This window comes from Neobacillus sp. SuZ13, assembly GCF_030123365.1.
Taxonomy (GTDB): domain Bacteria; phylum Bacillota; class Bacilli; order Bacillales; family Cytobacillaceae; genus Neobacillus.
Window position 1 is genome coordinate 2,260,660 of the sequence record NZ_CP126107.1, and the last position, 115,343, is coordinate 2,376,002.

Genomic DNA, 115,343 nt, shown 5'->3' on the forward strand with positions numbered 1-115,343 from the left:
TTACAAAGAATGAGCCAATCTTTACGAAGGTAAAAGATGAGCCGCCAACACAATATAAAAATGCTGCAAAGGTTACGAACTCAATGATCGCAAATGGATGTATTATTCAAGGAGAAGTAGAAAATAGTATTCTTTTCCGTTCGGTTAAAGTTGGAAAAGGAGCTGTGATTCGTAATTCTATTATTATGCAGAAGTGTCAAATAGGTGAGAATTGTATCCTGGATAGTGTAATATTAGATAAGGATGTCAAGATTGATAATGGTGTACAACTGGTAGGTACCAAAGAGAACCCTTATCTAGTAGAAAAAGGAACAGTTCAAAAGGGGCGTTGAGAAAAAGTGAAAGTATTATTTGCGGTATCCGAGTGTGTCCCGTTTGTCAAAACTGGAGGCCTTGCTGATGTAGCGGGGGCACTTCCTAAGGCGTTAAAAAAGTTAGGGACTGAAGTACGTGTTATTTTACCAAATTATAGTTTAATTCCTGAAAAACTTAAAAGTTTATTTCAATTTCAAAAAGCGATCAATGTACAGGTAGGATATCGCAGTCAATACTGCGGTATCCTTACTGCAGAGCATGATGGAATTACCTATCATCTGATTGATAACGAATATTATTTTTATCGTGATTCCTTATATGGTCATTATGATGATGGGGAGAGATTCTCTTTTTTCTCAAAGGCAGTTTTAGAGTGTATTCCACATCTGGATTTTATTCCTGATGTAATCCATTGTCATGACTGGCACACAGGAATGGTGAATTTTGTATTAGATTCTCATTATCGACAAATTTCAATATATAAGGACATTAAAACAGTATTTACGATTCACAATTTACAATTTCAAGGGATTTTTCCATATGAGGTAATGAGTGAGCAGTTAGGTTTAGGGCATCAATATTTTAACAGTGAACAACTTGAATTTTATGGGAATATTAGCTTTATGAAGGGCGGTATAATTGCATCTGATATTGTAACTACTGTCAGCCCAACATATAAAGAGGAAATTCAAAATCCCTATTTTGGTGAAAGACTTGATGGGCTATTACGAAAATATCGTCATAAGCTTATCGGAATTGTAAATGGAATTGATGATACAGCCTATAATCCTAAAACAGACTGTGATATTGCTGTTCCTTATGATCTCGATTCCCAAGAAGGTAAAGTGGAAAATAAACTAGAATTGCAGCAATATTTTGGACTGCCAGAAAAAGAAAGCACGCCAATCATTGCCATGGTCACTCGCTTAACAAGTCAAAAAGGCTTAGACTTATTGCTCCATGTATTTCACAGTATGATTCAGGAAGATATTCAATTCATTGTCCTTGGTTCTGGAGACCCTACGTATGAAAACTTCTTAAAGCAAATGGCACATGAATATCCGGATAAAGTTAGAATATACATAGGTTTTAATGAATCACTGGCACACCAAATTTATGCGGGAGCCGATTTATTCTTAATGCCTTCTCAGTTTGAACCTTGTGGATTAGGGCAGCTTATTGCCTTGCAGTACGGAACAATTCCGATTGTTAGAGAAACGGGCGGCTTAAATGATACAGTCCATTCTTATAATGAATTTACAGGTAATGGGAACGGCTTCACCTTTAAAAATTTCAATGCCCATGATATGCTTTATACCATTAAAAGAGCCATTTATTTTTATCATCAAAAAGAGAATTGGACTAACTTAGTACAAAAAGCTATGAGTCAAGATTACAGTTGGTTACAATCGGCAAAGGAATATAACGAAATTTATGAGGACTTAATGGCAGGCTCAAAATAATATACACATAAAAACTATGAAAAAAGGGAGACCAGTGTGAATGAACATTGGTTTCCCTTTTTTTACTCAATAGCTATGAGCTAACCTTCTTAAGTTGTATTTCCTTCACTTTCTGATATTGCTTATCCGGCCACCATGCACCACAATCGTCAGATACAACACATGCAGCACATTTTTGCAGGTCGTAGACCTTCATTCCGGAAATGGGAGGGGAATAAAGATGGAGAGTAACCAAATCGGTATTGTTGGAAGCTTTCATTTTATGGATACCCTTTTTCGGAGCATAAAAATATTTTCCTTTATGATGGATTTCATGAAACAATTCGTTAGGCAGGCCATCTCCTTTTACCTCAAAAACAGAATTTATGGAAGTGCCGGAAAGGACTTGTATCCAGCCATGGGAATTGCCGTGATCATGAGGGGCACACTCCAACTGAGACCAATTCATAACGAGAAGTTCAACTTCTTCGTTCTTAAATAGTAGCTTTCGATTGTATGGTTTTCCCGGAGAGGGTTCTGGTAAGTGAGCAAGATCTTTTATAGTTAGATCCATTTTTAAAAGAGCCGCTTTCAACTCGACTTTAGATGGACTTTTTAAGGTACCCAAAACATTCTGTAGCTTCATTGTCAAAGTCATATAGCTGTCCTCCTACCGACGTTTTTTCATAATGAGGTTGACCAACATAGGCATAAGCTGACCGTTAACAATAATCACTCCAATAATAATTATGATTCCCCCAGCAACACTTATGAGAAAAACTTTTTCATCCAGAAGCAATACCGCAGCAACCAACGTTGCGATTGGCTCCATATATAGAAACATCGAAACCTTTGAAGCCTCTAACACCTCAAGTGCTCTACCCCAGTACCAATAAGCAATCCCCGAAACAAAAACCCCAAGAAACAACAAATGGGCCCACTCCGAATAGTTCAGATGGGAGAATGATTCCCAGCCTTTATTTCTAATGAGTAATGGTGTGGTTAGAATCAAACCTATTAAACTCATATAAAACGTGATTAAGAGAGGTGAATATGGAATCTTTAAGCTTTTTAAAAGAACTGAATAAACTGCCCAATTCAACGTGCTCAACATCATGAGAAGAAAGCCAATATTAATAAAAAACTGAAAGGATTGCCCACTTCTTGTTGTAGTGACGATTAGGACACCAGTGATCGCGAGCACCATTCCCACAGCCTTTGATATACTCAATTTTTCATGTAAAAAGAGAATGGAAAGGATGACAGTAAAGATCGGGGAAAACGAAATGAGCCAACCAGCAGATGAAGCGTTAATCGTCAACAAAGCTGTCGCTTGAAGTATCTGATGAACAAATACCCCAAGGATACCGAGGATTGTTAAATGTGGGACATATTTAAAGGAGACTAGTAGCCGCTTACGCTGCATTAGTAATAGCAACAGCAAAAATAAGGATCCTATACCAAACCGCACAACGAGTAACGAATATGGATCCAATTTTCCTAACACAGCCTTCGTCGATACAAAGGAAACTCCCCAAAAACTAATCGACATGGTTGCATATAACGAGGCAGTTAACTTCGATTTATAATAAGTCAAAATAGAGCATCCCCTTCAGTAAAAAGGTGGTTACTTCATCATATGCTTGTCCTGAAAGAAGATGTTTGTAGCTTTTAGCAGCAAGGTTATGCTTAATTATTTTTTTCAGCTTTGTTCATACGAAGCGGGATAGAAGAATAATATCAAAATAGTGTGTAGTTTACTATGTGGGAGGAATAAACATGAATGATTTCTTTGAGAAAACTGCTAGATTTGAACACCGTTTTTGGCTTCAAATATTAGGTGATCATTCAAGGTTTATATACGAATCGTTAGCCCCCGTTCAAAAACAGGAAATTGAAACGGCCTCAACATTTATTCAGGTATTTGACAATTTACTGGAGCGTGCAAAATCCGCAAATCTAGAGCCATTAACCAGCGAAGCTCAATCCGAAGTTATAAAATTACGAGAATATAAATTGGACCTATTAAGAAAACATCTGATTGGAAAAATAAAAATTCACCTTTCACCCACTTTTATAAATCATATGGTAAATGAATTGGAGGAGTATTTAAGAATTTTAGAACACTTAAAGGCTGGGCAAGTCCCACCTGTATACCACGAGCTCCACCATCACCTATTGTGGTTATTAGATGCAGCGGGGCATGCAGAGGGGATTTCCACCAACTTAGATGGTGTTGAGAAGAAATTGAGAGAGAAAAGCGTAACATTTAGGAAAACATTTGAAAGTTTTTACTTAAAAGCAGCAGAACTTGCAGGGTATTTAAGAACCAATTTAGCTTCTTTCCCTGCTTTGGATAAAATGAACTTAGACAGCCAGTTAGAAATTAAGTTATTTCAAAACTTTTTACAGGAAATCGAGGAGCTTCGTCTAAGTAAGCAAGCATTAGGAACCTTCGCACCCTTAATGGCGGATCATATGTACCGTGAAGAATGTTATTATCTTATGAAATTAGCGGAATCTGCAAAAATAGACTCACCAAACTGTGATCCTGCAAAACCTAGGCTAAAAGAATGAATTCTATCCATCCATAAAAGAGAGGGGGAAAGTAATCCGCTCTCTTTTGGAGTTTCCGATGTCTTATTAAAAGCAAGTAAACGATTGGATTTGTCGTAAGTCTATTCCGAAATAAACCCATCTAAATCCAGTCCAGCGATATCCTGAGACTGAGTTTCGTCCTACATGTGTCGGATAAAACCAAAATTGTTCAAACCCTCTCAGCCATAAATAGGTGTATCTATATAAGCATCCTCTAATACCACCTGGGTCTACTGCATATGCTGATACTTGTTGTTGAGGAACAAAAGATGGCGGTGGTGAAGTTGGTGGTCCTGCCGCTGCACCTTGATCTGGTGGTCCAAACGGTGGTGGTGAAGTTGGTGGTCCTCCCATTGGACCTTGACCTGGCGGTGCAAACAGAGGTTGAAACCCACCAAATTGTCTGTCACCAGGGTGGGAAGGGTAATAATTCTCCACATGGAACGGAGTTGAATATAAGAAATTTTCTTGACTATTTGGATAGTTATAATACTGAGGTAGGTAATTAGGATACATAAATTGCACTCCTTTACATATAAACTCACACCATCATATTCATAAGTCATTTACCTATCATTTTGTACTTTCGAAAAGTGTATTTATTTTTCGGTAAACAGATCATTTTCATGACCTATTGGTGTCATATAGGCATTTACCTGCATATGGTAAATCAAGTAAATGCAAATGTTTGCAGGGGGGGATCTATTTGTACAGGCAATTTCAAGAACAAACCTATGGTCATGATACTTATTCTGGAAACATTGTGTTGCTTGATATGAGGCAAGGTGATGTTACAGGTGACGGTATAGTGGATTACGTCTACCTATATGGAAGAAAGAACGGTGAAACTGAAAACTTCGCTGATCAAATTACACTCGTCATTCAAGATGGGCGTTCGAAACGGATTTCAACTATTAATCTTCAAAATAATGCTGGATACAATGCTCAGCTCTTTCTGGGGGATTTTTCTAATGATAATATATTGGATATTTTGGTAAGTATTGAAACGGGTGGAAGCGGAGGATACGGTATTTTCTATATTTACTCCATCAGAAATAATATCCCACACCTATTGTTTGATGTTGAAAAATATAATAAAAGTTATACCTTCAAAGTCAATTATGAGGACTTTTATAAAGTAACTGTAGGAAGCCCTTCATTAGATTTGCTTTTCACACTAGACATTAGTTACAAGGGGTATGATTATCTATCTGAGCTTTATGATGAAAATGGAAAATTAAAACAGCCAGTTAAAGGCGAAGTTCTTGCTGCAACAGCAGTATATCCCATTGTTACAAATGTAAAAAGCCTAAGTTATGATTTACTTGTTCTTCAACGGATTATTGGTACGTCTAATGCGGATACATTAGGTTATGTCGAAAACCTTTTAACATGGAATGGAACTCAATTTATATCCACATCTTTGGCAATAGAGATTTTTGGAACAAAGTTAAGCAGCACCTACTAGTGCCAAGCTACATTTAATTTAAGCATCGGAGGTAAAAAAATGACAAAATTTTTTTCGTTTCATGGAACTGTCACCATGATTACTGACCTTGTTGGACAAACTGGTGCAGGAGAAGGTTGTAATAAATTAATAACTGTAGAAAATGGCACGGGAGCAATAGTGAATTTCGTGGTGTCACCAACGACTTACTTTGTTGATCATGTAATGGTGGCAGTAGGAGATCGCGTGACTGGTTATTATGATGGAAATGCACCAGCTATTCTTATTTACCCTCCACAATATCCAGCGCTTGTCATGGTAAAAGATAGCCCATATCAGAATGTAAAAGTAGATTATTTTAATAATGAATTGGAGAGTAGCGATGGACGGTTACGATTAAATATATCTCCTTATACCCAAATACTGTTAACAAATGGGCAACTCTTTACAAGAAACCCTGCGAACAGAGATCTTATTGTCATTTATGGACCCTCCACTAAAAGTATTCCCGCCCAAACCACACCTTATAGAATTATCGTTTTGTGTTAGGAAGGATGGCAGAAAATTTCTGTTTGGAATATTAATAGGTATAGATAAAAACAAAAGATTCGTCCATTTCGGACATGAGGGTGTTCATTATGAGAAAAAGGAATATTCAAGGTCAACCACAAACAATGATTGGTCAAGCATGGACCGGAAGACATGTGATCTTGCTGCACTGTACAACCAATAATCAATTCATAAATCTTTATAAAAGTTACCATGCTCCAATTGAGCCACCACGTCAAAATTGTGCAGAAACGTTGTCACAATTATTAAGTATCGGATATCGTATTATGGCGATTACTCCCATCTCAGCCAATCAAATTCAATATTTTTTAGTCCTAGGGGACTAAGAAACAAATGGACCCATTCCGTTAAGGAGGGTTCATTTTTTCTTCAAGATTTTAGATTCTGAAGAATACTATGTATTGACAAAGTGATAGAATACTACTAAAATTAGAAATTATTCAACAATAATGTAGTTTGTGAATTTAGATGATTGGTAAATAACTTTTTAAGTGGGAGATTGGTTCTTCTATACAAAATTTAATAATAAGCGAGCTATGAATGCTATGGGTCACACTATAGCAGGAGCAGCTTCTGGAGAGACCGCAGGGAATCTGCGGCGCCGAAGGGTTCACAATCTCAGGCAAAAGGACAGAAGAGTACGTATTTTATTTGTTATTCTGACAAAAGAGTGATGAATATTATTTGTTATTCTTATGACCATGAGATTGGAGCTGATCCAGTCTCTTTTTTTATGGTATTTAACTTTATGTTCATCACTTCACAACTCGAATTTTACCAAATAAGGAGGAAATAGAAATGGCACAACAAGAGTTAAAACGAGATTTAAAAGATCGACACGTACAACTAATTGCGATTGGCGGTACGATAGGGACAGGTTTATTTCTTGGTTCAGGAAGAGCGATCCAGTTAGCAGGTCCATCTATTATATTTGCTTATTTAATTGTTGGTATTGCATGCTTTTTTGTGATGAGGGCACTTGGAGAGCTACTATTATCGAATGCGGGCTATCAATCATTCACGGATTTTGCTGAAGAGTATATTGGACCATGGGCTGGTTATGTGACAGGATGGACGTATTGGTTTTGTTGGATCATGACTGCCATGGCTGATATTATTGCTGTCGGGGTATATGTGCAATATTGGTTCGATATCCCTCAATGGATACCTGCTTTAGTCTGTTTAATTCTTTTATTGGGACTGAATTTACTAACCGTAAAGTTATTTGGAGAATTAGAGTTTTGGTTTGCAATAATTAAAGTCATTACCATTCTTGCTTTAATCGTAATAGGGATCATTTTATTGTTTATTGGATTTCAAACCGATTCAGGCACAGTTACAGTCAAAAATCTTTGGGGACACGGTGGTCTTTTTCCAAATGGAATATCAGGTTTCTTTCTGTCTTTTCAAATGGTTGTCTTTGCATTTGTAGGTGTTGAATTAGTAGGTGTCTCTGCAGCGGAAACATCTAATCCAAGAAAAAATATTCCATCTGCCATTAATAAGATACCTCTACGAATCTTATTTTTCTATGTGGGAGCCCTTATCATTCTTTTATGTATCAATCCTTGGACAGAATTGAATGCTGCTAATAGTCCATTTGTAAAGACGTTTAGCTTAGTAGGTATTCCAATTGCTGCAGGAATTATCAATTTTGTTGTTTTAACATCAGCGGCATCCGCGTGTAACAGCGGATTATTTTCAACCAGCCGAATCTTGTTTAACTTAAGTGGTAATAAACAGGGACCTGCTCCATTTGCAAAATTAAATAAAAATCATGTGCCAAGTAACGCATTATTTATTTCCACACTTGTTCTTTCAGCCGGTGCTCTTTTAAGTAAGCTGATTCCAGAACAAGCCTTTGGAATCGTGACAACGATCAGTGCGATTTGTTTTATTTGGGTTTGGGGCATCATATTAATTTGTCATTTGCGCTACCGGAAATCACGTCCAGATTTACATGAAAAGTCGATTTTTAAAGCACCGTTCACACCGTTTATCAATTATGTCGTCCTAACATTATTTGCACTCATTCTTATTATCATGCTCTTTGCCGAAGCAACCCGTGTTGCTTTATTATTAACACCTGTTTGGTTCATTCTTTTATTCATTTTATATACATTTAAAAAGAAAAAGGGTGTCAGCCTAACGTCTCAAAACATACACTCTTCATAATGATGCTTTTTTAGACAGTGAGGAGTGGCGTTATGAAGTTTGAGATGCAAAAAGCGAATTTGCTTGCTGAAAATATCAATGGATTTATAACATATGTTCAAAAATGTCATGTCAATAAAAACAGCACCAGGTTTACACCAGATAAATTGTATCAAATAAAACTTTTTATTGAAGAGTATAAATTTCAGATCCTAGCAGATGAATTGATTAGAATTAATAAGTTTGATTGGGATGAAAAGTATACGTATTATTTAGTGGATCAATTTATAAAAGGGCTTAAGATTATTGACGAATACGTAAAAAATCATTACAATGATCTATTTCTGTTGACGGGCAGACTTTACACTTTAAATAATCTCAGTGAAACATTTAGTAGAAGGGAATAATGTAATGCTTCTTTTCCTAAAAAGACTCTACTAGTTCTTTCTTATTGTCACATGAAAATTATCGTGTTACTATTAGATGAAATTAAATTCCTTTAAATTGGTCCAGAGAGGCCAAAAAGGCGAAAGTAAACTTCATATATACTTTGTTACGTATATGAATGCCCTTTTGTCTTTGGATGAAAGGGCATTTTATTTTTGCCAACTATCTTTTAATCATAGTCCTGTGAGGCTTGAAAGGAGAACGACAGAAATGGATTATCGCAGAAAAACAGTAGTCGCATCAGTAGCAGGTTTAACCTTAGAGGGCATGGATATCATGTTCATCTCCTTTGCCATGTCGATGATTATTGCTCAATTTCATATTGATATGGTGGCAGGAGGTCTCATTTCTTCTATTACAAATCTAGGAATGCTAGCTGGCGGAGTCATTTTCGGTATATTAGCAGATAAATTTGGGAGAGTTAAAATATTTACTTATACCATTCTACTATTTGCTATCGGTACGGCGTTAACCGGTCTAGCCGTGAATATTGAACAAGTTTACATCTTTCGGTTTATTGCCGGCTTGGGTGCTGGTGGAGAATACGGAATTGGAATGGCTCTTGTGGCTGAAGCATGGCCAAAGAACAAACAAGGACGGGCTTCTTCTTATGTGAGCATCGGTGCACAATACGGTGTAATTCTCGCAGCTCTCCTAAGCGCAATTATCCTTCCTTCATGGGGATGGAGAGGTTTGTTTTTCATAGGATTGGTTCCTGTTATATTCGCCTTTATCGTAAGAAAGAAATTAGACGAATCTCCTGAGTGGCTAACTGCAAATAAGAAAAAACAATTGGTACCTAAGGAATGGAAACTAAAACAATTGTTTGCAACTCCAAGAACTTCAGTAACAACAATTGCTCTAGCGATAATGGCAACTGTCCAAATTGCCGGATACAATGGTTTGATGATTTGGCTGCCATCTATGCTGCAACAATCCCAAGGATTATCCGTATCAAATTCGGCCCTTTGGACGATTAGCACAGCAGCTGGTATGATAGCAGGGATGTTAACGTTTGGTCAATTTATCGATCGCTTTGGAATGAAGCGCTCCTATGGAATCTTCTTGTTCGCTTCGGCGGTCGCTGTCTTTTTATATGCCTTTGCGTCAGGGAGTGCCGGTTTATTAATCGGAGGTGCAATCGTCGGATTTTTCTCTAATGGTATGTTTGCGGGTTATGGGGCATTAATAAGCAGTTTCTATCCAGTAGAAATTCGAAGCACAGCAACCAACACAATCTTTAACTTTGGACGAGCATTAGGGGGATTATCTCCTATATTAGTAGGATATATCCTTCAGCATGCTAATGTTACAGCAGCAATGGGATATCTCGCTTTACTATACTGTATCTCCTTTATCGCGATGATTAGCTTGAAAAAAGGAAAAACTACTACTCAAGAGCAAAACAGAACATTTTCTAAAGTTGTGTAAATTACAGTAAGAAACTTCATTATGCAAAGAGGCTACAAATCACTTTTGATTTGTGCCTCTTTTTCTTTGGATTGAACTAAATTCCATTTCTCAACTTTAAATTGGATTATAGAAAAAAAGTAATCTATCATGGTAAAATGGACTCAATATGAAAGGTGAAAAAGGTAATGTAAGTGCAACAAGGACATTAACAGAATCAATAAGATTAAATTACTCTGCAGGATTCAGATTTATAATAGAATATGAAAGGTAACAAAGATGAGTATAATCAAGGATTTTTTGCTGCAACTAACACTTATGGTCATTCCCATATTTACCTATTATACATTTATTACGGAATGGGTAAAGAGTAGTAAAAATAGAAACTTAATCATGTCTGTTTTGTGGGGAATATCTATATTATTTTGCATGTCATTTCCTGTGGATTTTGGAGAAAATGCTCGTTTAGAATTGAGAATTATTCCTCTCTTATTAGGGACCCTTTATGGGGGAGTTTGGCCAGGCATCTTTCTTTCGGCTCTTATCATCCTTTATCGACTTTATTTTGGGATCAGTGTAGGATTTTATAATACTGTGTTTGTCTTATTATTCTCACTGCCTGTTATTTTGTTTTTTCAAAAAATGTTTGCGAGTTCAAAAAAAGATAGAAGGGTTAAAATTGCAGTTGGTTTAGCCTTTTACTACTGTCTTATTGGCCTTACGATTTTTGGTATTCTCAGAGGTTTTTCCATAGAGTATTTGAAAGTACAGATCATTCATCTTATCTTCGCGATGGTAGTTACTTGGTTCTTCACTATCCTAACTGAAACAATTAGGGAGATTCGCCAGATGCGATTAGAGATGGAAAACTCGGAGAAATTACGAGTGATAAGTGAGTTAACAAGTGTTTTCGCTCATGAAATTAGAAATCCGATGCAAGTGACACGTGGCTTTTTGCAACTTCTAAATGAACCTGATTTGCCTAGTAAAAAGAAGGAATATATCCAATTATCCATTGAAGAGCTAGATCGCGCCAATGAAATTATCAATGATTTTTTAACTTTTGGAAAACCTACCATAAATCATAACGAGAGAATCAATGTTGGAAGTCAGTTGCATCGCGTTGTGAATATTATTCAAAGTTACTCCCTGAACTATAATGTTGAGATTAAAACTGATTTTTTTGATGACTGTTGGATTTATGCTAATCCTCAAAAATTAAACCAGTCTTTGATTAATATTTTGAAAAATGCGATAGAGTCTATGCCGAATGGTGGAATGGTTTGGATAACATGTACAGCAACTGATGATGGAAATATAAAGATTAGCATAAAGGACCAAGGAATTGGTATGACAAAAGAACAAATTGCTAGGCTTGGATCCCCGTTTTATTCCTTAAAGGAAAGTGGGACAGGACTAGGAATGATGGTGAGTTTTCAAATTGTCCGTTCTTTCAAAGGTAAAATACTTGTGAACAGTGAATTGGATAGGGGGACAGAATTTATTATTCTTTTACCCCGGGTAACATATGAATAAAAAGCGGAGAAACCCTTTAATAAAAGCAAGATCAGAGAAGCCGATTTATTGGCTTCTCTTTTTCTCGATTACAGATTCGAATACACATTAGATACCAAAACCTTAAGTTTTTACTATCCATTTTTAGTAATTTCTTTCAATGACAAAATGGGCCATATCCCCACGATAGATGGTTTTCGAATATTCAATGATTGAACCATCAAGAAGATAGGCAAAGGTATCAAGCATAAAGCAAGGGTCACCAACACTGATGTGTAGTTTTTCAGCTGCCTCTTGGTCGGCAATAAACAATTCTAGGTTTTCAATTGTCTTGTTTATTTTTAAACTAAATTGGGTTTCCAATAGTTTATATAATGACGTTTCACAACCATGTTTATTTAATGCCAGGGTTTTATACCAGGGTAAATAGGCAATTTCAAATTGGATTGGTTCTTCATTTACATAACGGATTCGCTCTAGCGCATTAACAGGTTCTCCTTCTTGAATCTTTAAATGCTCACTAAAATATTCATCGGCAGGTATAACTTCTAATTGTAATATTTTGATTGATGGTTTCTTTCCATATGGTTTATGTGATGTGTCACCCGGCATACTTAGATAATAACCTATTACACGGGTCATCCTATGCTTTTCAGAGATTAACAGAGTTAGAAATTCTGACATCAGTAAAATTACCTAAAACCATGGTCTTAATGTAAACTGTTTGACTAGTTTTATATAAAGGCGATGAATAGAGTAGTCTCAATAATAACCTTTTAGTTACCTAGTTAATATTATTAGGTGACTTTTTTACGTATTCTAAAGGTCAGGAGTTGGCAGGAAATTGCGAATAGTTTGTAAAAAAAGGATAAAAGAGTAATAATGATTTATAATTACTTACAAAGAGAGGATGTATAACCCTTGGAATGGAAACAAGCTTTGAGAAACCTTCTTCCAGCAGAACAAATCAGTGAAAATCCAACGATATTAGAACATCACAGCAAGGATGAATCGTATCATCAACCGGTGAAACCAGATATTGTCGTTTTTCCAAAAAATAAGCAAGAGATTTCGGAGATTATGAAAATAGCATACAAGTATCATATACCTGTAGTTCCTTTTGGTGTCGGTTCTAGCCTTGAAGGCCACCCAATCCCAGTTTCAGGTGGGATCTCAATGGATTTTCAGTTGATGAATCATATTATTGAAGTACGGGAGAACGATCTACTTGTAAAGGTACAACCCGGTGTGACTCGAAAACAATTAAATAAGGCACTTAAAAAGTATGGTCTCTTTTTTCCAGTTGACCCTGGTGCAGACGCGACGATTGGCGGAATGACGAGTACGAATGCCTCAGGTACAACCACCGTTAAATACGGTGCCATGAAAGATGTAGTTAGAGGTCTTGAAGTAGTTTTAGCAAATGGGGAAATAGTAAACCTAGGCGGGTTAGCAGCAAAATCTTCTTCTGGGTATAATTTAACACCTTTATTTGTTGGCTCAGAAGGAACATTAGGAGTTTTTACTGGAATCACTTTAAAAGTTTTTGGAATTCCGGAAGCAACACTTGCATGCAGAGCCGTCTTTCCTTCTGTCGATCATGCGATTAAGGCAGCGAATGCTATGGTTTCCTCAGGCATCCCCATAGCCCGTATTGAACTTGTAGATGCTCGTTCTATGAAACAAGTAAATATACATAACGAAACTACTTACCCTGAGCAGACAACTCTATTTATGGAGTTCCACGGAAATGAAGAAGGGATAAAGGCCGATGTTAAATTTGCCAAAGAATTAGCAGATTTAGAGGGTTGTTCTCAGTTTGAATACGAAACAGACTCTTTGAAAAAAGCGAAGCTATGGGAGGCACGTCATACCCTAGCATATGCCTTTAAACACGGTTATCCAGCGAAGAAAAATATGAGTACGGACGTATGTGTACCATTATCTAAGCTTCCGGATGCCATTTCTCATGCAAGTTTGTTACTTGAGGAGTATGGATTGATTGGCGGCATCGTAGGGCATGTAGGGGATGGAAATTTTCATGCATTAATTATGATTGATCCTAATGACACCGTTGAGTCCGATAAGGCACATACTGTAAATCTAAAAATTGTAGAATTTGCGATTGATTGTGGCGGAACAGCTACCGGTGAACATGGAATTGGTTTAGGAAAGATAGACTATCTATACAAAGAACATGCCAGTTCAATACATCTAATGAAAATGATAAAGGACCAGTTTGATCCACTTGGAATATTAAATCCGGGGAAAATGTTTAAATAATATAAGATTAAAATATTTTCGTAATATATATTGGTTTTACGAATTTTCCGAAAAATGGGTTGACACCTGCGGATAAACCGTGTTATAAACACAATAAGAAATTTTAGTACTTAAAAGTATAAAAGTATGAAATAATATTGAAAAAGTGAAATAAACAGGGGGAAATACAATCATGGAACAACGCAGCAAAATATTAGACTGTACCATACGTGATGGAGGATTAGTTAACAATTGGGATTTCAGTGTTGAATTTGTTCAGGACTTGTATGAAGGCCTAAGTGCTTCAGGTGTTGAATATATGGAGATTGGTTACAAAAACTCTCCTAAACTTCTTAACGCGACCGAGCCCAATCCATGGAGATTTCTAGATGATAACTTCTTGAAAGAAATTATCCCTGTGAAAAAGTTCACCAAGCTATCTGCTTTAGTAGATATTGGGCGTGTAGATCCCAATGATATACTCCCTCGTGAACAAAGTGTCCTAGATATGATTCGAGTGGCTTGCTATATCCGTGAAGTGGATAAGGGCTTAGAACTTGTCCAGATGTTCCATGATTTGGGTTATGAAACTTCCCTTAACATTATGGCATTATCAAGTGTACCTGAACAACAACTGATTAAAGCGTTCGAATTGGTGAAGGAAAGCCCTGTTGATGTGGTTTACATTGTTGATTCTTTTGGAAGCTTAGATCCTGTAGATATTGAGCACCAAGTGAAAAAATTTAAAGAGATGATTCCGAACAAACAATTGGGAATCCATACACATAACAATATGCAGTTAGCCTTTGCCAATACCTTAACTGCCCTACGGAATGGGGTTACCTACCTGGATTCGTCAGTATATGGCATGGGACGAGCAGCAGGTAACTGTAACACAGAACTTCTCGTAAGCTATATTCAAAAATCAAGCTATGAAATTAAACCAGTTCTTGGAGTCATAGAGAAGCACATGCTTGAAATGCGTGAAAAGTGGGAGTGGGGCTATATCATTCCTTATATGATTTCAGGTGTACTAAATGAGCATCCACGTGTGGCCATGGCATACCGCGATAGTGCTGACCGGGATAAATTCGTAGATTTTTATGATAAAGTAACATCACCTGAAAGTACAGTCGCTACAACATTAAAATAGTTAGATTACTCGGGAGTACCTCTTGGATGGAGGTACTTTTTTATTTTTACTACTAGTTATGCTTTTACAAGGAAAAGTGAGCCATAAAAGGATATAATGAATTTTGGGCGATTCCCTGCAGGTCAACAAGGAGGTATGCTACCTGAAATCCAAAAACATATCACTGCAGATAAAAATATTTGGGCTCGTTCTATTATTGGGACTATTTTTAATCCTTTTGCTAACAGTATTTTTCAGCTATATGGAAAGTAAACAAATAGAGGAAAACAGGGGAAGGATGGCGCTGGAAATTTCAAAAACGGTTTCATTTATACCCACGATCATTGCTTCCTTTCAAACAAGTGATCCATCCAAAACAATACAGCCCTTAGCAGAGAAGATTCGGAAGGAAACGGGTGCTGAGTTTGTTGTCATTGGAAACAAAGAGGGGACAAGATTTTCGCATCCTTTACCATCGATGATTGGGAAGAAAATGAAGGGCGGAGATAACCAAAGGGCGATTCAGCAAGGGGAATATTATGTCTCTAAGGCGAAGGGTTCACTTGGGCCTTCTATCAGAGGTAAATCTCCTATTTTTAACAAAAAGGGTGAAGTAATCGGAATCGTTTCTGTAGGATTTTTGCTTGAAGATGTTCATCAGCAAATCATGAATAATCTTACCAAGGTGCTTCTTGTTTCTCTTTTCGCATTTTTGGTTTCTCTTTTTGGAAGTATCCTGCTGGGAAAAAATATTCGTAAAGATACCATGGGTCTAGAACCGTTTGAGATTGCTGCACTATATAAAGAAAAGAATGCTGTGCTTCATGGAGTGAAAGAAGGGATTTTAGCTATTAATAAAGAGGGATACATCACGATGATGAATCAACCTGCTAAGAGACTATTACAAATAAACGGGTCGGTCCGCCATATAAAAGTAGATGGGCTGTTTCCTTCTGATTATTTATATGAGGTTTTAAAATCGGGAAATCCACTAGTTGATAAAGAAATGGTCTGGAAAGATAAAACGGTTATTGTCAACTGTACTCCACTCTTTGAAGAGTCTGAAATAAGTGGAGTAGTTGCTTCTTTTCGTGATAAAACAGAAATTGAGCAAATGTTAAACACCCTATCAGAAGTAAATAGCTATTCGGAAGATCTTCGGGCACAAACACATGAATACACCAATAAGTTATACGTGTTATTAGGACTGCTTCAGCTAGGGGAAAATGAGCAAGCAATTGAAATGCTCCAATCTGAAACACAGGTGTTGCAATTTCAGAATTCTATTGTTTTTAACCATATTAAAGACACGAAAGTTCAAGCTATTCTTTTAGGAAAGTTGGGAAAGGCTTCTGAAAAGAAAATAAAGTTTGAGATCATATCTGATAGCTCTTTAAAGGAATTGCCTTCCCATTTTAAGCTTTCGAACTTAATTGTGATTCTTGGTAACTTAATTGACAATGCATTTGAAGCTGTCTATGGTGTGGATTCTCCTACGGTAAAATTCTTCGCAACAGATATTGGTAGTGATATCATATTTGAGATTGCGGATAATGGGAAAGGAATAACTGATGTAGAAATTCCACTCCTATTTTCAAGAGGGTTTACATCTAAAGAAGGGTCTGAACCAAGGGGATTTGGCCTTTCCAATGCAGAGGAAGCTGTGTTAGAAATGAATGGTATGATTGAGGTACAGAGTACCCAGGAAAGTGGTACTGTCTTTACCGTGTACCTGCCGAAAGAATTCAAGGGGAGTGAAAAACTTGAATAGGATAAAAGCAGCAATTGCAGAAGATGATTTTCGAATAGCCGATATCCATGAGAAATTTTTAAATAAGTTTAATGAAATCGAAGTGGTTGGAAAGTCATTAAATGGTGAGCAAACTCTAGAACTGTTAAAGGAGAAAAGTCCTGACTTATTGATTCTTGATGTCTATATGCCAGACATGCTTGGGTCTGATTTGCTTCCAATCATTCGAGAGCGTTTCCCAAAGATAAGTATTATTATGGTCACAGCGGCAACTGATAAGATTTTCCTCGAAAAAGCTTTAAGTTACGGAGTAGAAAATTATTTAATAAAACCTGTTAATAGGGAAAGATTTGACGAAGTGGTCTTAGAATTTATAAAAAAACACTCCCTCCTTTCGTCTGGACAAGCTGTAGACCAGAATTATGTAGACCTTTTGTTCGGAAATAATAAGGTTGAAAAGGTGGGGAAGGGAACAGGATTACCTAAAGGAATTGATGAAATCACTCTTGGGAAGGTGAAAAACGCACTACAATTGAAAGAAAAGGGTCTTTCTGCTGAAGAAGTGGGAAAGGAAATTGGTGCTTCCCGAATTACAGCACGGAGATATCTAGAATATCTATCCTCCATAAAAGAAGCAAAAGCAGAAGTGGTGTATGGAATTGTCGGAAGGCCCGAAAGAAAATATTATTCGGTTAAGTGAGGATGCCAAGTGGCATCCTTTTTGCATGTTAAGCTTGTCGTGAACAAAATGAACAAAATATAAAATAATGTACGATAATAACATTATTTTGGAAACGTTTTCACTCTAGAATATTTAGATTATTATTAATTTACAAACAAAAGGGGGTAAATTGATGCTGGCAATTTTAGGATTTTTAATGATTTTTATTTTTATGATACTTATTATGACAAGACGTCTATCAGCGATGATTGCTTTAATGGTGGTGCCGGTTGTATTTGCGTTAATAGGCGGTTTTGGAAAAGAAATGGGACCGATGGCGCTTGAGGGGATAAAAAGCGTGGCACCAACAGGAATTATGATTCTTTTTGCCATTCTCTTTTTCGGAATTATGATTGATGCAGGTGTATTTGATCCGATCATCTCGACAATCTTGAAAGTAGTAAAAGGGGATCCTGTAAAAATAGCGATTGGAACAGCAGTACTTGCCTTATTAATATCGCTTGATGGTGATGGAACGACTACATATATGATTACCATTTCAGCGATGCTTCCATTGTATAAACGAATTGGCATGAAACCTTTGGTCCTGGCAGGAATTGCTGTATCTGCTTCAGGTGTAATGAACCTTCTTCCATGGGGAGGACCTACTGCTAGAGCAATGACAGCATTACATCTTGAGATGGGGGATATTTTCACTCCGGTAATTCCTAGTATGATAGGCGGCGTGTTGTTTGTATTATTTATGGCGTACTGCCTTGGTAGAAAAGAGCGCAAACGTATTGGCGTAGCAGAAATAGATTATAGTACGATGGCTATGATGGCAGCTACTTCTGAGGATGCTTATCTGAAACGTCCAAAACTAATACTTGTAAACTATCTATTAACCATTCTACTTTTAGTTGCATTAATCCAAGAATTATTGCCTTCTACTGTATTGTTTATGATAGGTTTTGCCATTGCGATTACGCTTAATTATCCAAATTTACATGAACAAAAAGAACGAATCATGCACTACGCGGATAATGCATTATCTGTTGTTTCCATGGTGTTTGCAGCGGGGATTTTTACGGGTATTCTTTCAGGGACGAAAATGGTGGATGCCATGGCACATTCGATGATTACTCATATTCCTGATGCTCTAGGCTCCCATTTTGCTCTCATTACAGCAATAGCTAGTGCTCCATTTACATTCTTTATGTCTAATGATGCCTTTTATTATGGAGTTCTCCCATTGCTTGCTAAAGCGGCAAGTGTGTATGGAATTGATCCGGCAATGATTGGAAGAGCATCACTTTTAGGCTTACCAGTTCATTTATTAAGCCCTTTGGTACCATCTACTTATTTATTAGTTGGTATGGTTGGAGAAGATTTCGGCGATCTGCAGCGCACTTTTCTAAAATGGGCATGCGGATCAACAGCAGTAATGATTTTAGTTGCGGTTCTATTGTCAATTATTCCAATCTAACGGTTTGATTATAGTCCAAAGACTCGTATAAGAGTTTTTGGACTAAATTTGATTTTAGGGGAGTAGAATAAAGGAGAGTTTTATGGAGGTATTTTTCCTTATTGTATTAAATGTCATTTTGCCTGTATTTACTTTAATAGGAGCTGGTGTCTTTCTCCATCGAAAATTTAATTTAGATATGAACACTTTATCAAAGCTAAATACCTATTTTCTCATGCCATGTGTCAGTTTTGTAAACATTTATCAAAATAATATTGGCGGAGAAACACTTTTGCATATTCTTGGATTCTTAGTGTTGCAATGTTTCAGCTTAATGATTATAACTGCCGTTATATCAAAAACAGCAAAATTTGATAGCAGTTTATCTTCAACTTTTAAGAACAGCGTGGTCCTAAATAACTCAGGTAATTTCGGATTACCTGTCAGTCAACTCGTTTTTCAACATAACCCATTGGGTGCATCCATACAGATTGTCGTTATGATTTTTCAGAATTTGTTAACCTACACATATGGATTACTGAATTCTGTTTCCGTTGATCAAACTGGATTGAAAGCAATGAAGGAGTTTCTAAAAAACCCCGTCATATATGCCTTTTTATTAGGATTGTTCCTCCATATGTATCATATTAATATCCCGACTTTTCTATGGACTCCAATAAACAATACTTCCAATGCATTTTTGGCAGTGGCGCTAATTACATTAGGAGCACAAAGTGCTTATATAAAAATAAGTCGTTTCTCTTTGCCGCTGTTTTTAAGTTTATTTGGTCGTTTAATCCTATCTCCAGCAATTGCATTCATCATTATTTTATCATTAAAGCTGGATGGCACTACGGCACAGGCGTTGTTTATAGCAAGCTCGTTCCCAACATCAAGGAATAGTGCTTTGTTCGCTTTAGAATATGGAAATCATCCAGAATACGCTGCACAAGTTGTTTTGCTATCTACTTTACTTAGCGCGATTACAGTAACCACGGTTGTATTTTTATCGACAATTTTATTTTGACTTAGTGAAGACCGTTTATGTATATAAACGGTCTCGTTATTTACATCCTATATTGTTAATCTCTATAACATTAAATATAATTAGAATAGTTTGATAGTTAAAAAGAATAGTCTATGTAAAAGCTTATTGTTTATTTTGGCACCCTGTTGATTGGAGCGGAAGGCACGAAGACTCCTGCGGGAGGACGGGGCAAGGGAGACCCCACAGGAGCGCAGCGACGAGGAGGCTCCCCGGACCGCCCGCGAACCGCACGTGCCTGGAGCGGAAATCAACAGGCGAGTTTAACACAGCCAAAGAAAAAACAACCAACCTTAAGAAGAGGGTAATGAAATGTATGAATAAGGAGTTAATAAAAAACCCAAATTTAAGCTATCAGATTGCTGAGCAGAAAGCTGCTCATTATTTTCATTCACTTTATAAACAGGTTGTAGAAAAGACCTATGTTCAGACAATCACAAAAGATATTCAATCCTGGAAACGGAACCATATCCATCATTCTATATTATCCTTCATTTCACGTGGCAAGGGAAAACCTGATTCTCGAGCTTATCACAATTATATCCAATGGCTAAATTACACTGGTAAACTAGATAATTACTTAGACCGAAGCATTTCTTATATTTTCATGCGCGATTTGGGAAAGGCCCTAGATTCTCCAGAGACACAGACCAGGGTCAAACGTGTCGTTGACAACTTGAAAAATCAACTGATTCATTCTGGTTCTCCAGAACGAAATACAAAAAATGAGATGTTTAGCATGGCGGGATTATACCGTATGGCCCAAAAGGAGGGCATTGAATCCACACTGATTTGGGTATTTAACAAACTCAAGACTGTGTCTGCTAATATTCCAAATGGGATGGATGCTGAAAATGCTCAGCGAAAGCTCATTAAAATCATTGCCGGGGTACTCATGAATGAGATGGAAGAAATGGGTGATGATTTATCCGCTGAAGAGCGCTCGCAGAAACTTGCTGATGCGATCAGACTGGGGTATTCCTATGGTTTGACCTATCCCTTCATTGACGACCTTCTTGATGCAGGAATTTTATCTATTGAAGAGGAAAAACAATATTCCAATTTAATTCGCACCAGCCTCATTACAGGAATTGTTCCTAAATTAGGTAATTGGCCGGGGAAAAATGTGAATCTGATCCGATTTATTCATTCCGAACTCCGAGATGCCTTTGAGTACATAACATCTAGTCTGCGACCAGAAACGAGAAAGAAATTTTTCGAGCAGGCCTACGTGTTTTTTCATTCTCAGGAAGTGGACCGTATAAAGGATTTATCCAATCCTAATTACACAAATGAAGAACTTTATATCCCAGTCATATTAAAATCCTCTTCATCTCGATTGATTGTTCGATCAGTAATTAATGCTCCAGAGGATGAAGGCTTTGATAATCGCACCTTCTTTTACGGTATTTACAACCAGCTTGCGGATGATTTTGCTGATATGTATGAAGACTTGAAAGATGACCGGGTAACACCATACACCTATTATTTAAAATATCATGATCAGCGTGCCGATTTGATTAACCCATTTGAATTATACTGGACAGTTATCTCTAATTTGATCCATGAGGTGTATCACTCAGATAGTAAGGCCTGTGAGGTGATTCTCGATCGGGCAATAAACGGCCTTAAGCGCTATAAAGAACGTATGGGTACCGATAGATATAACGAAGTGATGCAGCTTTTTGCATCTGGGAACCCTGCATTTAATCGTGTCATTCAAAAAATGGTACGTAAAGCCGATGATGTTGATTTCTTTGATAAACTACTCCGAGACCATATGATAACAACTCTGAGGAATCAACGAAACGAGCAGGAAATTTTTAAAGATACGGTTGAATCCATTCGCAATGAGATCAACCAAATCTTAAAAATTCCTAAAACCGAGGATGTTGAGCCACTAATTGATGCTGCCAATTACAGTCTAGAAGGAGATGGAAAGCGATTAAGGCCAATTATGACTTGGGTTATGGGTGTAAACGAATATGGACTAAATAAGTCCGCCATCGTGCCCCTTTTGAAAGCATTAGAATATTTGCATACGGCTTCCTTAGTCTTCGATGATTTGCCTTCCCAGGATAATGCCTCTACACGTAGAGGACGTCCTACTCTCCATCAGGTATTTAACGTTTCGATCGCGGAGTTAACAGGCCTCTTCCTGACTCAGAAAGCTATTGAGGAACAAGCATCTCTTGAACAATTTGATTCAAACATTGTACTCCGATTAATCCACTATTCGGCAGAGATGACGGCAGTTATGTGTAAGGGTCAAGCGATGGACCTGGATTCTAAAGGGAAACAATTGACGTTGGAACAATTGAATACAATAAGCTTTTATAAAACTGGTTTAGCGTTTGAAGCATCGTTGATCATGCCCGCTTTACTTGCCCGAGTAAAGGAGTCCGAAATAACAGCGTTAAAAAAATTCGCTCATCATGCCGGAATTGCGTTCCAGATAAAGGATGATCTGCTTGATGTTGAAGGAGATACGAAATTATTAGGAAAACCCATTGGCAAGGATGCAGAAAACAATAACTCGACTTTTGTGTCTATCCTGGGTTCTGATGGGGCTAGAAAAGAAATGTGGGAACATTACTGTCAGGCGATGGAAGCATTGCAAGAGCTACCTCGTAATATTTCTTTTTTAAAACATTTATTGAATTATATAGTTAATCGTGACCATTGATGGTGGTTTATGTCGAAAATGATAGTCTCTTTTATCCATTCACTTTATAAATTTACTCATATAAAATAATGATAAAAAAGTGGGAATGAAGGGGAACATTTTGAACACAGATCAAGCTTTTGAATTGTTAATAGAAGCAGGTGTCACTGAAGATACTAGTATTCAAACCGTTAGACGTTGGTTTCGTGAAAGAAAGATCACCTATAAAGGCTCAGGACAGGATAATGGATACATACTTAACAATACAGACCAAGCTTTTCATTTATTAAAGGATGCAGGTGTAGCCGATAGCACCGCCGTTCAAATTGTACGACGTATGCTGCGAGAGGGACAGATTGAAAAAGTGGGCAGTGGAATTCAGAGACCTACATATCCCACAAAAGAAACAGCTTCAAAACAGTTAACCAATCGTTCTTCCGACCAGGATTTGATTATCCGTCAATTAAAAGTAAAAATAAAGGCACAGGATGAGCATATAAAAGGAATTGAACATCTCCATCAGACCTCAGTCGCAAGTTTAATTCAGCAAATAGACAAATTGAAAAAAGATATAATTCACCTTGTAAATGAGAAAAGTGAATTTCAAAGGGAAACTAAGAAGTTACTAAAAGAGAATATTGATTTGACGAATGAATTGCTAAAATTAAAAAATGATGTATTAAAAGGAAACCAAAAAGGCTCTGAACAAGCTGATCACGTTCCTCCACCTTCTGCTCCTATAACCGTTGATTACCGTCAAAAATTGGGTCTTTCAAAAATGGCGAGCGATAAAGAGGTGTTAACAAAGTATAAAAAATTATTAAAATTAACACACCCCGATCATGGCGGTAATGCATCGGCTTTTCATTTCATAAAAACAGATTATGATCAATTTAGACTTAGTATCAATCTGAAATAAGTTCTAAGGATACAGAAATGGATTCACCTGGATTGGCGACTGAACCCCTTCATTTTAATGGGTCTGGTCGCCAATAATTTTTTTTCCTGAAATAGGGGGATTCACTCGAACGAATTAAGTCACCCAAAATGCATAATCGGTACGTAATCACTGATATAATATACCTAGAGGTTAACATCAAGGAGTGGTGGTATGCGGAAAAAAGTAAATGGGAAAATAGTAATGGCAACCTTGCTATTACTAGTTTTTGGATTAATATCAATAAATAGCTTTGCAAAAATGGTAAATAATGAATACCCCCACAAAAACCATATAACAGTATACCTAGCGGGTGATTCCACTGTTTCTGATTATTCATGTTCATTTGCACCTCGAGCAGGCTGGGGACAATTTATTCATCGCTATTTCGATAATACAATTGTGGTGAGAAATGCTGCTACACCGGGAAGGAGTTCAAAAAGCTTTATTGCTGAGGGGAGACTCGAATCCATCTTAAAGCAGATTAAAAAGGGAGATTACCTTTTAATTCAATTTGGCCATAATGACGAAAAAATGTATAAACCAAGCCGTTATACTGAACCGTACACTACATACAAAAGCTATTTAAAACAATATATTGACGGGGCGCGTGCCAAACAAGCTATTCCTGTCCTTGTTACACCCGTTGAACGAAGGAGTTTCACAGATGATGGCAGGGCACGTAATTCACATGGTGAATATCCTAGAGCTATGAAGGAACTTGGGTTGGAAGAACATGTACCTGTCATAGACCTTACTGCCAAAAGCAGGGTATTGTTTCAAGAACTTGGGCCCGATAGGACTAAGGATGTTTTTCTTTGGCTAGATCCAGGGGAGAACAAGAACTATCCAAAAGGTGTGCAAGACAATACTCATTTTCAGGTAGCTGGAGCAAAAGAAATTGCTCGTCTTGTCGTAGAAGGCATTAAGGAATCCAATATGGTAACACTTCAAGACCGTCTTAAAAAGTAACTCAAGCCAGAAAGTTAATCTTAAAAAAGAAGCAGGAAACCATAATGGTTCCTGCTTGTTTATATTTACCTTTAAATTTAATTGGATAACATTAATACATCCAAGTTTAAAATGTTTATCGCACTTGAGTCTCTAAGTTCTTTTAATCGATCGATTTCAAGGATGTCGATCGTACGGTTTGAGATTTGGATCCATTGTTGATTTTTCCACTTGTTAAGTATTTTATTTACCGTAATCCGAGAGGTCCCTATGTAGCGAGCAAACGATGTTTGGTCAATTGAAAAATTACCATTTTCACTTACCAATTTTAAAAGGAAATGAGCCATTTGCTGTTCTATAGGCGAATTAAGAAAGGCAATAATTTCGGCCAGAATCCTAAATTTATAGATTAATGAATTTGTAAAAATACATGCTGCCTCAGGATGTTCTTTACAAATCATCACTAAGGCTTCATCAGAGAAATAATAGATTTCAGATTGACAGTTTGAGATGGCAGATGTTAAATAGGGCTCATTTCTAGCCCCATGTTCCCCAAATAACATACCTTCTGGAACATAATTCACCGTTCGCTCTACACCTTCATGGGAAAGGAGAGTGATCTTTATACCACCCTTAGATAAGTAGAAAAAGCCTTTGCCTTCACTGCCCTGATGGTAAACTATTTCATTTTCTATAAACTCAAGTTTTTTTCCGTAATTTAAAAATGGCTGCCATGAATATCGAAGACTTTTCATATCAACACCTTACCAAGTAGCTTTTTTAATTCATCAGGTTTTTTAATTAAAAACTTTTTCCCATGGATCTCGAGGATTTCTTCTTCTTTCCATTGTTTTAAAATCTTATATAAGGTGATTCTTGTTAATCCTGTGCATTTAGTAAGGTCTTGTTGTGTGAGAGGAACTTCATAATTCTTAAATTCGTAACAAATATTTAGGAGAATCACAGCCAATTGTTGCTCTGGTGTGAGAGAGTCCAAATATATTTTATCAGCTAGGATATGCATTTTATGAATGACAGTTTTGATAAAAATATTAAGGATAGAGGGCTGTGCCTTAATTAATTTTTGAAAATGTTCACAAGAGAAAAAATAGAGAATAGAGTCATTTACCGCCGTTGCTGTCGTAAAATGGGGCTGACGGTCCATCGCTTGAACGCCTAATATCTGCCCAGGAATGGCGATGTTTAACACGCGCTCTTTTCCAATCGAAGTGGTAGTCGTCACTTTAATTAATCCCTTTTGGATAAAATAAAATCCATCCCCCATCGTACCTTGCTGATAAATAGATGCTTTCTCTTTGAAGAATTGCCTAGTACCAAACTGTAAGCAAGAATCCCAATTGATATCACTGTCAAACAAGATTGCCAACTAATCAACTCCTAAATGAAATGATAAAAACTAATCAATAAAACTGTAAATCTATGAAATATGTAATTAATCCAGTGCTATGACTTAGTTGTAATTATTTGTTAGCGCTTACATCCAGATGTAAAAAAATTTTTTTGTGTTAATCACTTAACAGTAGTGTAAAAGATTCAAGATATAAAATCAACATTAGTTGGGTGGATTTTAAATATTCAGCCAAAACCATGTTTTTACCCCATTTGATTAACGGTCAAGATTTAACTCCCAAGTATCAAATAATGGGAAGAACAGTATGGTTAGATCAAAAAAAAGGAGGGCAAGAGAGAGTTTGCACCTGAGACATAACAAAAGAGACTATTGGAGCAAATTATAAAAGGGGATGGTTGGATGAACCAGGAAGTACAATCAGTAGTAACTCAAGATTTATCTCAAACAAACAATCTAAACGCTACGAATTTTTCATTGAAGAGTATGCCTAAAGCAACCTTACTTGTAGTTGTGTTGTGCTGGTTCGCGATGTTAGCGGATGGATATGATTTGGGAATTTATGGTGCAGTTTTACCATCATTAATGGAGTACAAAGACTGGAGTATGACACCTGCACAAGCAGGGGCTATCGGTAGTTATGCTCTAGTGGGAATGCTTATCGGTGCCATTTGTGTAGGAACAATTACGGACATAATCGGCCGAAAGAAGACATTGATTTTTTGTATCATTGTATTTTCCTTATCGATGTGCCTTGTTGCTTTATCCACTTCTCCTGAGATGTTTGGATTATTCCGATTTATTGGTGGACTTGGACTAGGTGGGGTTATACCTACAGCATCTGCATTAACAATCGAGTATTCTCCTGTGCAACATCGTTCAAAACTGTACGCTATTATGTATACAGGTTATCCAATTGGAGGAGTCCTTGGTGCTTTATTCTCTATGTTCCTTTTAGAGGATTATAGCTGGAGATTAATGTTTTGGATTGGTGTGACTCCACTTTTAGTTATTCCTTTTATAATAAAATTACTTCCTGAGTCGATTAGTTTCCTAATGGCAAAGAAAAAATTGACTGAAGCTACCAGTATTGCTCAAAAATATCATCTTCCCAATGACTTTGTCCAAAGCCATATAGAGGATGAGAATAAAGGCTCCAGAAACAAATTTGCGGCAATCGCAAGTCTTTTTGCCCGGAAGAATATTCGGGCAACCATGTTTTTTTGGGTCACCTTCTTTTTGGGCCTGCTTATGATTTATGGTTTGAGTACATGGCTTCCTAAAATGATGAGAGAGGCTGGATATCCACTTGGACCAAGCTTAGGATTTTTGTTGATGCTTAATTTATCGGCAGCGATTGGTGCTTTAATAGCGGGAACTGTGGCAGATCGATGGGGATCTAAGAAAATCATTAGTTTATCTTATTTCTTAGCGGGAGTCTCAATTGCCCTATTAAGCATTAAAACATCGATGTTATTGGTGTATTGCTTAGTAGGAGTGGCAGGGTTTGGAACAATTGGGACAACACTTATTCTTAATGCCTATATTTCCAAATATTTTGAAGCAGAAAACAGAGCCACAGCACTTGGCTGGGCGCTTGGATTTGGAAGGATTGGTGCGATTTCTGGACCTATTCTCATTGGCTTTTTTATGAGTTCTAATTTGGATTTTTCCATCAATTTTTATCTATTTGCTGTAGCAGGAGTCCTTGCATCCATCACTATTTTATTTATTCCTAAAAAAGGGAACCTGAAAATTTAGCATTTATCATTCGAAAATCAGCCCGCATCATTAGTATAAAGAATGATGTGGGCTGATTTATTAGTCTTAATAAAATGAAAATTCTATTTTTTTAGAAAAAATGTTAATCAGACTACACTGACTCAAAAAATTCAATTTTATAATAAAAATATGAATTTAAAGGAGGATGTTTATGGGAATTCGTACAGGAGCACAGTATATCGAGGCGTTAAAATCTAGGAATCCAGAAGTGTGGTTATCAGGAAAAAAAGTAAAAAATATCTTTGAAGAGCCAGTTTTTCATCAGCCAATTCTTCAAATTGCAAAGCTATATGATATGCAGCATGATGCCAAGTATCAAGAGGACATTACTCATATTTGTGAAGAAACGGGAGAAAGAATTTCAAATGCATTCTTAGTCCCTAAAAGCTACCAAGATCTACAAGCAAGGAGAAGAACGTTCGAAGAGTTTGCCAAAGCGACATTTGGCTTAATGGGCAGAACCCCTGATTTCTTAAATGTTGTCGTAACATCGATGGCGAGTAATTCCGAGTTCTTAGATAAATACAATCCGGAATGGGGAAAAAATATACGATCCTATTTTAAGCATATCCGTGATAATGATTTATTTTTGACTCATGCCATCATCAATCCGCAAAATGACCGCAGTAAATCTTCACACGAACAACAGGATATGTTTACCCATCTAGGTGCTGTTAAAGAAACACCTGATGGTTTAATCGTAAGAGGAGCGAAAATGCTAGCTACCCTTGCACCAATCACTGACGAAGTAATTGTCTATTCTTTTCCTGGATTTATGCCTGGGGATGAACGTTATGCGCTTGCGTTTGCACTTCCATTAGATACGCCAGGTCTTCGCATAATTTGCCGCGAAGCCATGCAAGATGGACAGCGTTCGGTATATGACCACCCATTAGCATCAAGATTCGAGGAAATGGATGCGGTCCTGGTCTTTAATGATGTTTTAGTCCCTTGGGAGCGTGTATTCCTTTATAACAATGTAGAAGCAGCCAATTTACTTTATCCGAAAACAGGAATCGCTCAGCAGCCAGCTCATCAGTCTGGTGTAAGAGGGTTAATCAAACTACAATTTGCAACCGAAGTGGCTTGTAAAATCGCCGACTCCATCGGTGTTGATAGTTACCTTAATGTACAAAATGATTTAGGAGAATTAGTCCAATCGGTTGAATCAATTAGGGCATTGCTCCGAATTTCAGAGTACGAGCATGAAGTAACTGCTACTGGCGAAGCGATGCCAGCCTATGCCCCACTTGAAACCATTAGAGGATTGCTGCCAAAAATGTACCCACGTGCGATTGAGGTTATACAAATCATTGGTGCAGGTGGACTATTAATGTCACCTACAGATGCGGATTTCGAGAATCCGGAATTAAGAGAGGATTTAGAGAAGTATTATCTTGGAAGAGAGGGCGTTTCAGCAGAAGAGCGTGTCCATCTCTTTAAATTAGCATGGGATTTATGCGGTGAAGCATTCGGACAAAGGGTACTTCAATACGAACGCTATTATACTGGAGATCCAATTCGTAAAAGAGCGATTTTCTATAACAACCACAAAAGGAAAAATTCCTTTGAACTGGCTGATGAAGCCATGAAAATATTTAATCAGAAAAATGAGGTTACTAGTTTATAAATGTCAATTAATAGGAAGAGGAGGTGTGAACGATGCAAACGCTAAAAGATGGAGTTCTGAAACTTGAAGGTTCTGTGATTGCCATTGGTGCATTTGATGGTGTCCATAAAGGACATCAAGCTGTAATTACACAAGCTGTGGAAAAGAGTCGGTTTAATCAGGTTCCGAGCATTGTCTATACTTTCGATCCGCCTCCTCGCAATTATTTTAAGGGAGTTCAAATTTTGACAACCATTCAGGAAAAGGTTAGCAGGATCGCGAAGTTAGGTGTTGATTATATAATTGTTGCCAGCTTCGATGAATGGTATGCGACCAGGCCACCTGAAGATTTTATCAGTGAATTATCTAAGTTAAACCCGGTAGAGATTACAGTGGGTGCTGATTTTCATTTTGGAAAAAATAGAGAAGGCGATGTGAATCTTTTAGAAAAGTATTTTCATATCAATATCACTCCACCTGTTTATTGTAAAGGCGGAGAACTTATTTCATCTACGAGAATCCGCCAGTTAATTTCAAATGGAGATTTCCGGCAGTCCTACACTTTACTAGGACTATAAACAGTAGAAAAGTAAATGAAACTACTAGGGTATCACTCAGCATTAGAAGGGAGTACACACAATGAAGTTATTAGGAATTTCAGGCACAATCATTGGAGCAAAAACGAGTATTGTTGTTCAAAAGGTATTAGAGGAAGTAAAGAAACATCATCCTAACGTTGAAGTAGAATTGCTTGATTTAAGAGATTATGATGTGCAGTTCTGTGATGGACGAAATCCTTCAAACTATACAGGTGACACAAAAAAAGTTCTGGATATTGTTAATTCTGCTGACTTTTATATTATCGGAACACCGATATTCCAGGGATCTTTATCAGGGCCACTCAAAAATTTGTTTGATTTAATCAATCCAAAGGATTTTCGCAACAAAGTAATCGGTTTTGTCGCAACAGGAGGTACATACCAACATTATCTTGTTATCGAAAATCAATTGAAGCCGATTGCAGGATTTTTCCGAGCTTTCGTGGCACCAGGCTATGTCTATGTCAATAACAATCATTTTAATAAAGAAAATGAAATCATCGATGCTGAGGTTCACACAAGAATTACATCTTTAGCCAAAGAAGTAGTTTTCATGCAGGAGGCATTAAAATCAGCAGAGGAAAAATTTGCAACAGTAAATGGATAAACATTCTATTAAAAGTTGAGAGGAGAAAATTACTATGAAAAACTCTTTAAAACCAATAAACCTTTGGGGATTTATTGAAGAAAACAAGGATTTACTTAAGCCGCCAGTAAATAATAAAGTGATTTGGAAGGATTCTGAACTAATGTTTATGGTCCTCGGTGGCCCAAATAAACGACGTGATTTTCATGTGGACCCTTCTGAAGAGATTTTTTATCAATTAAAAGGTGATTGCTACGTTGAAATTATTAATGCGGAAGGTAAAAGAGAAGTAATTACCGTGAAAGAAGGAGAAGTATTTCATCTCCCACCAAATGTTCCCCACTCTCCGCATCGGATCGCTGATACAATTGGGATCGTCATTGAACGTGACAGAGCAGATGGGGAATTAGAGGATTTTGTTTGGTTCTGTGATGAATGTGATCATGAAATGCACCGCGTTACCGTCCAATTAACAAATATTGAAATACAGGTAAAAGAAGCAATTCATGGATTTAACAGTAATTTAGAACTGCGGTCTTGTAAGAACTGTGGTCATATTATGCCTGAAGAAGCGAGTGAATGGAAATGCGAGTAGATTTTCATACACATATCATCGCTGAAAATTTCCCTGATTTTGCGGCGAAGTACCAAAATGAAAAGTGGCCGGTCCTAAAGCCTACATGCTCATGTGGTGCCAATATCATGGTATCCGGAAAGGTATTCCGTGAAGTGACCGACCAAGTTTGGAGTCCTGAAAAAAGGATTCACGATATGGATGTAGAAAATGTAGATATACAAGTTTTATCGCCAATTCCCGTTACATTCTCCTATTGGGCACCTATAGAAGAAGCGGTAGCTATGGCTAGATTTCAAAATGACTTCATCGCAGAAACAGTAGCTAAACATCCAACCAAGTTTATTGGTTTAGGGACGGTACCTCTTCAGGATGTCGAAGAAGCAATTCTTGAACTAGACCGATGTGTACATCAACTTGGCTTAAAAGGAGTTGAGATTGGCACAAATATTAATGGCAAAAATTTAGATGATGAATCATTAATCGATTTCTTCGCGATGTGTGAGAAATGGAATGTCCCTATATTTATTCATCCATGGGAAACACTTGGCGGAGACCGTTTTTCCTCACATAACTTAATGTATACGGTTGGAATGCCAAGTGAAACAGCATTGGCTGCCGCTAGTTTAATCCTAGGCGGTGTTATCGAGAAATTTCCAGGACTAAAAATTTGTTTTTCTCATGGCGGCGGGTCACTTCCTTACATTCTCCCTAGACTTGATCATGGTTGGAATGTTTGGCCGCATTTACAGCTCACGGAACATCCTCCAAGCTTTTATGCCAAGAAATTTTTCTATGATTCAATCGTAAATAACCCTGTTAATATCAAATTTTTAGTCGAAAAATTTGGTGCTGAACAAGTCATTATGGGGTCGGATTATCCATTCTTACTGCGGGAAACTCCACCTGGAAAGATTATTGATGACACACTCACCCTCAGTGAAGAACAGAAACGGGCGATGCTTGGTGAAAATGCACTTAGATTTTTAAATTTACCAGTTAATCTATTAATTTAAACGGAAAAGAGGATGAGAAGATGATAGACAAAGTGTTGACTCCAGAAGAGAGATTAGAGGAACTTGGAATAAAGCTGCCGGCTCTCCGCCCCGCATCTGGTAATTATGTTAGCTGTGTACGAACAGGGAATCTAATTTTCACATCAGGTCAGGGTACTGATGAATACCGGGGAAAACTTGGTGAGGATGTATCGATAGAAGTAGGCTATCAAGCAGCAAGACAATGTATGCTTAATCTATTAGCAGTAATCAAGAATGAACTCGGCGATCTTAACAAAGTGAAACGCATTGTCAAAATCCTAGGTATGGTGAACAGCACGACTGATTTTAAAGACCATCCTAAAGTTATGAATGGATCCTCCGATTTGTTGGTGGAGGTATTTGGTGAGAAGGGAAGGCATGCAAGATCAGCAATAGGTATGGCACAACTTCCACACAATAATGCAGTCGAGGTCGAGATGATTGTAGAAGTTTGGGAAGGTGAAATCATTGAGTAAGGTCATAGAAAAACAAATACAAATTAACAATGCCAAGTTGTTTATCAATGGAGAATATGTAAGCGCTGTTACAGGGGAAACCTTTGACACACTAAATCCAGCTACCAATCAAAAATTAGCTTCTGTTGCAAGTGCTAGTGAGCAAGATGTAGAAAGAGCAATACAAGTGGCAAAGCGTACCTTTGATAGTGGCATTTGGAGTAAAATGCCCGTCGAAGAAAGAGCAAAGATTCTTTGCCGAATGGCGGATCTTGTTATGGACCGAGTCGAGGAGTTAGCGCTAATTGAAACATTAGATGTAGGGAAGCCGATTAGAGAAAGCAGAGATTTTGATATCCCGCGGGCAGCATCAAACTTAAGATTCTTTGCAGAAATGGCAAAATACATGAATCATGAGCATTACGAACAATCCAAGCATATGAGTTATACCAAATACGCTCCGGCCGGAGTCACCAGCTTAATCATTCCTTGGAATTTACCATTCATGCAAATGACATGGAAAGCTTCCGCAGCGTTAGCGGCCGGTAATACTGTGATTGTTAAACCAGCATCCTATACACCACTAAGTGCAGTCATGTTAGGTGAAATTGCCAACGAAGCAGGATTACCGCCGGGCGTATTGAATATACTGACAGGTCCAGGTGGAACAGTAGGAACGGCATTGACCACTCATCCTAACGTTCGAAGAATTTCCTTTGTCGGGGAAAGCTCTACTGGGAAAACAGTGATGAGAAATGCAGCATCACAGTTAATTCCCGTATCATTAGAATTAGGCGGCAAATCTGCCAATATCGTTTTTGAGGACGCTGATTTGGATGAAGCTGTCGCGGGCTCAATTGAAGCGATTTTTAGAAATCAAGGGGAAATCTGTTTAGCTGGTTCTCGATTACTAGTGCAAGAATCGGTTTATGATAAATTCCTTGAAAAATTTGTTGCAGCTGCAAAGAAAATCAAAGTGGGCGATCCATTGGATGAAACGACTGAGATGGGAGCGCTTATATCAAAAGGTCATCTTGAAACAGTTGATAACTACGTGCAAATTGGAATTTCTGAAGGTGCGAAACTTGCTGTAGGCGGTAAGCGTGTAGTTGGATTGCCACAAGGAAACTTTTACGAGCCAACCGTGCTCTATGATGTTAATAACAAAATGAGAGTTGCACAGGAAGAAATCTTTGGCCCAGTATTAGTGGTCATTCCATTTAAAACGGAAGAAGAAGCGATTCAAATCGCCAACGATTCGATTTATGGTTTGGCAGGAGTTGTTTGGTCAAATGATTTAAGGCGTGCACATCGAGTAGCTTCTCAAATTGATTCAGGCTTATTTTGGATCAATTGCTGGTACTATCGCGATTTAAGAACACCATTTGGTGGCTCAAAGGCGAGCGGAATTGGTCGTGAAGGCGGACGTCATAGTTTTGAATTTTACTCAGAGGCCAAGACGATTACAATGAAACTATAAGAATAGGATAAAAAGTGGCTGTTTGGCCACTTTTTATCTATTAAAATAGAAAAGGAAGGTGTAGGAATAAATGGAAATATTAGTAGAAAGAATTGCGAATGAATTAATCGATGCAGAAAGTCATCAATATTCTGTCGCACCACTAACGGAGCGCTATTCCGAGCTAACCGTAAGTGATGCCTATCAAATCCAACTCGAAGTCATCGGTAAAAAGTTAAAAGAAGGACATGTAGTGATAGGCAAAAAGGTTGGGCTTACAAGTAAAGCAATGCAACAAATGCTAGGTGTAGATGAGCCTGATTACGGCCACCTGTTGGATATTATGAAAATGGCTGATGAAGCAACGGTAAAAATAGCTGATTTTATCAGTCCTAAGGTTGAAGCGGAAATCGGTTTTATTTTGGAACAAGACTTGGTTGGTCCAAATGTGAATTATCTGGATGTGTTAATGGCTGCGAAATATGTTGTGCCAACTCTCGAGATTATTGACAGCAGAATCTGTGATTGGAAAATTAAATTGGTTGATACCGTTGCAGATAATGGTTCGTCTGCTAGAGTAGTAGTTGGGAAAAAGATGAGCACCATTGAAGGCTTGGATTTGCGAACTCAAGGAATGGTCCTTTATAAAAATGATGAACTTTTGGCCACAGGATCTGGAACAGCAGCGCTAGGACACCCGGCACAAGCAGTCGCATGGTTAGCCAATAAATTGCATGAATTCGGGATTACTCTTAAAGCAGGTGAGTTAATTCTTCCAGGAGCACTTTCCGGTGCTATTGCAGTAAAAGAAGGCGACAGGATAGTAGCAGATTTCGGCCCATTAGGTACTGCATCTGTTTCATTTGAGTAAGAGAGTTTTTCACCGAATATAAATAATAAAAGTGGAGGTTCCATTATGTCGCTGTTGCAAGGAACAGAACAAGAAATCGTAAACTATCTATTAGCTGCAGAAAAAGATAAGCGGGAAGTTGAAAAAATTACCACTAGTTATCCAACGCTAACATTTGAGCATGCCTATGAAATACAACAAAAATTAATCGAGCAAAAAGAAAAGGAAGGGCTTCGCCGAATTGGTGTAAAACTCGGTTTAACAAGTAAGGCAAAGCAGGTGATGATGGGTGTCCATGAAGCAATCTACGGATATTTAATGGATGATATGCTAGCACCTGAATGGGAACCAGTCAAATTTAGCAGTTTCATACATCCTAAGGCAGAACCAGAAATTGCATTCTTGATTAATGAAGATATCCAAGGAACTAGAGTTACAGCCGACGATATTTTAAAGGTGACAAAATATGTAGCACCAGCGATCGAGATTATTGATAGCCGTTTTTTAGATTTCAAGTTTACACTAGTAGACGTTGTTGCTGATAATTGTTCTTCATCAAAATTTATTGTAGGCAACAAATGGGTGTCGCCGGATGCGCTAAACCTCAAAGATATTGGTGTATACATCTCTAAGAATTCAGAGGTTGCAACTACTGGGACCAGTGCGGCTGTATTAGGTGATCCAGCTGCTGCGGTTGCTTGGGCTGTAAACAAGCTTGGTGAAACTGGGCAGGGATTAAAGAAAGGCGATATCGTGCTTAGCGGCGCAATAACAGAAGCAATTAGCTTTCAAGCAGGGGATACAATTTTGGCACAATTTGCGGAACTAGGCAGTGTTTCATTTACTAGCAAATAATCGGACTGCTACAATTTAATTTAAGGCTGTTTTTGTAAACTTTGTTGTTGTTATAGACAATCAATTTCCTTAAAGACGTATCGACTAATGGTTAATAATATATTCCCTAACCAAACAGTTTAACTTTTTATATAATGCAATAATCTTTCATAAAAGAGCCTATTTAATTAATGATTGGAGGATACACTGTTGTTAACTTTAGAGTATGCACAACAATTGGATAATGCAGATAGCCTTAATAGATTTAGAGAAGAATTTTACATAAAACCGAATTCTATCTATATGGATGGAAATTCACTGGGACTTCTTTCGAAAAGAGCAGAAAAGACACTACTGGAATCATTAAATGATTGGAAAGAGCATGGAATTGACGGATGGACAAACGGGAAGCACCCTTGGTTTTTTTTATCGGAAAAACTAGGAGAGATGATGGCTCCGTTAGTAGGTGCTGCAGCTAATGAAGTGATTGTTACGGGTTCCACAACGGTTAACTTGCATCAACTAGTCGCTACTTTTTATAAGCCGGATGGAAAGCGGACCAAAATTTTGGCTGATGAATTAACCTTTCCATCAGATATATATGCGCTTCAAAGTCAGCTTCGCATTCATGGATTTGATCCAGATACACATCTTGTTCGTGTAAAAAGCAGGGATGGGCGCTTTTTAGAGGAAGAAGATATTATCAAAGCGATGACCGATGAGATTGCACTCATCATTTTACCAACAGTCCTCTATCGAAGCGGCCAAATCTTAGATATGAAGCGACTGACAGCTGAAGCGAACAGAAGAGGGATATTAATCGGTTTTGATGGTTGTCATTCGATTGGAGCCATCCCACATTCGTTCAGTGAATGGGGCGTTGATTTTGCCTATTGGTGCAACTATAAACACTTAAATGGTGGTCCGGGCAGTGTTGGCGGTTTATATGTGAACTCTAAACATTTTGGCACAGCCCCTGGACTGGCTGGCTGGTTTGGTTCGAAAAAAGATAAGCAATTTGATATGGAGCATACTCTAACACCGGCTGATTCAGCGGGAGCCTATCAAATTGGGACTCCGCATGTGTTGAGTCTTGCACCTTTACTTGGTGCGTTAGAGATTTTTGCAGAAGCAGGGATTGAAAATATTCGTTCCAAGTCTTTAAAAATCAATCAATATTTAATGGATATAATTCATCAAGAGCTGCATGACTTCGGATTCACGATTGGAAACCCTAGCGAAGATATTCGACGTGGTGGCCATGTAAGTTTAGAGCATAAAGAAGCAGCACGTATTTGTAAAGCGTTGAAAGAAAATGGCATCATTCCAGATTTCCGTGCACCAAACATCATTCGACTTGCACCTGTTGCGCTTTATACCTCCTATACAGAGGTTTGGGAAGTCGTCCAGATTCTTAAGAAGATTATGACTGAAAAGCAATATGAACAGTTTAAAAATGAACGTGAAGTTGTAGCTTAACTAAAGGGTCGAGGAGGAATTATATGGCGAACAATCATTTGAATAATGGAAATGGATCAGGGTTAAAGCGTGAATTAAAAACAAGTCAACTGACAATGATTGCGATGGGATGTGCGATTGGAACAGGTCTTTTCCTTGGAAGTGGACTTGCTATCAGTACAGCCGGTCCTAGTGTATTAATCAGTTATGCAATCGGTGCTTTCATTGTCTTACTATTAATGGGATGTTTATCTGAAATGACTGTTGCCCATCCAACATCAGGATCTTTTGGAACGATTTCTGAGAAGTATATTAGCCCGTTCGCTGGTTATCTTGTCCGTTATTCCTATTGGGTTGCGAATGTTCTAGCGGTTGGGGTTGAGGTAAGTGCGATTGCCGTTTATATGAAGTATTGGTTTCCAGATGTACCTGGGTTTGTTTGGATTTTGTTGTTCGCCGCAGTATTGATTTATGTAAATGCAACAAGTGTCAATACCTTTGCAACATTTGAGTATTGGTTCTCGATGATCAAAATTAGTGCCATCGTTGGATTCATTCTCCTTGGAGCATATGTTTTCATTGGAGGGTCCGCTAAGCCTGAAATGGGACCTGAGAACTTCGTTAATGAAGGTGGATTCTTACCGTTCGGCATGTGGGGAATGTGGGTCGCTATCTTTATTTCTCTATTTAGCTTTTTAGGGACGGAATTGATCGCCGTTACTGCTGGAGAAGCGAAGGACCCAGATGTTGCGGTACCTAAAGCTTTGAAAGCAACTGTTTTCCGTTTATCGACATTTTATATTATTACTCTTGGCATCATGCTAATGATTGTTCCATGGAAATCTGCAGGAGTTGAAGAAAGTCCGTTCGTAAAAGTGATGGAACTTTTAAATATTCCAGGTGCAAGTGGAATTATGAATTTTATAATTTTAACTGCTGCTTTGTCTGCTATGAACAGTCAGCTTTACGCGTCTACTCGAATGATGTTTTCATTATCTAGAGGAAATCATGCACCAGCTTTTTTAGGCAAATTAAGCAGAAAAGGTGTCCCGTTAAGCGCACTTGCTATTTCAACAATAGGGATTTTTCTTGCAGCTGCAGTAAATGCTTTATTACCAGATTCGTCTTACGCATTTATGATGGGGATTTCCATGTTCGGTGCCATCTTCACATGGTTTATGGTGTTTGTTTCCCATTTGTTTTTCAGAAGAAAGTGGGAGCAGTCAGGCGGCCGGAAGTTGCCAGTTAAAATGGTTGGTTTTCCATACTTGACGATACTTGGAGCGGTTCTTCTATTGAGTTTAATGATCACCACTTGGTTTACAGGTTTTAAAATTATGCTCCAATTTGGTGTTCCATGGTTACTATTCTTAACGGCTGCCTACTTTATTTTTAATAAAAGCAAAAATAATCCTGAAAAGAACAAGTCTGATGCAATTCTTAATAAAAAGGTAAATTAACGATATAAATACTCATAAATAACTTAACTTTATTAGAATGCTGGAGGTATAATACCATGAATTCACAAGAAAAGAACACTAAACATGATTTGGAGAAGGAGATACAAACCGATTTTCAAAAATCGATGTCCTATGGTGATTATCTTCATCTTGATAAAATTTTATCAAGTCAGCATCGGTTATCCGATCACCATGATGAGATGTTATTTATAGTTATTCATCAAGCAAGTGAATTATGGATGAAGTTAATCATTCATGAATTGACGGCTGCAATTGAGTATATACAAAACAATGATTTGGAGCCATCATTCAAAATTTTATCACGTGTTTCCAGAATCCAGCAGCAATTGATTCAGTCATGGAGTGTCCTTTCGACCCTGACACCTTCTGAGTATTTAGAGTTTAGAGATAAATTGGGTCAATCATCAGGATTCCAATCTTATCAGAATCGTTTGATTGAATTTGCATTAGGAAACAAAAATGCTCATACACTTGCAGTCTATAAACACCAAACAGAATTATATGAAAGAATGCAAGAAGCCCTTAATCAACCAAGTATTTATGATGCTGCGATCCAGGCCCTTGTAGCGCGTGGCTTACCTGTTGATCATGAGGTTCGCCACCGGGATTTGTCCAAAAACTATGAGCCAAATGCTAGTGTCGAGGAAGCTTGGCTAACCGTTTATCGAAATGTGGACCAATACTGGGACCTTTACGAGTTAGCAGAGAAGTTAGTTGATATCGGCAATCAGCAGCAATTATGGCGATTTAATCATATGAGTACGGTAGAGAGAATCATAGGTCATAAGCAGGGGACAGGTGGATCGTCCGGTGTGACCTATTTAAAAAGAGTACTAGACCAACAATTTTTCCCTGAACTTTGGAGTTTAAGAACGAAGCTTTAGATTGAAAAGCATCGGGTACAAAAGTCCACAAAACCTTGTAATAAGGTTTTGTGGCTTTTTTTTTATAAGATTAATAGGTGTTTCTGATAATAGTGAGGAAGGAAAATTGGTTCAACAGTAACTAGTGGAGGCGACTAATGCCCGTGGAGGCAGAAAAAACAGTTCAACGGTAACTAGTGTAGGGGACTAATGCCCGTGGAGACAGAAAAAACGGTTCAACGGTAACTAGTGGAGACGACTAATGCCCGTGGAGGCAGAAAAAACAGTTCAACGGTAACTAGTGGAGGCGACTAATGCCCGTGAAGGCAGAAAAAACGGTTCAACGGTAACTAGTGGAGGCACTAATGCCCGTGGAGGCAGAAAAAACAGTTCAACGGTAACTAGTGTAGGCGACTAATGCCCGTGGAGTCAGAAAAAACGGTTCAACGGTAACTAGTGGAGACGACTAATGCCCATGGAGGCAGAAAAAACAGTTCAACGGTAACTAGTGGAGGCGACTAATGCCCGTGAAGGCAGAAAAAACGGTTCAACGGTAACTAGTGTAGGCGACTAATGCCCGTGGAGGCAGAAAAAACAGTTCAACGGTAATTAGTGGAGGCGACTAATGCCCGTGAAGGCAGAAAAAACAGTTCAACGGTAACCAGTGAAGGCGACTAATGCCCGTGGAGGCAGAAAAAACGGTTCAACTGTAACTAGTAGAAGCCCTTGAAGAGGGGAAAACTAGTTCGAATAAAATGGTACATATTACATGAATTAACGTTATTTGGGCAATTATAAAACGAGACTGAAAAAGAGGAGGAAGACCAAAAATCCTATGTGGAAAAAAGTAAGTCTAAAACAGCATAAAAGTTCAGGAAATACTTCTTCCTCCGATGACCTATTAACCAAAAATTTGATAAAGAATGTAGGACAAATTAAAGAGGATTTAGGCGATTGCTCTGATTTGAACGTTCGTATGATCAAGCATAAAGAAAATCCCTTTGCCTTTGCAGTCATACATATTGATGGGATTTCAAATACACCAAAAATTGATGAACATGTCATAGAACCACTATTAACAAACAAGTTTGACCCAGCTTCTAGAACAATAAAAGATGAATTACAACAGGTAATCGCAGTTACAAATATTAAGGAAAAAAACACATTTAAAGATATACTTTCAGCGATTGTTTCTGGTGGCACAGTCATTTTAATAGATAATGATCCGAGTGCACTTATCCTTAGTACAAGAGAAATTGAATCACGTAGTATCGTGGAACCAACAACACAAACGGTCATTCGCGGACCAAAAGACAGCTTTACAGAAAACCTTAGAACCAACACCTCCCTTGTCCGATCTCGAATCCAAAGTCCGAATTTACGACTGGATTCGATGATAATTGGTGAAGTGACTCAAACTCAAGTTGAAATCATGTACATCAAGGACATTGCTGACGAGTCTATTGTAAAAGAAGTTAAGAATCGTCTTCAGAAAATAAAAATAGACGGCATTATTGAATCTGCCTATATTGAAGGTTTTATTCAAGATGAAATGCAAACTCCTTTTCCAACAGTTCAAAATACAGAACGCCCGGATGCAGTGGTTGGAAATTTACTTGAAGGACGCGTGGCCATTTTTATGACTGGGACTCCTTACGTGCTTATTGTCCCGGTAACCTTTACCCAACTCTTCCAATCTCCGGAGGATTATTATCAGAATCAATATATAAGCAGTGTTTTAAGGATTTTACGTTTGGGGGCATTTTTTTTAGCCTTATATGCACCGGCTGTATATGTAGCAATGATTACACACCATCAGGCACTTGTTCCTACTGTATTACTTGTCAGTATTGCTGCCCAACGAGAGGCTATCCCTTTTCCTGCCATTGTGGAAGCTTTTATTATGGAGATTACCTTTGAAGTACTAAGAGAAGCAGGAATTAGGATGCCGAGAGCAGTTGGGTCAGCCCTTTCTATTGTGGGAGCGCTTATCCTTGGACAAGCAGCTGTAGATGCAGGCTTTGTATCTGCAGCTATGGTTATTATCGTTTCTGTAACAGCCATCGCTAGTTTCGCACTCCCAAACTACAATCTTGGAATCGCTGCACGCTCACTTCGTTTTTTATTATTGATCGTTGCCTCATACGCCGGGCTTTATGGTGTGTTAGCTGCTTCCCTTATTATTGGGATGCATATGTGCTCGTTGCGTTCGTTTGGGGTTCCATATCTATCTCCTATAGCTCCATTCAAACTAAAGGAGCAAAAGGATGTCCTATTTCGTTTTGCTTTACCAAACCTAATAAACAGACCAACACCTGCAAATGAAAAAAATAAAGTAAGGATAGGGAATAGGAATGAGGGAGAATAGAGTGAGAACTAAAATATCGTTCTTGATTATATTCTTATTTGTCGTACTCTCGGGGTGTTCAAATTATACGGAATTAAATGAAATAGCCATTGTCCTCGGAATAGGGATTGATTATATCCCTGAAAAAGATGTTTACGAAGTCACCTACCAAGTAGTTAATCCAAGTGAAAATGCTGCAAGAGGAACGGGTTCCGGCGGTACGCCAGTAATTAACTATAAAAGCAGGGGTAAAACAATTTCTGAAGCAGCTGGTAATTCCACAAATATTTTTCCCCGGAAAAATATTTATTCGCATATTCAGTTAGTACTCATTGGTGAACAACTGGCAAAAAAGGAGAGTTTGAACTTTATTTTTGATGTATTTGAGCGGGATGCAGGAGTGCGTGTCAATGTTCCTGTTCTAATTACCCGTAATGCTGACATAAAAACGACAATGGATATACTTTCTTCTATTGATAAAATTCCTGTTCGATCACTTGTAGGCAAGGTAATGAATGCATCAGATTTATTAGGGGAACATGGTGAAATTAAAATTTACGATATTATTGAGAATTTAACTAACGAAGGTTCAGAACCAACAATAAGTGGGATAAGCATAAGAGGTAATTCAAAAACTGGTGCTAGCAAGAAAAACATAGAAAGTATGAATAAGACATTCATATTCCTCAATGGAATTGCTGTATTTAATAAAGGAAAATTAGTTGGATGGATAGATGGAAAAAAGACAAAGTCGCTTCAAATTATTAAGAATAAAATACGAACTAGCAGTTTGAGAATTCATTGTGACCAGAAGCGGTATAACAATTTACTCGTGAATCACTTGAAAAGTAAGTCAAAAGTCGATTTGCAGAACAGTCAAGCAGTCATAACAATTCAGGTGAACGCTTTCGGTAATCTAACTGAATTGCTCTGTAACAAGGATATAAGTAAGCGTGAAGTAATAAAAGAATACCAGCGTAAAGGTGAACAAGAACTGGAAAAAGAAATAAAAGATGGAATTATTGTGGCACAGAAGTTGGAGAGTGATGTTTTCGGCTTTGGGGAAATTTTACGAAACACTCATCAAAAAAAATGGAGAAAATCCAAGCAGCAGTGGAATAAGTTATTTTCACAAGCGAAGGTAAATGTCCAGGTGAATTTGACTATTGAAGGGACAGGAATGCGAATTAAGCCTTATCCTTATTGATCTAGGAGGGAAAGAAATGGAACAGGTAAAGGTCAATGGGTTTCAGTTGTTTAGTGTCATCTTTTTATTTGAATTAGGAAGCGCAATTCTTGTAGGGATGGCTGGTGAAGCAAGGCAAGATTCATGGATTACAATCCTATTTGGAATTGCTTCAGGTTGCGTACTATATCTTATTTTCACAAAATTATATACTATGTATCCTGCTTTACCATTGACCAGTTACCTTCAAAAAATTCTAGGGCGTTATTTGGGCTGGCTCTTTGGGCTAATGTATGTAACATATTTTATGTACATCGCTTCTAGGGTTTTGAGGGATTTCGAGGAATTATTAGTTATTGCAGCATATCGATCAGAAACACTTCTGACGCTTGGAATCATCATGATGGTATGTGTAATGTATGCAATTTTTAAAGGAATTGAAGTATTTTTTCGCATATCGGAGCTTTGCCTTTTTATCATCGTGTTCATGCTTCTCTTTATTATATTATTTGAAATGGCTAGTGGAATAATAAAATTACAACATCTCCGTCCAATATTAGAACACGGTTGGCGTCCTTTAGTTAGTTCCTATCCAACTACTCTAACTTTCCCTTTCGGGGAAATGATTACGTTCACAATGCTTCTTCCATTCTTAAATAAACAAGAAAAGGCTAAAAAAGTGGGTATTTTAGCTATCGTATTGAGTGGTTTATGCCTTCTATTATTTACCCTATTGAATATCGCCATTACCGGAGCAGATATTGCATCCCGGTCTGCCTTTCCTATCCTTACGGCTGTAAGTTATATTAACATTGCTGAATTTGTTCAAAGGCTCGATACAGTGGTGATTATTAGTATGGTCATATTAGGATTTGTAAAAATAACTGTTTTTCTCTTCTGTGCTTTTATCGGGACAATAGATTTGTTTAAGATCAAACATCAAAAAAATTTAATTTATCCAATGGGAATCATTGTTTTAGTTAGCTCAGTCATTATGGCACCAAATTATATAGCGCACATTAACGAAGGATTAAAAATTGTACCGTACTATTTGCATATTCCTATGCAAATAGTAATCCCAATATTATTATTGGTAATTGCCTTGATAAAAAGAAAGCTCAAGCCAGCTTATGCCTGATACTACGCATTATTCTTCTTATTAATACTGGATCTCTTGACCTTTGTAAAAACAAGCGGCAGGAAGGAAAAAATAATCAGAATAACTTCTTCACCTGTCATCTTTTGTTTTATTTTTTTAAAGGAATTAAAAGTCTCATATATACTAAGACCTTGGAGCAGATCAATTATTATATTGACTCCTATAACAAGGGAAAATAAAAGTAAGATTATAAATAATAATTGTTTCAAGAGTATCACCCAGCTTTTTTTTCTTATTATTTGTATATATAGGAATATTAGCCCAATATGTAATATCTTTAACAAAATTGTAATGTGGACAAGCCCTTCCGACATAGGATACACGGATTAGTATTTAAGTCGTATAGGAGGGGTTCGATTGCCCAGAAAGTGGTTAGTATTTTTGGTATTTGCCTTTTTTATGTTGTCTAGTTTTTTTGTTGGTGTCCCGACAGGTTCTGCAGCCTCCAGTGGAAAATTAATTATTATTAACAAGACTACCAATCGACTTGCCTACTTTGAAAACGGAGTGTTTAAGAAGCAGTTTAAAGTTGGAACTGGGAGAAAAAAATCGTATACGCCAGAGGGCAAGTTCAAGATTGTGGTTAAGATTAAGAATAGGCCTTACTATAAGGGACATATTCCGGGTGGAGACCCTCGTAATCCGCTAGGTAACCGCTGGCTTGGTTTAAATGCCCGGGGAACATGGGGAACGACCTATGCGATTCATGGGAACAGCAACCCAAGCTCCATTGGCGGATATGTAAGCAGCGGTTGTATTCGGATGTATGATAGTGAAGTAGAATGGTTGTATAGCCAAGTCCCAACAGGTACCCCAGTAATCATCACCTCATCAGGGAAATCCTTCAACGCAATTGCATTAGCCAATGGATATAAAGTAAAAGGCGGCTCAGGTGCACCTTCCGTTCCTGTTAGTACCAGTGGAGAAATCCTTAAAAAAGGCAGTCGGGGTCCAGCTGTCCAAGAACTTCAACGTAAGCTGACTTCACTAGGGTATAGTACAAAAGGTGTTGATGGTGTCTTTGGAGTAAACACCGATACTGCGTTGCGCAAATTTCAAAAAGCTCATAAATTAACAGCTGATGGGGTCGTTGGTCCAGCAACAAAAAAAGCATTAGGAATTAAGTAACAATAAAGAAACTGTTCATGAAGTTGCTCAAATTATTGAGCACTCTTTTTTTTTGAATCCATACAGTTTTTTTCGGGAAGTTTACATAAATTTACACAAATTATATGAACATAGAGTATAACCGTAATTTGTTGGAGGTAATGGTATGAGTCGACTGGATAGGCTCAAGATGGAAAAAGTGGAACCAAAACATTGGCGGCAGTTCAATGAATTATTACGTTATGTTTTCCAAGTAACTAAAAAAGACTTACAGACGGTAGGCTGGGAGGAGCGTGAAATTGCATTAGCAAAACTGCCTGTTTTAGAGCAGGCTGATGTGTTAGGCTGGTTTGATGGTGAAAAACTAATCTCTCAAGTTGCTGTTTATCCATTTCAAGTAAACATATATGGTCGAACCTTTGAAATGGGCGGATTGACTGGGGTTGGCACCTATCCAGAATATGCGAATTTAGGATTGATGAATAAGTTGATCTGGCAGGCACTGTCTGATATGAAGGATCGAAACCAATCGATTTCATATTTATATCCCTATTCATTGCCTTTTTATCGTAAAAGGGGATGGGAGATTATATCCGATAAAATGACCTTTGAAATTAAAGACTATCAATTACCAAAAGTTAAGAAAGTTTCAGGTTACGTCGATCGGCTAAATACTGAGCATTCAGATATTAAAACAGTTTACCAGCTTTTTTCCAGGACACGGCATGTAGCCATGATTCGAAACAATTTAGCTTGGGAAGAATTCTGGAGATGGGAACTGGATGAATTAACGGCCGCAGTTTATTATGATCGTTCGCATCAGCCACAAGGGTATTTGCTGTACTGGATTTCTCAAGACGTATTGCATGTCAAGGAAATGATCTATATGAATGAAGAAGCGCGAAACGGACTTTGGAACTTTATCAGTGCCCATTTCTCAATGGTGACGAAGGTTGTCGGGAATATTTTTACCAATGAGCCATTGGCTTTCTGGTTGGAGGACGGGGATATTAAAGAAACAATTGCTCCTTATTTCATGGCACGTATTGTTGATGTCACACAGTTTATCGAACAATTCCCATTCAGAGCGCCTGGCACTGATATTCACATGACGATAAAAATTGACGATCCAATTCTAGAGTGGAATCAAGGGCTATATACACTTCAAGTATCTGCAGTCGGTCAAGGTGAAATGATGCCAAGCAAGGGAAAGCCAGATGTAACTGTTACGATTCAGACTTTAACAACAATGCTGCTTGGATACAAACGACCGTCCTATTTAGCAGCAATCGGAAGACTTTCCTGTAATGAGCAAACGGTGGAAATATTAGAGAACTTAATTGAACGAGAGACGCCCTATTTCTCCGATTATTTTTGAAGTGTTAAACTTTTTTCCTCTTTCCAAATTGAAAGAGGAATTTTTAAATTATTAGAAGTTTAAAATAAATATTCCATTATGGGGCAAAATTGGTTTATTATAATGAAATAATATTTTTTTTAAAAAGGAGTTTATTAATGAATTTTTCTGCTAAACAGATTGTCTTTATTAGTTTTATGTTATTTTCTATGTTTTTCGGGGCTGGAAACTTAATCTTTCCACCATTTTTGGGGCAGTCAGCGGGGGATCATCTGTGGACAGCTCTTGCAGGTTTTATTATTTCAGCAGTTGGATTACCAATTTTAGGGGTTGTTGCCGTAGCTAAGGCAGGAAGCTTTAACGAACTTAACCAACGAGTTCATCCTTTTTTTGCTTTTATCTTTCCATTTCTCATCTATATAGCAATCGGACCTGGATTGGCGATTCCTCGAGCGGGTAGTCTGGCATTTGAAATGGGGTTAGCTCCTTTTTTATCAGAAAATCTGGTCGAAAGTCCAATGTCATTGCTTGTATATAGCATTGTTTTCTTTGGATTAGTCGCGTGGTTATGTATGTATCCTTCTAAACTGATTGACCTTTTTGGGAAGTTATTGACTCCAATCCTACTAGTTCTTATAGCTATTATTTTTGTTAAGAGCTTAATTGACCCAATCGGTTCATTTGAAACACCAAAGGATAATTATATTTCAAATCCTGTCTTTCAAGGGTTTTTAGATGGATATTTAACAATGGATGCGTTAGCGGCTTTAGCATTTGGTATTGTAATAGCCAACACATTAAAAGCACAAGGTGTGGTCGATGACAAAAAAAGATCTATATATATGATGTACGCCGGATTAGGTGCGGGTTTGCTGTTAACCGTAATTTACCTGATCTTAGGATACTTAGGGGCTGCAAGCGCATCTTTAGGAAAAACAGAAAATGGGGCACAAATTTTGGCAAATGTAATGACACATTTATTTGGTCAAAGTGGGACCTTTATTTTAGGGTTAGTATTTACCATTGCCTGTTTTTGCGTATCGATTGGTTTAGTCACTTCCTGCAGTCAGTTCTTCGCAAATGCTATTCCAAAAATAAATTATAAAATATGGGTTATGATCTTAGCAGTTCTTAGTACTGCCATTGCTAATTTAGGATTAACGCAAATCTTAAAAATCTCCGTTCCGATACTAGGCATGATCTACCCTATTGCCATCGTGATTATTTTATTAGGCCTTTTTGATGATTTAATTAAGAAATCCCGTCAGATTTATATCACGGTTGTCAGCTTTGTTGCCCTTTTTAGTATTATTGATACGATAAATAAAACATTCCTCGCTAATAAATGGAGTGGGGCATTTGAAATTCTTCCTTTTTATACAGAAGGCATTGGATGGATAATCCCAGCCCTCATTGGTTTAATAATTGGGTATCTACTTGGATTATTTACTGAAAAACCATTGGAAGCTTGAAAAATCTATAAACCATTAAATTTCCTTGTTAAGAATAAGAACCTATTAACTAGAAGAGGCTAAACAAGTATTATTTAGCTCTTTTAGGAGGTTTTCTATTGTATTTTTATCGAGAAGATTTAATAAACGTAATCGTTCCGGACAAGCCCGATCCTGCTGCAGCAAAGGTCCTTCAAGAAGCACTTGGAGGCAGATTTGGAGAAATGCGGACGATGATGCAGTTTTTCTTCCAAAGCTCTAATTTCCGCGGTAATCAAAAACAATACCGGGATTTAATTAGGGGAGTATTTCTTGAGGAAATCAGTCATGTTGAACTTGTACAAACAACGATTAATCAGCTATTAAATGGTTCAGGTGAAGAGGCAGTTGGTGCAGGCGGCAGTACAGGTGCACCTTTAGAAGAAGCCATTAAACATGCTAACCCTCATCATTTTATTATGGGTGCACAAAGTTCACTTCCAGTGGACGCAGGGGGTAATCCATGGACCGGAAATTACGTCTATAGTCACGGGAATTTAATCAGTGATTTATTAGACAATTTGGTTCTGGAATCTACTGGGGTCCTGCAAAAATCCCGAATCTATGAAATGAGTTCAAATAAAACCTTTAGAGAAACTTTGGCTTTCTTAATTGTTCGTGATAATGCTCATCAAAATGCTTTTGCCAAAGCATTAGAGACTCTCGGCGTAGATTGGGGGAAACTCTTCCCGGTTCCTAATTATGATATCAATAAATATCCTGAATGCAGAAAATATGTTGAAATGGGCTTCCATAATGCTCAGTTCAATTTTAGACTTGATGATACACTGATCGGCCAAATTTTCCAAGGTGAAACTCCTAGTAGAAATGGCGGAACGCTTCAAGTTGTACCACCGCCACAAGGGTATCCAGTTCCTGTCTTACCAGAGATGCCAAATGAACATAGTCCAGGTTTGAGTGATTTAAATTCATAGGTTGCACAATAAATAAACACGGCTCACGAGTGCCGTGTTTATTTAATTGGTTTAAATTCTAGGATTGTTTTTTATCGGTTTTTTTCTCAGTTAGTGCACGGTAAATTTGGGTATACATACTGCCTTGAACAATATTTTGGAGAAAAAAGTCCCCAATTAGTTTTAAGTATTCTTCATCCTCAAACATTTTTTTGTTTTGTAATTCCATTTCAGCCAAGCCTTCATATTTGGTAAGGAGGGCATATGTATGATCTTCACCTGAAACAGGGGTTAAGATCTCAACATTATGATCATAATTTTCATTTCGGAACGTCTTAATTTCTTTTAAATTCTCAATACCTTCTTTAAATTTATCTTGTTTAATCTCAAATGTCTGGTATACAAAAATTGCCATTAGCAGCATCCCCTAATTAAGATTTACAAACGTAAAGTTAAATTTCCCTTATTTGATTATAGTTATTCTTCACCAACCAGTCTGGCTATTTCACGTTTTAAATGGAAATATTTCATTCCACTTAAAAATCTTCTCTGGAGAATAATATCAATAGTAAAAGATGCTTTGAAAGGATTAGGTGAATTAATGACTTCATATCAACCAGGACAAGTCGTCTATATTATTATTAGGAATCCACATGCCCAAGATGTTGCTAATGTTCAACAAGCGGCGGTGGTACAGAACCCAGAGAACCCAGATCAACTTTCTCTTTTTGTTTACGAAACTTATTATCCTCTAACAGAGGAAGTGGCGGTTTATTCATCTGCAGAGGAAGCAGAATATGCTTATCAAGATGCATTTGGATTAACAGAGATGGAGGGGTATTATGGTTAAACCCTTTGTTCCGCAGCTCGTATATGTAGAGCCAAGTGCACTTGAGTACCCGCTGGGTAAAGAGTTAATCGCAAAATTTGAAAAAATGGGAATTGAAATAAGGGAAACCACATCACATAATCAAATTCGAAATTTACCTGGTGATAACGATTTTCAAAAGTATCGTACAGCCAAATCGACTCTAGTGGTAGGGGTTCGAAAAACATTAAAGTTTGATACATCCAAACCTTCTGCGGAATATGCAATTCCATTTGTAACGGGCTGTATGGGGCATTGTCATTATTGCTACTTACAGACAACAATGGGAAGTAAACCCTATATTCGTACTTATGTGAACCTGGAAGACATTTTCGAGGCTGCTGATAATTATATGAAAGAACGTGCGCCCGAATCAACTAGGTTTGAAGCCTCATGTACATCTGATATTGTTGGTGTTGATCATCTAACCCATACCCTAAAGAAAGCGATTGAGTTCTTTGGACAATCTGAATATGGCAAACTTCGTTTTGTGACTAAATTCGCCCACGTGGACCATTTACTTGATGCGAAGCATAATGGGAAAACCCGCTTTCGCTTTAGTGTTAATGATGAATATATCATTAAGAATTTTGAACCGGGGACATCAAGACTTCCAGAACGGATCGAGGCAGCCGGTAAGATTGCCAATGCCGGGTTTCCACTAGGTTTTATTATTGCACCGATTTATCTCCACGAGGGTTGGAAAGAAGGATATAAAGAAATGTTAGAAAAGCTGGAAGCGGAACTGCCGGATTCAGCTAAAAAGGACTTAACCTTTGAAATGATTCAGCATCGGTTTACAAAACCGGCGAAGCGTGTCATTCAAAAAAACTATCCGATGACAAAACTAGAACTTGATGAGACCAAAAGAAAGTGGAAATGGGGCCGCTACGGGATTGGAAAATTCGTCTATACAAATGAAGAACAAGAAGATATAAAGGATACTTTAGGCGGATATATTAACACCTTTTTCCCGCAGGCAAAAATAGAATATTTCACATAGAAAAAGAGGGGTTCCGAAGAATCCCTCTTTAATTATGGATTATTAAGATTCCGTTGGGTCCGGTTTAAACGATGGAATTGATTGTTCACTACCATCTGTTAGTTCATTATCTCTTTTAATTCGACCTTTTCCAACGGCCAATGCTACAAAGACTCCGACAGCTATAAAGATAAGTCCTGTTAAGAAAACCGTAGAAAATGAATTGCACCAGGCGATTTGAATGCCATGAATTACGCTATTTTGAATGTCTTCAGGCATTTTTAAAAGGCTCGGATTGAGCAGCAAACTAAATAATGAATCCGTTTTTTCAGAAAGAGCCGCTAATGCTTTATGTGCAATTGGATTTTCAGCATCATTAGCAACACTATTCATTTCACCTTTTAGTGTATGGTTCATGATTGAATTTAAAATCGTAATTCCAATCGTACCACCTATCGATCTAAAGAAGGTGGATGCGGATGTAACGGTTCCTAACTGCGACTTTGGAAATTCGTTTTGGATCGCAATCATTAATGTTGGCATAACTAAACCCATTCCTAGACCAAGGACAACCATATAAGCATAGGCAGTAAATTCATTTGAATCGATGCCCATTGTACTCATTAAAAAGAACCCTAATGCACCAAGGAGCATACCTGCTGTTAGTACAGATCGGAAGCTAAATCTAAGTAATAATTGGCCTCCAAGTATACTTGCTGCAATCATGGCAATCATCATAGGAGTCATGGTTGAACCTGCTTGTGTTGGTGATACACCAAGAATTCCTTGCATGTACATTGGTACGAACATTATTGCTCCAAACATTCCAAGCCCAAGCAAAAATCCTAGCGCATTCATCGTTGCAAACGTTCGATTTTTAAAAAATGATAGGTCTAAGATTGGTTCCACTGCTTTTCGCTCGATAAAGCCGAAAATGATTAGCAGCAGGATTGAACCTCCAAAAATAAGGTAAGATGTCGTTGAAGCCCAGTCAAATTTATCCCCGCCGAAAGTTAAACCAAGTAATAATAAGACAATGGCAGGAATTAATGTGATTATTCCCCAATAATCAATATTCACTTTTCCTTTAACTGCGGTAGTTTCATGCTTTAATCCCATAAAGATTAGAATTGCTGAAAGTAGCCCAAAAGGAACGTTAATCAAGAAAATCCAGTGCCAGCTAATGCTATCAACAATAATTCCACCTAAGAAAGGCCCAATGACAGAACTTAATCCAAAGAGTCCGCCAAAAATTCCTTGCCACTTCGCTCGTTGCTCAGCTGTAAAGATGTCCCCAATAATGGTTTGAGATAGGGGCATGATCATCCCGCCGCCAATCCCTTGAAGGCCTCTATAGATCACTAGCTGTTCCATTGATGTAGCTTTAGCACATAATCCAGAACCAATAATAAAGATAATTGTTCCGAGTAAATAAAGAAACCTTCTACCGTACAGGTCAGAAAGTTTTCCTACAATTGGGACAATCGTTGTCGATGTAATCATATAAGCTGTCGTAACCCAAGCAAAAATCGTAAAGCCATTTAATTCTGAAATAATCGTCGGCATGGCTGTTCCGACGATCGTTTGTTCTAAAGCACTGAAAAACATACCGATAATTAAACCGGTGATAACTAATTTGGTATTAATTCGTTTATCTTCTATCGCCATATCATTTTCTCCTATCAAGATGTTTTTAAATGAGTTCCGTCATAAAATATACAGTATAACTGTCCGGTCAGTCAATATTTTCGTAGAAAAGGATAATTAATAAAAATATCCCTTAAAGTTCGAATCCATAAAAATCAGCCGTTTCCTTGGTGAGTGGTTCTAGTTTTTCTATACCTTTAAAATTGGAAAGCATTCCTTTGATGACTGGAAGGCGAGGATTTTGTTTGTTAATTTCCTCTTCAAGGACGTCTAATGAGATTTCTAATACTTCTCTATTTTCCAACTGATCAATTACATTTCTCATGTTTTTGATTATATTATTTACATTGGCGGGTTCGAAAAATTGCTTTGATTTTTTAATAATATTCTCCATTTTTTCCTCGGTTAAGAAGGGTTCCTCACTTGAAATGTCTTTTACGATACTATCCATTCTTTTCATTAGATAATGGGATAGTTTCTCAATCTCAAATTCTGCAGGTTCAAGCATCATTAATCCCATATATGTTTGAAACAACCCTTCAAGAATCATAGCTAAATCAATTGAAAAAGGCTCAATTCTTTTACCATAAATTAAAACTAATCCTTTGCGATGTAATAAATGAGATTCAAAACGCTTTTTGAATAGAAGTTTTTTAATTTCCTCATTTCTTGGGATTGCCTGTTCTTTGGAGAGCATAATCATAAATTCTTTATGACCAATAAATGTTCTGAAAAATGCACTAATTTGTTTGATGAATTTTTCTCGCGGGGATAATTCCTGGTTTTCAAAAACTAGCCTGCTTGATTCTATCGTCTCAAATATATATTCCAGTATCGAGAGTAATAAATCATCTTTTGACTTAAAATGTAAATAGAAAGCTCCTTTAGAAATATTACTTTCAGTAGCAATCTCTTGGATCGACGTGGATGAAAAACCTTTTTGAGCAAAAAGCTTCATCCCTGATTGAATAATTACTTTCTCCTTTTCTGTCAAAATAAACCCTCCATTATTAGATGTTCCTATGTAGAAACGTATAATTCTTGACTTATGACTGGTTGGTCAGTATTATTAGATTTGTTATGACCGCATAGTCAATCCTATTCGAATCAGACTGAAATGTCAACATGGTATAAGAAGGAGAGAAAAATGAAGAAAATCATTCAGTTTTCATTGAAGAACAAGTTTGCAGTATGGCTATTAACCATTATTATTACAATTGCTGGATTGTATTCAGGAATGAACATGAAACTAGAAACCATTCCAAATATTAATACACCACTTGTTACGGTTTTGGCTGTGTATCCAGGTGCGACACCCGAGCAGGTTGCTGAGAAAGTTACGGAACCGATTGAAAAACGTGTCGAGAATTTAGATGGGGTTTCAGTTGTGAGTTCTTCTTCGTTTCAAAATGCATCATCTATCCAAATAGAATATAACTTTGATAAAGACATGGAAAAGGCTCAAAATGAAGTAAAGGAAGCCTTGAGCAATCTTGAACTTCCTGAAGGGGTAGAAGATCCAGAAGTTTCTCGGATGAGTTTTTCTGCCTTTCCTGTTATGTCTTTAAGTATTACAAATCCTAAACAATCTTTGGCAGAATTAACAAAGTCTGCAGAAGAGGATATTGTTCCAGAACTTGAAGGAATTGAAGGGGTATCAGCCGTTCAAATTTCAGGACAGCAAGTTGACGAAGTTCAATTGAAATTTAACCAGTCGAAATTAAAGCAATATGGATTAACAGAAGATACCGTGAAGAATTTAATCAAGGCTTCTGATGTTACCATGCCATTAGGATTATACACATTCAAAGACACACAAAAGTCAGTTGTCATGGATGGGAATGTTTCTACAATAAAAGACTTAAAAGCGATTAAAATACCCGTTATTCCAACAGCAGGCACATCGCAGCAAGGTGCAGCAGCCAGTCAAAAAAACCAGGGACAACAAACAGGTATAACTGCTGGCCAAGTCAGCCAATCGGGACAGGTTTCTACTTCAATTCCTAGTGTTGAACTGAAAGATATTGCCACAATAAAGGTAGTAGGGAAAGCAGAGTCTATTTCCAGGACAAATGGCAAAGAGTCCATTGGAGTACAGATTACAAGTGCACAGGACGCAAATACTGTTGACGTTGTTAACGCAGTCAAGGAAAAATTGACAGATTTTGAGGATCAAGTTGATGGTTTAAAAGTTACTACGATTTTTGATCAGGGAAAACCGATCGAAGAATCGGTTGCAACCATGCTGAATAAAGCCATTTTCGGTGCAATATTTGCCATGATTATCATCTTGCTTTTCTTGAGAAATTTTCGGACTACAATCATATCGGTTATTTCTATCCCATTATCCATTTTAATTGCGATTTTACTTTTAAAACAAATGGATATTACACTTAATATGATGACCCTTGGCGCTATGACTGTGGCAATTGGTCGCGTTATTGATGATTCGATTGTTGTAATTGAAAACATCTTTAGAAGGATGTCTCTTAAAAATGAAGCTTTAAGTGGTAAAGATTTAATTGTTGCTGCCACCAGAGAAATGTTTATGCCGATTTTTTCTTCCACGGTTGTAACGATTGCTGTGTTCCTTCCATTAGGATTAGTGAAAGGTCCAGTAGGCGAGATGTTCCTTCCGTTTGCATTAACCATTGTTTTTGCATTATTGGCGTCTCTTTTAGTTGCGATAACAATTGTTCCAATGATGGCTCATTCTTTATTTAAAAAAGGGATTTCCACTAAACAAGTCCATGTTGAAAATAAACCAGGTAAATTAGCTTTGGGATATAAAAAAGTTCTCAATTGGTCCCTAAATCATAAAATCATTACCTTCGGGCTAGCACTTCTCTTATTAGTGGGAAGTTTGTTCCTAGTACCCGTAATTGGGGTAAGTTTCCTCCCATCTGATGAACAAAAAATGGTTGTGGCCACTTACAAACCAGCACCAGGAGAAACCTTGGATGAAGTTGAGCGGGTTGCAACTGAAGCAGAGGGATTTCTTGAGGACAGAGCTGGTGTAAAAACGATACAGTTTTCAGTCGGCGGAGAAAATCCAATGAATCCAGGTCAAAGCAATTCCGCCATGTTTTTTGTTGAATATGATAAAGACACCAAAAACTTTTCACAAGAAACTCAAAAAGTTATCAATGATTTGAACAAACGAAATGATAAAGGTGAATGGGCAAGTCAAGACTTTTCAGGTATGGGATCATCCAATGCGCTTTCATTTAATGTATATGGTAACAATATGGATGAAATTGAACCTGTTGTAAACAAGATTGAGAAAATTTTCAAAAGTAAAGAGACCCTTAAAAATGTGAAGACTAGTATTGCTGATACGTATGAAGAGTATACACTAGTCGCAGATCAGAAAAAACTAAGCCAACTGGGACTTACTGCAGCGCAAGTAGGGATGGAGCTTGCAGGTAGCCAGCGTCAAGTATTGACAACTATTGAAAATGATGGCAAAGAAATGAATGTCTATTTAGAAGTCGAGAAAAATGATTATGAAAATATTAATGATTTAACCGATAAAACGATCCAATCCCCGATGGGTATGACAGTCCCTATTAAGGATGTTATCGATATTAAGAAGGGGCATACATCTGATACGATTACCAGACGTGATGGCCGTATTTATGCAAGCGTAAGTGCAGAAATTACCACAAAAGATGTTTCAAAAGTTTCTGCAGCTGTTCAGAAGAAGGTAGACAAAATAAAACTTCCTTCAACTGTTGATGTTTCAGTTGGCGGGGTATCTGAAGATATTGCAGAATCCTTTACACAGCTAGGGTTAGCCATGCTTGCAGCGATTGCGATTGTCTATTTAGTACTTGTTATTACCTTCGGAGGAGGATTAGCACCGCTAGCGATTCTATTCTCATTGCCATTTACGATTATCGGAGGACTTTTAGGTTTGTTGATTTCTGGTGAAACCTTGAGTGTATCTGCAATGATCGGTGCCTTGATGTTAATTGGTATTGTTGTAACGAACGCGATTGTCCTGATTGACCGTGTAATTCATAAAGAAAATGATGGATTATCAACGAGAGAAGCCATCCTTGAGGCGGCTGGGACACGTCTGCGTCCGATTCTGATGACAGCCATTGCGACCATTGGTGCACTAATACCTTTAGCAATCGGAATGGAAGGAAGCGGGCTTATTTCGAAAGGATTAGGTGTGACAGTTATCGGCGGATTGACAAGTTCGACGCTCCTTACTTTAGTAATTGTACCAATTGTGTATGAAACACTAATGAAAATGAAGCGAAAAGAAAAGAAGCAAGTTGAGAAAACTTTATAGGAAACGAAAATGAATAGCAGCTGATTCTTTTGTTTTGTTAACAGAAGAGTCAGCTGCTATTATTATTTATTGGAGCCTTGACATTTAAAAAAAAGAGAGTATAGTAATGTTCTTGTGCTGGTCATTTTGTTTTTTTAATAAATGTTCATGGATTGTTCATATTTAGCTGTTAGGATAGATGTTAGACTATTGAGAGCAGTAGTTCCTCATTAATATAAAAATAAAAACTGAAAGTATATAATCATAGATTACAAGGTAGGTGCTATATGATTAACTTATTGCAAAGAGGTCAAAGTATTTTTAATAAATATGTTGGCTTTTTCTTTTTGACAGTATTTTTCTTATGGATAAAAACATATATCGTTCAATTAACGCAATTTGACTTAGGAATAGAAAATTCTCTTCAGAAGTTTCTATTGTTTATTAATCCGCTCGGATCTGCTTTACTTTTCTTGGGCGTTGCTTTCTTTTTAAAAGGTAGAAAAAAGTATATTGGGCTAATTGTAATAGATTTTCTTTTATCGTTCCTTTTATATGCCAATGTCTTATTTTACCGATTCTTTAGTGATTTTATTACCTTACCAACCTTAACTCAGACTCAAAACTTTGGCGATGTAAGCGGCAGTGTCACTTCCTTATTGAAGCCATACGATTTATTATTCTTTCTTGATGTCATTGTGTTAATTGGTTTACTTGTTTTCCGGTTTGTGAAAATCGAAGTTAAGGACATGAATCGCGGGAAAGTTGCAGCATTGTTTTCAATGGCACTTGCAATTTCAAGCGCGAATCTAGCTTTAGCTGAAACGGACCGTCCTCAATTACTAACTAGAGGGTTTGACCGAAACTATATCGTGAAATATTTAGGGATGTACAATTACACCATTTATGATGCTGTTCAAAGTACGAAAGCATCTGCCCAAAGGGTTATGGCCAGCAGCGATGATATTACTGAAGTTGTTAACTATACAAAATCTAATTATGCAGAGCCAAATCCAGCTTACTTTGGGGCTGGAAAAGGAATGAACGTAATCTATTTACATCTTGAATCAATGCAAAACTTCCTTATTAATTACAAGTTGAATGGGGAAGAGGTCACGCCATTTTTAAATTCATTAACGAAAGATCAAAATACTCTTTATTTTGATAACTTCTTCCATCAAACTGGACAAGGTAAAACTTCGGATGCTGAATTTATGTTAGAAAATTCATTATATGGATTATCTCAAGGTTCAGCTTATACAACAAAAGGGTTAAATACCTATGAAGCAGCTCCTGCCATTTTAGGTCAGCAAGGCTACACATCAGCCGTGTTCCATGGGAATTCAGGAAGCTTCTGGAATCGTAATGAAATTTATAAATCATTTGGCTACAACAAGTTCTTTGATTCAAACTACTATCAAATCGATTCTAAAGATCTTGCTGAGTATGGACTGATGGATAAGCCATTTTATGCACAATCGATTCCACTTTTGGAATCTTTACCAGAGCCATTCTATACAAAATTTATTACTGTATCGAATCATTATCCGTATCCAATCAATGAGGAAGACGCAACGATTGCACCAGGTACAACGGGTGATAAATCGGTCGATGGATATTTTCAAACGGCACGATATGCGGACGAAGCATTAAAGCAATTCTTTGATTACCTTAAAAAATCAGGTTTATATGATCGTTCGATCATTGTAATGTACGGGGATCATTATGGTATTTCTGAAAATCATAATAAAGCAATGGCACAGGTAATGGGAAAAGAAATAACGCCATTTGAAAGTACTGGATTACAGCGCGTGCCATTATTTATTCGTGTCCCTGGAATGGAAGGCGGGGTAAACCACGAATACGGTGGTCAAATCGATCTTCTTCCAACTCTTCTTCACTTACTTGGAACAGATACAAAAGAGTATGTCCAATTTGGAACAGACCTATTATCTGAACATCATGATGATTTAGTACCTTTCAGAAATGGTGATTATGTAAGTTCAACCATCACTTCTATTGACGGGAACTTCTATGATTCTAAAACGGGTATGAAATTGGATGAAGCAAAAACTGAAGAAGCCAAAAAAGATCAAAAAATCGTCGAATATAAATTAAAGCTTTCAGATAAAGTAGTAAATGGAGATTTATTACGTTTCTACAAACCTGCAAACTTTACTTCAGTTGACCGATCACAATATAACTATAATAAAGATGAAAATGTCGTATCTAAATAGTAAACTGCCTGAGGAAATCCTCAGGCAGTTTTTTTGTCCTTCAATTAGGACAAACACATTCTGCTTGCATCATTATTTTCAAAAGGTGAAAAGATATAGTCAGTAGGAAGTCTGTATAGGGGGGATTATGATCGGGAAGGTTTGGCACATATATAAAACTGATTGGAAAAATATTTTTCGTGTGCCTACTGTAGTGTTGTTGGTTGGTGCACTTATGGTCCTGCCGTCGGCTTATGCTTGGGTGAACATCAAGTCAATGTGGGACCCGTATAGTAATACATCTGGAATTCGTGTGGCTGTTAGTAACGAAGATGTAGGAACCGAAATACACGGAAAAAAAATAAATGTCGGTAACGATACCGTCAAGAATCTTAAAAAAAATCACCAACTGGGCTGGGTCTTTGTTAGTCGGGATGCAGCGGAAAGTGGTGTTGAAAAAGGTAGTTATTATGCTTATCTCATCATTCCTAAGGACTTTTCAAGGAAACTGTCGAGTATATTAGAGGTAAACCCTCAAAAACCAGAAATCGAGTTCGGGGTAAATGAAAAAATCAATGCTGTTGCTCCCAAAATCGTAAGTTCAGGAGCATCAAGTGTAACCGCCCAAATAAGCCAAGCTTTTATTAAGACAGTTAGTGAAGCCATTTTTAATGGATTTTATAAAGCCGGAATTGAATTGGAGCAAGCGCTGCCATCTATCCATAATGTTGAAAAACAAATTTTTGCATTGGAAAAAGCCTTGCCTGAAATAGAAAAAATGGGGAAAGCAGCGATTGAACTTGAAAAGAAGTTACCTGATATTCAGGCAAAGGGACAAAAAGTGATGGAGTTAGAGCAGCGAATACCAGAAATAGAGGAGGCAGCTGCAAGTATTTTAAAGGTTGAAGAGCGGTTACCACTTATCAAAGAAACAGGCGAGAAAGTCATATCCCTCCAAGAGAAAATTTCTAGTCTCCAGAATGCGAGGGAGCTTATTGCAGGTGCTGTATCCAATTTAACGGAAGTAGAAAACGTTTTACTTCAGTCACTTGAATATATGAAGGGATCTTCAGTATCACAGAGTGAGTCCAAAGGGGAACAAGCTGAGATAAGCAGGATATACGAAGAGCTCATAAAAATACATGGAAATGTTATGGAAGCACAGACGGGTCTACACCAGAATGTAGATAAACTGACAAAAGAGGTTAACACAGCAGCCGATTTTTTTAAAAATGATTTTGGGAATTATGAACAAAAAATCCATCGTGCAGCTGACTTTGTGCGGACAGGTTTACCAAATTTAGAAAGCGACATTCGAAATGCAGCAGATTTATTTAGAACGAGGTTTCCTGCCTTCGTGAGGGCTGTCCACAAAGCGGCAGACTTAGCTCGCAACGATTTACCAGGATTTGAGGAGAAAATAAGGAGTGCTGCTGATAAAATTAGAAGATTTGAAAGCAGTGTAAATATGTATGATTTAATCCAGTTTCTAAAGCATGATCCTCAAAAAGAAAGTAATTTTCTTTCGAATCCAATCTTATTAAAAACAAACCGGCTATTTCCTATTCCGAACTATGGATCAGCAATGACACCATTTTACACGATGCTAGCTCTTTGGGTTGGTGCGACACTTTTAATTGCCTCACTCAAAGTGGATGTTGACAATCCAGATCCTAGCTTTAAAGGGTACCAGCTTTTTTTAGGAAGGCTCATTACCTTTCTTACCATCGGAATCTTCCAAGCTCTCATCGTGTCCCTTGGTGATTTATTTCTTATTCATACGTATGCAGTGGACAAACTCTGGTTTGTACTTTTTAGTTTGTTTATCAGCATGGTATTTGTCACAATTACTTATTCCTTATGTTCGGTGTTTGGCAATATCGGAAAAGGGTTAGCAATCATTTTTTTGGTACTGCAAATCTCAAGTTCTGGTGCAACCTTTCCAGTAAGTTTGACCTCATCATTTTTTCAAGCAATTAATCCTTTTATGCCATTTACCTATGCAGTGAGTATGCTTCGTGAGACAGTGGGCGGCATGATCAATGAAGTAGTGTTAAAAGATCTGTTTGCACTGGTTGTTTTTATTGTGCTAAGTTTACTTTTATCCATGTTATTAAAAAAACCATTAAGTAAAAGGATTCAACAAACAGCCGAAAAGGCAAGAACAACAAAGATTATTCCGTAATGCGTATCAAATGATTGTCTATGCCGACTGGTTGTCACAATGCCCAAAAAACCAAAGAAATATAACAAATTAACGCTGTGAATTGATAAAGAAGGGTTGTAAAATAGGGATACCTTCGAATGTTTCCTATAGCCTGGGCAGACATGTAAACATGTCTGCTTTGTTTATTTCTCGAGTAAACCAACGTTTCATATTGCGTACAGTAATACTTTTTAAAATATTATAATAAATCAACTTGACAATTCCTATGTGTATGGTAGGATTAATTTTAAATAATAAATACAGGGATATATTGAGCACATGCTCAGGTCCATTATAATATGGATCTATTACTCTAGTAAATCAACAGGGAGGTCCACAGGGATGTCAAAAGCAGTGACTTATGAAAACTGGAATCAAATTTCGGATACTTTTTCCATAGAAGACCCGACAAAGGGTGCACGTGCTGTTTTAGAATGGGCATACAGCCAGTATCCTGAAGAAAAAATTGTCTATGCCTCCAGTTTTGGTGCAGAAGCCATTGTATTAATTGATCTAATTTATCAAGTTAAAAAAGATGCTCAGATCGTTTTTCTAGATACAGGCCTTCATTTTCCAGAAACTTACGAGGTAATCGACAAAATTGAAGCGCGTTTTCCAGAGCTTCAAATCGAACGAAAAACTCCTAAATTGAGTTTAGATGAACAAGCAGCTGAATATGGATCTGCCTTATGGAAAAGGGAACCTAATCAATGCTGCCAAATTAGAAAAGTTATTCCTTTACGTGAGGCACTAACCCCAAGAGAGGCATGGATTTCAGGTCTACGCAGGGAGCAGTCTCCAACAAGAAAAGATACTCAATTCTTAAATAAAGATGAAAAATTTCAAAATATTAAAATTTGCCCGCTTATTCATTGGACCTGGGATGAGGTTTGGGATTACATCAAGGAAAAGGACCTTCCTTATAACCAATTACATGATCAAAACTATCCAAGTATTGGCTGTTTCCCTTGTACCCAAGCTGTTGGGACTAATGGTGATTCCCGTGCTGGACGTTGGTCTGGCAGCAGCAAAACAGAGTGTGGATTGCACTCGTAGGATTGAATCAAAACTTATAATGAAAGGTTGATAAAAATGTCATACTTACCAAAACCTCATGGAGGAAAACTTATTCAAGCGTTTGACCCTAATTACGATCTAACTTCAGTAGTAAAAGAACTAGAAATTGATGCGATTGCCTTAAGTGACCTTGAATTAATCGGAATTGGTTTGTTTAGTCCGTTAAAAGGTTTTCTTGGTAAAGCGGATTATGAATCTGTTGTTAACAATATGCGCTTAGCAGACAATACCATTTGGTCTATCCCAGTTACACTTCCAGTTTCTTACGAGGTAGCTGGATCACTCGTTGTAGGTGAAGAATTCAAACTTACTTATAACAACGAAGTTTATGGAGTGATTAAGGTTTCAGAATGGTATGAACCTGACCTAGACAAGGAAGCAGTTGAAGTATATAAAACGGGAGAAACTGCCCACCCAGGTGTGAAGCGCCTTTATGAAAGAGGACCAGTATACGTGGCAGGAGAAATCGTTTTAGTTAAAAAGTCAGAAAAAGGTGTTTTCGATGATGTATGGTTTGAGCCAAAGGAAACTCGGGCCATTTTCGAAGAAAAAGGATGGAAGACAGTGGTAGGCTTCCAAACTAGAAATCCAATTCACCGCGCACATGAATACATTCAAAAGGCGGCTCTTGAGACTGTTGATGGCTTGTTTGTAAACCCGCTAGTTGGTGAAACAAAGTCAGACGACGTCCCAGCAGAAGTTCGTCTAAAAAGCTACAGAGTATTGTTAGATAATTATTATCCAAAAGAGCGCGCACAGTTAGGTGTGTACCCTGCAGCAATGAGATATGCAGGTCCAAGGGAAGCGATTTTCCATGCACTTGCTCGTAAGAATTTTGGCTGCACTCACTTTATTGTTGGTCGTGACCATGCTGGTGTAGGTAACTATTATGGAACTTACGATGCCCAGCACATTTTTAGTAATTTTACAGAAGAAGAGCTTGGTATTAAGCCTTTGTTCTTTGAACATAGCTTCTATTGCAATAAATGTGAGGGTATGGCTTCTGATAAAACTTGCCCGCATAGCAAGGAAGATAGAGTCATCCTTTCCGGTACAAAAGTAAGAGAGATGCTTCGCGCTGGCGTATTGCCACCATCCACCTTTAGCCGCAAAGAGGTTGTAGAAGTACTGATAGAAGGAATGAAAGAAACAGCTACCGTGTAAGGAGGAATTATATCAATGACTAAACCAACAAATATTACATGGCATGAAACATCTATTTCAAAAGAAAATCGTCGTGAAAAAAATGGGCATGGAAGTTGTGCCCTTTGGTTTACTGGACTCTCAGGGTCTGGTAAATCAACGATCGCTAATGCGGTATCTAACGAATTATTCCGCCGGGGAATTAGTGAATATGTTCTCGATGGAGATAATATTCGCCACGGTTTAAATAAAGATCTTGGTTTTTCCGATTATGATCGAACTGAAAATATAAGAAGAATTGGCGAAGTGGCCAAATTGTTTGTCGACAGTGGCAAAGTAGTGACGACTGCTTTTATTTCTCCATTCCGCTCCGATCGTGACCAAGTCCGTGCTTTGTTCGAAGACGGTGAATTTATTGAAGTCTTTGTGCAATGCCCGATTGAGGAATGTGAACGTAGAGATCCAAAGCAGCTATATGCGAAAGCACGCCGCGGGGAGATTAAGGATTTCACCGGAATTGATTCACCATACGAGGCACCAGAACAACCAGAAATTACTCTTCATTCAGATAAAGTAACAGTTGAAGAAGCGGTAGAACAAGTCTTTGCTTATCTAAAAGAGAAGAACATTATCTAAAAGAGACGGTGGTTCATTCTCTCACACAAGAGCGAAGTATGACAATGTCTTGAATGGTAGAGGATAGTAAGTAAGTGAAGCAAGGAAGGAGCAGTGAGGGTGAAAGCAATTCTATACATTGGCCATGGTACACGTTCAAAAGAGGGTGCTGAAGAAGCCAAATCTTTTATACATAGAGTGATGGAACGAATAAATGTGGAAATTCAGGAAATCTGTTTTCTCGAGTTGACCAAGCCGGGTATTGAAGAGGGCTTTCTGCACTGTGTAGATAGGGGAGCGACAGAGATAACTGTCGTTCCCTTATTTTTATTAGCTGCTGGTCATATTAAAGAAGATATTCCACAAGCTCTTTCTTCTCTTTGCGAGCGGTATCCAACCATCAATGTTAAGATAAGAGATCCTTTTGGTGTTCAAGGGGAAATTCTCGATGGGATTGCAGAGATGGTTAGGGAGACGGTCACCAATCTAACACCTAAGGATTCGGTTTTAATTGTCGGAAGGGGAAGTAGTGACAAGAGCATTCACACTGCCTTTGCTGCGATTACGAGAGGAATTAGTGATCGACTTGGAATTGAACATGCTGAGGTTTGTTATTTAGCTGCAACGGAGCCAAGGCTTAAAGAAGGTCTTGAATCTATTTCTGTAAATTCTGCTGGAAAAATAATCGTGATTCCTTATTTATTATTTTCTGGCCTTCTTTTAAAAGAAGTGGATCATATGGTCAAAATCAGACAAAAGTTAGGTCAGCAGATTATTCACACCGGCCAACTGAGTAAACATCGTGTCATTGAAGATATTATCATTGAACGAGCAACAGAAGGTGAATAAATTTATTTACTTTAGCTAAAATCGTAGGATTTTAGCTATTTTTTTGGAAAAAAAGGGTAAATTAACAAAGTAAATTATTGAAAAGATGAACTTTAGTTCATCTTTAGGTGAAAAAATAATATAATTAAACAATAGAAAAAGATTGTTTCACATTTTAACGAACCTATTACTGGCTAAATATTAATGAAAAGATGTGATGATGTGACAGAACTTAAACAAGAAAAAGTTCAACACCGAAAGCTACCACTTAGAAAGATCATTCTTCGAGCCGTCGCCATCACTATAGGTGCTATCCTAATGGCAACGGGGTTAGAAATATTTCTAGTTCCAAACCATGTTATTGATGGTGGAATTACAGGTATTTCAATTATGCTGGCGCATATCACAGGATGGAAATTAGGGATTTTCCTCTTCATCTTAAACCTTCCCTTTGTTTATATGGGATATAAGCAGATGGGAAAAACCTTCGCTATATCAACCGTGTATGGAATTATTGTTTTATCGATTTTCACTTCCTTTTTTCATCCCATTCCAGCGTTCACCGATGATATTCTCCTTGCTACTGTTTTTGGCGGTATGATTCTCGGGACAGGGGTAGGTGTCGTTATCCGCAATGGCGGTGCTTTAGATGGAACTGAAATACTGGCCCTTCTGATCACGAAAAAAGTTCCGTTTTCTGTTGGGCAAATTATCATGTTTATTAATATCTTTATATTAGGTGCAGCAGGTTTTGTGTTTAGTTGGGACCGTGCCATGTATTCCCTGCTAGCTTATGTAATTGCATCAAAGGCTATTGATACCGTTGTAGCCGGCCTCGAAGAATCAAAATCTGTTTGGATTATAAGTGATGAAGCCGAAGAGATTGGAAGTGCAATAAATGCGAGGCTGGGGAGAGGAGTCACCTATATAAAAGGGCAAGGTGCCTTCACTGGTGACAATAAGAAGGTCATTTTCAGTATTATTACGAGGTTGGAAGAATCAAAATTAAATACGATTGTTCAGGATATTGACCCGAACGCATTTTTAGCAATTGGTGACATTTCAGAAGTGCGCGGAGGCCGATTTAAGAAAAAAGATATCCACTAATGAAAAGACTGTGTTAAAGGTTAATGTTAATTTTGACATTCTGTTGACCTTCGTTCCAGGCACGAAGACTCCTGCGGGAGTACGGGGCAGGGGAGACCCCGCAGGAGCAAAGCGACGAGGAGGCTCCACGGCACGCCCGCGAACCGCTCGTGCCTGGAACGGAAATCAACAGACAAGTTTAACACAGCCAATGAAAAAAAGGATCCGCGATTCATTCACAGATCCTTTTTTCATCTTAATGGCCTATTTCGATATTATCTACATGATTAATATGTTTATTATTCATCCAGATAAATAGGACCGAAACAACCACAAACCCGCCTCCAACTAAAAATGGAACACTTGGGTTATAGATTTCGGCTAGTTTACCTGCTGTAAATGGTGCGATTGCACCCCCGATAAACCGTAAGAAGCTATAGGCAGCAGAGGCCGTTGATCGCTCAACTGGGGCTGCATTCATCACGGCTGTGGTAATAAGGGTATTATTATTTCCTAATAAAGCGCCAGCTAATATGACAGCAGCAATGATGACCCATTGTGTCGATGTCCATATTCCCATTACCACTAAAAGTAGAGCAAATAAAATTAACATCAAACACATTGATTTAATGGTTCCAAACCATACAGTCAGTTTTGGAGCCATAAAAACTGAAGTAATAGCAAGCAAAACTCCCCAGCCAAGGAAGACGAATCCTAACCCGTGCTCATCTAAGCCCATGACGAATGGTGCATATGCAAGCAAAGTAAAGAAACCGAAGTTATATAGTGCCGCTGCAATACCGAAAACTAAAAGTGAACGATGTTTTAAGGCACGGAATGGATCAAGTAAAGAAGATTGTGATTTTACTCCAGTTGGTGTGGTTGACTTTGGCATTAAAATAAATAGACCAATAAAGGCAATAATCATTAATGTGGCAACCCCAAGAAATGGACCTCGCCAAGACATTCCACCAAGCCATCCGCCAAGTAAAGGGCCAACAGAAATGCCAAGACCGATTGCTGCTTCATATAAGATGATCGCTTTTGCCGTCCCACTATTTGATAGTGAAACAATTGCTGATAAAGCTGTTGCTACAAAAAGTGCATTTCCAAGTCCCCATCCGCCCCGAAGTCCGACGAGGGTCCAAATCCCGTTTGAAAATCCGCCAAGTGCTGAAAAGATTGCAATGATCACGATTCCAGACAATAATGTCCATTTGATGCCAAGCCTTGTAGAAATGACCCCAGTAATAAGCATGGCAACCGCCATAACGGCATTATAACTAGTGAACAGCAAGGTAACTTCACTATGTGAGGCATGTAGTTGTTCGGCAATTGCCGGCAAAATGGGATCAACTAAACCCAACCCCATGAACGCGATAATGCTTGCAAAAAAAACGGCCCAAACTGCTTTTGGCTGACTAAGTAAACCTGCCTTTTCATTGGGTTTCACCTGTATCTGTTGTGGTGGTGCGGTATTAGTTTTTGGTGCTGGTGCCATTAAATTTCCCCCTATGTGATTCTTTCCAACTTCTTGAATTAGTTGTATGATGAAAGTATATAATTGTATTATACAATCAATTTGCACTACGTCAATAGTGCTTTTGCCATACCAGTCAAAATAGTGTTTCCTTACAAATAAGAATATGAGTATGTTATCATAATTTATATGAGGAAATAACAGTGAGGTAGGAAAGTAAATGCATGAACATTCTTTAGAAATGATCGAACTTGAATTAGCCATTCTGATCCGCCGAACCACGTCAATTTCGAGTAATAAGAAATTGGGGAATCTTGATCGATCAGCCTATTTAATCCTACGAAGAATTAATGAAAAGGGTGCTGTCGGAGTAAAAGTATTAGCGGATGAATTTAAACTGGATATTTCTACAGTCAGTAGACAGGCAGCCGCTCTAGAGCATAAAGATTATTTATATCGAATTCCTGATCCACTGGATGGTCGAGCCTATTCTCTTCAATTAACTGAACTGGGTGCAAAGGAATTATTTGATTATCAACAGGCACGCTTGAAGAGAGTTGCGGAACTACTAGAAGATTGGTCGGATGAGGAACGTGAATTATTCGGGGTACTTTTGGAAAAATTCAATCGGTCTTTTAAATAATAGTTGTTTCGAGTTAGTTGAAAAAGAGAGGTTGATCCAAAAAGTTGTTAAAAGACACTTTTTTGGATCAACCTCTTTTTTTAACGGGCTTTCAAGGGTGCTAAAAGCTCTAAGTATCGCTCAAAAGGCAGCTCACATGCCGGGTATTTTTCTAATAGATGTAACATTGAAATTTCTTTTTCTGCAACTTGAAGTTGATAGGTTTCTTTATTTAGAAGTACCTCTAATTCTCTCTTATGTGGTGGACAGACAGTAAATTCCGCAAGTTCACGAAGTTGAGCGATAGTCACAGTTTCCGCTAAATCAACACTATAGCTTAGTAAATCCCACACACGAACAGGAAAATCTAGAGGGAGGTGGGTAACTTCGCCTCTATTTCCATTTAAGATCAGTTGAGTATTTTCATCTAGACCATATCGGTTAAGAACCCGGCCAACTAGCTCTGCTGAATTGCGAGGAATGATTCTAACCGCATTAATCTCTTGATTTTGGACCACGTCTGATGGTATCGGGTTATAGAGTCCGTTTACAAAATGAACAGATAAATTGTTGGTTGGAAAGGTGCTATCGTTTTCTAACCCAAAGTAATCGAATACTTTTGGCCAAACCTGTTCATGCCAATCTTCGTACTGTTGCTCAAATTCGCTGCTTGCATCACCTTGTCCTTTTTGGAACAAACGAGTCCCGCCTCTTTCACACAGCCTCTCATCAATAAAGGTAGGAATCTCTTGGTACGTACTTGCCCAATTGGTATCACCACAGCCAAATACGGCATATTTGACACCACTGAGTGATACGGAATCGTCTTCTTTCAGCCATTTGACAAATTTACGGGCATTTTTTGGCGGGTTTCCATTGTAGGAGGAGGTAATAATTAAGACGGCACCTTCTTTTGGCAGCGCTCCTGCAAATTCATCAAGTGTTGCCACTTCACTTTGGAACCCCTTAAACCTTGCAGTCACAGCTAAATCGCGAGCGATACCCTCAGCTGTTCCCATGTTGGAACCATAAAGGACAAGCAGGGGAGTATTATGTGCACCTAAGATAGATGTATTCCTTTGTGGTGCATGTTTGTCATTCTTCTCTAATGCTGCACTTGTCTCATTCATCCCATGGGTAAAACGTTCAGTAGTTTCACGAGGACGAACCTGCATCGTTAATCCGTCCGGTTTCAATGTTAATGTTTCCTTCACTTTCAATTGATAATTGGTATGGTCAATTAAATCGAAGTGTTTTAGAATCATCCCAATTAATAATGTTGCTTCATGCATAGCAAATTGCTGTCCGATACAAGCACGCTGTCCGTTTCCAAACGGTTTGAATGCATCATGAGGGATTTTCTTTGGATCTTCAAATCGTTCAGGCCTAAATTCTTCCACGTCATCGCCCCAAGCTTTCGGATCGCGGTGCAGCTTAGGGAGCAACACATTAACAACATCCCGCTTCTTAAGCGGATATTTTCCGGCCAGCAGTGTGTCTTCCTTTGCGAATAGCGAAAAAAGTGGAGCTGTTGGCCATAGCCGTAACGATTCATTCAGGATCATGCGAATGTATTTCAGATTTCGAACCTGAGGGTAGCTTGGAATAGAGTCAGTTAGAACTTGGTCTACCTCTGCATAAGCTTTTTCAAGCTTATCTGGGTGTTTCATTAAGAAATATAAAGCAAATGATAATAAGCCACTGGTTGTTTCATGCCCAGCAATTAAGAAGGTAATGATTTGATAACGAATATTTTCATCACTCAGCTTTTCTCCAGTTACAGGATCGGAACTATTTAGCATCCGGGAAAGAAGGTCTTCAGCCTCATGGTCCTCATTTTGTTTGCGTTCTTCGATGATTCTATCGACGAGAGAAACCATGGTATGTATATCTTGATTAAATTGTCTTTTTGTTTTAACCATGAGCTTATCTTGTAATCCAAGACGGTTACTTTGATTCATGGCTTCGTCCAGTGCTGAAGCCATACTTGTAATAAATGGGTGCGATTTTTCGCGATAAAAACTATTAAATCGATAGTTAAATCCACATAAACCAATCGTATCTAATGTAAGCCTTGTCATATCTTCGGGTACATCTATACTCTCATCATAATTGAGACGGGACCATTTTTGGATGAGTTGAACAGCAATATCAACCATCATGGAATGATAGCCTTTCATGGCATTTTGACTAAAGCTAGGAAGAAGAATGTTGTGCGCTTTTTGCCAATTTTCTTCTTTTGTCCAACTGGTAAACAGACCATCTCCAGAAAAGGCACGCACTTTCTGCAAAGGGGCATTGACGAGTTTGTCGAATCGAGAAACATCTGAAGCATCCTTTACTAAATCAGCAGAGGAGATAAATGTTCCAGTTCCCGATGGGAATTTAAGTTTGAATATGGGTCCATATTCATCGGCTAGTTTCATGATGGATTGAGTAGGTTGGCTTAAGTCTAGTTGCGGGAGATTACCAAGCGGGCCATATGTTTTTGGTTGTGGTATAGATGACATCTCAGTAGTTAACATGTTAACGATTCTCCTTACATAATCAAATTGACTATAAATTTATAATATTGAAATAATATTAAGATAGATTATAACATGAACGGGTTGGTAATATAAGGTGTAAAATACAAATCCTTAAGATAAATTTGTTAGATTAGTATATTAACAGAGTAATTACTGTGAAAAGAGAGACAAAGGTTGTCTTAACTGTTATTATTTTTGTGTGAGCAACAATTTCACATTAATTGTTTTTATTAAGGGTGGGAGAGGTAATCATGGAAACTACAAGAACCGAACAAGATTTCTTAGGAAAAAAAGAAATACCATCAGATGCGTATTACGGTATTCAGACTCTAAGGGCAGTTGAAAATTTTCCAATCACAGGTTATCGAATACATGAAGAATTAATCATCGCCCTTGCGATGATCAAAAAGGCAGCAGCGATTGCAAATACAAATACGAAGCGGTTGTATAGTGGACTTGGTGATGTGATTTGTCAAGCAGCCGATGAAATTATTGCTGGGAAATGGAATGATCAGTTCATTGTAGACCCAATCCAAGGCGGAGCTGGGACCTCTATGAATATGAATGCAAACGAAGTAATTGCCAACCGTGGACTTGAGTTACTTGGACACGAAAAAGGAGCGTATTTGCATTTAAGTCCCAATACACATGTCAATATGTCGCAATCAACAAATGATGTTTTTCCAACTGCCATTCATATTGCCACGCTTAGAATACTTGAAAAATTACTTTTGACGATGAAGGATATGCATAAAGTATTTAAAGATAAAGCAAAGCAATTTGAAAATGTAATCAAAATGGGTCGTACTCATCTCCAGGATGCTGTTCCTATTCGTCTTGGTCAAGAGTTTGAAGCATATTCTCGTGTGCTAGAACGTGATATTAAGCGGATTAACCATTCTCGTGAAAATTTGTATGAAGTGAACATGGGAGCAACTGCGGTTGGAACGGGATTAAATGCAGACCCCAAATACATCGAAGATGTGGTCAAAGAATTGGCGGAAATTAGTGGATTGCCATTGGTCAATGCTGAACACTTAGTTGATGCCACCCAGAATACGGATGCATATACAGAGGTTTCAGCTGCACTTAAAGTATGTATGATGAATATGTCAAAAATCGCCAATGACCTGCGGTTAATGGCCTCAGGTCCACGTGCAGGATTAGGAGAAATTTCACTACCCGCTCGTCAGCCAGGTTCATCGATTATGCCGGGAAAAGTGAATCCTGTCATGCCAGAGTTGATTAATCAGATTGCCTTTCAAGTAATTGGAAACGACCATACCATTTGTCTTGCGTCAGAAGCAGGACAACTTGAATTGAACGTAATGGAACCAGTATTGGTATTTAATTTACTTCAATCCATTAGCATTATGAATAACGGCTTCCGTTCTTTTACCGACCATTGTTTAGTAGGTATTGAGGCTAATGAGGTACGCTTAAAAGAGAATGTCGAAAAGAGTGTCGGGATAATTACGGCAGTAAATCCGCACCTCGGCTATGAAGTGGCAGCAAGAATTGCCAGAGAAGCAACCGTTACTGGAAAATCAGTTCGTGAACTATGCTTAAAGTATGATGTCCTTAGCGAAGAAGAATTAGATCTGATTTTAAATATCTATGAAATGACTAAACCTGGAATATCAGGGGCAGCCCTCCTAGATAGAGATTAATTTTAATAAATAAACTATTTGGTGCCTGACACCCATTGGGGTGTCAGGCACCATTTTTTATTTTAATAGAATGCTTAACGGGACGAGTTGGTAGCCTTGGTCCTTTAGCCATGGAATGACTTGGTCGACGGCTTCCGGTGTATTTATTCCCCCGATATGCATAAGGATGATATCTCCATTGCTTGCTCCTGTTTTAATACGGGAAATGATAACTTCAGTGGCTGGCTGTTTCCAATCAATTGTATCAAGGGACCACTGGATGCTATAAGGATATCCCGCTGCACCAACAGTTTTGAGCGCGGCAGAATTGTACGAGCCGAAAGGAAAACGAAAATAGGGTTGTGGAGATTTTCCAGTTGCCTCCTTAATGGCTTCCTCTGCTTTGATAATATCCTGTTTTAACGCATTGGCCGTTGTTTTTACGGCATCAGGATGAGAGTATGAATGATTACCAATTTCATGTCCTTCCTCGACAATTTTCCTGGCTAGGCTAGGATACTTCTCAACCCATGTACCTGTAAGGAAGAACGTAGCTTTGACCTTATGCTTTTTCAGAACATCCAATATTCTTATCCCTGCTGCATTACTTCCAGCATCAAAGGTTAATGAGATCTGTTTTTGCTGGGGGCTTCCTTCTGAAATAATGACGGAGGAGGCGGATGTCGGTGGTGGGTCCTGCTTAGGTGGAGTCGGCTCCACATTCTTTCCGTAAAGCTTTAAGATTTGATCTATAAAGATGGAATCAGAGGATAGATTATTCCATTGCTTTATTTTTTCTACAGTCACCTCGGCTCTAGTAGCAATGGAAAATAAAGTATCTCCCTTAACGACTTTGTATTCAACGATTTCGTTATCACCCAGAATAATTTGTTCAGGAGCAGCGGGCCCTGGGGCATTAGGTTCTTCTTCATCAGGCTCTCCGGATGGAGGGTGTTCCTCACCAGTAGGGTTTTCCTTTTCCGGCTCCTTACTATCATTATTTTGTCCGGGACCTGAAGGAGACTCTGTTTTAGGAGAATCGACAGGTTCACCATTCCTAAGGCCTGTCAGGTTCCAGTTGTAAAAGAACAATAAGAATACAACGCATCCTAAACAGATTGTGGCTAGAGAATAATAAATTCCTTTTCCGCTTTTTCGGTGAACCTGAGATACTACACCTAAAACAAGAGATACAGAAAATAATAGTATACTAAGCAGTATTAAGGTTTCTCGCATGGCACTTTCCCCTTTAAATTCAAGTGATGACCAGGGAGCAGAATCATTTAGTTTGCAAGGAATCGATTGAAGGAGTAAATTGAGGTCTAAAGGAGTATTTATATTAATTTAATTTCTGCTTTAATTATACCATATGAGAAATTGGGCTTAGTTGCTACGTACCTTTTAAAAAAAGCCTACGAAGTTTCGAACATCAATTTAATTTCCTTTTATATATTAAGGTATCCAATATTTTAGCAGGAAATGGCCAGTAAAAATGGAATAGAATAGGAGAGTCATATGTAACAAAATCAGTTGAATATCGTCTAATAATATAAAAGGGCATAAGGCTATACAAAAAGGAGTAAAGTAGGAGAAAATGGCGAAGCGTAATTGGGTTGTATCACTATTGGTAGCTGTGTGTTTAATTGGCACTGGATGTTCGGGACAAACCGCAAAAGAAAAAGAGGCAATGGCAGCGGAAAAGCAACAGCAAATCGAAAAAGAGAAGAAATTACAAGAAGAAAAGAAGCTGGCCGAAGCAAAGAAACGGGAAGAAGAAAGAAAAAGGGAAGAAGCAAGACCTGTATACGTAAATATTGTAGATCCGAACACGAAAGACATTGTAAAAACTTTTAATACAAAGGATTTAGGATACATAACGAATCCTGACAATTATAAAGTCGAAATATCAAAATTGACTAGAGAATTAGCTCGTGGAACCCAATCAAAGCCTGGCTACGACAAACGAATGGTTCTTGATAAACTTGATGAAGAAGGGAATATCATCAAAGGTACCCCTCAACAAATTCTGGATGAAGAAGAATTGGCTGAAAAGATCATGTTGGTTTCAGAAAAAGGCGGCAATGTGGAATTACCTATATATGTGAATGCAAGCGGGTATCAGGCTGAGGAGGCTTCCCAATTAGATGACGTTGTAGTTGCCTCATATACGACCCACTTTAATAGTGGGACAGTGGGAAGAACTAAAAATATTGAACTCTCAGCAGAGGCGATAAATAACGTGATCCTTGGGACCAATGATTCTTTTTCATATAATACAACAGTTGGCCCGAGTGATGCTGAACACGGTTACCAAAAAGCACCGGAAATAAACTATGGTAAGTTAGTTGAGGGGTATGGCGGGGGCATCTGTCAAACGTCTTCTACTTTGTATAATGCGATTGATCAATTGGCCGTCCAATATATTGAAAAGCATCACCATTCTTTAACGGTGGGTTACGTGCCGAAAGGAAGAGATGCGACTGTTTCTTATGGAGGTAAAGATTTTAGATTTAAGAATACAACGGGTGTACCTTTAATATTAAAAGCATTCGTAAACGGAGGTTCACTAACAGTTGAAGTAAGGACGTCAAAAACGTACCAAAGTCAACTTAAGAAACGAATCTAATTAGCCAAATGATAAAGGTATGAAATTATAAAAAAATCCCTTCATTAATCCAAACGGAGTTAATGGAGGGATTTTTATTTATTTTCAATTTACTGCATTTCTTCCCAATCTGTATATTGACCTGTGCCTTGGCAGCCTGGGCATTCAAATGAGTTAAAGTAAGCAAATTCATTATATGGATATACGGTATAGCCGCGGCCGTGACAGTCAGGACATTTGCCTTGGTCTTTCATATTTGAGACATGATTTTGGTATTTAGTCTCTTTCCATTGGTTAAAAGAGTTGAGTAGTCCCATTTTATTCACCTCATCTTTTCTTCTTAGTATGGAGAAAAAATGGAATAATTATGCTTGTATTAGTTTATTGCCTATAGGGAATTCAGTGGAATAGTGTTTCCATTTATCAAACTAATTTACTTTTCTATAATAATTTTATGTGAATTCATGTAATTTAGTGCAGGATCAAAATGAAAAAAGTGGAAAGCGTAATAGCTTTCCACCTTATTTATATAATCTTATTTTCCCGTTATGTTTAATTTTTTCATCCGATACTGCAGGCTTTGTCGGCTCAATCCGAGAAGATTAGCGGTTCGGGATATATTAAAATCATTTTTAGATAATACATGATCAATATAAGATTTTTCAAATAACTCCATCTGATGTTTCAGTGGTACTGCTGTATCAGAATGTTCCTTTATAAAGGTGTCCACCGTAGAAAGGGGGATCATTCTCTCTCTCATCTGCATTTTGCTTCGATATTGGTAGGGTAAATGAGAGTAGGAAATCCATTCCTCGTCAATCATTATGTTCATCGCAGCTTCAATTATATGCTCCAGTTCACGGACATTCCCAAGCCAGTCATACTCGAAAAATGACTGCTTAACCTCCTCTGACAAACCTTTTACATTCATCTGAAACAGTTCGTTGTATTTTTGAATAAAACTCTCGACTAATAATGGAATATCCTCTTTACGATCTTTTAATGCAGGGATAAAAATGGTGACAACTCCCAGACGATAATACAAGTCTTTGCGCATTCGATTATTAGCAATCGCATCAATCGGATCTTCATTCATATTGGCAATGACCCGAACATCTACAGGAGTATCCTTCGTATCCCCAATTCGCCTAATCGTTTTTTCCTGTAAAACACGGAGTAATTTTGCCTGCAGATTGAGATTTAATGAGTTAATCTCATCGAGAAGCAGGGTTCCTCCGTTGGCTTGTTCGAATAAGCCGGGGGTATCGACTGCTCCAGTAAAGGCACCCCGCTTTGTTCCAAACAGAAGACTTTCGATTAGATTATCAGGCAGGGCAGCGCAGTTCTGTGAAATGAACGGAGCAGATAGCCGAGTACTCCCATTGTGGATACTTTGAGCAAAAAGCTCTTTCCCCGTACCAGTATCTCCAACAATTAAAACATAGGATGAGGTCCTAGTTGCCCGTTTGGCAGATTCAATAACTTCCTTAATAGCGGGACTGTTCCCAATGATTTTATCAAAAGTGTATCGAGTCTGCCCCTTATTCATATTGCCTTTAATGAGTCGTTCCAGTTTTGTTACATCCTTGGCGATCTCGACAGCACCCTGAAGTTTTTCGTTGTTAAAAATAGGAATGGTATTGTTAAGAGTTGTAATTTCGCGTCCTTTATTATTAAAATAAGTTTGTTTGACGTTACTTGTTTCTTTGCCCTCCTGGAGTGCTTTTACTAGTGTACTAGATTGGTCGTCTTTAAACATGAATACATCAAGCAGGTTTTTATCAATGACATCTTGAAGGTCCATGGACTCCATTTGCATCATTTTTTTATTATAAATAATTGTTTTCCCGGTTTCATCTACTGCATGGACACCCACATCCACCTCGTCTAAGATCTGTTTATACATCCGATTTAGGTACTGCAAATAATGGACTGTATGATTATTTTTCTCCATTTAGATTCATTCCCTTTGATTAATCCTTTATGCAACTATTTAATCAAATAAATCCTAATAATGCAAAATAGTTTTGCAGTTTTATTAGAAAAATGTTAAATTTGCAAAGAATGTTTGCGTTAGTGAGGGGATTCCTTTATTTACGACTTTTTGAAGATAAACGTTCTATCCTTTTTGTGGAAAAATTATTTTTGCAGCATAGGTGCAAAATTTTTATTGAAATGCAAAAATATTTTGCTTGTTTGTTCAAAGAATGTACACATTTTAGGTGATTTTAATTTTGGCACAAAACTTGCATTGTTCTATTATAAAAATATAGTGATAATTTAGAAATTATTGTCTGTTGTTAAAAGACTACTATTTCTCTATAATTTCTAATGGTAAAGGTTTAATCACATTGCCACTAGCAAAAAATTATCCTACTATTTTGGGTATTGAAAGCGTATTCTTTGTTTGGGGAGAAGGGGGAAATTTAATGAATTTGCAGGAAAACAGTTCAAACCATGAATTAAAACGAACGATGAAGACGAGACATTTATTTATGATTTCTTTGGGGGGAGTAATCGGTTCAGGTTTATTCTTGGGTTCAGGTTATACAATCAGTCAGGCTGGCCCAATAGGTGCCATTCTCGCCTATATTGTTGGCGGTTTTATCATGTTTTTAACCATGCTTTGTCTCGGAGAATTGTCTGTAGCCATGCCTGTTTCAGGCTCGTTCCAAACGTATACGACAAAATTTATTGGCCCAGGAACAGGATTTGCACTCGGCTGGCTATATTGGTTAGGTTGGTCCGTCACGGTTGCATTAGAGTTCCTATCTGCTGGGCAACTTATGCAAAGATGGTTTCCTGATGTACAAGTTTGGATTTGGAGTGGCATTTTTGCAGTTATTTTATTCTTACTCAATGCTCTATCTGCAAAAGCATTTGGGGAAGCAGAATTTTGGTTTTCAAGTATAAAAATTTTGGCTATTATTCTTTTTATCGCATTAGGTGGCGCTGCCATGTTTGGATTAATTGACATGAATGGCGGTCAAGCTGCACCATTTTTATCTAATTTTACAGCACATGGTCTTTTACCTAACGGATTTTCAGCATTAATTGTTACCATGATCGCGGTTAATTTTTCTTTCCAAGGAACGGAATTGATTGGAATAGCTGCAGGAGAAAGTGAAAATCCAGAAAAGACTATTCCCAAATCGATTAAACAAACTGTATGGCGTACCCTTGTTTTCTTTGTATTAGCTATATTTGTTGTTTCTAGTTTAATTCCAATGGATAAAGCAGGGGTTGTAGAAAGTCCATTTGTTGTTGTATTTGATAGTATCGGAATTCCTTACGCTGCAGATATTATGAATTTTGTTATCTTAACTGCATTGCTTTCTGTTGGAAACTCTGGCTTATATGCGGGAACTCGAATGTTGTACGCGATGTCAAAAGAAAAAATGGCTAGTCCTATTCTCACAAAAGTAAATAAACAAGGCGTACCGATTAATGCACTACTTTTCACCCTTGGTATTGCGTTATTATCACTACTTTCAGGTTTTTTTGCAGAAGAAACGGTATTTATGTGGCTTCTTTCCGTAGCTGGTTTAGGTGCACAAGTTGGCTGGATTTCCATTACTGCTTCACAAATTGCCTTCCGCAGAAGATTTATCCGTGAAGGTGGAAATGTAGCAGACCTAAAGTTCAAAACACCACTTTACCCAGTTTTACCACTTATCGGCTTACTATTAAACGTTTCCGTTCTAGTAAGTTTAGCATTTGACCCAGCACAACGCTTAGCACTTTATCTAGGGGTTCCATTTGTGGGCGCCTGTTACTTGATTTACCATTTTAGAATTAAAAAGCTTCGTGAACAGGATATGAGTGATGAACACGAAATTGAACTGAACGAAAATAAAAAAATGGTGATCTAATTACTTTGTAAAACGCTTGGAAAAAATCCAAGCGTTTTGTTTTTTTGGGATAAGATAAACCAAAACTTTAAATACTATGTGTCGAGGTGATAATAATGGGAGATTGGAATGAACAGGCGGCACCTAATAATAATTTGCCACCAAGGACCATCAAGCAAGGTGAATTAGTTGGAGAAGAAGCAAAACATGAGTTTTCAGAGGAGTTATCTGATGGCGGCGAGCGTGACCAAAACATTAAGGTACTTAGAAATAACGGTAGAGTAAAGTGAGTAAAGTGTAGTGACGATGAAAATATCGTCACTATTTTTTTAAGCTATTTACATTTAGAAAGATTCGGTATAGAATTTCTATGTACCTAAAATATCTAGGTAGGTGAGAAGATGTTTAACCGCGAATTAGTTAAGGGCAGTACTTCCTTAATCCTCCTTCAGCTATTAAACGAACGTGATATGTATGGCTATGAACTCGTGAAAGAGCTGGAACAACGAAGTGATAATGATCTGAGTGTAAAAGAGGGAACCTTATATCCTGCACTTCATAAACTTGAAAAGCAAGAGTACATTGAGTGTTATTGGCAGGAGCAGGAAAAGGGGCCAGCCCGGAAGTACTATAAGATTACAAAAGCAGGAAAAGAATTATTGGGTGAAAAAACACGTGAATGGCAGGACTTTGTTAAAGTGATGAACAAGGTGATAGGGAGACCGAAGCATGGAACGGCCGAAGAATAGGTTTCTGAATGAGTTGGCAAAGGGAATAGGAGACCATTTAGATAAAGATGAAATTCTCCGTGAATATGGGTCACATATCGATGAAATTCTGATTGAATCGGGAATTCGGGATGAGGATATAGTTTATGATTTAATTGTATCCCGCCTAGGCACGCCAAAAGAAATTATCCAAATATGGAGAGATGAGTTTTCTGTCAATCCCAGCAATATGAAGTGGCTGTTTATCCTTTTAAATGTACTTTTTTTCGGAGGTGGGAGTTTACTCACCCTGGCTCACAATGTCTATCAATGGAAATGGATAACGGCTGCTTGGAACCACCTGACAGCGATTCCCACCTTGATTGCTATTTTGTATCTGTTTTTTTGGGCCTTGTTAGGATATGAAATTGGAAAGGGATTTGGTCATAACGGGAGGGTGCTCCTTAATAAAACGTTTCTACTTTCTCTTATTCCAAATTTAATCTTAATGGTTCTTACCGTGTTTCAAATTATTCCACATTCTTGGTTTGCCCCATTGTTAACGAAAACGTTTATAATTGCTTGTATCATTTTTACCATCATCTTATATCCAATCAGCTGGATTGGCTACCGGTGGGGGAGAAAAGCTTCGGTATAAGCATTTTTTTTGAATACATACCTAGTAAAACTATATATATAGAAAATCTATACAAAAAGAGGGATGAATATGGAAACGAAAATAGAAACAAAAATTGGTAAATCTGCTTGGATCTTCTTATTATTATGTTTATTGCTTGGTATTTTAGCGGAAGAAGCTTTTTTTCGCAGTGAGATAGGGATATCCTACTTTGTGTTTGTTTCAGCATTTTATTCACTGTTTCTTTGGCGTTACCGACGCTATCAATTTTCCCATCAACGATTAGGATACTTAATTCTTTGTTGTGTTTGGTTGATGTCGGCTAACTACTTCTTAAATAATAACTTTCTCTTTTATGGCTTAAATATTTTGGTGATCCCTGGGTTGGTTATCTTTCATTTGGTGTTAATAACCACTCCGAAAAATTTTCAATGGAATAAACCTGCTTTTATTTCGTTAATATTCATACGCCTAATCCAATCAATAAAATTTAATATCGGTTTTGTGTCATTGATTGGAAAGAGCTTAAAACAAGGTGGTCATGAGGACAAATTGATCGTATGGAAAAAAATAATCCTCGGGATTGCCATCTCGCTGCCAATCCTATTTGTTGTATTGAACTTACTGATATCAGCAGATTCACAGTTCGAACAATTGATTGGAGGTATTCCCCAATGGTTTCAAGTCATCAATGGGGAACGAATCTTTAGACTTATGGTTATTTTAATTTGCACGTTTGCCTTCTTTGGTTTCATGCAGATTCTTTATACCAGACATATTAATATAATGAAACAGCCAACAAACAAAGAAGGATTTAATCTAGATGGGATTATCTCCATTACAGTTTTAGTGATTATTAATTTAGTGTATCTATTATTTACTCTCGTACAATTTCGGTATTTTTTTAGCGGGACGTTATCGGAAGACTTTACCTATGCAGAATATGCTCGAAAGGGGTTTTTTGAGCTATTGTTTGTAACACTCATCAATTTATCGATTACTGTAATCGTGTTAACGTTCGTTAAGCGCACAACAAGGTTTATGCAAAGAGCCACACAAATAATGTTAACCATCCTTGTCATCGCGAGCTCTGTTATGCTTACTTCTGCCTTCATGCGGTTAAGTATGTATGAAGATGCGTATGGATTTACGTTTACAAGAGTTCTTGTCCATTCGTTTATGATTTATCTTGTTATTATTTTTACGTATACTCTTGTGAAAATATGGGTGATGAAGTTATCATTATTTCATTTTTACTTTATTTCATCCTTAATCTATTACACAGCCATTACAGTAATTGACTTAGATAAAATTGTCGTGAATGAAAATATGAAACGTTACGAGTTGAGCGGGAAAATTGATGTTCACTACCTTAATAACCTGTCTTATACAGGGGTGTTAGGATTAATCGATCTCTTTGAAAAAGACCAGAATATACCGGATTTAAAAACAGTTCTCTTAGAGCGAAAACAGGAAGTCCTTGCTGATGATCTCCCGTGGCAATCGTATAATCTAAAACGAGAGCAGCTAGAATCTGAACTAAGGAAGTTGGATATTGAATGAATAGGAAGACGTTTCGGAGTGAGAGCCGAAGCGTCTTTTTTTATGAAAATAAATTAGGAATATTGCAAAAATAATAATTAAATGGTAAAAGGAAAGGGACTGTCATTTTTTAGCAAAAATATTTGGGTGGGATAGAATGAAACGGTTATTTCGAGGACTTATCAGACTTGTATTAATAGTAGCAGGATTTCTTTTTATTTTTAATCTTCCCTCTTTATTAGGGATTGGAAAGGATCATATAGAAATTAACTTCGAAAGGTTTTGGGTAAATCTAACATCCGATTTTCAATTTTTATTTCAATCTAATCAAGATAAATACCTAGAGATGTTAAAAAAATTACATATTGTTGAGAGCTATCAGTATACAATGACAATTCTATTAAGCAGTCTTTTATTTATCATTTTTCTAGCGATGATTACGGCTATATTGATTTTCCTCTCACCGGAAAAAGTAAAAAATAAATTGAAAAGCGGGCTTAATTTCTTCGAAGGTATTCCAGATTTGCTCATTATTTTTTTATTCCAGTTTTTTGTTATCACCCTATATAAATCAACAGGATTAAAGTTTTTACAATTGTATGGGTTATATGGTCATAAACCTTATTTTGTTCCAATTATGACCGTTTCTTTTCTACCTTTTTTCTTATTGCTACAATTCCTCATTAAGATCATTGATGAAGAACAATACCAGCAATATGTTCTCTATGCGAAAGCAAAGGGAATGGACCGTATTCGGATATTACTTGTCCATATTATGAGAAACATTTTTCCACTTTTAATCTTGCAGTTAAGAACAATCGTATGGATATTACTTTCTAATATTTATTTGGTTGAAATTTTATTTAATATAAGTGGGTTTAATCAGCAATTGTTTAAAATTATTTTTATGGATGGGGAATTTTCTGTCCTTGTTCTGTGTTTGCTAATGTTATCTTTTCCATTGGTGGTTATCGAAACTGCAGGATGGTTTATTTCTAAGTTAATCAAAGGGAAGGGGGCGGTTAGTATATGAGAAAATACAAAAAGACGATAATTGGTTCAACATTCCTGCTTCTTCTATTGATCATGAGTCTTTTATATCCTTATTATGGGCCAAAGGATTTTAATCATCAGGTGCTGGTTAAAAATGAACAGGGTGATATCTTCGGCAGGGCGCCATTTCCACCTTCTGGACAGCATTTATTAGGAACGAACCGAAATGGTGAGGACATGCACTGGCTATTACTCTATGGTGCAAAATTTACCTTGATTTCAGCCTTTGGAGTTGCTTTATTAAGAGTTTTTCTCGGGGGCATTTTTGGGATCTTTCTTTCCATGTGGGCTCCATTCTTAAAAGGTTATGTGAAAGACTTTTTTCTAACTTTTCGTTACATCCCATCGATTCTCATTGCGATCCTCTTGATGATTCCGATTGTGGGCGATTTTAATGATGTTGCAGTTTCTTCTATCGTTACCTATCAAATTATTATTCTTGTATTTATTGGATTTCCATCGGTCACTATTTTCGCCTCAGATGTAACCGATCAATTATTACAAACTTCATTTGTACAAAGCTCAAAGTTGATGGGGGCTGGTAAATTACATATTGTCAGAAAGCAGTTGATGCCGTATATCCGTTCTTATGGAATTCTATTTTCAGTCCAGCAATTTATAAGTACCCTCCACATTACAATGCAGCTCGGTCTGTTTGGAATGTTTCTTGGTGGAAGAAATAGGGCAGGTGTCATGGGGTATGAGGAACCACCTAAGCCAGCAACCATAACAAATGAATGGGCAGGTTTAATCGGCCAAAATTTTAGTGAATTTGTACGTGCGCCATGGGCCATCTTAACTCCAGTGTTCGGATTTTTTATAGTGATCGTCATCGTAAATATGATGAAGAATGAACTAGAAGGTAATTTAAATGGTGTAAAGGTGGTTAAAGAGAAAAAGAAAAAAGATCTAAGTCCAAAAGTTGCCGCTTATTCTGCTGATCAATTTGAGTTTGTTCAAAAATAGCCGATTCGTAAAAATCAAGGATCATGGGATAAGATCTGGATGTTAGTTAATAGATTTTTCGATGGAAACCGGGCGGATGCTCGGTTTTTGTAGTATAATAAGAAGTACAAGTTTTTGAACTTAGATTACTGTCTAGCTCCAGCGCCCTAGCGGCTAGTGTCCTTCGCTCTCCCCCTACGATAAGTCAACATCGAATCGCCTCCGGCTCTTCGTGTTTCCTTTATCTCAGTTGGAGCGCTCCAGGCCATACGCCGCTGACCAGGGCGCTTACGCTTTTCTTATAAAAAAAGCAGGACCTAATGATCCCGCTTTCTTAAATCAGTCACCATTAAACATATCGAAAATGCCCCGTGCAATACTGCCTTCATCTTTTGCACCGCCGCGTGAAGGGGCTGCCGCAAATACTCGGCTTGCCAAACGGCTGAATGGTAAGGATTGAATCCATACCGAACCTGGACCTCTTAGTGTAGCAAAAAACAGACCTTCACCACCAAACAACGCTGTTTTAACGCCTTTTACAAATTCAATATCATAATTAACGCTGCTGGTCATCGCCACTAAACAACCAGTATCTACTCTCAATGACTGGCCAGGCAAAAGGTCTTTTTTAATAATTGTTCCTCCCGCATGGACAAAAGCGAGCCCGTCGCCTTCTAACTTTTGCATGATAAACCCTTCACCGCCAAAGAAGCCGGCCCCGATTTTACGTTGGAACTCAATCCCAACTTGAACGCCTTTAGCTGCAGCAAGGAAGGCATCTTTTTGGCAGATAATTTTCCCGCCCAGTTGGCTTAAGTCCATTGGAATAATCTTTCCAGGGTACGGAGAGGCAAACGAAACATGCTTTTTGCCCATGCCATTATTGGTGAAGGTTGTCATAAACAAGCTTTCACCTGTAAGAACGCGTTTTCCGGCACTAAACAATTTCCCCATTAGCCCACTTCCACCGCCAGAGGCACTGCCATCACCAAAAATAGTCTCCATATGTATGTCATCATCCATCATCATAAAGCTGCCTGCTTCAGCAACAACTGTCTCTTGCGGATCCAGCTCAACCTCAACAAACTGCATATCATCACCATAGATTTTAAAATCAATTTCGTGGTTATTCATCCTTTTCCCTCCACTTTTCTTAATGGCAAATCTAATTATATTATAAGAAATTTAGGAAAAAAGTGCTAATTTTAACCAATAAAAAAGGACGCCTGTTTACACAGACGTCCTTCGCGTATTGAGGCGAAAAACCACACTCCACATAGTGCGTTCCAAAAGGAATGTTTCTCGACTTACACAACTCAGCTCATCGCTTAGCTATTGTACCATGGCAACGTCAATCAAACAAGTAGTTTCTTAAAAAATATATTTTTAAACAAAATACTTGAAATGGGAAATGAATTACAATATATTCAAATAATCAGATATACAAAAATAATAAGATAAGAAGGGTTAATATGTTAATTGATAAAAGATTCCATAATTATTCCTTAAGGAGTGTGCCAAAAGATCTCCTGTCGGGATTGATTGTCGGGGTAATCGCGATTCCATTGGGGATGGCGTTTGCTATCGCTTCAGGTGTGAAACCAGAGTATGGAATCTATACGACTATTGTTGCAGGGATTCTTATCTCCTTATGCGGCGGATCGAAATATCAAATAGGCGGCCCTACTGGAGCGTTTATTCCAATTTTATTTGGAATTGTAATGACATACGGATATGAAAACCTTCTCATCGCCGGGTTTCTTGCGGGGTTTATTCTCTTGTTAATGGGCCTTTTTAAACTTGGCTCCTTAATAAAGTATATTCCTAGACCTGTAACGATTGGATTCACCACGGGAATAGCCGTGACGATATTTACTGGTCAAGTTGCTAGTTTCCTAGGTTTGGAGGGCATAAAGAAACATGAGGAATTTATTAGAAATGTCCAAGAAATTTTTGTTCATTTAGGTACTATTAATATGTTTAGTATTTTAACGGCTGCAATTTGTTTAGGGACGGTCATCCTAACACCAAAAATAGCACCAAGAATTCCTGGTCCACTGATTGGCTTAGTAGTTTCCTCCGTCATTGCAACATTGTTCTACCCAACCCAAATTACGACGATTGGAACTGCCTATGGACAAATTCCAAGTACTTTACCTGAACTTCATATACCGAATCTGAGTATCGATATGATTGTTAAAATGCTAAAGCCAGCCTTTATTATTGCCATGATGGGTGGGATTGAATCATTGTTATCAGCTGTTGTGGCAGATGGAATGACGAATAGCAGGCACAACAGCAATAAAGAGTTAATCGGACAAGGAATTGCCAATATGATTACCCCTTTATTTGGCGGGATTCCAGCAACAGGGGCTATTGCACGAACGGCTACTAATATTAAAAATGGAGCAATTTCACCATTTTCTGGAATCATCCATGGGGTTGTTGTCTTGTTAGTCTTACTGTTTTTTGCACCGTATGCATCGTATATACCGTTAGCGAGTATGGCGCCAATCTTGATGGTCGTAGCATGGAATATGAGTGAAAGAAAAGTTTTCTCCCATATTTTTAAAACAAAATCGACGGATTCACTAGTATTAATGGTTACGTTTTTATTAACCGTTTTTGTGAATTTAACCATGGCAGTAGAGGTAGGCTTAGTTATGTCTGCCATCCTTTTTGCCAAACGAATGAGCGACGTTATGGTTACGGCGAAAGCATTGCCAAACCGAAAACATAAGCATGAAAAAGTCGAATCAGGTATTGTCTCTGATACAAATGATTGCCCGCAAATTAGTATTTTTAATGTAGAGGGGCCATTATTTTTCGGGGCAGCGGAAACTTTTGAAAAAACCATTATGAGCACCATCAATTATCGGCCCAAAATTCTATTGTTGCGCATGAGTAAGGTTCCATTAATGGATACAACAGGTGAAGCGACTTTATCCAGTATTGTTCGCCATTTTTCAAAAAGTGGTATAATCATGATATCGGGCTTAAATCCGCAGCCGGAAAGTGTTTTGAAAAAGACAGGACTCTATCAAATCATCGGCGAGGAACATTTCTTTGAACATACTGGAGAAGCCATCCAATATGCCATTGAGCATATTTACAAAAACAAATGTCTCGGCTGTAAGCATTTCGCCTTTAGGGAATGTAAAAAACTTTCAGCGACTGAGGCTATAGAGGGAAGCAGGACCAAGCTTACTGCTACTTTCTAAAATAGCATGGGAGTGGACAAATTGAATCTTGAAATGCAGCAATTTAAAGCGGAATTTTTCAAAGCGCTAGCACATCCATTGAGAATCCGCATTTTAGAGCTATTAGCCGAAGGGGATAAGAATGTCAATGAAATTCAAACCCTTGTAGGTAGTGAAGGGTCGGCTGTTTCACAGCAACTAACCATTCTAAGAGCCAAGAATATTGTCACTGGAACGAAGGAAGGCAACAAGGTCATCTACACATTAAAAGACCCAATGATCATCGAATTACTCGCCGTTGCTAGGCAAATTTTTAACAATCATCTTGTTGACACAATCACGATACTAGACAAATTTAAAGAAGATGAAGAAGAACCAGTGATGCCGAAGAACTAAATTCTTCGGTTTTTTTCTTTTTTGACAAAATTAATCGACATAAACACAAAATAACAATATAAAAAAATAGCAAACTAATCGTTCGTTTTTTCTTGAAAACACTTTCATTTCCTCAAAAATGCTGCCTGAAATCGATGTCGAATTTACTCGAATTTCATTTGAAAACAGCGGCGAAATGTAGAAATCTGTAGGTTTATATTACTTTGTCCTTTGTTGACATATAGGTTACTAGAATGCTAAAATTTAGTCAGCCGTTGCACGAGATTAGATTTATGTTACAAAGCTTGTTCAAAGTTTTAACCGATGTTTGGATGAGAAAATGAAGTAAAACTATCACGTTGTAATTTGGTGAATTTACACATGGCTTACGTGATAAGCCAATAGGAGGATTTTTTTTCATGAAAAACGGTAAAGTAAAATGGTTCAACTCAGAAAAAGGTTTTGGATTCATCGAAGCTGAAGACGGTAACGACGTATTCGTTCATTACTCTGCTATCCAAACAGAAGGTTTCAAAACTTTAGAAGAAGGTCAAGAAGTATCTTTCGAAGTTGTTGAAGGTGCTCGTGGACCACAAGCTGCTAACGTAACTAAAAAATAATTTGTTTTCTACTATAACAGCCCGGACTAAGCTCCGGGCTGTTTTTTGTATTTACTATTTTATAAATTGAGGCTAGTATAAAATACCCAATATTCCAGTAATCTGCTTGCATTTCCAACCTCATTTCCATTTGTATTTTGCTATAATAGTAGTATCGGAAAGATGCAGAATTATAAATTGGGGTGAGCAGATGAAATTTATCCATACAGCTGATTGGCATTTAGGCAAACTAGTTCATGGAGTCTATATGACAGAGAATCAGCGTGAAGTACTTGAGCAATTTGTGGCCATCGTTGCGGAAGAAAAGCCGGATGCTGTTGTTATTGCAGGAGATTTATATGATCGCTCGGTACCACCAACTGATGCCGTGGAATTACTCGATGAAATTCTTTTTAAAATTAATGTAGAATTAAAAACGCCGGTTGTGGCGATTGCTGGGAACCATGATAGTGCAGAAAGACTTTCATTCGGAAGTTCCTGGTATAAACACAGCCAATTTTATTTATCGGGAAAATTAACAAACAGCTTTACTCCTGTGCGAGTTAATGGTGTTAATTTTTATTTAGTACCTTATGCTGAGCCTGGAGTAGTCCGTCAACTACTCGAGGATGATTCTATTCATTCCCATCAAGAAGCAATGAAAGCACTGATCGGAAAAATGGAGGAAAATCTTAATCCGAATGAGCCTAATGTTTTGGTTGGACATGCCTTTGTCTTAGGAGGTCAAACGTCTGATTCTGAACGAATCTTGTCTGTAGGTGGTTCTGGATGTGTGGGAGCTGAATTGTTCGAACCCTTTTCTTATACTGCATTAGGCCACTTACACAGTCCGGATGCCATTAACCATAACAAAGTGAAATATTCGGGTTCCCTTTTAAAATATTCTTTTTCGGAAGCCAAACAGAAAAAGTCGATTTCGATTATTGAGATGGATGATAAAGGTAACTTTACACATCGTTACCGCTCGCTTTCACCAAAACATGATATGCGGGAAATAGAAGGGCATCTGGAAGAATTACTTGATCCATATTTTTATGAAAAAGAAGCGATCCATGATTATTTAAAAATCACTCTTCTTGATGAAGGTGCTTTACTTGATCCTATAAATAAATTACGTCAAGTGTACCCCAACGTCCTCCATCTTGAACGAAAATTAGATCTAACCGATTTAAAGAAAAAACAATCATTCACGTCGATTCGAAGTGATAAAAAATCCGAGATTGAGTTGTTTGAACAATTTTATACAGAAATGACAACCTCCGAATTTTCGCTTGATAAAAAAGCGGCAATGATAGAAGTCATTGAAAAAGTGCTAAAGGAGGAGGGATTGAAATGAAACCGTTAAAACTGACGATGCAAGCTTTCGGCCCTTATGCCGGATTTGAAGAAATCGACTTTACCGCACTTGGTAATCGGACAATGTTTGTTATTTCAGGAAAAACCGGCGCCGGTAAAACGACGATTTTTGATGCCATCAGTTATGCGATCTATGGAAAAGCAAGTGGGGAGGACCGCAATGGTCCAGAACTCCGCAGCCAGTTTGCCAAAGACGAGTTGTTAACCGAGGTTTCACTAGATTTTTCTCTCCGTAACAAAGCATATTCGATTACAAGGTCACCACAGCAATTGAAGAAGAAAGATAAAGGCGATGGTTATACACAAATAGGTGCCAAAGCTGAGTTATATATATGGGCAGAAAATGGCGAAAAGAAACTGCTTGCTTCTAAAATCAACGATGTTGAGGAAAAAATTAAGGAAATTATGTTGATTGATGCGAATCAGTTCCGGCAGATTTTAATGATTCCGCAGGGGGAATTCCGTAAACTTCTCACCTCAGACAGTAAGGATAAAGAAGTCATTTTACAGCGGCTGTTCCATACCCAATTATATAAAATGGTGGAAGAGAAACTGAAAGTTGAAGCAACCGAACTGAAAAAGTCGGTTGAAGACCAGGTCCTGGCAAGAAATGAGCAGATTCGGCGCATTCAAGCTGTAACCAATCAAGAACTTCGTGAATATTTGGATGCAGATAGTGTAAACGATACGATCATCATGCCGCTGTTACTAACAGAAATTGCGGGCATGGGGGAAGAGTTAGAGCAACTTAATCTCCAATTAAAAGAAAAAGGCCAGAAACAGGACAAACTGAAAGGGCAGTTGATTGAAGCAGAGGGAGTATTAAAGAAACTGCAATTGAAAGAGGAGCTAAAGGGGCAAAAAGCAAGACTTGTTTCTCAAGAAGAAGTGTATAACGGGAAAGAAAAGCAGGTCCAGCTTGCCCATAAGGCTGCCGTTTTAGCGCAGCAAGAAGAACTATGCCACCGCTTAAAACGCGAAGTGGATCAAATTGATGGAAATTTGAAATCCATTCAGATGGAAATGGAGAAATTAGAAGGACTTTTAAAACAGCATGAACAACACTTACAAAACGAACTAGAACGAGAAGGAGAGCGCCAGGCCGCCCTGGAAGAGGTAAATCGATTAGACAATATGAGGGAGGATGTCTATTCGTTTGCAACATTACTTAAAGAAACACAAAATAAGGAAGCTGAATTAAAAGCTGCGCAACAGAAGCTTAAGCATGCCGAACAAATTCTCGAACAACTAGAAGTGAAACTAGTGAATCTACAACGTCAAAAGGAAGAAATTGAAAAGGGGAAACTTATCTTTCTAGAAAATACAGGCAGAATTGATAAACTGAAGACGGAAATTGATCGTTTTGAAAAATACGAAATGCTGCTTGCGCGCCATCAAAAAGCCGAGCAAAATTTACGGTCGATCACTGCGAAATATGAAAATACTACTGCTAGATATACAGATTCAAGAGCATTGGTCGAACAACTAGAGAACAAATGGATGCACGGCCAGGCCGCGATATTAGCAGCAAAACTTCAATCAGGTGAAGCCTGTCCAGTGTGCGGCTCCGAGCACCATCCATCACCAGCGATACAAAATAGTGATAGTATTCCAACGGAAGAGGAAATGAAGGCAGCTAAGGCTCAAAGTGCCAACTGGGAAAAAGCAAAGTCAGCAGATGAGGCCGCCTTTTACCAGAGTCAGTCAGCTGAGGCAGCGCAAAGGGAAGCTTTAGAAGAAATAATGAACGATATTCGTTCATTCCGGGCAAATTTTACTGCTGACCATTTAGTGGATGCAAAAATGGAAGCATCGACGGAAAAGAACCAGCTAGTTCAGAATCAAGAAAAGCTTGCGGAAAAGATCAAGCAACTTGATCAAGTGAAGAGGGAATTAGAGACCAAAGAGGTTGAAAAAGTAGCTGTGCAAAATAAACTTCAGCAGGTTTCAGCTATAATCAATGAGTTAACCGTACAATTCACTGAAAAGAAGACGAATCTTGCTCGGATGATGAAAGTCATTCCAGAGAATTTACGCTCGGAAGTGGAATACGAAAAAGCACTTGCGGATTCTAAATACCGGCAGCAAATGTTAGTGAAACAACTAGAAGAGGCACAGCAGCGCCTGCAGCAAGTGAAAGAAAAACTTTCAAATGAAACAGCAAGATTATTAGATGCCAAGAAGCATCATGAGAGTAAAAAACAGGAGCTGGATTCCGAAAGAGGAATATTTATTAACAAACTCTCAGAACAAGGCTTTGAAAAATATGGTACTTATGCTGAAGCGAAACGGACGGAAGCAGAAATTCGCAGTCTTGAAGCTGAAATCCGCAGTTATCGAGAAGAATTACGTTCGGTTTCTGACCGTTTGAAAGAATTAACCGATGAGTTAATGAATGTAAAAACACCAGATGTCGATGGAATAAAGCAAGAGATTGAGAAAATCACAAGTGAAATCGAGGCTCTTAACCAGCAGCAAACCAATCTATTTGTTAAAAAGCGGGATAACGAAGAAATATACAACCGTGTGGGAAGTTTGAATGAACAAATGAAGGTCCTTGAAGATCGGTATAAGTTAATTGGTCATCTTTTTGAAATTGCTAAAGGCCAGAATAACTTCCGAATTACCTTTGAACGCTATGTACTAGCTGCATTTCTGGATGATATTTTACAAGAAGCCAATGGCCGATTACGAAAAATGACTTCCGGCCGTTTTCAATTGCTGAGAAAAACAGACCGTTCAAAAGGGAATGCTCAAAGTGGCCTGGAATTGCTTGTGTTTGACCAATATACGGGTCAGGAACGGCATGTTAAAACACTTTCAGGCGGGGAAAGCTTTAAAGCTTCATTATCGCTCGCACTCGGTCTGGCTGATGTTGTTCAAAATTATGCCGGAGGGGTTTCCTTAGAGACCATGTTCATCGATGAAGGCTTTGGTACGCTGGATCCTGAGTCCCTCGATCAGGCAATCGAAGCATTAATGGATATTCAAAGCAGCGGCCGTTTAGTTGGTATTATCTCGCATGTTCCGGAACTCAAAGAACGAATTGACGTCAGACTGGAAGTCCGGGCAGATCAGACGGGAAGCAGGACGGAGTTTGTGTTTACAAATTAAAATTAATCCGAACAAAAAGCAGTGGATATCATTAATCACACTGCTTTTTGTGTTTTTCTTTCATTTGAAAATCTATAATGGCTTAAAATTAGGAAACGGATGCCCAGCTTCAGCAAGCGTGGAAAGACTCGTTAATTCGGATAAGGCACCAATTTTATTCCAAACAGCCATGACTTTAGTAGATTGGTGTGCCTTTTCAATGGCCTCTGTTGATCGCCATTCTGCGATTTCAATGATCGTCCCGTCCGCTGCTTGAAGCGTCAATAATTCTCGATCAGTAATTAACTCTTCCGCGCGAAGTGTTGGGATATGTACTTTAAGGAGTTCTTTTAATTCCTCCTCTTTTCCTGGGTTCGGCCGATAGAGCGCCATGAACACTAATGAAGACATATTCTCACCTCCTTTAATAACATCAACATACTCATGATAATTCTTTAGCGATGGCGCGTCCAGCTTGTCTTCCTGTAAACAAACAGCCGCCCACAAACGTTCCTTCCAATGAGCGGTAACCATGGATGCCGCCTCCGCCAAATCCTGAAACTTCTCCAGCTGCGTATAGACCTGGCACAGGTTTTCCAGTTGCATCAAGGACTCTGCCGGATAAATCGGTCTGGAGACCGCCTAGCGTTTTTCGGCTGACAATGTTTAACCGTACTGCAATTAAGGGACCCTTTTTGGAATCAAGAATTCGATGTGGGGGTGCCACTCTTATCAGTTTGTCCCCAAGATAATTTCTTGCTCCCCGCATAGCTGTAATTTGAAGATCTTTGGAAAATTTATTTTCAATCTCCCGGTCTCTAGCAAGAATCTGTCTCTCAATCTCATCCAGAGATAACAAGTTATCACCGGAAAGTTTATTCATCCCGGCTACAAGTTCAGACAAGGTATTCGCAATCACAAAATCTTCGCCCTTATCCATGAATGCCTTAACCGGGGCAGTAGGACCGGGCAGGACTCGGGCTAACACTTTTTTGATACTTTTTCCGGTTAAATCAGGATTTTGCTCTGAACCAGATAAGGCAAACTCTTTTTCAATAATTTTCTGAGTTAAAATGAACCAGGAGTAGTCGTAGCCTGTTTTCATAATGGCTTCCAGCGTCCCCAACGTATCAAAACCAGGAAAGTTCGGAGCAGGGAAGCGCTTCCCATTAGCATCAAGCCAAAGCGAGGAGGGACCAGGCAGGATTCGGATGCCATGGTTAGGCCAGACAGGGTCCCAGTTTTTTATTCCTTCGGTATAATGCCACATTCGGTCACGATTGACGATTCGTCCGCCTGCTTTTTCTGTTATCCCTAGCATTCTTCCGTCGACATGTTCTGGGACACCAGAAATCATATTTTGAGGAGCCTTACCAAGTCGTTCCGGCCAATTTTTTCGAATGAGTTCATGGTTTCCACCAATGCCACCGCTTGTCACCGCAACAGCCGATGAATGAAACTCAAATTCCCCAATTACCTCTCGTGAACTGGCCTCCCCGCGAGCTGAATTACATGGAACTAGGATGTCTCCCCTGACACCGGTAATGACACCATTTTCTTTCAATAATTCATTCACACGATGGCGGGGGCGATAATCGACAAGTCCGTTCTTCATTGCTTGTCTGACTCGATCCTCAAATGGCTTAACGAGACCTGGGCCAGTTCCCCAGACAATGTGGAAACGTGGGACTGAATTGCCATGGCCTTCAGCTGTGTAGCCACCTCGCTCTGCCCAGCCGACAACCGGGAAAAAACGAACCCCCATTCCTGTCAGCCATTCTCTCTTTTCGCTGGCGGCAAAATCAACATATGCTTCGGCCCACTTTTTCCCCCAATAATCCTCATCCTCCTCTCTGTCAAACCCTGCTGCCCCTAACCAGTCCTGCCAAGCAAGTTCCCTGGAGTCCTTGATCCCCATTCTTCTTTGTTCGGGAGAATTAATAAGGAATAAACCTCCAAATGACCACCAAGCCTGTCCGCCGAGAGAAGCTTCTGGTTCTTGATCTAAAAGCAGTACTTTTTTTCCTGCATCCGCAAGTTCAGCCGTTGCAACCAAACCCGCTAGTCCTGCACCCACCACAATCACGTCAAATTTCAAATAAATCCCCCCGGATATTTTATAAGGTCAAGTTCATGACATGTCAAATTTTCTGAAAAGTAAATATACTCCAGTATATCATACCTAACATCGAAATTTTGATGTAATAAATAGGATTCAGAAGAGGATTATTAAAAGTTTGAAATTTAAAATTATTCTATCATTTTAATCTTTTTTTGATTGTGCAAATCGTATATCCTATAAATTGAAAGAGAATTTGTACTAGGATCATAAATTAGGAATCTCAAGAAAAGAAGGGTGGAAGAATGATGACAACAACCTTTACGCATAAGCAACAGGCGGTAAATAGTTTTAATGCAGTCTGGGATCTCCTTGATTTGAATGTGAGGACGAACGAAGAGACAGAGAAAATGATCCATTTAGCCCATACATCTTTTTATCATTGGACTCAGGTTGAGGGACATACAGCAAAGAACCTATCCATCGGTTATTGGCAGCTATCAAGAGTGTATGCGACAGCAGGGCTTGGCGAGAGGTCAATGTATTATGCGGAACGTTGTCTATCTATCAGCCTAGAAAACGAAATCGAGCCCTTTTATATTGGTTATGCCTATGAAGCATTAAGTCGAGCAAATGCTTTGTTAGGTCATAATGATAGATCAATAGAACAAGCTGAAAAAGCAATGGAATATGCAAAAGAGGTAGTTGATGAAGGTTCAAAGGAAATGCTGATTAAAGATTTGGAAGAGATTAAAAATAAAAGAAATTAAATTGACTAAAAAAGAGAAGCAGGAGTGAATATACCCAACTGACTTCTCTTCTTATTTCTACAGATTTGTATCAAATTCCTGAATCACCCTTTTTCTTTCATCGGACCTTTCACTATAACTCCCGCCTGTGAATTTTGAAATCGTATTTCTCCAAAAAGCTTGTGCAGGGTAGTTTTTTTCAATTTGTGTGATTTGCCATTTACCAGGAAAAATAGTGAATAGCTGGTTTGCTGCTATTTTTCCAAATCCTCTCCCAGCATGTTTTTGGATGATAAAGAATTCCAGTATTGAGTTTGGCTCTTCTTCAATACCATTTTCAACTAAGGCAAATCCAATCAGTTCATCATCCTGTTTAATAAAAAATGGATGATGGTTGGGACTTATCCAAAATTCAGTTAAATCATATGGCCTATATAGCCCATTATCTTCTAAAGTTATCTCAGGCAAAAACTTAGTAAATTCATAGATGTAAAATTGCATGAGATTATGTAAAATGTTCTCATCTTCCTTCAGCACTTTAACTAGGTTGATCATTGTTATCCTCCAAATTTATTAATTTCTCCTAAAGAAAGTTTGACAAAGTGCTATCATTTTCCTTTATTAAAACTATTTTTTGAAATATTTGATGTGAAAAAATTTCTATTTTTCGTAAAAGTTGGAAAGGATTAAGGTAGTAGGAATCAAGCTTAAAATAGAAGAGGAGATTGCATGGTATTTACCTTTTATTTTGTCTTAAGTTGGATGATGATGGGATTACTTATCTTTAATCGTCAGGAGAACCGAGGGACGAGAAAGGAGATTTTATTTCTTGTCCTGCTAACCTGTATCATTAACACTCACACCTATTTAGGTTTATTTGAAACATTTAAATGGATGAAAACCACAACCACTCCGAAATTATATTTGGCATTTCTTCTATTTCGAAGTGTCTTCAGCCCATTATTTGTTTCCTATCTCATAATGTACATAAATAATAGTACTTTAAGAAAACAGTTTTTACTCCTTTCACTGTACTGTCTAATAATCCTCGGGATTGATAAAGTAAATTTAAGCAGTGAGTTATATACCTTTAAGAAGTGGAATCATTTTTTTACCGTTATTTATTATCTGCTTTATTTGTTTTTTGCCATGTATGCATTTAATTGGTTTAAAGGACTGCAAGAGCAGGAGGTGAAATGCGAGGATGATGTTGGTAGAACATAAATTTGGTCAGAATGATTATTTTGTTATTTTTGCGGTTTTAGTATCCTGGGGAATTTTTTTCTTTTTGCCAAAAGTGTTTTCAAAGCAATTAACCATTCTTATCTTCCTTTATAGCCTAACAGCTGCAGGTCTTTTCGATAATTCGATTGGAGCTGAACCGCTTGACTTTTATGATATTATGGATGGTCCTGCATACACGGTTATGGATATAGTCGTTTACTTCCTCTATCCGCCATATTCTTATCTCTTTCTATACCTTTATAAAAAATATCAAATAAAGGATCGATACTTAGTGTTTTTTATTTTAAGTTTTACGGCGGCCGCTATTGGGGTAGAGTGGATTTACCATAGCATGGGTGTTTTTCATTATAAAAACGGAAACAGTATCATATACTCTGTTTGTACTTATCTATTCATTCAATCTTTATTAATCCTGTTTTACCGATTCTTGCGGACAAATCAAGCAGAGACTTAACAAAAACCAGATGAATTCTGGTTTTTGTTAGTTTAGAGGATTTTTCTCAAGAAAACTCTTAAGTTCCTTCAAATTTTTTGATTGATGAATCACTCCATTATTATCAAATAGAATATAGGCAGATTTATGTTCTATTGGCAACTTCGGATAAATCTTCTCAACCATTTCAAGTGTTGGTAAGCCTAAAATATTGGTGGCGGCTTTACGTACCTTTTGATCATCTTCAATAGGTGTTTGTCCTTCCTGCCCCCCGATGACTAGCAGCGAATAGGACTGGTCAGTTTCAGCTAATAAATTTGGATAGGGGAAAGTGCCGTCTTTTTTCATCTCAACGGTTTGCTGCGGCCGTTCACTAGTAGACTTAACTTCACTTGCCTTATTTGGTTCACTGCTCTGACATGCAGATAATAGAAGGATTCCTGCGATAATTGGACAAATCATTTTTATCATTAGCTTTCTTCCTTTGGTGTGTTTATGTTCTCCTTAACAACATAGCATACGGATGAAACCTATGGACGAGATGAATGTGGAGAAATCTTGAAAAGTGAAGCGTAAGATGTCGCAAAATCTACCCTTGAACAATAGTGCCATAATCGATACATTAGAAGGGAAGAACAAAAAAGTAGGTGGCATCCTTGGAAAAACGATATTTTACAATTGGTATGGCAGGGCACATCGACCATGGGAAAACGTCCTTAACCAAAGCGTTAACCAATGTAGATACAGATAGATTAAAAGAAGAAAAGGAACGTCAAATTTCCATTGAGCTTGGCTTTGCACCATTATACGAAGATCATGAAATCCAAATTTCAGTGATTGATGTGCCAGGACACGAACGGTTTATCCGGCAAATGATCGCAGGCGTTGCTGGGATTGATTTGGTCGTGCTCGTCGTTGCTGCAGACGAAGGTGTGATGCCGCAAACGAGAGAGCACTTAGACATCTTGAAATTCTTAGGGGTAAAAAATGGTTTGGTGGCCATATCAAAAATTGATCGAGTCGATGAAGAATTTATCGAACTTGTAAAAGATGATATTTTAGCGGAGCTTTCAGGAACAGTATTTGAGGGCGCACCGTTTGTTTTGGTAGACAATCCTTCTAAAAAAGGCATCGATGAGATCAAAGCATTAATCATTAGAACGTTAAAGGAACAAGAAATGCGTGATGCGAAGGGGGCATTCCGTCTCCCGATTGACCAGGTATTTACAGTAAAGGGTCAAGGTACTGTTGTCCGAGGAACGGTATATGAAGGAACAGTAGAAGAGGGACAAACCCTAAAAATTTTGCCCAAAGGGCTGGAAGTCAGAGCACGGCAGATTCAAGTCCACCATGCACCAGCTGAAAGGGCCTTCGCAGGTCAACGAACGGCAATTAACCTATCAGGTGTTTCTAAGGAAGATGTTGAAAGGGGAGATGTGCTTGTCTCCTCTGAACATTTCCTTGTCACGAAGACATTGGATGTAGCGATTCGTGTGGTTGAAGACCTTGAGCATATGGTCAAACAGAGGATGCCAATTAAGCTTCATATCGGTACTGCAGAGGTAATGGGGCGGATTGTCTTTTTTGACCGCAATGAAATCAAGGAGGAAAATGGCGAAATCCTATGTCAACTCAGACTTGAGGAAGAAATCCTGACAAAACGCGGAGATCGCTTTATTCTACGTCGTCCAAGCCCGCAAGAGACGATTGGCGGGGGCTGGGTGATTGATCCACGTGGAAACAAATATCGATTTGGCAATCAGACCATTGAAGAATTGGAAAAGAAAAAGGTTGGTTCACCAAAAGAGCGGATCACTGCTGCTTTAATGGAAGCAAAGTGCCTGCCGCTGGATGAGTTAATCAAACGAACTTCTTTGGACGAGTTCATATTAACTGAAAAATTAAATGAAGAAGAATTTGTCTTATTTGACGGGAAAGAATATACGCTCCAATTGCTGATCAATTCCATTGAGGAAGATATTTTTGATAGATTACAGGATTTTCATCTTCTCCATTCGATGAAAATAGGGATCAATAAAGCTGAGCTGTTGCAAATCCTTCAAAAAAGAGTTCCAAAGCATTTGCTGGATTTTGTTGTCGAGAATGGAATTGCCAATCAAATCTTTAACAGAAGAGGGCAGTTTGTTTCGTTAGCCAGTTTTGTGCCACATGTGCCCAAAAATTGGGCAAAGCGGACTGAAAATCTGATTGTAGAATTAAAAAAGGATGGATTAAAAGTTCGTTCCTTAAAAGAGTATTTTGCTGATGCCGGAATACCTGACACTCTGGAGGCGGATTTAAGACGCTTTTTAGAAGAGGAAGGATTACTTGTTCTGCTGGATGCCCAGTTTGCCTATCATGGAGATGTGTTTCAACAAGCAGTTGCTAAATTGCGCAGTCAAACAGGAGCACAATTTGATGTCGGAGTTGCGAAAGATGTTCTTGAACTTTCACGGAAGTATATGATCCCGTTTTTAGAAAAATTAGATTCAATGGGTCTGACCAAACGTGTGGAAAATAAGCGAATTTGGAAATAGGAAGAAAAAATGCCTCTATTCCGAGATGGAATGGAGGCATTTTGTCGATCAAGATAAAAATTCTGCCGGGTTTAGACCGAGTTCACGGCAGATATCGCTAACCATTTGCTTTTCGTTGTTGTCAAAATTTCCATCAGCATAGCCAATGGCGATACAATACCGGGCGACCAGACGAGCAATTTCAGGCTTGGTTCTTATTTTTCCAAGAGCACGGAAGGCCTCCGCGCGACCCATCATTCGGTCATTTTCTATTCTAGAAACAAACATGTTAAATTTTTGAATAACCTTCGTCGTATCAAAAACTCGTAATTCTTCACTTTGATGGACGAACTCAATCATTTTCTGGCGTTCAGAAGCATCCAAGTACCCATCTGCCATGGCAACTAAAGCACAGGCAGCAACCACTGCCTCAAGGACATCCTGACTTTTGTAGCGATTAAAGAGTTCCTGTGCTTTTCTCTTTGAATTGTTTGCCCATTCAGCGTAATCGGTTTGCGAAGGGGACCAGGAATTGCCGCAGCTATTACATGAAAATTTTAATTGGTTTTTCCCGATGAATCCGCCAAGCAGGCCGACAGGACCAAGGATGAGTCCGCCAATAGCTGCTTTACCCAGACCAAATCCTTTCTTTCCAGTCCTCACATTTGACGAGTGGCAGCGCGGACAAATGATTTCATCTCCACCATATGTCTGGTGTGAATTGACCGTCGCAGGATACGACTGTGTCGGAAATCCGTAGGCAGGCTGTTGGTAGGATGATTCAGGTTGAAGATGTGTACGCTGCTGATTAGGGTTTGAATAATTTTGTTGGTATGGATTACTCTGCTGGAACGGATTAGGGCTTGATTGGCTTTGCTGGTATGAATTAGGACTTTGTTGGTAACTTGGCGGTGCTGGTACACTTGAAGATGGATCATCAACGGCAATCCCAAAGTTCCTGCAAAGTGCTGCAAGGCCTCCTTGAAAACCGCTGGCTATCGCATTAAACTTCCATTCGCCATTGTGCCGGTACAATTCAGCGGCGACAATCGCTGTTTCTACCGTAAAGTCTCTGCCTAAGTTAAATCTTAATAATTCCTCCTGCGTTTGCTCATTAAAAATACGCACATAAGAGTCTGATATTTGTCCAAAATTTTGCCCTTTCATTTGAGCATCATGGATGGTAATGGTGAATGCAACCCGATGGATATGGGAAGGTACTCTAGCTAAATCAATCCTGATTTGCTCATCATCTTGCGCTCCTGCACCGGTACGATTGTCACCACTGTAGATGATTGATCCGTTTGCGCCATTTGGATTATTATAAAACACAAAATCCTGATCACTGTTCACTTTTCCAGATTCACCTAATAAAAAGGCAGATGCATCTAAATCAAAGTTTGAACCCTGCTGATTAATATTCCATCCTAACCCGACCACGACATTTTGCAGGCCAGGGTGAGATTTGGTTAAATCTACTTTTTGTCCCTTGCTAAGTGTAACACCCACTTTATTTCACTCCTCAACGATTATGTTCCTATGTACATTATAATGTATTTTTAAATAAGGGAAAAATTTCTAGATGTTCCAGGTTCCTTTACTAGTTATATGTACGAAAAAATGATGAAAAAGTTTCAAAATAAAATGAAGGAAACTAATTTGCCCGTTTTCTATAAGGCTGTGTTAAACATGTCTGTTGATTTCCGTTCCAGGTGCTTCGCTTTCCGCGGGCGTTGCGGGGAGCCTCCTCGGCGCCTTTAGCGCCTGCGGGGTCTCCCCAGCCCCGTACTCCCGCAGGAGTCTTCGCACCTTCCACTCCAATCAACAGAGTGCCAAAATCAAAATTAACATTTAACACAGCCTTCATAAAAAATTACGCTGATCCATTGGACCAGCGTAGTTGAATTAGTCGATAAGATTGGTATCATTTTTATTTTTTATAAATGGCCACCAGTTGGCTTCGCCAAATGTTTTCACCATTACAGGGACAAACAATGGAAGTACGACAAGGGAGTACAAGGCTAATCCGATTAATAGAATCGTAGCAATTTCCAGCAAGGATAATACGCCTGATGGCATCATTGCGGCAAAGGTACCTCCTAAGATAATCGCTGCTGAAATAATAACGGTTCCCATCTTTTTCATCGACAGAAGAATGGCTTTTTCAACTGGCATGTTTCGATATTCGTTGAAGCGATCCATTAAGAAAATACTGTAATCGATTCCTAAGGCTACTAATATAACAAAGGCAAAGAAAGGCACCGCCCAGCTTATTCCAGAGTATCCTAATAAATTAACAAAGATTTTTTCTGAAATGGCCATCGAAGTATAGTAGGTTAAGACGAGTGAGCCAATCAGATAGAGCGGCATTATGAGGGAACGAAGCAGGATCACTAAGATAATACTAATCCCAACAAGCATTAGCACTACGGTTCTTGAATAATCCGCTTTTGAAATAGAATCAAGGTCGTTATGCATACTTGATACACCGCCAACCGCCACTTTAGCATTTTCGAGTTTGGTGTCCTTAATCACGCGTTTGACTGCTTGCTTTATTTCTGGAACGCGGTCAATCGCTTCATTAGAATATGGATTTTTACTAAAGATCACATCAATCGTCATAACTTTTCGATCTTTTGACAAGTAAGCGTCGAGTGCTTGCTCAAAGTCATTACTGTCTAGCACGTCCTGCGGAATATAAAATCCATTTTGTTTCTGATTGGATACTTCAGATAAGTAATCTTGAGCAGAATTCAGTCCGTCCGACACTTTATTTAAACCATCCGCACTTTGGGTTAAGCCATCTGAAAGCTGTGTAATCTGATTTCCCATATCTTGAAATCCTGTTAGGAGCTGTTTTTGCCCGTCATTGATTCCGGAGAGTCCACCGGTAAATTGGGGAAGTCCAGCAATGACTTTTCCTTGTCCTACAGCCATTTTGTCTAGTCCAGTTTCAAGATCGGAAATCCCTTTTAACAGACCTTCCATTCCGGTAATCAGGGCTTTCTGGCCAACTGTAATTTCTGTGAATTTACTGTTCGCAAACTCTATACCTTCTTGTGCACCTTTAAGTCCAGCATTTAATTGCTGTAACGCGCCAGTTAATTCTTTTGTTGCAGTTTGTGAACCCTGAACAGTCATTTTAATAGCTTGATAGTTTTGATTTTGACTGATATCACTGTATTGTTGTTCTAGATTTGAAAAATATTGATTAGTAGCTGTTAGAGTTTTGTTCAAGGAATCTAATCCTGTTGCTACTTTTTCATATTGCCCATGGAGCTCAGCTAATCCTGTACTTGCCTTTTTATAGCCAGCGAGCAATTGTTTGCTTCCGGCTAAAACCTCTTCGGATTTTTCCTTAACCTGGGTTAAACCATCTTTAATCTGGGCAGAGCCTGCGGAACCAGATCTAAGTCCTTTCTCAATAACTGTCAGCCCGCCTTGGATGTCGCCCATCCCTGTTTTTAGTTTATTAGTTCCATTTATTAACTCGCTTATTCCATCGGTGGCTTCCTTCATTTTCGGCTGATTGGCTGCCATTTGACTGCCAGCTTCCTCCAGGCCATCGCTGATTTTTTTTATTCCATCATTACCTTGCTCGAGGCCTTCCCCGAGACTTGCCACCTGTTTGGATAGATATAAATCATCAATTGTTTCCCCAGTTGGACGGGTTACTGACCGTACAGAATTCACATCGTTGACACGTGCGAGCTCTTGACTTATTTTTTCTGTTATAGCCATATATTCGGAAGTATTCATTTGATCATCGTTTTTAATGACAATTTGGGTAGGCATAGATTCGCCTGGTCCAAATGAATCAGAAATAATATTAAAACCCTTTATCGATGGAAAATCATCACTGATTTCCTCAAGTGAATTAAAAGATAATTGATCCTTATAGGTGAATAAGAAGGGGATAGAGATGACCCCTACAATAATAAATGCAATCAATGGACGTGCGAGTGCAAACCTGCCCACCAATCCCCAAAATTTACTTTCACTGTGTTCCAGTTTGCCCTTGGATGGCCAAAATAATTTTTTGCCAAGCACAGCCATGAAGAAGGGGACGATTGTAACAAGGGCGATTAATAGGATTGCTACACCTACGGCAACCGCCGCTGCTGATTGATAGAGCTTAAAGGTCGAAAAGCCAATCGAAGCAAACCCAATCATAACGGCAACCCCGCTAAAGAATACCGTTTTTCCTGCGGTACGGTAGGTTTCCACAATCGATTCTGTTACACTATCATTCTTTGCCATTTCTTCTTTAAAGCGGCTAAGCAGTAAAATGCAATAGTCTGTTCCAATACCAAAAAGGACAGCAACTAAGAAAATCTGTGTAAAGGTTGAGAGTGGAAAGTTAACTTTATCCACTAATAAAGAAACAATTGATTGAGCTGTAAGATAACTGAACCCCACCGTAACCAATGGAATAATTGGTGCTATTGCCGATCGAAACACGAGTAGAAGCACGATCAGAATAAATCCTACCGTAATTCCTTCTGTTTTTTTCAATCCTTCTTGCGAGTTGGTGACAAGGTCATCGCTGATTACCCAGTTACCTGTATAGTAATGATCCAGTTTTACATTATCAATTTCTTGATATAATTCATCTGCAATTTCTTTGGCTTCACGGCCATTTACATCCACCTTTACCGAAACAAGAATGGTTTTTCCATCCTCAGCTACCAGTTGGTCTTTTAGTTCGGCTTGCTTAAAGTGGGTTAAAATTTCGGAAATTCCGAGCTTTTTCTTGTTTTTCTCAAGCTGATTCACGGCTTTTTCCGCACTTTCAAAATCGGCCTTGGTTAACTTTTTATCACTATGAAAAACTAACGCGGTTTGTAGATTACTGCCACTGTTTTCACTAGATTGAACATCTTTAAGGATTTTTTCGGCAATAGTTGAGGAGTAGCCTTCCGGTACAGTAATTTGCCCTTTCTCCCGAACTAGTGCCTCCATATTTGGTGCCACCATAAATAGGGCGGTGATAACGAGGATCCACGCGAGTAATATAAACCATTTTCCTTTTATTATCGCTTTCACTGTTTATTCCCCCAGTTCTTCCTTTTTCTTGTTGACTAATATTTGTGCTAATTTTTCATACGTATTTATAAAAGTAGTAATTTCCGATTCTTCAAATTGGGTAATGATGGATTCAACAAGCAGTTGAACTTTTTCTTGGCAATTTTCGTAAAGATCGTAACCTCCCGTTGTTAGTGTTAAGTAAACCACTCTGCGATCGTTTTCATCACGAGTTCTTTGTATCAGTCCTCGATCGACCATTCGATTAATGATGGCGGTGATGGCGCTTTTATTAACCTCGAAAGCATCGGCCAGTTCCGTAGAAGTGCATTCCTTTGCTTGATGAATATATCTTAAAATGTAATGCTGATCGTTTGTGAGTTCGTCGCCAATTTGCCCCTTGATTAAATATTCGGCTTTTTTGTGGACTTGAAAAGATACGGAAACATACCGGTCGATTAACTCTTGAATGACGTTTTTATCCATGAATGTTTTCACCTCTTTATTTATAAGGCTGTGATAAGGTAATGTTGATTTTGGCACTCTGTTGATTGGAGTGGAAGGTGCGAAGACTCCTGCGGGAGTACGGGGCAGGGGAGACCCCGCAGGCGCTAAAAGCGCCGAGGAGGCTCCCCGCAACGCCCGCGGAAAGCGAAGCACCTGGAACGGAAATCAACAGACAAGTTTAACACAGCCATTTATTAAAATAGTTCAACTATTTAACTATTCACTTGTTAAACTATATAATAACCAAAAATTGCTGTCAATCGATATAAACTTTTTTCAATTCGGTGATTCCTCGCAAATCTTAAGAACTTTTAAGGAAAAGTTAAGGATTAAACATAATACTGGTTGTAAGTTAGAAATTTTGGCATCCTGGGCGGAATTCAGGAACGCAAAAAGGAGTTAGTAAAAATGAAAAAATGGATAGTAATTGCAGGTAGCGTCCTAGTTATCGGTTTTGTCGGATATCAATGGAAACCATTATCGCTAAGTCCAAAAACCGTGTCTGCGCAAGTTAGAACGGCAGTGGTTCAAAAAGGTACGTTAAACTTTAACATCAGCGGTTCGGGAACTGTACAGGCGGTAACCAGCGAAGATATTAAATCAAAGTTTGATAATAGTGAAATAGACGAGGTGTTAGTAGAGGTTGGTGAGAAAGTAAAGAAAGGTGATGAATTAATTACCTTTTCGGATGGAAGTGATCCTGTAACAGCATCAGTCACTGGAGTTGTTACGAGCCTTGCAGTTTCAGCAGGCGAGCGTGTTACGAATGGACAAGTCGTTGCCCATGTAACCAATTACAACGAATTACAAACCGTGGTCCAAATTGATGAACTTGATATTTCCAAAATAAAAAAGAAACAGTCCGTTAACCTAATAATTAATGCGTTTCCTGATCAAACACTTACTGGCAAAGTTTCAGCTATTTCTGAAGAAGGAACATCCTCAAGCGGAGTTTCCACTTTCGCTGTTACCATTCATATTGACAAACCAGATCAACTTAAAGTCGGGATGAGTGCGGAAGCACAGATTTTAACGGTAAGGAAGGAAGATGCACTTTATGTTCCGCTTGAGGCGGTATATACATCAAACAAGGAGAAATATGTCATCATCAATTCAAAGAACGCAGATAATACCGCCTCTGAAACTAAGAAAAAAACGATTCAAACTGGCATAGCAAATGAAGATTATGTTGAAATAACAAAAGGTTTGTCAGAGGGTGAAATGATTAAGTTACCGCAATTAGCAAAAGCTAGCTCGTCTAAAACTTCAACTACTAATACACAAGGTAGTGTTTTTGGAGGTCTAAGCAACGCGGGAGGAATGAACCGTAACTTTGGAGGCAGGGGTGGAAATTAAATAGGAGGTAATTTTCCTCGTTTAATTGAAAGGTAAACAGCAATCAGGTTTGTTTGCTATAATTATTTTTATATGATGCATAGGAGAGAAAGAGAATGCGCTTATTAGTTGTAGAAGATAATCTACCTTTATTAGAATCAATCGTTCAGCTTTTATCCGATGAGTTTGAAGTTGATCAAGCTTCCAATGGTGAGGATGCATTATTTATGGCGATGCAGAATATTCATGATGTGATTGTATTAGATGTAATGATCCCTGAGATTGATGGGTTTGAAGTGTTACGAACTATTAGGAAGGAAGGCTTAAAAATACCAGTCCTTTTCCTTACTGCAAGAGATTCGCTCGAAGATCGTGTTCAGGGACTTGATGGCGGCGGAGATGACTATTTGGTTAAGCCTTTCCAAGCTGCTGAATTAAAGGCGAGAATCCGTGCATTGTTAAGAAGAAGCGGCAGCTTAACAACCAATCAAACGATTCAGTATCGCGGGATTGAATTGTTAGGGAAGGAAAGAGACATTGTTGTCGATGGAAAACAGATCAAACTGACTGCTAAGCAATACGAGCTGTTAGAATATTTGATTCAAAATAAAGGAGCCATTCTGACAAAAGAACAAATATATGACAGGGTGTGGGGGTTTGATTCAGATACAACCATCGCAATTGTGGAGGTATTCATGCACCATCTCCGTAAAAAATTAGAACCATCAGGCTATCATACTGATATTAAAACGATTCGCGGCGTTGGCTATATGTTGAACGAAGAATAGGAGCATACATGTTTCGGCAAACACTTATTAAATTAACCTTTCTAAATTCATTGGTATTTATCGTTCTTATTAGTATACTAGGGACCGTCATTTATTTTTACACAGATAATAAATTATATAAAGATGTCAACCAATCCCTGCTCGAATCAATTGAACATTTGCAACAGCAGCCGGAGGGACCAGGTGAACTTCGAGAAGGAAATGGGGGGAAGGGAGGGCAATTTCCAAAGTTTATTAGGAGGGACCCACGGATATTAACCCTAATCTGGGATGAAGACAATCAGTTGTTGTTGGAACAAAACCGGGATGCGGACATTTTTGAAGGTAATGAGAAATTGATCAAGCCAACAGAATTAAATACATTAAAGGATGTGGATGTTGAAGATTTTTCATTTAGGTATATTGCCTTTAAGGTGGATCATCCCCAATTAGGAAAAATAACTGTTCAATTCATTCGCAATGTAAACTCTGAACAAGAATTATTGGACAGACTTTTGTTGATTATGTTAATTGGTATGGGTGTTGGAATTATTTGTGCCGTGGCGTCAGGATATTTTTTAGCGGGAAAGGCATTAGTCCCGATTAAAAAAGCTTGGCAGAAGCAGACAGAATTTGTATCCGATGCTTCGCACGAGTTAAGAACTCCATTAGCGGTTATCCAGGCAAAAACGGAAGTACTATTTCGGGCCCCAAAAGCAACCATACAGGATCGGATTCTTGATGTATCAACGATATCCAATGAATCAAGACGGCTTTCTAAATTAGTGACCAACTTATTAACACTTGCGAGATCGGACTCTGATCAAATTGAGGTCAAAAAGGAACAATTCCAACTCGATGATTTGTTAAAAGAAATACTTCAACAATACGAGGAAATTGCATTGTATCAAGAAAAGTCGCTTCAATTGCAAGAATCGGAACCTGTAAGATTTTTTGCAGATAAAGGAAGAATTCATCAATTAATCGTCATATTATTAGACAATGCCATGAAATATACAAATGAAGGCGGGGAAATACAGCTTTCATGTTCACAGAATCATTCCTCGATTTTTCTTAAAATAAAGGATACCGGTATTGGAATTCCAGAAAAAGATATTCCGAAAATCTTTGACCGTTTCTATCAAAGTGACAAGGCGAGGACAGCTGCTGAAGGAACAGGACTCGGTTTATCGATTGCAAAATGGATTATTGAGAAACATCATGGTAAGACAAAGGTGCAAAGCATCCCCGGTAAAGGAACGACAATTGAAATCATTTTTCCAAAAACCCAAAAAAATTAATTTTTGGGTTTTTTCTTGAATAAATCAAGGTAGATCTATTTCTTAAGAAAAACTTAAGGAAACCCCTTCATAATGTGTTTGTTATTATTCAAGCAAAGATTTTTACATGGAAAACTGAAGGGAGAAGTCTGAACATGAAGAGTACGAGAAAGGCCCATCTGTGGATAGGCTTAATTGCTTCCATTTTCATCTTTATCGAGTCCTTGACAGGTCTGTTAATGAATGAACCTTGGTTAATCGGTCAAACACAGTTCGAAGGTGGAAAAGGGAATTTCCAACTAGGTCAATTTAACCAAGAACAGCGTCCCCAAGGAATGAATGGCGGTTTTGAGCAAGGAAATCAACAAAATTCAGGACAGCAGGGCGGCCAATTTCAAGGACAAGCTAATGGTCAGAATGGAAACGGTCAGTTCCAAGGGGAACGGAGCTTTAGAGGAAATGGAAACCTGCCGGAGGGATTTCGTGGACAAGGGATGGGTCAAGGTTCGATTATGTCAATCATCCGCGGAATTCATGAAGGTAGAATTGGCAATACAAATGTGAAATGGTTAATAGATTTAACGGCTGTTGCCCTAATGGTTTTAACAGGGACAGGAATCTATCTATCGATGAAAGTTATCGCTGCCGAAAATAAGCGAAAGAAACGACAGGCCGAAAGCTTATTTGAATAAATTAATAAAGTAAAAGCACACGATTGAATTTCGTGTGCTTTTTGTCTAGCTTATTCCACAATAATCGTCCCTTTAAACATTTGCATTCCACAGCTAAAGGTGTATTCGCCTGAATGATCAGGAGTAAAAGTTAGTTTTGTAGTACCCGTTTTTAAGTTGACATTGTTAATATTAAAATCAGGAATCATAAAGGAGGAAATACAATTCGTACTATCAAGCGGGTTGTTTATTTCTAGTTCAACTGGAACACCTTTTTTGACACGAATCACATTTGGGGTATAGCCTTGTGTGGTGACCTCCATCTTAACAAGCGGTTTACTGTCCTTTGTTACATCCACTTCCGTTTTGGGAACTTCTTGACTTACAGCAGCTTGGGCAGTTTCTGTTTGGGTTGATTTACTTTGACCTGGAATTTCGACCATATCACTGCTATACATAAACAGAAATAACGAAACCAACACAACTCCTCCAGTGATGATTGCAAATGGCGAAAGTTCCTGTGTATCAAGGGATAATTTATTATTGGATTCTACGAAAATATACATAATCACGAATCCGATAATCAGGATATAGAATCCTAACAAGATACCTAGTAGAATCGTTGGATTAATAAATTGAATAAATGCACCAAGGATGGCGCCGATGATTCCACCCATTAAACCCGATATGGATCCCATTAGGATAGCTAAAATCCCGACTGGGTGGCCTGCTAAGAAGCCTACGACAAAACCGAGAATCATACTTACTCCGACTACAAGAAAAATCTCACCTGAAATGATGCCAATGATGCTGCCCGTCAGTAAACCTGTAATCACCGCAATAACCATACTAATCATCGTTCCAGAGGTATTAGCTAGTTTATTTTTATGTCGGTAAACAGAATAGATGGAATATCCGGTTCCAGTGGCAACTATAATTGCCGTTATGATTGCAAATATATTCATTTTTGGTCTCCTCTTATGTGTGAATGATTAACAACATAAGAGTATTATAAATGCAAATAACCGATTTAAATTTGTATATTCAGTGATTAATATGAACGTTTTATGAATAATGTTGAGGTATGATAAGTCAGGTGGATTTTTGGAGATAAATTTATTCATTTTTTTCTTTATCAAGTGTATTTTTATATATCCGTTTCATGGCCTCATTTTGCATCTTGATATATTCAAGCAAAAATTCTTTCTCTTCTTCTTCTTGCTGGAGATCATCTTTTTCTTTTTCCATGGAAACCACCCCATTTTTTCTAATTACTAGCATTTTAACCGATTTATACACTTGTTTAAAGTGAATGAGAAGGCATTTTGTTGACTTCAGAAAAATATTCCATAAAAAAATTGACTTTTTTCATTTTCAAATATATAATTTTCAAAAATACTATTGAAACTATGACGGGGATTAGTAAAGTGAAATGGTCTTACCAAGAGAGGAAACCATTGGTGTGAGGTTTCTTAAGACAGTCATTTGAACCTGCCTCCTGAGTTCTGTATCGAATTTGAAGATACATGCGGATCATGTCCGTTATCAAGGAAAGTGTATAGAGCAATTTTGCTTTATGAATTTAGGGTGGTACCGCCAGGCCTTGGTCCCTTTTTAGGATCAAGGCCTTTTTGTATTTAAAAAAATAATGAGGTGTATCAAACATGGCAAAAGAATTTGTAAAAGATGTTACGGCAATGGACGATGATTTCGCCCAGTGGTATACAGATGTCGTCACAAAGGCTGATTTAATTGATTATTCAAGTGTGCGTGGTTCAATGATTATCCGCCCGTATGGCTATGCTTTATGGGATAATATAAAAAATGAGCTCGATCGACGAATCAAAGAAACAGGGCATGAAAATGTTTATATGCCATTGTTTATTCCTGAAAGCTTGCTTCAAAAAGAAAAAGACCATGTCGAAGGTTTTGCACCTGAGGTGGCATGGGTTACACATGGCGGGTCTGAACCATTAGCAGAACGATTAGTTGTTCGACCAACATCAGAAGTTCTTTTCTGTGAGCATTATAGCAACATCATTCATTCATACCGTGATCTGCCTAAGCTCTATAACCAATGGGCAAACGTTGTCCGTTGGGAAAAAACCACTCGTCCATTCCTACGGACATTAGAGTTTTTATGGCAGGAAGGGCATACAGCCCATGCGACTGACGAAGATGCAATGGAAGAAACCATTAAAATGCTAAACGTTTATGCCGCTGTCTGTGAAGAAATCCTTGCGATTCCGGTTGTAAAGGGACAAAAAACAGAAAAAGAAAAGTTTGCCGGTGCGAAAGCTACCTTTACCATTGAAAGCTTAATGCATGATGGAAAAGCATTACAGTCCGGTACGTCCCACCACTTTGGTACAGGTTTTGCGGAGGCATTTAACATTCAGTACACGGACAAAGAAGGTAAGCTTCAGTATGTGCATCAAACGTCTTGGGGCTTTACAACTAGAATTATCGGAGCCTTAATCATGGTACACGGCGACGACCGTGGTCTAGTAATTCCACCAAAAGCAGCGCCAACACAAGTGATGATTGTGCCAATTGCGCAGCATAAAGAAGGCGTCCTTGATTTTGCTTATGATTTGAAAACGTCCCTTTGTAAAGTTGCTCGTGTCGATATTGATGCCAGCGATAAAAAGCCAGGCTGGAAGTTCAATGAATACGAAATGAAAGGTATACCAGTCCGTCTAGAAGTTGGACCTAAAGATATCGAAAACAAGCAAGTGGTTTTAGTAAGACGCGATACTTTAGAAAAAGTGTTCGTTCCACTAGATCAATTAGAAACAAAGCTTGTTGAATTATTAGATGAAATTCAAACAAATCTATATAATAAGGCTCTAAATCACCGTGAAGAAAGAACCTCAGTTGCCTTAACTTTAGGTGAGCTCAAGGAGTCGCTTGAAGCTAAGCCTGGTTTCATTAAGGCTATGTGGTGCGGCGAATTAGCGTGTGAGGAAAAAATCAAAGAAGATACTGGGGCAACATCGAGATGTATCCCATTTGAGCAAGAACAGGTATCTGATAAGTGTGTCTGCTGTGGAAAAGATGCAGACAAGATGGTTTATTGGGCAAAAGCATACTAAAAATAGCAATTATGGGGCTCTTCCTTGATGGGAAGAGTCCTTTTTAGTTCTGAGTAGATAAAATATTATGTTAATGAGCGAATTTCTCAATACAATGAGCGAATTCTTCGATACAATGAGCGAATTTCTCAGTTTAATGAGCGAATTTAATTCACCGGCTAATCAGTAGATTTTTCTATCAGCGAATCTTCCGAGTCAATCAGCGATTTCAATGATTCTATCAGCGAATCTTCTGAGTCAATCAGCGAATTTAATGATTCTATCAGCGAATCTTCCGAGTCAATCAGCGATTTCAATGATTCTATCAGCGAATCTTCTGAGTCAATCAGCGAATTTAATGATTCTATCAGCGAACCTTCCGAGTCAATCAGCGAATTTAATGATTCTATCAGCGAATTTTCCCATCCAATCAGCGAATTCATTCCAAGGGAATTTTTTTTGAAAAAGGAATTACAAAATCAGCAGCGAATATTTTAAATTCAGAAGGGGGGCAAGATTATGAAACCAATACTATTAGACTTTTCAGATGAGTTTTACACAGAGAGATTACTAATACGCAAGCCATTACCCGGAGATGGTAAAGCTGTCTACCAAGCCATGCAGGCTTCCTTAACCGAACTAAAAGACTGGATGCCTTGGGCCCATCGTGAGCAAACAGTGGAAGATGTTGAAGTAAATATGCGTGATGCACATGCCAAGTTTTTAACCCGTGATGATTTGAGGTTACATATTTTTAATCGAGAAACAGGGGAATTCATTGGTTCCTCAGGTTTGCATAGAATTAACTGGATGATTCCTAAGTTTGAGATTGGCTACTGGATTGATTCGCGTTATAGCGGAAAAGGGTATATTACCGAAGCAACCGAGGCGATCACTAAATTTGCCTTTACTGAACTTAAAGCTAACCGGGTTGAAATTCGCTGTGACTCCAAAAATATCAAAAGCCGAGCCATTCCTGAACGATTAGGATTTCCCTTAGAGGGGATTTTACGGAATGATGGACTTTCTGCGGATGGTAAAGAATTACGTGATACATGTATTTATGCAAAAACAACCCAAGGTTAAAAACAAAAGAGTACTGAATATCAGTACTCTAATTTTTTGAATTTTAATCAAGGATATATCTCTTTAAATAATATTTTGTAATTGCTAAATATTCGCGTGAATAAGATTTTGGCACGGCGATCCATGGAGTTTCTGCTGGGAGCCCCTGTACAGCTAGGCCTTTGTCTCGAGCAATGGAGACGGCACGGTAGAGGTGAAAATTATTTGTCACTACCAGACCAAGCCTTTCATCGTTAGGAATAAGCCTTTTTGAAAAATTAATATTTTCATAGGTATCAGTAGATTGATCTTCTAAAATAATCCGAGCCTCGCTTATGCCCTGGTCGACCAGTTCTCTCCTGATCGATTCCGCTTCAGAAATATCTTCACCAGGTCCCTTTCCACCAGAAGCGATGACAATTGTTTCTTTGTTTTTCTTTAAATATTCGGCGGCAGCATTAATTCTACTTGCAAATGCAAGAGAAGGGACAGTTCCTTTCACCCTTGCCCCAAGTACAATCAAATAGTCTGCATTTTTAGGAACATTTTTATGACTATATTGACTGATTTTAAATTGTAAAAATCCAATATAAATCAAACCTAGAATAACAAGAACACCCACCAAGACAAACACTCGTTTCTTATGTTTCATCATTTCAATTCCATTTCATATTTTTTAAAATCCAATTAAGCCTATTATACAAAATAATAGAATAAGAGGGAGGAAAATATTAACATTTTTTAGAAAAAAGGACTGAATTCATCAGTCCTTTCTTACATTATTCGCAAACCCACGAAAGTCCTAGTGTTCCAACCCCCGTATGCACTCCAGCGACTGTAATTAGCATCAATATTTCCGTTTCGATTTCCGGGAAGGTTTCGTTGACTAATTTCTCTAACGCAATAGCTCGGTCGATATCGTTAGCATGGACAATAGCTGCCTTCCTAACAGTTTTTGTTTCCAAATCGGTTTTTAAATGGTTAATTAACCATGCGATTGCTTTCTTTTCTGTTCGAACTTTATCTTCTATCTTAGCGCCTCCATCTTCGATTGCTAAAATAGGCTTGATATTAAACAGAGAGGCTAGGATGGCTTGGCCGCCGGATACTCTGCCGCTTTTTTTGAGTTGGTCCAAATTTGATGGGACAAGGAATAAACGAGTGTGTTCGCGTAATTCATTAAGTTTGGCCTCCACCTCACTGATTTCATACCCTAGTTCTACTAGTTCGATCCCTTTTTTTATTAAAAATGAGAGAGGGTAGGAGCCAGTCATGGAATCGATAGGTACCAATTTAAAATCTGCCATTTCCGCTGCCATCACAGAGGTTTGAAATGTTCCGGATAGTAAGCTGGAGGCATGAATGGCGATTCCAAAATCATAGTTTTCCTTTAATTTTGTATAAAGTTCCACAAAATCACCAAGTCCTGGCTGTGAGGTTTGAAATTTTGAATCTTCCTGTTTCATACGCTCGTAAAACTCTTTTTGAGTAATTTCTATTGTTTCCTTGTAGGACTCTTGGTTAATGATAATATTTAGTGGAACAACGTGAATATGATTTTCCTCGATAAATTCTTTGCTGAGAGAAGCCGTGGTGTCAGTAATCCACGCAATTTTTGCCTTGTTCATCTTATTCCTCTTCCTCCAGTGTAAATCTCTTATTTAAGTATCCCTTACCTCAATCGTTTTGGGTGAATTTTAATGGAATAATTAAGTATTTTGATAACTAGGTTCAACATTACTAGAAGGAATATTAGACGACAAGTTATATTTGTCATGTTAAAAAGTTAACACTTTGTGACAAAATTATATAGTTCAAATTATTCAAATATAGCAAACAGTGATTTAAATCACTTAATATGCGTGTGAAATCGCATATAATCACTATGGAAATAGTAAGTACATAGGGAGTGTTATTAATGTTAGATCAAAAAACAATAGAAATAATTAAATCCACTGTGCCTGTGTTAGAAAAACATGGGGAAGCCATTACCACTCGGTTTTACCAATTGATGTTTGGAAATCATCCTGAATTATTAAATATCTTTAATCATGCCAATCAAAAACAAGGTAGACAACAAAAAGCATTAGCTGGAACGGTTTATGCCGCTGCTATGTATATC

Annotated in this window: 103 protein-coding genes, 1 riboswitch and 1 other annotated feature (2 of these 105 only partly in view); of the genes, 76 read left to right on the plus strand and 27 right to left on the minus strand. The window is 38.2% G+C overall.

From position 1 onward, the window contains the following. On the plus strand, positions 1 to 332 hold the final stretch of the coding sequence (locus tag QNH17_RS10820; RefSeq protein WP_283878682.1) for a GlgC family sugar phosphate nucleotidyltransferase. 685 nt of this gene lie to the left of the window's left edge; only the last 332 of its 1,017 coding nucleotides appear in the window; its start codon lies beyond the left edge, outside the window; its stop codon occupies positions 330 to 332. Between the two features lie 6 nt (positions 333 to 338). Then, positions 339 to 1,778, plus strand: coding sequence for a glycogen synthase GlgA (glgA, locus tag QNH17_RS10825; RefSeq protein WP_283878683.1), 1,440 nt, complete (start codon positions 339 to 341; stop codon positions 1,776 to 1,778). Between the two features lie 73 nt (positions 1,779 to 1,851). Here the strand turns inward: glgA and QNH17_RS10830 are convergent, their stop codons facing one another. Both QNH17_RS10830 and QNH17_RS10835 read right to left on the minus strand, forming a co-directional pair. Further along, positions 1,852 to 2,415 (minus strand): cysteine dioxygenase, encoded by a 564-nt coding sequence (locus QNH17_RS10830; RefSeq protein WP_283878684.1) that lies wholly within the window; start codon positions 2,413 to 2,415, stop codon positions 1,852 to 1,854. Positions 2,416 to 2,427: 12 nt separating this feature from the next. Then, on the minus strand, positions 2,428 to 3,354 hold the full coding sequence (locus QNH17_RS10835; protein ID WP_283878685.1) for a DMT family transporter: 927 nt from the start codon (positions 3,352 to 3,354) through the stop codon (positions 2,428 to 2,430). 182 nt (positions 3,355 to 3,536) lie between these two features. Between QNH17_RS10835 and QNH17_RS10840 the strand changes: the two genes are divergently transcribed. Then, positions 3,537 to 4,334, plus strand: coding sequence for a DUF2935 domain-containing protein (locus QNH17_RS10840; RefSeq protein ID WP_283878686.1), 798 nt, complete (start codon positions 3,537 to 3,539; stop codon positions 4,332 to 4,334). Positions 4,335 to 4,400: 66 nt separating this feature from the next. On the opposite strand, the gene QNH17_RS10845 is transcribed toward QNH17_RS10840, so the two are convergent. Further along, on the minus strand, positions 4,401 to 4,871 hold the full coding sequence (locus QNH17_RS10845; RefSeq protein ID WP_283878687.1) for a hypothetical protein: 471 nt from the start codon (positions 4,869 to 4,871) through the stop codon (positions 4,401 to 4,403). A 190-nt stretch (positions 4,872 to 5,061) separates the two neighbouring features. On the opposite strand from QNH17_RS10845, the gene QNH17_RS10850 reads away from it, so the two are divergent. From QNH17_RS10850 to QNH17_RS10880, 7 genes are all read left to right on the plus strand, one after another. Then, entirely contained in the window at positions 5,062 to 5,823 is a 762-nt protein-coding gene (locus tag QNH17_RS10850; protein ID WP_283878688.1) for a YybI family spore inner coat protein, read from the plus strand. Positions 5,824 to 5,862: 39 nt separating this feature from the next. After that, a complete protein-coding gene (locus QNH17_RS10855) occupies positions 5,863 to 6,351 on the plus strand; it encodes a hypothetical protein (RefSeq protein ID WP_283878689.1) in 489 nt (162 codons plus the stop codon). An 89-nt stretch (positions 6,352 to 6,440) separates the two neighbouring features. Further along, positions 6,441 to 6,698 (plus strand): hypothetical protein, encoded by a 258-nt coding sequence (locus QNH17_RS10860; RefSeq protein WP_283878690.1) that lies wholly within the window; start codon positions 6,441 to 6,443, stop codon positions 6,696 to 6,698. A 237-nt stretch (positions 6,699 to 6,935) separates the two neighbouring features. Then, positions 6,936 to 7,016: riboswitch (glycine riboswitch) on the plus strand. A 154-nt stretch (positions 7,017 to 7,170) separates the two neighbouring features. Further along, complete coding sequence (locus tag QNH17_RS10865) at positions 7,171 to 8,547, plus strand: amino acid permease (protein WP_283878691.1); 1,377 nt, start codon at positions 7,171 to 7,173, stop codon at positions 8,545 to 8,547. Positions 8,548 to 8,579: 32 nt separating this feature from the next. Then, positions 8,580 to 8,933 (plus strand): hypothetical protein, encoded by a 354-nt coding sequence (locus QNH17_RS10870; protein ID WP_283878692.1) that lies wholly within the window; start codon positions 8,580 to 8,582, stop codon positions 8,931 to 8,933. Positions 8,934 to 9,183: 250 nt separating this feature from the next. Further along, positions 9,184 to 10,404, plus strand: a complete 1,221-nt coding sequence (locus QNH17_RS10875) for an MFS transporter (RefSeq protein ID WP_283878693.1) — start codon at positions 9,184 to 9,186, stop codon at positions 10,402 to 10,404. A 297-nt stretch (positions 10,405 to 10,701) separates the two neighbouring features. After that, entirely contained in the window at positions 10,702 to 11,919 is a 1,218-nt protein-coding gene (locus tag QNH17_RS10880; RefSeq protein ID WP_283879480.1) for an ATP-binding protein, read from the plus strand. Positions 11,920 to 12,042: 123 nt separating this feature from the next. Here the strand turns inward: QNH17_RS10880 and QNH17_RS10885 are convergent, their stop codons facing one another. Next, positions 12,043 to 12,582, minus strand: coding sequence for a GntR family transcriptional regulator (locus QNH17_RS10885; protein WP_283878694.1), 540 nt, complete (start codon positions 12,580 to 12,582; stop codon positions 12,043 to 12,045). A 237-nt stretch (positions 12,583 to 12,819) separates the two neighbouring features. Here QNH17_RS10885 and QNH17_RS10890 point away from each other — a divergent pair, with 237 nt between their 5' ends. From QNH17_RS10890 to QNH17_RS10930, 9 genes are all read left to right on the plus strand, one after another. Continuing rightward, a complete protein-coding gene (locus QNH17_RS10890; protein ID WP_283878695.1) occupies positions 12,820 to 14,181 on the plus strand; it encodes an FAD-binding oxidoreductase in 1,362 nt (453 codons plus the stop codon). Positions 14,182 to 14,353: 172 nt separating this feature from the next. Continuing rightward, a complete protein-coding gene (locus QNH17_RS10895; RefSeq protein ID WP_283878696.1) occupies positions 14,354 to 15,313 on the plus strand; it encodes an aldolase catalytic domain-containing protein in 960 nt (319 codons plus the stop codon). 196 nt (positions 15,314 to 15,509) lie between these two features. Next, complete coding sequence (locus tag QNH17_RS10900; RefSeq protein WP_349632570.1) at positions 15,510 to 17,063, plus strand: ATP-binding protein; 1,554 nt, start codon at positions 15,510 to 15,512, stop codon at positions 17,061 to 17,063. Continuing rightward, positions 17,056 to 17,742 carry a response regulator gene (locus QNH17_RS10905; protein WP_283878697.1) on the plus strand — a complete coding sequence of 229 codons (687 nt, stop codon included), beginning with the start codon at positions 17,056 to 17,058 and terminating at the stop codon, positions 17,740 to 17,742. The genes QNH17_RS10900 and QNH17_RS10905 overlap by 8 nt, the downstream gene beginning before the upstream one ends. 154 nt (positions 17,743 to 17,896) lie before the next feature. Beyond that, positions 17,897 to 19,189, plus strand: a complete 1,293-nt coding sequence (locus QNH17_RS10910) for a CitMHS family transporter (protein ID WP_283878698.1) — start codon at positions 17,897 to 17,899, stop codon at positions 19,187 to 19,189. An 82-nt stretch (positions 19,190 to 19,271) separates the two neighbouring features. Then, positions 19,272 to 20,195, plus strand: a complete 924-nt coding sequence (locus QNH17_RS10915) for an AEC family transporter (protein ID WP_283878699.1) — start codon at positions 19,272 to 19,274, stop codon at positions 20,193 to 20,195. A gap of 325 nt (positions 20,196 to 20,520) precedes the next feature. After that, complete coding sequence (locus QNH17_RS10920) at positions 20,521 to 22,899, plus strand: polyprenyl synthetase family protein (RefSeq protein WP_283878700.1); 2,379 nt, start codon at positions 20,521 to 20,523, stop codon at positions 22,897 to 22,899. 100 nt (positions 22,900 to 22,999) lie between these two features. After that, positions 23,000 to 23,797 carry a hypothetical protein gene (locus tag QNH17_RS10925; RefSeq protein WP_283878701.1) on the plus strand — a complete coding sequence of 266 codons (798 nt, stop codon included), beginning with the start codon at positions 23,000 to 23,002 and terminating at the stop codon, positions 23,795 to 23,797. A gap of 279 nt (positions 23,798 to 24,076) precedes the next feature. Continuing rightward, positions 24,077 to 24,787 carry a rhamnogalacturonan acetylesterase gene (locus QNH17_RS10930; protein ID WP_283879482.1) on the plus strand — a complete coding sequence of 237 codons (711 nt, stop codon included), beginning with the start codon at positions 24,077 to 24,079 and terminating at the stop codon, positions 24,785 to 24,787. A gap of 77 nt (positions 24,788 to 24,864) precedes the next feature. Here the strand turns inward: QNH17_RS10930 and QNH17_RS10935 are convergent, their stop codons facing one another. Together QNH17_RS10935 and QNH17_RS10940 are read right to left on the minus strand one after the other, a co-directional pair. Beyond that, positions 24,865 to 25,521, minus strand: coding sequence for a Crp/Fnr family transcriptional regulator (locus QNH17_RS10935; RefSeq protein ID WP_283878702.1), 657 nt, complete (start codon positions 25,519 to 25,521; stop codon positions 24,865 to 24,867). Continuing rightward, entirely contained in the window at positions 25,518 to 26,153 is a 636-nt protein-coding gene (locus tag QNH17_RS10940; protein ID WP_283878703.1) for a Crp/Fnr family transcriptional regulator, read from the minus strand. The genes QNH17_RS10935 and QNH17_RS10940 overlap by 4 nt, the downstream gene beginning before the upstream one ends. Before the next feature lie 468 nt (positions 26,154 to 26,621). Between QNH17_RS10940 and QNH17_RS10945 the strand changes: the two genes are divergently transcribed. The 16 genes from QNH17_RS10945 (at position 26,622) to QNH17_RS11020 (ending at position 44,393) form a co-directional block, all read left to right on the plus strand. Continuing rightward, positions 26,622 to 27,896: an MFS transporter gene (locus tag QNH17_RS10945; protein WP_283879483.1), complete on the plus strand. Its 1,275-nt coding sequence runs from the start codon at positions 26,622 to 26,624 to the stop codon at positions 27,894 to 27,896. A gap of 172 nt (positions 27,897 to 28,068) precedes the next feature. After that, the gene (locus QNH17_RS10950) at positions 28,069 to 29,547 is read left to right on the plus strand and encodes a 4-hydroxyphenylacetate 3-hydroxylase family protein (protein WP_283878704.1); all 1,479 of its coding nucleotides are present in this window, start codon (positions 28,069 to 28,071) and stop codon (positions 29,545 to 29,547) included. 32 nt (positions 29,548 to 29,579) lie between these two features. Then, the gene (locus tag QNH17_RS10955) at positions 29,580 to 30,104 is read left to right on the plus strand and encodes an FAD synthetase family protein (RefSeq protein ID WP_283878705.1); all 525 of its coding nucleotides are present in this window, start codon (positions 29,580 to 29,582) and stop codon (positions 30,102 to 30,104) included. Positions 30,105 to 30,165: 61 nt separating this feature from the next. Then, entirely contained in the window at positions 30,166 to 30,732 is a 567-nt protein-coding gene (locus tag QNH17_RS10960) for an NADPH-dependent FMN reductase (RefSeq protein ID WP_283878706.1), read from the plus strand. A gap of 34 nt (positions 30,733 to 30,766) precedes the next feature. After that, positions 30,767 to 31,306, plus strand: a complete 540-nt coding sequence (locus QNH17_RS10965) for a 3-hydroxyanthranilate 3,4-dioxygenase (RefSeq protein ID WP_283878707.1) — start codon at positions 30,767 to 30,769, stop codon at positions 31,304 to 31,306. Continuing rightward, positions 31,297 to 32,301 (plus strand): amidohydrolase family protein, encoded by a 1,005-nt coding sequence (locus QNH17_RS10970; RefSeq protein ID WP_283879484.1) that lies wholly within the window; start codon positions 31,297 to 31,299, stop codon positions 32,299 to 32,301. Before QNH17_RS10965 ends, QNH17_RS10970 begins: the two co-directional genes overlap by 10 nt. A gap of 23 nt (positions 32,302 to 32,324) precedes the next feature. Beyond that, positions 32,325 to 32,798 (plus strand): RidA family protein, encoded by a 474-nt coding sequence (locus tag QNH17_RS10975; RefSeq protein WP_283879485.1) that lies wholly within the window; start codon positions 32,325 to 32,327, stop codon positions 32,796 to 32,798. After that, complete coding sequence (locus QNH17_RS10980) at positions 32,791 to 34,257, plus strand: aldehyde dehydrogenase (protein WP_283878708.1); 1,467 nt, start codon at positions 32,791 to 32,793, stop codon at positions 34,255 to 34,257. The genes QNH17_RS10975 and QNH17_RS10980 overlap by 8 nt, the downstream gene beginning before the upstream one ends. A 70-nt stretch (positions 34,258 to 34,327) precedes the next feature. Further along, positions 34,328 to 35,107 carry a 2-keto-4-pentenoate hydratase gene (locus QNH17_RS10985; RefSeq protein WP_283878709.1) on the plus strand — a complete coding sequence of 260 codons (780 nt, stop codon included), beginning with the start codon at positions 34,328 to 34,330 and terminating at the stop codon, positions 35,105 to 35,107. 45 nt (positions 35,108 to 35,152) lie between these two features. Then, on the plus strand, positions 35,153 to 35,941 hold the full coding sequence (locus tag QNH17_RS10990; protein ID WP_283878710.1) for a 2-keto-4-pentenoate hydratase: 789 nt from the start codon (positions 35,153 to 35,155) through the stop codon (positions 35,939 to 35,941). 186 nt (positions 35,942 to 36,127) lie between these two features. Continuing rightward, positions 36,128 to 37,399 (plus strand): kynureninase, encoded by a 1,272-nt coding sequence (kynU, locus tag QNH17_RS10995; protein WP_481858617.1) that lies wholly within the window; start codon positions 36,128 to 36,130, stop codon positions 37,397 to 37,399. 23 nt (positions 37,400 to 37,422) lie between these two features. Then, positions 37,423 to 38,838: an amino acid permease gene (locus tag QNH17_RS11000; RefSeq protein ID WP_283878712.1), complete on the plus strand. Its 1,416-nt coding sequence runs from the start codon at positions 37,423 to 37,425 to the stop codon at positions 38,836 to 38,838. 56 nt (positions 38,839 to 38,894) lie between these two features. Beyond that, positions 38,895 to 39,743 (plus strand): tryptophan 2,3-dioxygenase, encoded by an 849-nt coding sequence (gene kynA / locus QNH17_RS11005; protein ID WP_283878713.1) that lies wholly within the window; start codon positions 38,895 to 38,897, stop codon positions 39,741 to 39,743. An 814-nt stretch (positions 39,744 to 40,557) separates the two neighbouring features. Beyond that, entirely contained in the window at positions 40,558 to 42,090 is a 1,533-nt protein-coding gene (locus tag QNH17_RS11010) for a spore germination protein (protein WP_283878714.1), read from the plus strand. 1 nt (position 42,091) lies between these two features. Next, positions 42,092 to 43,276 carry a Ger(x)C family spore germination protein gene (locus QNH17_RS11015; protein WP_283878715.1) on the plus strand — a complete coding sequence of 395 codons (1,185 nt, stop codon included), beginning with the start codon at positions 42,092 to 42,094 and terminating at the stop codon, positions 43,274 to 43,276. Positions 43,277 to 43,292: 16 nt separating this feature from the next. After that, positions 43,293 to 44,393, plus strand: coding sequence for a GerAB/ArcD/ProY family transporter (locus tag QNH17_RS11020; RefSeq protein ID WP_283878716.1), 1,101 nt, complete (start codon positions 43,293 to 43,295; stop codon positions 44,391 to 44,393). 2 nt (positions 44,394 to 44,395) lie between these two features. Here QNH17_RS11020 and QNH17_RS29990 read toward each other — a convergent pair whose 3' ends face one another. Further along, positions 44,396 to 44,728 (minus strand): YczF family membrane protein, encoded by a 333-nt coding sequence (locus QNH17_RS29990; RefSeq protein WP_481858594.1) that lies wholly within the window; start codon positions 44,726 to 44,728, stop codon positions 44,396 to 44,398. 43 nt (positions 44,729 to 44,771) lie between these two features. Here QNH17_RS29990 and QNH17_RS11025 point away from each other — a divergent pair, with 43 nt between their 5' ends. The 4 genes from QNH17_RS11025 (at position 44,772) to QNH17_RS11040 (ending at position 49,303) form a co-directional block, all read left to right on the plus strand. Beyond that, positions 44,772 to 45,542 (plus strand): L,D-transpeptidase family protein, encoded by a 771-nt coding sequence (locus tag QNH17_RS11025; protein WP_283878717.1) that lies wholly within the window; start codon positions 44,772 to 44,774, stop codon positions 45,540 to 45,542. Between the two features lie 145 nt (positions 45,543 to 45,687). Further along, the gene (locus QNH17_RS11030; RefSeq protein ID WP_283878718.1) at positions 45,688 to 46,899 is read left to right on the plus strand and encodes a GNAT family N-acetyltransferase; all 1,212 of its coding nucleotides are present in this window, start codon (positions 45,688 to 45,690) and stop codon (positions 46,897 to 46,899) included. A gap of 137 nt (positions 46,900 to 47,036) precedes the next feature. Next, positions 47,037 to 48,350, plus strand: a complete 1,314-nt coding sequence (brnQ, locus tag QNH17_RS11035; protein ID WP_283878719.1) for a branched-chain amino acid transport system II carrier protein — start codon at positions 47,037 to 47,039, stop codon at positions 48,348 to 48,350. Between the two features lie 98 nt (positions 48,351 to 48,448). After that, on the plus strand, positions 48,449 to 49,303 hold the full coding sequence (locus tag QNH17_RS11040; RefSeq protein ID WP_283878720.1) for a manganese catalase family protein: 855 nt from the start codon (positions 48,449 to 48,451) through the stop codon (positions 49,301 to 49,303). A 58-nt stretch (positions 49,304 to 49,361) separates the two neighbouring features. On the opposite strand, the gene QNH17_RS11045 is transcribed toward QNH17_RS11040, so the two are convergent. Then, complete coding sequence (locus tag QNH17_RS11045; protein ID WP_144552185.1) at positions 49,362 to 49,697, minus strand: hypothetical protein; 336 nt, start codon at positions 49,695 to 49,697, stop codon at positions 49,362 to 49,364. 186 nt (positions 49,698 to 49,883) lie between these two features. On the opposite strand from QNH17_RS11045, the gene QNH17_RS11050 reads away from it, so the two are divergent. Beyond that, positions 49,884 to 50,132 carry a transcriptional regulator SplA domain-containing protein gene (locus QNH17_RS11050; RefSeq protein WP_144552182.1) on the plus strand — a complete coding sequence of 83 codons (249 nt, stop codon included), beginning with the start codon at positions 49,884 to 49,886 and terminating at the stop codon, positions 50,130 to 50,132. After that, a complete protein-coding gene (splB, locus tag QNH17_RS11055) occupies positions 50,125 to 51,153 on the plus strand; it encodes a spore photoproduct lyase (RefSeq protein WP_283878721.1) in 1,029 nt (342 codons plus the stop codon). Before QNH17_RS11050 ends, splB begins: the two co-directional genes overlap by 8 nt. Before the next feature lie 42 nt (positions 51,154 to 51,195). Here splB and QNH17_RS11060 read toward each other — a convergent pair whose 3' ends face one another. Together QNH17_RS11060 and QNH17_RS11065 are read right to left on the minus strand one after the other, a co-directional pair. Then, positions 51,196 to 52,800, minus strand: coding sequence for an MDR family MFS transporter (locus QNH17_RS11060; protein WP_283878722.1), 1,605 nt, complete (start codon positions 52,798 to 52,800; stop codon positions 51,196 to 51,198). A 112-nt stretch (positions 52,801 to 52,912) separates the two neighbouring features. Then, positions 52,913 to 53,773, minus strand: coding sequence for a TetR/AcrR family transcriptional regulator (locus tag QNH17_RS11065; RefSeq protein ID WP_283878723.1), 861 nt, complete (start codon positions 53,771 to 53,773; stop codon positions 52,913 to 52,915). A gap of 153 nt (positions 53,774 to 53,926) precedes the next feature. On the opposite strand from QNH17_RS11065, the gene QNH17_RS11070 reads away from it, so the two are divergent. The 8 genes from QNH17_RS11070 to QNH17_RS11105 all read left to right on the plus strand — a co-directional run bounded on the left by QNH17_RS11070 (position 53,927) and on the right by QNH17_RS11105 (position 66,253). Continuing rightward, positions 53,927 to 57,082, plus strand: a complete 3,156-nt coding sequence (locus tag QNH17_RS11070) for an efflux RND transporter permease subunit (protein WP_283878724.1) — start codon at positions 53,927 to 53,929, stop codon at positions 57,080 to 57,082. A gap of 266 nt (positions 57,083 to 57,348) precedes the next feature. After that, the gene (gene ltaS / locus QNH17_RS11075) at positions 57,349 to 59,298 is read left to right on the plus strand and encodes a lipoteichoic acid synthase (RefSeq protein ID WP_283878725.1); all 1,950 of its coding nucleotides are present in this window, start codon (positions 57,349 to 57,351) and stop codon (positions 59,296 to 59,298) included. 127 nt (positions 59,299 to 59,425) lie between these two features. Continuing rightward, complete coding sequence (locus QNH17_RS11080; RefSeq protein WP_283878726.1) at positions 59,426 to 61,462, plus strand: YhgE/Pip domain-containing protein; 2,037 nt, start codon at positions 59,426 to 59,428, stop codon at positions 61,460 to 61,462. 363 nt (positions 61,463 to 61,825) lie between these two features. Continuing rightward, positions 61,826 to 62,539 carry a phosphoadenylyl-sulfate reductase gene (locus QNH17_RS11085; RefSeq protein ID WP_283878727.1) on the plus strand — a complete coding sequence of 238 codons (714 nt, stop codon included), beginning with the start codon at positions 61,826 to 61,828 and terminating at the stop codon, positions 62,537 to 62,539. Between the two features lie 36 nt (positions 62,540 to 62,575). Beyond that, positions 62,576 to 63,724 (plus strand): sulfate adenylyltransferase, encoded by a 1,149-nt coding sequence (gene sat, locus QNH17_RS11090; protein ID WP_283878728.1) that lies wholly within the window; start codon positions 62,576 to 62,578, stop codon positions 63,722 to 63,724. 15 nt (positions 63,725 to 63,739) lie between these two features. After that, positions 63,740 to 64,339: an adenylyl-sulfate kinase gene (gene cysC, locus QNH17_RS11095; protein ID WP_283878729.1), complete on the plus strand. Its 600-nt coding sequence runs from the start codon at positions 63,740 to 63,742 to the stop codon at positions 64,337 to 64,339. Positions 64,340 to 64,438: 99 nt separating this feature from the next. Beyond that, positions 64,439 to 65,167 (plus strand): sirohydrochlorin chelatase, encoded by a 729-nt coding sequence (locus tag QNH17_RS11100; RefSeq protein ID WP_283878730.1) that lies wholly within the window; start codon positions 64,439 to 64,441, stop codon positions 65,165 to 65,167. Between the two features lie 201 nt (positions 65,168 to 65,368). Further along, positions 65,369 to 66,253, plus strand: coding sequence for a YitT family protein (locus tag QNH17_RS11105; protein WP_283878731.1), 885 nt, complete (start codon positions 65,369 to 65,371; stop codon positions 66,251 to 66,253). 235 nt (positions 66,254 to 66,488) lie between these two features. On the opposite strand, the gene QNH17_RS11110 is transcribed toward QNH17_RS11105, so the two are convergent. Next, positions 66,489 to 67,733 (minus strand): MFS transporter, encoded by a 1,245-nt coding sequence (locus tag QNH17_RS11110; RefSeq protein WP_283878732.1) that lies wholly within the window; start codon positions 67,731 to 67,733, stop codon positions 66,489 to 66,491. 199 nt (positions 67,734 to 67,932) lie between these two features. On the opposite strand from QNH17_RS11110, the gene QNH17_RS11115 reads away from it, so the two are divergent. Next, a complete protein-coding gene (locus QNH17_RS11115; RefSeq protein ID WP_283878733.1) occupies positions 67,933 to 68,355 on the plus strand; it encodes a MarR family winged helix-turn-helix transcriptional regulator in 423 nt (140 codons plus the stop codon). Between the two features lie 80 nt (positions 68,356 to 68,435). On the opposite strand, the gene QNH17_RS11120 is transcribed toward QNH17_RS11115, so the two are convergent. Then, positions 68,436 to 70,859 (minus strand): cytochrome P450, encoded by a 2,424-nt coding sequence (locus tag QNH17_RS11120; protein ID WP_283878734.1) that lies wholly within the window; start codon positions 70,857 to 70,859, stop codon positions 68,436 to 68,438. A 254-nt stretch (positions 70,860 to 71,113) separates the two neighbouring features. On the opposite strand from QNH17_RS11120, the gene aspA reads away from it, so the two are divergent. Beyond that, positions 71,114 to 72,532, plus strand: coding sequence for an aspartate ammonia-lyase (gene aspA, locus QNH17_RS11125; protein ID WP_283878735.1), 1,419 nt, complete (start codon positions 71,114 to 71,116; stop codon positions 72,530 to 72,532). Between the two features lie 57 nt (positions 72,533 to 72,589). Here the strand turns inward: aspA and QNH17_RS11130 are convergent, their stop codons facing one another. Further along, positions 72,590 to 73,747, minus strand: a complete 1,158-nt coding sequence (locus QNH17_RS11130; protein WP_283878736.1) for a polysaccharide deacetylase family protein — start codon at positions 73,745 to 73,747, stop codon at positions 72,590 to 72,592. Between the two features lie 358 nt (positions 73,748 to 74,105). Between QNH17_RS11130 and QNH17_RS11135 the strand changes: the two genes are divergently transcribed. Then, a complete protein-coding gene (locus QNH17_RS11135; RefSeq protein ID WP_283878737.1) occupies positions 74,106 to 75,137 on the plus strand; it encodes a VanW family protein in 1,032 nt (343 codons plus the stop codon). A gap of 89 nt (positions 75,138 to 75,226) precedes the next feature. Here QNH17_RS11135 and QNH17_RS11140 read toward each other — a convergent pair whose 3' ends face one another. After that, entirely contained in the window at positions 75,227 to 75,433 is a 207-nt protein-coding gene (locus tag QNH17_RS11140) for a DnaJ-like cysteine-rich domain-containing protein (protein ID WP_026566888.1), read from the minus strand. Between the two features lie 218 nt (positions 75,434 to 75,651). Further along, positions 75,652 to 77,070, minus strand: a complete 1,419-nt coding sequence (locus QNH17_RS11145) for a sigma-54 interaction domain-containing protein (RefSeq protein WP_283878738.1) — start codon at positions 77,068 to 77,070, stop codon at positions 75,652 to 75,654. 475 nt (positions 77,071 to 77,545) lie between these two features. On the opposite strand from QNH17_RS11145, the gene QNH17_RS11150 reads away from it, so the two are divergent. The 7 genes from QNH17_RS11150 to QNH17_RS11180 all read left to right on the plus strand — a co-directional run bounded on the left by QNH17_RS11150 (position 77,546) and on the right by QNH17_RS11180 (position 83,872). Then, positions 77,546 to 78,988 (plus strand): amino acid permease, encoded by a 1,443-nt coding sequence (locus QNH17_RS11150; RefSeq protein ID WP_283878739.1) that lies wholly within the window; start codon positions 77,546 to 77,548, stop codon positions 78,986 to 78,988. Positions 78,989 to 79,083: 95 nt separating this feature from the next. Next, complete coding sequence (locus tag QNH17_RS11155) at positions 79,084 to 79,257, plus strand: hypothetical protein (RefSeq protein ID WP_283878740.1); 174 nt, start codon at positions 79,084 to 79,086, stop codon at positions 79,255 to 79,257. A 111-nt stretch (positions 79,258 to 79,368) separates the two neighbouring features. Further along, on the plus strand, positions 79,369 to 79,716 hold the full coding sequence (locus tag QNH17_RS11160) for a PadR family transcriptional regulator (RefSeq protein WP_283878741.1): 348 nt from the start codon (positions 79,369 to 79,371) through the stop codon (positions 79,714 to 79,716). Then, entirely contained in the window at positions 79,697 to 80,332 is a 636-nt protein-coding gene (locus QNH17_RS11165; RefSeq protein ID WP_283878742.1) for an HAAS signaling domain-containing protein, read from the plus strand. Before QNH17_RS11160 ends, QNH17_RS11165 begins: the two co-directional genes overlap by 20 nt. Before the next feature lie 69 nt (positions 80,333 to 80,401). After that, on the plus strand, positions 80,402 to 81,874 hold the full coding sequence (locus QNH17_RS11170; RefSeq protein ID WP_283878743.1) for a DUF4153 domain-containing protein: 1,473 nt from the start codon (positions 80,402 to 80,404) through the stop codon (positions 81,872 to 81,874). A gap of 136 nt (positions 81,875 to 82,010) precedes the next feature. Continuing rightward, on the plus strand, positions 82,011 to 82,886 hold the full coding sequence (locus QNH17_RS11175) for an ABC transporter permease subunit (RefSeq protein ID WP_283878744.1): 876 nt from the start codon (positions 82,011 to 82,013) through the stop codon (positions 82,884 to 82,886). After that, entirely contained in the window at positions 82,883 to 83,872 is a 990-nt protein-coding gene (locus QNH17_RS11180; RefSeq protein WP_283878745.1) for an ABC transporter permease subunit, read from the plus strand. Before QNH17_RS11175 ends, QNH17_RS11180 begins: the two co-directional genes overlap by 4 nt. A 318-nt stretch (positions 83,873 to 84,190) precedes the next feature. Here the strand turns inward: QNH17_RS11180 and QNH17_RS11185 are convergent, their stop codons facing one another. Continuing rightward, positions 84,191 to 84,985, minus strand: coding sequence for a TIGR00266 family protein (locus tag QNH17_RS11185; protein ID WP_283878746.1), 795 nt, complete (start codon positions 84,983 to 84,985; stop codon positions 84,191 to 84,193). Positions 84,986 to 85,323: 338 nt separating this feature from the next. Between QNH17_RS11185 and QNH17_RS11190 the strand changes: the two genes are divergently transcribed. From QNH17_RS11190 to QNH17_RS11210, 5 genes are all read left to right on the plus strand, one after another. Further along, positions 85,324 to 87,072, plus strand: a complete 1,749-nt coding sequence (locus QNH17_RS11190; RefSeq protein ID WP_283878747.1) for a SulP family inorganic anion transporter — start codon at positions 85,324 to 85,326, stop codon at positions 87,070 to 87,072. A gap of 21 nt (positions 87,073 to 87,093) precedes the next feature. Next, positions 87,094 to 87,447: an ArsR/SmtB family transcription factor gene (locus tag QNH17_RS11195; protein ID WP_283878748.1), complete on the plus strand. Its 354-nt coding sequence runs from the start codon at positions 87,094 to 87,096 to the stop codon at positions 87,445 to 87,447. A gap of 398 nt (positions 87,448 to 87,845) precedes the next feature. After that, on the plus strand, positions 87,846 to 88,046 hold the full coding sequence (locus QNH17_RS11200; RefSeq protein WP_007083969.1) for a cold-shock protein: 201 nt from the start codon (positions 87,846 to 87,848) through the stop codon (positions 88,044 to 88,046). 190 nt (positions 88,047 to 88,236) lie between these two features. Continuing rightward, positions 88,237 to 89,382 carry an exonuclease SbcCD subunit D gene (locus QNH17_RS11205; RefSeq protein ID WP_283878749.1) on the plus strand — a complete coding sequence of 382 codons (1,146 nt, stop codon included), beginning with the start codon at positions 88,237 to 88,239 and terminating at the stop codon, positions 89,380 to 89,382. Beyond that, on the plus strand, positions 89,379 to 92,516 hold the full coding sequence (locus QNH17_RS11210; protein WP_283878750.1) for an AAA family ATPase: 3,138 nt from the start codon (positions 89,379 to 89,381) through the stop codon (positions 92,514 to 92,516). The genes QNH17_RS11205 and QNH17_RS11210 overlap by 4 nt, the downstream gene beginning before the upstream one ends. A gap of 72 nt (positions 92,517 to 92,588) precedes the next feature. Here the strand turns inward: QNH17_RS11210 and QNH17_RS11215 are convergent, their stop codons facing one another. Both QNH17_RS11215 and QNH17_RS11220 read right to left on the minus strand, forming a co-directional pair. Next, a complete protein-coding gene (locus QNH17_RS11215) occupies positions 92,589 to 92,906 on the minus strand; it encodes an antibiotic biosynthesis monooxygenase (RefSeq protein ID WP_283878751.1) in 318 nt (105 codons plus the stop codon). A gap of 31 nt (positions 92,907 to 92,937) precedes the next feature. Further along, the gene (locus QNH17_RS11220; RefSeq protein ID WP_283878752.1) at positions 92,938 to 94,593 is read right to left on the minus strand and encodes an FAD-binding dehydrogenase; all 1,656 of its coding nucleotides are present in this window, start codon (positions 94,591 to 94,593) and stop codon (positions 92,938 to 92,940) included. A 266-nt stretch (positions 94,594 to 94,859) separates the two neighbouring features. Here QNH17_RS11220 and QNH17_RS11225 point away from each other — a divergent pair, with 266 nt between their 5' ends. Beyond that, positions 94,860 to 95,324 (plus strand): hypothetical protein, encoded by a 465-nt coding sequence (locus QNH17_RS11225; protein ID WP_283878753.1) that lies wholly within the window; start codon positions 94,860 to 94,862, stop codon positions 95,322 to 95,324. A 57-nt stretch (positions 95,325 to 95,381) separates the two neighbouring features. Here the strand turns inward: QNH17_RS11225 and QNH17_RS11230 are convergent, their stop codons facing one another. Beyond that, positions 95,382 to 95,858, minus strand: coding sequence for a GNAT family N-acetyltransferase (locus QNH17_RS11230; RefSeq protein ID WP_283878754.1), 477 nt, complete (start codon positions 95,856 to 95,858; stop codon positions 95,382 to 95,384). Between the two features lie 174 nt (positions 95,859 to 96,032). Between QNH17_RS11230 and QNH17_RS11235 the strand changes: the two genes are divergently transcribed. Next, on the plus strand, positions 96,033 to 96,527 hold the full coding sequence (locus QNH17_RS11235) for a hypothetical protein (protein ID WP_283878755.1): 495 nt from the start codon (positions 96,033 to 96,035) through the stop codon (positions 96,525 to 96,527). Beyond that, positions 96,508 to 97,002: a hypothetical protein gene (locus QNH17_RS11240; RefSeq protein WP_283878756.1), complete on the plus strand. Its 495-nt coding sequence runs from the start codon at positions 96,508 to 96,510 to the stop codon at positions 97,000 to 97,002. The genes QNH17_RS11235 and QNH17_RS11240 overlap by 20 nt, the downstream gene beginning before the upstream one ends. 27 nt (positions 97,003 to 97,029) lie before the next feature. Here the strand turns inward: QNH17_RS11240 and QNH17_RS11245 are convergent, their stop codons facing one another. Continuing rightward, positions 97,030 to 97,452, minus strand: coding sequence for a hypothetical protein (locus QNH17_RS11245; protein ID WP_283878757.1), 423 nt, complete (start codon positions 97,450 to 97,452; stop codon positions 97,030 to 97,032). A gap of 212 nt (positions 97,453 to 97,664) precedes the next feature. Between QNH17_RS11245 and selB the strand changes: the two genes are divergently transcribed. After that, a complete protein-coding gene (gene selB, locus QNH17_RS11250) occupies positions 97,665 to 99,518 on the plus strand; it encodes a selenocysteine-specific translation elongation factor (RefSeq protein WP_283879486.1) in 1,854 nt (617 codons plus the stop codon). A gap of 48 nt (positions 99,519 to 99,566) precedes the next feature. On the opposite strand, the gene QNH17_RS11255 is transcribed toward selB, so the two are convergent. From QNH17_RS11255 to QNH17_RS11265, 3 genes are all read right to left on the minus strand, one after another. Continuing rightward, complete coding sequence (locus tag QNH17_RS11255) at positions 99,567 to 101,006, minus strand: TerD family protein (RefSeq protein WP_283878758.1); 1,440 nt, start codon at positions 101,004 to 101,006, stop codon at positions 99,567 to 99,569. Between the two features lie 396 nt (positions 101,007 to 101,402). Next, on the minus strand, positions 101,403 to 104,543 hold the full coding sequence (locus tag QNH17_RS11260) for an MMPL family transporter (RefSeq protein WP_283878759.1): 3,141 nt from the start codon (positions 104,541 to 104,543) through the stop codon (positions 101,403 to 101,405). A gap of 3 nt (positions 104,544 to 104,546) precedes the next feature. Further along, positions 104,547 to 105,008: a MarR family winged helix-turn-helix transcriptional regulator gene (locus QNH17_RS11265; RefSeq protein WP_283878760.1), complete on the minus strand. Its 462-nt coding sequence runs from the start codon at positions 105,006 to 105,008 to the stop codon at positions 104,547 to 104,549. 429 nt (positions 105,009 to 105,437) lie between these two features. Here QNH17_RS11265 and QNH17_RS11270 point away from each other — a divergent pair, with 429 nt between their 5' ends. From QNH17_RS11270 to QNH17_RS11285, 4 genes are all read left to right on the plus strand, one after another. Then, positions 105,438 to 106,385 (plus strand): efflux RND transporter periplasmic adaptor subunit, encoded by a 948-nt coding sequence (locus tag QNH17_RS11270; RefSeq protein WP_283878761.1) that lies wholly within the window; start codon positions 105,438 to 105,440, stop codon positions 106,383 to 106,385. Between the two features lie 95 nt (positions 106,386 to 106,480). Continuing rightward, the gene (locus QNH17_RS11275) at positions 106,481 to 107,152 is read left to right on the plus strand and encodes a response regulator transcription factor (protein WP_283878762.1); all 672 of its coding nucleotides are present in this window, start codon (positions 106,481 to 106,483) and stop codon (positions 107,150 to 107,152) included. An 8-nt stretch (positions 107,153 to 107,160) separates the two neighbouring features. Continuing rightward, complete coding sequence (locus QNH17_RS11280; RefSeq protein ID WP_283878763.1) at positions 107,161 to 108,432, plus strand: sensor histidine kinase; 1,272 nt, start codon at positions 107,161 to 107,163, stop codon at positions 108,430 to 108,432. Between the two features lie 134 nt (positions 108,433 to 108,566). Continuing rightward, a complete protein-coding gene (locus tag QNH17_RS11285) occupies positions 108,567 to 109,103 on the plus strand; it encodes a PepSY-associated TM helix domain-containing protein (RefSeq protein WP_283878764.1) in 537 nt (178 codons plus the stop codon). Between the two features lie 50 nt (positions 109,104 to 109,153). Here the strand turns inward: QNH17_RS11285 and QNH17_RS11290 are convergent, their stop codons facing one another. Both QNH17_RS11290 and QNH17_RS11295 read right to left on the minus strand, forming a co-directional pair. Beyond that, entirely contained in the window at positions 109,154 to 110,047 is an 894-nt protein-coding gene (locus QNH17_RS11290; RefSeq protein ID WP_283878765.1) for a cupredoxin domain-containing protein, read from the minus strand. Between the two features lie 151 nt (positions 110,048 to 110,198). Beyond that, positions 110,199 to 110,330 carry a hypothetical protein gene (locus QNH17_RS11295; RefSeq protein WP_283878766.1) on the minus strand — a complete coding sequence of 44 codons (132 nt, stop codon included), beginning with the start codon at positions 110,328 to 110,330 and terminating at the stop codon, positions 110,199 to 110,201. 152 nt (positions 110,331 to 110,482) lie between these two features. Further along, positions 110,483 to 110,697: a binding site (T-box leader), on the plus strand. A 49-nt stretch (positions 110,698 to 110,746) separates the two neighbouring features. Here QNH17_RS11295 and proS point away from each other — a divergent pair. From proS to QNH17_RS11310, 3 genes are all read left to right on the plus strand, one after another. Beyond that, the gene (proS, locus tag QNH17_RS11300) at positions 110,747 to 112,177 is read left to right on the plus strand and encodes a proline--tRNA ligase (protein WP_283878767.1); all 1,431 of its coding nucleotides are present in this window, start codon (positions 110,747 to 110,749) and stop codon (positions 112,175 to 112,177) included. 211 nt (positions 112,178 to 112,388) lie between these two features. Then, complete coding sequence (locus QNH17_RS11305) at positions 112,389 to 112,619, plus strand: hypothetical protein (protein WP_283878768.1); 231 nt, start codon at positions 112,389 to 112,391, stop codon at positions 112,617 to 112,619. Positions 112,620 to 112,675: 56 nt separating this feature from the next. Beyond that, a complete protein-coding gene (locus QNH17_RS11310; protein ID WP_283878769.1) occupies positions 112,676 to 113,242 on the plus strand; it encodes a GNAT family N-acetyltransferase in 567 nt (188 codons plus the stop codon). Positions 113,243 to 113,285: 43 nt separating this feature from the next. Here QNH17_RS11310 and QNH17_RS11315 read toward each other — a convergent pair whose 3' ends face one another. Both QNH17_RS11315 and QNH17_RS11320 read right to left on the minus strand, forming a co-directional pair. Beyond that, complete coding sequence (locus QNH17_RS11315) at positions 113,286 to 113,876, minus strand: YdcF family protein (RefSeq protein ID WP_283878770.1); 591 nt, start codon at positions 113,874 to 113,876, stop codon at positions 113,286 to 113,288. A 124-nt stretch (positions 113,877 to 114,000) separates the two neighbouring features. Beyond that, a complete protein-coding gene (locus QNH17_RS11320) occupies positions 114,001 to 114,849 on the minus strand; it encodes a DegV family protein (RefSeq protein WP_283878771.1) in 849 nt (282 codons plus the stop codon). A 290-nt stretch (positions 114,850 to 115,139) separates the two neighbouring features. On the opposite strand from QNH17_RS11320, the gene hmpA reads away from it, so the two are divergent. Then, positions 115,140 to 115,343, plus strand: partial view of an NO-inducible flavohemoprotein gene (gene hmpA, locus QNH17_RS11325; protein ID WP_283878772.1) — the beginning only. It continues 1,011 nt past the right edge of the window; the window shows 204 of its 1,215 coding nt (coding positions 1-204); the start codon lies at positions 115,140 to 115,142; its stop codon lies off the right edge, out of view.

Bases quoted from the DNA above. Each gene is read 5' to 3' on its own strand.
- QNH17_RS11170 (WP_283878743.1), top strand. From the start codon at position 80,402: ATGGAAACGAAAATAGAAACAAAAATTGGTAAATCTGCTTGGATCTTC.
- QNH17_RS10845 (WP_283878687.1), bottom strand. From the start codon at position 4,871: ATGTATCCTAATTACCTACCTCAGTATTATAACTATCCAAATAGTCAA.
- QNH17_RS10865 (WP_283878691.1), top strand. From the start codon at position 7,171: ATGGCACAACAAGAGTTAAAACGAGATTTAAAAGATCGACACGTACAA.
- QNH17_RS11175 (WP_283878744.1), top strand. From the start codon at position 82,011: ATGAAACGGTTATTTCGAGGACTTATCAGACTTGTATTAATAGTAGCA.
- QNH17_RS11135 (WP_283878737.1), top strand. From the start codon at position 74,106: ATGGCGAAGCGTAATTGGGTTGTATCACTATTGGTAGCTGTGTGTTTA.
- QNH17_RS11225 (WP_283878753.1), top strand. From the start codon at position 94,860: ATGATGACAACAACCTTTACGCATAAGCAACAGGCGGTAAATAGTTTT.
- QNH17_RS10985 (WP_283878709.1), top strand. From the start codon at position 34,328: ATGGAAATATTAGTAGAAAGAATTGCGAATGAATTAATCGATGCAGAA.
- QNH17_RS11310 (WP_283878769.1), top strand. From the start codon at position 112,676: ATGAAACCAATACTATTAGACTTTTCAGATGAGTTTTACACAGAGAGA.
- proS (WP_283878767.1), top strand. From the start codon at position 110,747: ATGGCAAAAGAATTTGTAAAAGATGTTACGGCAATGGACGATGATTTC.
- QNH17_RS10855 (WP_283878689.1), top strand. From the start codon at position 5,863: ATGACAAAATTTTTTTCGTTTCATGGAACTGTCACCATGATTACTGAC.
- QNH17_RS11305 (WP_283878768.1), top strand. From the start codon at position 112,389: ATGATTCTATCAGCGAATCTTCTGAGTCAATCAGCGAATTTAATGATT.
- QNH17_RS11245 (WP_283878757.1), bottom strand. From the start codon at position 97,452: ATGATAAAAATGATTTGTCCAATTATCGCAGGAATCCTTCTATTATCT.
- QNH17_RS10990 (WP_283878710.1), top strand. From the start codon at position 35,153: ATGTCGCTGTTGCAAGGAACAGAACAAGAAATCGTAAACTATCTATTA.
- QNH17_RS11070 (WP_283878724.1), top strand. From the start codon at position 53,927: ATGAAGAAAATCATTCAGTTTTCATTGAAGAACAAGTTTGCAGTATGG.
- QNH17_RS10930 (WP_283879482.1), top strand. From the start codon at position 24,077: ATGGTAAATAATGAATACCCCCACAAAAACCATATAACAGTATACCTA.
- QNH17_RS11275 (WP_283878762.1), top strand. From the start codon at position 106,481: ATGCGCTTATTAGTTGTAGAAGATAATCTACCTTTATTAGAATCAATC.
- selB (WP_283879486.1), top strand. From the start codon at position 97,665: ATGGCAGGGCACATCGACCATGGGAAAACGTCCTTAACCAAAGCGTTA.
- QNH17_RS11190 (WP_283878747.1), top strand. From the start codon at position 85,324: ATGTTAATTGATAAAAGATTCCATAATTATTCCTTAAGGAGTGTGCCA.
- QNH17_RS11110 (WP_283878732.1), bottom strand. From the start codon at position 67,733: ATGGCACCAGCACCAAAAACTAATACCGCACCACCACAACAGATACAG.
- QNH17_RS10880 (WP_283879480.1), top strand. From the start codon at position 10,702: ATGGTCATTCCCATATTTACCTATTATACATTTATTACGGAATGGGTA.
- QNH17_RS11210 (WP_283878750.1), top strand. From the start codon at position 89,379: ATGAAACCGTTAAAACTGACGATGCAAGCTTTCGGCCCTTATGCCGGA.
- QNH17_RS10950 (WP_283878704.1), top strand. From the start codon at position 28,069: ATGGGAATTCGTACAGGAGCACAGTATATCGAGGCGTTAAAATCTAGG.
- QNH17_RS11050 (WP_144552182.1), top strand. From the start codon at position 49,884: ATGACTTCATATCAACCAGGACAAGTCGTCTATATTATTATTAGGAAT.
- QNH17_RS10955 (WP_283878705.1), top strand. From the start codon at position 29,580: ATGCAAACGCTAAAAGATGGAGTTCTGAAACTTGAAGGTTCTGTGATT.
- QNH17_RS11290 (WP_283878765.1), bottom strand. From the start codon at position 110,047: ATGAATATATTTGCAATCATAACGGCAATTATAGTTGCCACTGGAACC.
- QNH17_RS10875 (WP_283878693.1), top strand. From the start codon at position 9,184: ATGGATTATCGCAGAAAAACAGTAGTCGCATCAGTAGCAGGTTTAACC.
- QNH17_RS10945 (WP_283879483.1), top strand. From the start codon at position 26,622: ATGCCTAAAGCAACCTTACTTGTAGTTGTGTTGTGCTGGTTCGCGATG.
- QNH17_RS11320 (WP_283878771.1), bottom strand. From the start codon at position 114,849: ATGAACAAGGCAAAAATTGCGTGGATTACTGACACCACGGCTTCTCTC.
- QNH17_RS11140 (WP_026566888.1), bottom strand. From the start codon at position 75,433: ATGGGACTACTCAACTCTTTTAACCAATGGAAAGAGACTAAATACCAA.
- QNH17_RS11230 (WP_283878754.1), bottom strand. From the start codon at position 95,858: ATGATCAACCTAGTTAAAGTGCTGAAGGAAGATGAGAACATTTTACAT.
- QNH17_RS11315 (WP_283878770.1), bottom strand. From the start codon at position 113,876: ATGATGAAACATAAGAAACGAGTGTTTGTCTTGGTGGGTGTTCTTGTT.
- QNH17_RS10965 (WP_283878707.1), top strand. From the start codon at position 30,767: ATGAAAAACTCTTTAAAACCAATAAACCTTTGGGGATTTATTGAAGAA.
- aspA (WP_283878735.1), top strand. From the start codon at position 71,114: ATGGAAACTACAAGAACCGAACAAGATTTCTTAGGAAAAAAAGAAATA.
- QNH17_RS11185 (WP_283878746.1), bottom strand. From the start codon at position 84,985: ATGAATAACCACGAAATTGATTTTAAAATCTATGGTGATGATATGCAG.
- QNH17_RS29990 (WP_481858594.1), bottom strand. From the start codon at position 44,728: ATGTCGGAAGGGCTTGTCCACATTACAATTTTGTTAAAGATATTACAT.
- QNH17_RS11115 (WP_283878733.1), top strand. From the start codon at position 67,933: ATGCATGAACATTCTTTAGAAATGATCGAACTTGAATTAGCCATTCTG.
- QNH17_RS10870 (WP_283878692.1), top strand. From the start codon at position 8,580: ATGAAGTTTGAGATGCAAAAAGCGAATTTGCTTGCTGAAAATATCAAT.
- QNH17_RS10895 (WP_283878696.1), top strand. From the start codon at position 14,354: ATGGAACAACGCAGCAAAATATTAGACTGTACCATACGTGATGGAGGA.
- QNH17_RS11145 (WP_283878738.1), bottom strand. From the start codon at position 77,070: ATGGAGAAAAATAATCATACAGTCCATTATTTGCAGTACCTAAATCGG.
- QNH17_RS11165 (WP_283878742.1), top strand. From the start codon at position 79,697: ATGGAACGGCCGAAGAATAGGTTTCTGAATGAGTTGGCAAAGGGAATA.
- QNH17_RS11060 (WP_283878722.1), bottom strand. From the start codon at position 52,800: ATGGCGATAGAAGATAAACGAATTAATACCAAATTAGTTATCACCGGT.
- ltaS (WP_283878725.1), top strand. From the start codon at position 57,349: ATGATTAACTTATTGCAAAGAGGTCAAAGTATTTTTAATAAATATGTT.
- QNH17_RS11235 (WP_283878755.1), top strand. From the start codon at position 96,033: ATGGTATTTACCTTTTATTTTGTCTTAAGTTGGATGATGATGGGATTA.
- QNH17_RS10840 (WP_283878686.1), top strand. From the start codon at position 3,537: ATGAATGATTTCTTTGAGAAAACTGCTAGATTTGAACACCGTTTTTGG.
- QNH17_RS11010 (WP_283878714.1), top strand. From the start codon at position 40,558: ATGTGGAAAAAAGTAAGTCTAAAACAGCATAAAAGTTCAGGAAATACT.
- QNH17_RS11080 (WP_283878726.1), top strand. From the start codon at position 59,426: ATGATCGGGAAGGTTTGGCACATATATAAAACTGATTGGAAAAATATT.
- QNH17_RS11200 (WP_007083969.1), top strand. From the start codon at position 87,846: ATGAAAAACGGTAAAGTAAAATGGTTCAACTCAGAAAAAGGTTTTGGA.
- QNH17_RS10830 (WP_283878684.1), bottom strand. From the start codon at position 2,415: ATGACTTTGACAATGAAGCTACAGAATGTTTTGGGTACCTTAAAAAGT.
- cysC (WP_283878729.1), top strand. From the start codon at position 63,740: ATGACTAAACCAACAAATATTACATGGCATGAAACATCTATTTCAAAA.
- QNH17_RS11270 (WP_283878761.1), top strand. From the start codon at position 105,438: ATGAAAAAATGGATAGTAATTGCAGGTAGCGTCCTAGTTATCGGTTTT.
- QNH17_RS11045 (WP_144552185.1), bottom strand. From the start codon at position 49,697: ATGGCAATTTTTGTATACCAGACATTTGAGATTAAACAAGATAAATTT.
- QNH17_RS10960 (WP_283878706.1), top strand. From the start codon at position 30,166: ATGAAGTTATTAGGAATTTCAGGCACAATCATTGGAGCAAAAACGAGT.
- QNH17_RS11285 (WP_283878764.1), top strand. From the start codon at position 108,567: ATGAAGAGTACGAGAAAGGCCCATCTGTGGATAGGCTTAATTGCTTCC.
- QNH17_RS11150 (WP_283878739.1), top strand. From the start codon at position 77,546: ATGAATTTGCAGGAAAACAGTTCAAACCATGAATTAAAACGAACGATG.
- splB (WP_283878721.1), top strand. From the start codon at position 50,125: ATGGTTAAACCCTTTGTTCCGCAGCTCGTATATGTAGAGCCAAGTGCA.
- sat (WP_283878728.1), top strand. From the start codon at position 62,576: ATGTCATACTTACCAAAACCTCATGGAGGAAAACTTATTCAAGCGTTT.
- QNH17_RS11155 (WP_283878740.1), top strand. From the start codon at position 79,084: ATGGGAGATTGGAATGAACAGGCGGCACCTAATAATAATTTGCCACCA.
- QNH17_RS10935 (WP_283878702.1), bottom strand. From the start codon at position 25,521: ATGAAAAGTCTTCGATATTCATGGCAGCCATTTTTAAATTACGGAAAA.
- QNH17_RS11215 (WP_283878751.1), bottom strand. From the start codon at position 92,906: ATGTCTTCATTAGTGTTCATGGCGCTCTATCGGCCGAACCCAGGAAAA.
- QNH17_RS10915 (WP_283878699.1), top strand. From the start codon at position 19,272: ATGGAGGTATTTTTCCTTATTGTATTAAATGTCATTTTGCCTGTATTT.
- QNH17_RS11240 (WP_283878756.1), top strand. From the start codon at position 96,508: ATGATGTTGGTAGAACATAAATTTGGTCAGAATGATTATTTTGTTATT.
- QNH17_RS11020 (WP_283878716.1), top strand. From the start codon at position 43,293: ATGGAACAGGTAAAGGTCAATGGGTTTCAGTTGTTTAGTGTCATCTTT.
- QNH17_RS11130 (WP_283878736.1), bottom strand. From the start codon at position 73,747: ATGCGAGAAACCTTAATACTGCTTAGTATACTATTATTTTCTGTATCT.
- QNH17_RS11205 (WP_283878749.1), top strand. From the start codon at position 88,237: ATGAAATTTATCCATACAGCTGATTGGCATTTAGGCAAACTAGTTCAT.
- kynA (WP_283878713.1), top strand. From the start codon at position 38,895: ATGAATTCACAAGAAAAGAACACTAAACATGATTTGGAGAAGGAGATA.
- brnQ (WP_283878719.1), top strand. From the start codon at position 47,037: ATGAATTTTTCTGCTAAACAGATTGTCTTTATTAGTTTTATGTTATTT.
- QNH17_RS10910 (WP_283878698.1), top strand. From the start codon at position 17,897: ATGCTGGCAATTTTAGGATTTTTAATGATTTTTATTTTTATGATACTT.
- QNH17_RS11030 (WP_283878718.1), top strand. From the start codon at position 45,688: ATGAGTCGACTGGATAGGCTCAAGATGGAAAAAGTGGAACCAAAACAT.
- QNH17_RS10970 (WP_283879484.1), top strand. From the start codon at position 31,297: ATGCGAGTAGATTTTCATACACATATCATCGCTGAAAATTTCCCTGAT.
- QNH17_RS10885 (WP_283878694.1), bottom strand. From the start codon at position 12,582: ATGTCAGAATTTCTAACTCTGTTAATCTCTGAAAAGCATAGGATGACC.
- QNH17_RS11085 (WP_283878727.1), top strand. From the start codon at position 61,826: ATGTCAAAAGCAGTGACTTATGAAAACTGGAATCAAATTTCGGATACT.
- QNH17_RS10860 (WP_283878690.1), top strand. From the start codon at position 6,441: ATGAGAAAAAGGAATATTCAAGGTCAACCACAAACAATGATTGGTCAA.
- QNH17_RS10920 (WP_283878700.1), top strand. From the start codon at position 20,521: ATGAAATGTATGAATAAGGAGTTAATAAAAAACCCAAATTTAAGCTAT.
- QNH17_RS11280 (WP_283878763.1), top strand. From the start codon at position 107,161: ATGTTTCGGCAAACACTTATTAAATTAACCTTTCTAAATTCATTGGTA.
- QNH17_RS11000 (WP_283878712.1), top strand. From the start codon at position 37,423: ATGGCGAACAATCATTTGAATAATGGAAATGGATCAGGGTTAAAGCGT.
- QNH17_RS11265 (WP_283878760.1), bottom strand. From the start codon at position 105,008: ATGGATAAAAACGTCATTCAAGAGTTAATCGACCGGTATGTTTCCGTA.
- QNH17_RS11295 (WP_283878766.1), bottom strand. From the start codon at position 110,330: ATGGAAAAAGAAAAAGATGATCTCCAGCAAGAAGAAGAAGAGAAAGAA.
- QNH17_RS11120 (WP_283878734.1), bottom strand. From the start codon at position 70,859: ATGTTAACTACTGAGATGTCATCTATACCACAACCAAAAACATATGGC.
- QNH17_RS11160 (WP_283878741.1), top strand. From the start codon at position 79,369: ATGTTTAACCGCGAATTAGTTAAGGGCAGTACTTCCTTAATCCTCCTT.
- QNH17_RS11180 (WP_283878745.1), top strand. From the start codon at position 82,883: ATGAGAAAATACAAAAAGACGATAATTGGTTCAACATTCCTGCTTCTT.